Annotated in this window: 74 protein-coding genes, 9 tRNA genes and 1 riboswitch; of the genes, 17 read left to right on the forward strand and 66 right to left on the reverse strand. The window is 44.5% G+C overall.

The genetic code is table 11. From position 1 onward, the window contains the following. Window positions 1-201: 201 nt before the first annotated feature. The 10 genes from EV213_RS15655 to EV213_RS15700 all read right to left on the reverse strand — a co-directional run bounded on the left by EV213_RS15655 (window position 202) and on the right by EV213_RS15700 (window position 1,672). Window positions 202-279, reverse strand: a tRNA-Ile gene (locus EV213_RS15655). A gap of 15 nt (window positions 280-294) precedes the next feature. Then, window positions 295-368: transfer RNA gene (locus EV213_RS15660), tRNA-Gly, on the reverse strand. A gap of 39 nt (window positions 369-407) precedes the next feature. Beyond that, window positions 408-484: transfer RNA gene (locus tag EV213_RS15665), tRNA-Arg, on the reverse strand. Window positions 485-524: 40 nt separating this feature from the next. Continuing rightward, a tRNA-Leu gene (locus tag EV213_RS15670) sits at window positions 525-609 on the reverse strand. 28 nt (window positions 610-637) lie between these two features. Continuing rightward, window positions 638-712, reverse strand: a tRNA-Gln gene (locus tag EV213_RS15675). A gap of 6 nt (window positions 713-718) precedes the next feature. Beyond that, window positions 719-794: transfer RNA gene (locus EV213_RS15680), tRNA-Asp, on the reverse strand. Between the two features lie 37 nt (window positions 795-831). Further along, window positions 832-903, reverse strand: a tRNA-Glu gene (locus tag EV213_RS15685). A gap of 8 nt (window positions 904-911) precedes the next feature. Then, window positions 912-1,002 (reverse strand) — tRNA-Ser (locus EV213_RS15690). A gap of 1 nt (window position 1,003) precedes the next feature. After that, window positions 1,004-1,078, reverse strand: a tRNA-Asn gene (locus EV213_RS15695). A 141-nt stretch (window positions 1,079-1,219) separates the two neighbouring features. After that, complete coding sequence (locus tag EV213_RS15700; protein ID WP_133581507.1) at window positions 1,220-1,672, reverse strand: SprT family protein; 453 nt, start codon at window positions 1,670-1,672, stop codon at window positions 1,220-1,222. A gap of 103 nt (window positions 1,673-1,775) precedes the next feature. Here EV213_RS15700 and cmpA point away from each other — a divergent pair, with 103 nt between their 5' ends. Beyond that, on the forward strand, window positions 1,776-1,889 hold the full coding sequence (cmpA, locus tag EV213_RS15705) for a cortex morphogenetic protein CmpA (RefSeq protein ID WP_133581508.1): 114 nt from the start codon (window positions 1,776-1,778) through the stop codon (window positions 1,887-1,889). A 153-nt stretch (window positions 1,890-2,042) separates the two neighbouring features. Here cmpA and EV213_RS15710 read toward each other — a convergent pair whose 3' ends face one another. From EV213_RS15710 to EV213_RS15775, 14 genes are all read right to left on the reverse strand, one after another. Then, window positions 2,043-4,196, reverse strand: a complete 2,154-nt coding sequence (locus tag EV213_RS15710; protein ID WP_133581509.1) for a Tex family protein — start codon at window positions 4,194-4,196, stop codon at window positions 2,043-2,045. Window positions 4,197-4,322: 126 nt separating this feature from the next. Next, window positions 4,323-4,931, reverse strand: coding sequence for a PP2C family serine/threonine-protein phosphatase (locus EV213_RS15715; protein WP_133581510.1), 609 nt, complete (start codon window positions 4,929-4,931; stop codon window positions 4,323-4,325). Window positions 4,932-4,933: 2 nt separating this feature from the next. Then, window positions 4,934-5,725, reverse strand: coding sequence for an RNA polymerase sigma factor SigB (sigB, locus tag EV213_RS15720; protein ID WP_133581511.1), 792 nt, complete (start codon window positions 5,723-5,725; stop codon window positions 4,934-4,936). Beyond that, entirely contained in the window at window positions 5,691-6,176 is a 486-nt protein-coding gene (gene rsbW / locus EV213_RS15725; protein WP_133581512.1) for an anti-sigma B factor RsbW, read from the reverse strand. The genes sigB and rsbW overlap by 35 nt, the downstream gene beginning before the upstream one ends. Beyond that, on the reverse strand, window positions 6,173-6,505 hold the full coding sequence (locus tag EV213_RS15730) for an STAS domain-containing protein (protein WP_133581513.1): 333 nt from the start codon (window positions 6,503-6,505) through the stop codon (window positions 6,173-6,175). Before EV213_RS15730 ends, rsbW begins: the two co-directional genes overlap by 4 nt. A gap of 58 nt (window positions 6,506-6,563) precedes the next feature. Further along, window positions 6,564-7,574 (reverse strand): PP2C family protein-serine/threonine phosphatase, encoded by a 1,011-nt coding sequence (locus EV213_RS15735; RefSeq protein WP_133581514.1) that lies wholly within the window; start codon window positions 7,572-7,574, stop codon window positions 6,564-6,566. Window positions 7,575-7,589: 15 nt separating this feature from the next. After that, window positions 7,590-7,991, reverse strand: a complete 402-nt coding sequence (locus tag EV213_RS15740) for an anti-sigma regulatory factor (protein WP_133581515.1) — start codon at window positions 7,989-7,991, stop codon at window positions 7,590-7,592. A 1-nt stretch (window position 7,992) separates the two neighbouring features. Beyond that, window positions 7,993-8,349, reverse strand: a complete 357-nt coding sequence (locus tag EV213_RS15745) for an STAS domain-containing protein (RefSeq protein WP_133581516.1) — start codon at window positions 8,347-8,349, stop codon at window positions 7,993-7,995. Continuing rightward, window positions 8,346-9,182, reverse strand: coding sequence for an RsbT co-antagonist protein RsbRA (locus EV213_RS15750; protein ID WP_133581517.1), 837 nt, complete (start codon window positions 9,180-9,182; stop codon window positions 8,346-8,348). Before EV213_RS15750 ends, EV213_RS15745 begins: the two co-directional genes overlap by 4 nt. Window positions 9,183-9,470: 288 nt before the next feature. Beyond that, complete coding sequence (locus EV213_RS15755; protein ID WP_133581518.1) at window positions 9,471-9,824, reverse strand: type II toxin-antitoxin system PemK/MazF family toxin; 354 nt, start codon at window positions 9,822-9,824, stop codon at window positions 9,471-9,473. A gap of 3 nt (window positions 9,825-9,827) precedes the next feature. After that, a complete protein-coding gene (locus tag EV213_RS15760) occupies window positions 9,828-10,121 on the reverse strand; it encodes a CopG family ribbon-helix-helix protein (RefSeq protein ID WP_133581574.1) in 294 nt (97 codons plus the stop codon). A 246-nt stretch (window positions 10,122-10,367) separates the two neighbouring features. Further along, on the reverse strand, window positions 10,368-11,549 hold the full coding sequence (gene alr / locus EV213_RS15765; RefSeq protein ID WP_133581519.1) for an alanine racemase: 1,182 nt from the start codon (window positions 11,547-11,549) through the stop codon (window positions 10,368-10,370). A 213-nt stretch (window positions 11,550-11,762) separates the two neighbouring features. Next, window positions 11,763-12,821, reverse strand: a complete 1,059-nt coding sequence (locus tag EV213_RS15770; RefSeq protein WP_133581520.1) for a LolA family protein — start codon at window positions 12,819-12,821, stop codon at window positions 11,763-11,765. Between the two features lie 58 nt (window positions 12,822-12,879). After that, window positions 12,880-14,394 carry an NAD(P)H-hydrate dehydratase gene (locus EV213_RS15775; RefSeq protein WP_133581521.1) on the reverse strand — a complete coding sequence of 505 codons (1,515 nt, stop codon included), beginning with the start codon at window positions 14,392-14,394 and terminating at the stop codon, window positions 12,880-12,882. Between the two features lie 352 nt (window positions 14,395-14,746). On the opposite strand from EV213_RS15775, the gene EV213_RS15780 reads away from it, so the two are divergent. The 3 genes from EV213_RS15780 to EV213_RS15790 are packed head-to-tail and all read left to right on the forward strand — an operon-like array spanning window position 14,747 to window position 19,942. After that, window positions 14,747-16,348, forward strand: coding sequence for a diguanylate cyclase (locus tag EV213_RS15780; protein WP_133581522.1), 1,602 nt, complete (start codon window positions 14,747-14,749; stop codon window positions 16,346-16,348). Between the two features lies 1 nt (window position 16,349). After that, window positions 16,350-16,712, forward strand: coding sequence for a response regulator transcription factor (locus tag EV213_RS15785; protein ID WP_133581523.1), 363 nt, complete (start codon window positions 16,350-16,352; stop codon window positions 16,710-16,712). Beyond that, a complete protein-coding gene (locus EV213_RS15790) occupies window positions 16,709-19,942 on the forward strand; it encodes an ATP-binding protein (protein WP_133581524.1) in 3,234 nt (1,077 codons plus the stop codon). The genes EV213_RS15785 and EV213_RS15790 overlap by 4 nt, the downstream gene beginning before the upstream one ends. A gap of 306 nt (window positions 19,943-20,248) precedes the next feature. On the opposite strand, the gene acpS is transcribed toward EV213_RS15790, so the two are convergent. Then, on the reverse strand, window positions 20,249-20,605 hold the full coding sequence (gene acpS / locus EV213_RS15795) for a holo-ACP synthase (protein WP_133581525.1): 357 nt from the start codon (window positions 20,603-20,605) through the stop codon (window positions 20,249-20,251). A gap of 1,694 nt (window positions 20,606-22,299) precedes the next feature. Here acpS and EV213_RS15800 point away from each other — a divergent pair. After that, a complete protein-coding gene (locus EV213_RS15800) occupies window positions 22,300-22,905 on the forward strand; it encodes a rhomboid family intramembrane serine protease (protein WP_133581526.1) in 606 nt (201 codons plus the stop codon). Between the two features lie 85 nt (window positions 22,906-22,990). Here EV213_RS15800 and EV213_RS15805 read toward each other — a convergent pair whose 3' ends face one another. The 4 genes from EV213_RS15805 to EV213_RS15820 all read right to left on the reverse strand — a co-directional run bounded on the left by EV213_RS15805 (window position 22,991) and on the right by EV213_RS15820 (window position 28,593). Further along, a complete protein-coding gene (locus EV213_RS15805) occupies window positions 22,991-24,433 on the reverse strand; it encodes a PH domain-containing protein (RefSeq protein WP_166639356.1) in 1,443 nt (480 codons plus the stop codon). Continuing rightward, window positions 24,426-24,905, reverse strand: a complete 480-nt coding sequence (locus EV213_RS15810; protein WP_133581528.1) for a PH domain-containing protein — start codon at window positions 24,903-24,905, stop codon at window positions 24,426-24,428. Before EV213_RS15810 ends, EV213_RS15805 begins: the two co-directional genes overlap by 8 nt. Window positions 24,906-25,080: 175 nt before the next feature. Next, window positions 25,081-26,568 carry a degradosome RNA helicase CshA gene (cshA, locus tag EV213_RS15815; RefSeq protein ID WP_133581529.1) on the reverse strand — a complete coding sequence of 496 codons (1,488 nt, stop codon included), beginning with the start codon at window positions 26,566-26,568 and terminating at the stop codon, window positions 25,081-25,083. Window positions 26,569-27,738: 1,170 nt separating this feature from the next. After that, the gene (locus tag EV213_RS15820; RefSeq protein ID WP_133581530.1) at window positions 27,739-28,593 is read right to left on the reverse strand and encodes an STAS domain-containing protein; all 855 of its coding nucleotides are present in this window, start codon (window positions 28,591-28,593) and stop codon (window positions 27,739-27,741) included. A gap of 518 nt (window positions 28,594-29,111) precedes the next feature. Between EV213_RS15820 and cls the strand changes: the two genes are divergently transcribed. The 7 genes from cls to EV213_RS15855 all read left to right on the forward strand — a co-directional run bounded on the left by cls (window position 29,112) and on the right by EV213_RS15855 (window position 37,897). Then, complete coding sequence (gene cls / locus EV213_RS15825) at window positions 29,112-30,620, forward strand: cardiolipin synthase (protein WP_133581531.1); 1,509 nt, start codon at window positions 29,112-29,114, stop codon at window positions 30,618-30,620. A gap of 44 nt (window positions 30,621-30,664) precedes the next feature. Beyond that, window positions 30,665-30,775: riboswitch (TPP riboswitch) on the forward strand. Between the two features lie 147 nt (window positions 30,776-30,922). Continuing rightward, window positions 30,923-31,219 (forward strand): thiamine-binding protein, encoded by a 297-nt coding sequence (locus EV213_RS15830; protein WP_133581532.1) that lies wholly within the window; start codon window positions 30,923-30,925, stop codon window positions 31,217-31,219. After that, a complete protein-coding gene (locus EV213_RS15835) occupies window positions 31,191-32,027 on the forward strand; it encodes an ABC transporter permease (RefSeq protein ID WP_133581575.1) in 837 nt (278 codons plus the stop codon). The genes EV213_RS15830 and EV213_RS15835 overlap by 29 nt, the downstream gene beginning before the upstream one ends. 6 nt (window positions 32,028-32,033) lie before the next feature. Beyond that, window positions 32,034-33,035 carry an ABC transporter substrate-binding protein gene (locus EV213_RS15840; RefSeq protein ID WP_133581533.1) on the forward strand — a complete coding sequence of 334 codons (1,002 nt, stop codon included), beginning with the start codon at window positions 32,034-32,036 and terminating at the stop codon, window positions 33,033-33,035. Further along, on the forward strand, window positions 33,032-33,790 hold the full coding sequence (locus EV213_RS15845) for an ABC transporter ATP-binding protein (RefSeq protein WP_133581534.1): 759 nt from the start codon (window positions 33,032-33,034) through the stop codon (window positions 33,788-33,790). Before EV213_RS15840 ends, EV213_RS15845 begins: the two co-directional genes overlap by 4 nt. 355 nt (window positions 33,791-34,145) lie before the next feature. Beyond that, entirely contained in the window at window positions 34,146-36,383 is a 2,238-nt protein-coding gene (locus tag EV213_RS15850) for a ribonucleoside-diphosphate reductase subunit alpha (protein WP_424923066.1), read from the forward strand. Window positions 36,384-36,850: 467 nt separating this feature from the next. Further along, window positions 36,851-37,897: a ribonucleotide-diphosphate reductase subunit beta gene (locus tag EV213_RS15855; RefSeq protein WP_133581535.1), complete on the forward strand. Its 1,047-nt coding sequence runs from the start codon at window positions 36,851-36,853 to the stop codon at window positions 37,895-37,897. A 75-nt stretch (window positions 37,898-37,972) separates the two neighbouring features. Here the strand turns inward: EV213_RS15855 and EV213_RS15860 are convergent, their stop codons facing one another. Further along, window positions 37,973-39,334, reverse strand: a complete 1,362-nt coding sequence (locus tag EV213_RS15860; protein ID WP_133581536.1) for a sensor histidine kinase — start codon at window positions 39,332-39,334, stop codon at window positions 37,973-37,975. Next, complete coding sequence (locus tag EV213_RS15865) at window positions 39,331-40,020, reverse strand: response regulator transcription factor (protein WP_133581537.1); 690 nt, start codon at window positions 40,018-40,020, stop codon at window positions 39,331-39,333. The genes EV213_RS15860 and EV213_RS15865 overlap by 4 nt, the downstream gene beginning before the upstream one ends. 169 nt (window positions 40,021-40,189) lie before the next feature. On the opposite strand from EV213_RS15865, the gene EV213_RS15870 reads away from it, so the two are divergent. Beyond that, window positions 40,190-41,542, forward strand: coding sequence for a S1C family serine protease (locus tag EV213_RS15870; protein WP_133581538.1), 1,353 nt, complete (start codon window positions 40,190-40,192; stop codon window positions 41,540-41,542). A 106-nt stretch (window positions 41,543-41,648) separates the two neighbouring features. Here the strand turns inward: EV213_RS15870 and EV213_RS20835 are convergent, their stop codons facing one another. The 4 genes from EV213_RS20835 to EV213_RS15885 all read right to left on the reverse strand — a co-directional run bounded on the left by EV213_RS20835 (window position 41,649) and on the right by EV213_RS15885 (window position 43,566). Continuing rightward, window positions 41,649-41,807, reverse strand: coding sequence for a hypothetical protein (locus EV213_RS20835; protein WP_166639357.1), 159 nt, complete (start codon window positions 41,805-41,807; stop codon window positions 41,649-41,651). Window positions 41,808-41,872: 65 nt separating this feature from the next. After that, a complete protein-coding gene (locus EV213_RS15875; RefSeq protein WP_133581539.1) occupies window positions 41,873-42,085 on the reverse strand; it encodes a copper ion binding protein in 213 nt (70 codons plus the stop codon). Between the two features lie 727 nt (window positions 42,086-42,812). Continuing rightward, entirely contained in the window at window positions 42,813-43,007 is a 195-nt protein-coding gene (locus EV213_RS15880) for an aspartyl-phosphate phosphatase Spo0E family protein (RefSeq protein WP_243740209.1), read from the reverse strand. A gap of 127 nt (window positions 43,008-43,134) precedes the next feature. Continuing rightward, the gene (locus tag EV213_RS15885) at window positions 43,135-43,566 is read right to left on the reverse strand and encodes an RrF2 family transcriptional regulator (RefSeq protein ID WP_133581540.1); all 432 of its coding nucleotides are present in this window, start codon (window positions 43,564-43,566) and stop codon (window positions 43,135-43,137) included. Window positions 43,567-43,764: 198 nt separating this feature from the next. On the opposite strand from EV213_RS15885, the gene EV213_RS15890 reads away from it, so the two are divergent. After that, window positions 43,765-44,358 carry a cysteine hydrolase family protein gene (locus EV213_RS15890; protein ID WP_133581541.1) on the forward strand — a complete coding sequence of 198 codons (594 nt, stop codon included), beginning with the start codon at window positions 43,765-43,767 and terminating at the stop codon, window positions 44,356-44,358. A gap of 611 nt (window positions 44,359-44,969) precedes the next feature. Here EV213_RS15890 and nadE read toward each other — a convergent pair. The 19 genes from nadE to EV213_RS15985 all read right to left on the reverse strand — a co-directional run bounded on the left by nadE (window position 44,970) and on the right by EV213_RS15985 (window position 68,539). Next, complete coding sequence (gene nadE / locus EV213_RS15895; RefSeq protein WP_133581542.1) at window positions 44,970-45,800, reverse strand: ammonia-dependent NAD(+) synthetase; 831 nt, start codon at window positions 45,798-45,800, stop codon at window positions 44,970-44,972. Window positions 45,801-45,940: 140 nt separating this feature from the next. Continuing rightward, the gene (locus EV213_RS15900) at window positions 45,941-46,942 is read right to left on the reverse strand and encodes a Gfo/Idh/MocA family protein (RefSeq protein ID WP_133581543.1); all 1,002 of its coding nucleotides are present in this window, start codon (window positions 46,940-46,942) and stop codon (window positions 45,941-45,943) included. Window positions 46,943-47,058: 116 nt separating this feature from the next. Next, complete coding sequence (clpP, locus tag EV213_RS15905) at window positions 47,059-47,640, reverse strand: ATP-dependent Clp endopeptidase proteolytic subunit ClpP (RefSeq protein WP_133581544.1); 582 nt, start codon at window positions 47,638-47,640, stop codon at window positions 47,059-47,061. A 31-nt stretch (window positions 47,641-47,671) separates the two neighbouring features. After that, a complete protein-coding gene (locus EV213_RS15910; protein WP_133581545.1) occupies window positions 47,672-48,292 on the reverse strand; it encodes a sigma-70 family RNA polymerase sigma factor in 621 nt (206 codons plus the stop codon). A gap of 293 nt (window positions 48,293-48,585) precedes the next feature. Then, window positions 48,586-49,008 (reverse strand): organic hydroperoxide resistance protein, encoded by a 423-nt coding sequence (locus EV213_RS15915; protein WP_133581546.1) that lies wholly within the window; start codon window positions 49,006-49,008, stop codon window positions 48,586-48,588. Between the two features lie 162 nt (window positions 49,009-49,170). Next, a complete protein-coding gene (gene ptsP, locus EV213_RS15920) occupies window positions 49,171-50,892 on the reverse strand; it encodes a phosphoenolpyruvate--protein phosphotransferase (protein WP_133581547.1) in 1,722 nt (573 codons plus the stop codon). A gap of 168 nt (window positions 50,893-51,060) precedes the next feature. Beyond that, on the reverse strand, window positions 51,061-52,917 hold the full coding sequence (locus EV213_RS15925) for a cytochrome c oxidase subunit I (protein WP_133581548.1): 1,857 nt from the start codon (window positions 52,915-52,917) through the stop codon (window positions 51,061-51,063). A gap of 31 nt (window positions 52,918-52,948) precedes the next feature. Then, on the reverse strand, window positions 52,949-53,710 hold the full coding sequence (locus tag EV213_RS15930; protein ID WP_166639358.1) for a cytochrome c oxidase assembly protein: 762 nt from the start codon (window positions 53,708-53,710) through the stop codon (window positions 52,949-52,951). A gap of 701 nt (window positions 53,711-54,411) precedes the next feature. Then, window positions 54,412-55,278 carry a type II pantothenate kinase gene (gene coaW / locus EV213_RS15935; protein ID WP_133581550.1) on the reverse strand — a complete coding sequence of 289 codons (867 nt, stop codon included), beginning with the start codon at window positions 55,276-55,278 and terminating at the stop codon, window positions 54,412-54,414. Between the two features lie 248 nt (window positions 55,279-55,526). Then, window positions 55,527-56,636, reverse strand: a complete 1,110-nt coding sequence (locus EV213_RS15940; RefSeq protein WP_133581551.1) for a PQQ-dependent sugar dehydrogenase — start codon at window positions 56,634-56,636, stop codon at window positions 55,527-55,529. 104 nt (window positions 56,637-56,740) lie between these two features. Further along, window positions 56,741-58,222, reverse strand: a complete 1,482-nt coding sequence (locus EV213_RS15945) for a flotillin family protein (RefSeq protein ID WP_133581552.1) — start codon at window positions 58,220-58,222, stop codon at window positions 56,741-56,743. Further along, a complete protein-coding gene (locus tag EV213_RS15950; RefSeq protein WP_133581553.1) occupies window positions 58,223-58,765 on the reverse strand; it encodes an NfeD family protein in 543 nt (180 codons plus the stop codon). A gap of 131 nt (window positions 58,766-58,896) precedes the next feature. Continuing rightward, the gene (locus tag EV213_RS15955) at window positions 58,897-59,904 is read right to left on the reverse strand and encodes a LacI family DNA-binding transcriptional regulator (RefSeq protein WP_133581554.1); all 1,008 of its coding nucleotides are present in this window, start codon (window positions 59,902-59,904) and stop codon (window positions 58,897-58,899) included. Window positions 59,905-60,016: 112 nt separating this feature from the next. Further along, the gene (locus EV213_RS15960; protein WP_133581555.1) at window positions 60,017-60,856 is read right to left on the reverse strand and encodes a carbohydrate ABC transporter permease; all 840 of its coding nucleotides are present in this window, start codon (window positions 60,854-60,856) and stop codon (window positions 60,017-60,019) included. Next, complete coding sequence (locus EV213_RS15965; protein ID WP_133581556.1) at window positions 60,853-61,803, reverse strand: carbohydrate ABC transporter permease; 951 nt, start codon at window positions 61,801-61,803, stop codon at window positions 60,853-60,855. Before EV213_RS15965 ends, EV213_RS15960 begins: the two co-directional genes overlap by 4 nt. A gap of 838 nt (window positions 61,804-62,641) precedes the next feature. Further along, window positions 62,642-63,961 (reverse strand): ABC transporter substrate-binding protein, encoded by a 1,320-nt coding sequence (locus EV213_RS15970; RefSeq protein ID WP_133581557.1) that lies wholly within the window; start codon window positions 63,959-63,961, stop codon window positions 62,642-62,644. A 316-nt stretch (window positions 63,962-64,277) separates the two neighbouring features. Next, the gene (locus EV213_RS15975; RefSeq protein ID WP_133581558.1) at window positions 64,278-64,988 is read right to left on the reverse strand and encodes a cytochrome c biogenesis CcdA family protein; all 711 of its coding nucleotides are present in this window, start codon (window positions 64,986-64,988) and stop codon (window positions 64,278-64,280) included. A 249-nt stretch (window positions 64,989-65,237) separates the two neighbouring features. Beyond that, window positions 65,238-67,289: a serine hydrolase domain-containing protein gene (locus EV213_RS15980; protein WP_133581559.1), complete on the reverse strand. Its 2,052-nt coding sequence runs from the start codon at window positions 67,287-67,289 to the stop codon at window positions 65,238-65,240. 320 nt (window positions 67,290-67,609) lie between these two features. Beyond that, on the reverse strand, window positions 67,610-68,539 hold the full coding sequence (locus tag EV213_RS15985; protein ID WP_133581560.1) for an S-layer homology domain-containing protein: 930 nt from the start codon (window positions 68,537-68,539) through the stop codon (window positions 67,610-67,612). A 399-nt stretch (window positions 68,540-68,938) separates the two neighbouring features. Between EV213_RS15985 and EV213_RS15990 the strand changes: the two genes are divergently transcribed. Continuing rightward, window positions 68,939-69,736 (forward strand): hypothetical protein, encoded by a 798-nt coding sequence (locus EV213_RS15990; protein ID WP_133581561.1) that lies wholly within the window; start codon window positions 68,939-68,941, stop codon window positions 69,734-69,736. Window positions 69,737-70,035: 299 nt separating this feature from the next. On the opposite strand, the gene EV213_RS21235 is transcribed toward EV213_RS15990, so the two are convergent. The 5 genes from EV213_RS21235 to EV213_RS16010 all read right to left on the reverse strand — a co-directional run bounded on the left by EV213_RS21235 (window position 70,036) and on the right by EV213_RS16010 (window position 75,751). Then, window positions 70,036-70,164: a hypothetical protein gene (locus EV213_RS21235; protein WP_279512771.1), complete on the reverse strand. Its 129-nt coding sequence runs from the start codon at window positions 70,162-70,164 to the stop codon at window positions 70,036-70,038. Between the two features lie 90 nt (window positions 70,165-70,254). Beyond that, the gene (locus EV213_RS15995) at window positions 70,255-70,443 is read right to left on the reverse strand and encodes a hypothetical protein (protein ID WP_133581562.1); all 189 of its coding nucleotides are present in this window, start codon (window positions 70,441-70,443) and stop codon (window positions 70,255-70,257) included. Between the two features lie 273 nt (window positions 70,444-70,716). Then, the gene (locus EV213_RS16000) at window positions 70,717-72,717 is read right to left on the reverse strand and encodes a S9 family peptidase (protein WP_133581563.1); all 2,001 of its coding nucleotides are present in this window, start codon (window positions 72,715-72,717) and stop codon (window positions 70,717-70,719) included. A gap of 577 nt (window positions 72,718-73,294) precedes the next feature. Next, the gene (locus EV213_RS16005; protein ID WP_133581564.1) at window positions 73,295-74,098 is read right to left on the reverse strand and encodes a hypothetical protein; all 804 of its coding nucleotides are present in this window, start codon (window positions 74,096-74,098) and stop codon (window positions 73,295-73,297) included. An 18-nt stretch (window positions 74,099-74,116) separates the two neighbouring features. Then, window positions 74,117-75,751, reverse strand: a complete 1,635-nt coding sequence (locus EV213_RS16010; RefSeq protein ID WP_133581565.1) for a YndJ family protein — start codon at window positions 75,749-75,751, stop codon at window positions 74,117-74,119. Window positions 75,752-75,903: 152 nt separating this feature from the next. Here EV213_RS16010 and EV213_RS16015 point away from each other — a divergent pair, with 152 nt between their 5' ends. Continuing rightward, a complete protein-coding gene (locus EV213_RS16015; RefSeq protein WP_133581566.1) occupies window positions 75,904-76,641 on the forward strand; it encodes an AAA family ATPase in 738 nt (245 codons plus the stop codon). Window positions 76,642-76,750: 109 nt separating this feature from the next. Here EV213_RS16015 and EV213_RS16020 read toward each other — a convergent pair whose 3' ends face one another. Beyond that, entirely contained in the window at window positions 76,751-77,908 is a 1,158-nt protein-coding gene (locus EV213_RS16020; RefSeq protein WP_243740210.1) for a 1-deoxy-D-xylulose-5-phosphate reductoisomerase, read from the reverse strand. A gap of 243 nt (window positions 77,909-78,151) precedes the next feature. Here EV213_RS16020 and EV213_RS16025 point away from each other — a divergent pair, with 243 nt between their 5' ends. Next, complete coding sequence (locus tag EV213_RS16025; RefSeq protein ID WP_133581568.1) at window positions 78,152-79,360, forward strand: MFS transporter; 1,209 nt, start codon at window positions 78,152-78,154, stop codon at window positions 79,358-79,360. 345 nt (window positions 79,361-79,705) lie between these two features. On the opposite strand, the gene EV213_RS16030 is transcribed toward EV213_RS16025, so the two are convergent. The 6 genes from EV213_RS16030 to EV213_RS16055 all read right to left on the reverse strand — a co-directional run bounded on the left by EV213_RS16030 (window position 79,706) and on the right by EV213_RS16055 (window position 89,783). Next, the gene (locus EV213_RS16030) at window positions 79,706-80,473 is read right to left on the reverse strand and encodes a methyltransferase domain-containing protein (protein WP_424923067.1); all 768 of its coding nucleotides are present in this window, start codon (window positions 80,471-80,473) and stop codon (window positions 79,706-79,708) included. Between the two features lie 164 nt (window positions 80,474-80,637). After that, window positions 80,638-82,095 (reverse strand): catalase, encoded by a 1,458-nt coding sequence (locus EV213_RS16035; RefSeq protein ID WP_133581570.1) that lies wholly within the window; start codon window positions 82,093-82,095, stop codon window positions 80,638-80,640. Window positions 82,096-82,208: 113 nt separating this feature from the next. Next, window positions 82,209-84,491 (reverse strand): AraC family transcriptional regulator, encoded by a 2,283-nt coding sequence (locus tag EV213_RS16040; protein ID WP_133581571.1) that lies wholly within the window; start codon window positions 84,489-84,491, stop codon window positions 82,209-82,211. Window positions 84,492-84,753: 262 nt separating this feature from the next. Next, window positions 84,754-86,235 (reverse strand): extracellular solute-binding protein, encoded by a 1,482-nt coding sequence (locus tag EV213_RS16045; protein ID WP_133581572.1) that lies wholly within the window; start codon window positions 86,233-86,235, stop codon window positions 84,754-84,756. 399 nt (window positions 86,236-86,634) lie between these two features. After that, window positions 86,635-88,545 (reverse strand): amidase family protein, encoded by a 1,911-nt coding sequence (locus tag EV213_RS16050; protein ID WP_243740212.1) that lies wholly within the window; start codon window positions 88,543-88,545, stop codon window positions 86,635-86,637. Window positions 88,546-88,649: 104 nt separating this feature from the next. After that, window positions 88,650-89,783: an alpha-L-fucosidase gene (locus EV213_RS16055; protein WP_133581573.1), complete on the reverse strand. Its 1,134-nt coding sequence runs from the start codon at window positions 89,781-89,783 to the stop codon at window positions 88,650-88,652. Window positions 89,784-89,887 lie beyond the last annotated feature (104 nt).

Consider the following 89,887-nt stretch of genomic DNA (forward strand, 5'->3'; position numbering starts at 1 on the left):
GCCGCCAGCGTTCGTCCTGAGCCAGGATCAAACTCTCCATAATAGTATGGTCTGGCGTTCATCAGTTCTCACTGATGTTCCATTCCTGCGTTGTTTCCTGCGTTGTTGATTTAAGTAAAATCAACGGGATTTATTTTACATGTCTTTCAACATGGCACGTTTTTTTGCATTTGACTTCTGTTCAGTTTTCAAAGGACAATATGGTGGGCCTGAGTGGACTCGAACCACCGACCTCACGCTTATCAGGCGTGCGCTCTAACCGGGCTGAGCTACAGGCCCCCACAGCATAAAAAATGGAGCGGGTGATGGGAATCGAACCCACGACATCAGCTTGGAAGGCTGAGGTTTTACCACTAAACTACACCCGCAAAGGTTGTATTATTTCTATTTATCGATCAAATGTAAGGTGGCGCGCCCGAGAGGAGTCGAACCCCTAACCTTTTGATCCGTAGTCAAACGCTCTATCCAATTGAGCTACGGGCGCATATGGATGCGCTTTGGCACCGATAAACAAAAAAGGATGATGCGGTCGAGAGGACTTGAACCTCCACGGGATATAACTCCCACTAGGCCCTCAACCTAGCGCGTCTGCCGTTCCGCCACGACCGCAGAAAAAATGGTATGAAGTTAAAATTTCTGGCTGGGCTAGCTGGATTCGAACCAGCGCATGACGGAGTCAAAGTCCGTTGCCTTACCGCTTGGCTATAGCCCATTAAAATGGCGGTCCCGACCGGGATCGAACCGGCGATCTCCTGCGTGACAGGCAGGCATGTTAACCGCTACACCACGGGACCTTATAGCGCCGGCGTGACCGGCAAATATTCAACTGAATGACCCGTACGGGATTCGAACCCGTGTTACCGCCGTGAAAGGGCGGTGTCTTAACCGCTTGACCAACGGGCCATGCACAATGGCGGAGAAGGAGGGATTTGAACCCTCGCGCCGCGTAAACGACCTACTCCCTTAGCAGGGGAGCCCCTTCAGCCACTTGGGTACTTCTCCATGGCTCCACAGGCAGGATTCGAACCTGCGACCGATCGGTTAACAGCCGATAGCTCTACCACTGAGCTACTGTGGAATAATAATTCAACGAATGAAGCGACGTTCTATATTGTAATTGACTGCAATTCAATTGTCAACACATAGTTTGTAGACAATCGCGACCGCCTAATCTCTTTCGCAACGGCTTAATAAACTTACCATATACGTTTCGTGCCAGTCAACTGAAATTCGTGATTTTTTTCAATTTCCCTCGACATCTTCCGCATACGTATCGGTCCGTCCGTATTCTGCGTTTACGGACGAAACGTTCTGAACAATCTTTGCATTCATAAAGATGGCTTATCCCTTTATTCTCAGGCAGTGCAGAGCAGTGCCTCGCCCCTCCAACTTCGGCTAACAGCCTTTTGAATTCTTGATCGCGATGCTTGTATCCTTTCCCCTCTAAATGCAAATGATAGTGACAAAGCTCATGCTTTACTATGCTCGCAAGCTCTTTCTGACCAAACTGCTCAACATGCTTCGGGTTAATTTCAATATGATGGTCCCCTAATGCGTACCTTCCACCCGTGGTTCTCAGCCTTGGGTTAAAAAATGCCTTATGATGAAATGGTTTCGAGAAATACTCGAGGGATATGTCTTCTACATACGCCTGCAAGTCATTATTGTCCATACTGAATTCCTCACTTCCTTAAAGGAACTGGTACATCAACAAGCTATGCCGCATAAAATGAAAAACGATCTAAGAACATAAAATGTTCAAGGAGGGAGCGTATATGCCACACTGGCTTAAAAAACAGCTTAAAAAAGCATACTTAGAAAAAAACCGCTACGAAATACGTTTGTTGAATCAATGCTGGTATTTTTATCGGAACAAGTACTCACCATAATAAGGAGAACGCTTACTATTCTCCTCTTTAAGATGAACAGCATTGACTCCAAAACCAAACACCGGCAATGAGCCCCGAACAAGGCAACGCACCAAAGAATACAAAGCCTGAGGAGAATACGACCGTTGTATTCTCCTACACAAGGAAATGTGGTTAAGGTTGAATCATTGTCAAGCCGATTCGCCCCTTGGCCGAATCAATCACATCAATCCATACGGTGACAACATCCCCAACTTGAACCACATCAAGAGGGTGCTTAACAAACCCTTTTTTTAACTTCGAAATATGGACAAGGCCATCCTGCTTTACACCAATGTCAACAAAGGCACCAAAATCAATCACGTTTCGAACAGTACCTTGCATTTCCATACCTGCCTCTAGATCCTCCATTGTCGTAATGCCCTTCTTTAACAGTGGCTGCGCGACGTCATCTCGGGGGTCTCTCGACGGCTTTTTTAAATCGGCAATAATGTCTTCTAATGTTAATGTACCTATCTCTAAGCGACTTGCGACTTCTGAAACCTTAAGAGCGTCTAAATGTTTGGCAAGCTCCTGGCTTCCAATATCCTTTGTTGTCATGCCGAGTGTTTCTAGTAGACCTAAGGCGACTGGATAGCTTTCTGGATGAATGCTCGTCCTGTCCAATGGCACATCACCATCAGGCACTCGCAAAAAACCAATACATTGCTCAAACGTTTTATCACCAAGTCGTGGGACTTTTTTCAGCTGTGACCGTTTTGTAATGCGGCCTTTCTCTTCGCGAAACTGAACAATGTTTTTGGCAACACCTGAAGACAGACCTGCCACGTAGGACAACAGACTTGCTGAAGCCGTATTCACATTGACACCGACCTGGTTCACAGCGGTCTCAACGACGAACTGCAACGATTGCTGTAATTCTTTCTGTGATACATCATGCTGATACTGACCGACGCCGACGGACTTAGGATCAATTTTCACCAATTCAGCCAGTGGATCCTGCACACGTCTTGCAATGGACACTGCACTACGTTCTTCTACTTGTAAATCAGGGAACTCTTCTCTTGCCAACGCAGAGGCTGAGTAAACGCTGGCGCCGGCCTCATTAACGATACAATACAACACAGGTGCATCATACTCTTTGAGAAGCTCAGAAACGAATTCCTCCGTTTCGCGCGATGCTGTTCCATTGCCAATAGCGATGAGCCCTATCTCATATTGTTTGAGTGCTTTTTTGACGGTTGCTTTAGCTTCAGCAAATTTCCCCACTGGTTTATGAGGATAGATCACATCGATATAGAGAACTTTGCCCGTGTCGTCGACTGCCGCGAGCTTGCATCCAGTCCGATAGGCAGGATCTACCGCAAGCACATGCTTGCCTTTTAATGGAGGCTGAAGCAATAGGTTTTGCAGGTTTTTTGCAAACACATTTATGGCCTGCTTCTCCGCTTTCTCAGTGAGCTCATTGCGAATATCACGCTCGACAGCGGGCTGCAACAATCGCTTATAGGCATCCTTCATGGCATCCTCAAGATAAGGAGTCGTCGGAGACGCAGGCTTTTTCACAACGTCTCTTACAAGCTTTTCAACAATGGTTTCGCTAGACGTGACAATAGAGACACGCAAAACACCTTCATTTTCCCCACGGTTGACTGCCAAAATGCGATGGGCAGCTGCCTTTTTCACCGCTTCGTCATAGTCGTAATACATCTCAAAGCGTTTTTTCTCATCATCCGCTTCATTTTTCACCTTTGAAGAAAGCAGTCCAGTGTCGAACGTTTTTTGTCGAACAAACTGACGATTGTCTGGGTCATCCGCTACTTGCTCAGCAAGAATATCAAGTGCACCATGAAGTGCTTCCTCAGTTGTCGGTACATCATCATTCACAAAGTTAGCTGCTTTTGTTTCAGGGTCCTCGGCGTTTTCTTCAAGCAGCCATAAGGCGAGGGGTTCAAGGCCTTTTTCCTTCGCTTTGGTTCCACGTGTTCTTCGCTTTTGTTTATATGGACGATACAAATCCTCAACCTTTTGAAGCACGGTTGCTGCTTGAATATTCTCTTGAAGTTCCGTTGTAAGCTTGCCTTGTTCATCAATGAGGCGAATGACGTCCAGTTTTCGTTCTTCCAAATTCCCTATATATGTAGCTCGTTCAAGAATATCTTGAATTTGCACTTCATCCAGACTTCCAGTTTGTTCTTTACGGTATCTTGCGATAAACGGCACAGTGTTGCCTTCTTCTGTTAATGAAAGCACACTCTTTACCTGTTTGCTACTAATCGTTAATTCTTTTGCGATGAGATCAATGTGCTTCTGTTCTAGATTGCTCATATAACTCCTCCTCGTCCATGGCTTTATTCAACATAGCATTATTGCAAAACAAAGGGCAAGCCATCCTCCTCTTTTATGCACAACAAAAAAACTTTCAGTACGCCTGAAAGCCTTTCATTCATGCTATTATCGTGCAAATGTGCCGATAAGATACGTCACATCATCTGTTGGCTTTTCTTCAATCGATGTGGCCAGCTGCTCGAACGCGCTCTTGGTTGACTTCAATTGCCATCCTACATTTCGAGGTGATCGCAACTCCAACCCATCGGAATGAATTAAAAATGTGCTCCCTTGCTCACAAGGAAAGGTTTGGATCTTGAGCTTTTGCGGTCTTCCAGATAGATATCCCGATTGCGGCAATGGATAGGTGAGCTTCCCTGTCGCTGAATGAAAGAACAAGCGAATGTTCCCTATTGATGCACAAGTAAGTTCTTTCTTCACATAATCCACGAAAAATACCGTGAGCACGGCGCCGCGCTTATCTTTCATCGCATGGTTGGCACGCAAGAATAGCTGCTCAATATTTTCTAAAGCATGATGAGAACGAATTTCTGAGATCGCCGCATGAGACGCCTTATTCGCGTCAACTCCACTCCCAAGGCCGTCAGCCAAGGCACAAACAAAATAGTCCTCAGTTTCCTCAAAGAAAAAGCTGTCACCACACGTCTCTTGGCCGCCTTTTGCTCGTTGAAATGAAAAGACGTCCATCCGACGAAGCTGCTGATTTTTTTTCATACTTAAAGGCACTCCGTAGATTCCACACGCATTGCCTCTTTTAATTTCTTAAGAGCACGGCGTTGCAGCCTCGACACATGCATTTGTGAAATACCTAGAAGGTCGCCAGTTTCTTTTTGACTCATATTTTCGAAATACGTGCACTTTAAAATCTCTTGTTCCCGCTCGGACAAGACATGGAACACTTTTTCAAGCAGCATACGCTGATCCGTTGTCTCATACCCACTCTCTTGCTTCCCAACAAGATCTAGCAATGTGACTGTGCTTCCTTCAGAATCAGCTTCGATCGAGCTATCTACGGATAGAGCTTGATAACTCTTTCCCATCTCCATCGTTTCCAGCACATCTTCTTCTGAGACCTCTAAATACTCCGCAATTTCGTCAATTTTTGGCGACCGCTGAAGCGCTGTTGTTAATTCTTCAACCGCACGTTTAATTTTCGGTCCAAGCTCTTTGATTCGTCTTGGCACGTGTACACTCCACGTTTTATCACGAATAAATCGCTTGATCTCACCGATAATCGTCGGTACAGCAAAAGACTCAAAGCTTTTTCCAAAGGTGCTGTCGTATCTGCGGATGGAGGCAAGCAACCCGATCATTCCGACTTGAACAAGATCATCATGAATGCTTCTGCCTCTTGAATACTTTCGAGCAAGTGAAACGACAAGATCATTGTATTTCAGAACAATTTTTTCTTTGACTTCTTCATTCTCAGGATCTTCCTGAGATTGTTTGATCCATTCGTACACTTCAGTTGATTTAGTTTTGTTGTGGGGCCGAGATTGTGTCGACACTATCCTCCACCTCATCTCTTTCCAGAAACTTAGTCATAAGAACGACGACACCCGCTTCACTGGTCAGCTCAACTTTGTCCATCAATGTATCTATGAGGAACAAGCCGAGACCACCCTCCGTCAAATGATCTACAGGAGTATCTGTGCTTACTGGACCTAATTTCTTTTTAATTCCATTTAGGTCAATGCTTTTTCCGCTATCAGATACCATAAGCTCAAGACGGTCCTCGTAAACGCCAAAGCCGATTTTTATTTCACCGTCCTCATCATCCTGATAGGCATGATGAACAGCGTTTGTACATGCCTCGGAAAGCGCCACTTTTACATCTTCAATTTCTTCATAGTTAAATCCCATACGGTTCGCAACGCCTGAAACCGTTAGACGAACGACACCTACATACTCAGGCTTTGCAGGAATTGTCATTTCAACGAAATCGAAGACCTCCTTCATTGCAATTCACCCCTCATTGAATTGTCTATCTCTAACACTTCCGTAAGACCGGTAATGGTAAACAGACGTTCAACCCGCTTGTTCATACCAGTGAGCTTAATGTTGCCATTGTTTTTCTTGGCTGATTTGAGTGCTCCAATAAAGACGCCAAGACCCGTGCTGTCCATATACGACACGTCTGTGAGATCGACAATAACCTCGGCACCTTCCTGTTCGGTCAATGGAAGTAGAGCCTCACGTAGCTTTGGTGCTGTAAACGCATCTACCTCTCCAGTAAGACGAACTAGGTGGGTAGATTGTGTTGTATTTTGATCTATTGTTAAGTTCATAAAGTACACCTCTTTAATTGTCATTGTGCCTTTTACAAGTACCCACAAATGGAAGCAGTTAAACGTCTCTACGTAATATAATTAGCGTAAAATCGTCTCTCAGCTCAAATTCTTGCAACCGAGCAAGTTCATCGTACACACCTTCAACAATTTCCTGTGGACACTTATCCATATTCTTCTGGATAAGCTCTGCGATGAATTCCCGCTCAATAAATTGATCTCCTGCTCGACATTCTGTGACACCATCTGACAAGAGGACAATCATGTCGCCTGGCGCCAGATCAAGACGATATTCTTCGAAGGTCGCCGTACGCGTCACACCAAGAACCAATCCTTTTGTTGATATCTCAGTAAAGCGGTTTTCTTTTGCATTGTAATAAAATCCAGGCTCATGGCCAGCAGAAGAAAAAAAGAAGCTATGAATGCGCGGATCATAAATGCCATACAACATCGTAATAAACATACTTGGATCAACATTATGTTCGACAACACGATTTAAATTTTCCAAAACCGCTCCCGGCTGCATCCTTGTCTCTGGAAGGCTGTCCATTGAGTATTTGATCATCGACATGCATAAAGCAGCAGGCATTCCCTTCCCAATCACATCGGCAATGGCGACTCCTAAACAATCGTTTTCGTCTTGAGCGAAATGGTAATAATCCCCGTTCATTTGTTTTGCAGGCACACTTTTCGCTCCAACCTTCACGCCTGGTAAGTTTGGTGTCTCGGTTTGCAGCAAGGTCGTTTGCATGTTCGCTGCAACTTCTATCTCTGTTTTTAGTTCAAGCTGTTGGTGGCGTAAGCTTTGATGCTCACGATACGCAAAGCCATAACCAATCATAACCTCTAGCAGAACATCAAAAGATTTCCGGATTTCTTCAGGTACGTCTGGATAGATTTCTTCAAGCACACCTACATGCAGGCTGACAATCTCTTCTGGAGAAATGCGCTGTTCAATTGCTTTTCGGCTCAATTCTTGCCCTTTGTAAAGCGTTTGTTCATCTTGCTTTTGTAAATAGTGAATTAATATTTCTTTGTATTTTTGCTGAACGAGGTCTCTCATTTCCAAAACCTTACGCCCTCCTTATCGGAGCCATTTCTTCGCCGTAATTTCTGTTCCTTCTCCTTCTTTCGAACGTAAATCAAACTCATCCATCAAACGTTTCACTCCTGGAAGCCCTGCACCTAAACCACCTGATGTTGAATATCCATCTTCCATGACTCGTTTAATATCTTTTATCCCTGGTCCATTATCAATAGATGAAATCACAAGACCTCTTTTTCCAATTTCTTCGATAGGATAAATGCATATGCGTCCTGTCCCTGCGTATAAATAGATGTTTCTAGCTAACTCTGATACAGCGGTTGTGATTCTGGCCTGGTCGACGTTTCCAAAGCCAATGTCCTTGGCCACATTGCGTCCCAATTGCCTTGCGGCCACGATATCCCATTCTTTTACTACTTCTACACAGGATTGAATGTTCATGCTAACTCCCCAGCTCCTGCTGCAACTTATCCAATCCTTGTTCTAAATCCAGTGCAGTCGGGACGGTCCGCATGGATATACCGAGATCAATAAGGGTGATAGCTACAGCAGGCTGAATTCCAGTGAGCACGACTTTTGCGCCCATTAAATTTGACATATTGACAACATCACCAAGGACCTTGGCGATAAAAGAATCAATCATATCCACAGATGTCAGATCAATCACAATGCCTTTTGCACCTGTTTCGTGGATCTTGTCCAACAGATCCTCCTGAAATTGAAGTGCTGTCTGATCGTCCAGCTCCCATTGGATGGTAATAAGCAGATAATCATGAAGCTTTAAAATTGGGATTCTCATAGTTCCCCCCCTACTTCTTCATCCACACTTACAAGTTTACGGTTCGTGCTATGGAGTGCAGATTCAATCCCTTTGCGAAGTGTGCTTTTCGTCGGAAACTGACTAAGGTCAATACCAAGAGTAACAATGGTTTGTGCGATTTCCGGACGAATGCCTACAAGGATACACTTCGCTCCAATGAGGCGCACGGCATCTGCTGCCTGAATAATATGATGCGCCACCATCGTGTCGACGACAGGTACACCCGTGATGTCAATGAGGACAACCGCTGAACGGTGCTTAATGACACCTTCTAAGAGATTTTCCATAATCAATTTGGCTCTTTCGGTGTCAATCGTTCCGATGAGAGGCATGATCGTAATATTCTCAAACACAGGAATAAGCGGAGCGGACAGCTCCTGTAAGGCAATTTTTTGCAAGGATACGGTCGCCTCCCACGACCCAGAATAATTCCGAACAATTTCATTGATAATAGGATCAATCCAGTTTTGAATTTGGTCCATAATTTCAAATTGATTGGTTGTATCCATATGAAAGAGCGTGTCTAAAACCGTACGACGAAATGCTTGCAGCCCTTCTGTCATGTAATTTAACGACCAGCCCATTCGAATAATACGATCAGAAAAATGCTTTAACTCCTCGACAAGCTTAGCTTGCGTATGCTCAATATTAGAATAAATGGTTTCTAAAAATTCTCGATTCGTCGTTTTATAAAGATCGTCTGACATTTTTTGTACTTGCCATGATGATCGAACTGTTTCCAATTCATTAAGCCATTTTTCGGCAATAACATCCTTTTGTTCTTCAATCGCTTCTACAATATAAGCTTTCACAAACAGTGCCCCCAATCAATTATACATCTTTCATGGCGTCAATTTAGATTACAAACGCCACCATGCTCCCATAGATCACAAGACATAACTATCCATATTATTTCATGTTTCACTATCCCTTGCAATTTTGTCTATTTCCTAGCATGCATAGTTAAGGAATCATAGTATAATTTTACTTCATTTTAATACACTCAAGCGATCTGTAAAGTAAAAATAGGTTGAAAATCATTACATAACGAAAAAAGCTGCCATCGTTTAGAGCAACTTTTTTGAGTCAATCGTATTGAGTTAAAAATCTTTCAAGAGGCCTAAGCTAATCTGAACAGCATCATCCACACGCTGCATCATCTCTTCATTGAGGTGAGTAATTTTGTCCGTGAGACGTTGCTTATCAATTGTACGGATTTGCTCCAATAAAATGACAGAATCACGTTCGAATCCATACCGTTTTGCATCAATTTCGACATGGGTGGGCAGCTTTGCCTTTTCAATTTGCGCTGTAATGGCTGCAACAATGACTGTAGGGCTAAAACGGTTTCCGATATCATTTTGAATAATCAAGACCGGTCTGACACCGCCTTGTTCTGAACCAACGACTGGTGATAGATCGGCAAAGTAAACGTCTCCACGTTTGACAACCAAACCCTACACCCCGCTAACTAAGCGGTCTAAGGTGTGATCGGCTTCCTCCTCGGCAAGAAAGGCTTCTGAAGCGATATGCAGGTTAATTTTCGCCATCTCCATATACCCACGACGCATCGATTCACGAATCTGACGTTGTTTTCTTTCCCGAAGATACATTTTAGTCGCTTGATAAATGAGATCGTTCCGATTTCCATTTTCTTGATGCACGATACCATCCAGCTCATGCAAGAGCTGCGAAGGCAATGAAATCATAATGTTTTCCGAATCAGACACAAACTCCACCTCCACGATCATTTGACACATAAGCCTCACCGACCTATTTAGCTACAACCCTCATCTTAACATGTGGGACAAAGGTTTGCATAGTTGCCTGTGTGTTACTCCCAAGGAAGAATATTCGCCATTTCAGGGCAAAACCCTTTCTGTTTTTCAAAAAAAATGTAGAAAAATGTTGAGGGTCAGGAGGCAACGTATTTAGTAGATCGTCTCATTATATGTCGAATACCAAGAAAAATCCCCGACAGAACAGTATAGAGCAGATCATTTGTCGCCTAATACTTTATTTCTTATACCAATTATTCTCTTGTTTCTCAAAAAAATACGCGGAACGCGCAAAGACAATAAACAAGGGATTTCATAATTTATTGTTCCTGCATAATTCGCAACATCATCCGCTGTGATGGAATGGCCACCTTGATTACCGATTAAAGTGACGTCTGTGCCGATATCTATCTTTTCTGGCACAGCAACCATGCATTGATCCATGCAAACTCTCCCAACAATCGGTGCTTTTTGGTCATCCACAATCACATAAAAGCCTTTCATGTGTCGCAGCCAACCATCCGCGTACCCAATCGGCAATGTGGCGATATATTCTTCCTTTTCAGCCATGTATTCTGCGCCGTAGCCAACCGTATCGCCTGCGGAAATCTTTCGTACCGCGACCACATTTGTACGTAGTGCTAGCGCTGGCTCTAAAGGAAAAGGGCTGTTGTCCAGTACCCATTTTGATGGCGCCAAACCGTACATCGCAATGCCATAACGGCAATAGGTGACCGCCCTCTCAGGAGCCATCATCCCTGCAGCACTATTTTCAGAGTGAACGAGGCGAGGTGTGATACCTGCCTTTTCCAGCTGTGCCAAACGTTGTTCAAACTGTTGCTTTTGTTGATCAAGCAACCTTGTATCCGCCTGATCTGCGGCTGCAAAATGAGTAAAGCAACCTTCTATATCAAAAGAAGACGACCACGTGTGCAGTGCCTTCACAAACGCATGGAATTCATCGGACGTACGTATCCCAAGACGGCTCATCCCCGTATCAAACTTAATGTGAAGCTTGCATGTCTTTCCTTCCAGAGACGCTCCTGCTGCTTCGATCCAATCGGCTTGAAATGCGGTCAAAGCGATATCCAGATCTACCGCGATAGAAACAAAATTTGGTGGCGTCCAGCCTAAAACAACCAAAGGTGCTTGAATACCTTTTTCTCTTAAAGACACAGCCTCATCAAGTGTCGCAACAGCAAGATGATCAGCCCCTGCCTTCAGTGCCGTTTGAGCAACTTCAACATCCCCATGACCATAGGCGTTTGCTTTTACAACGGCCATTACTTTTGTTTGATCTCCAAGATGGCGCACCATCCGGGACACGTTTGCTTCAATTGCATCTAAATTCACTTCAGCACGTGTTTGTCTGTACATTCTTTGTTCGTTCGAGTGCTTCATTTTTTCGCCTCTCTACTTTGGCTGTTTCATTCTTTAATTAGACCTAGTGTAGAACATACGGGATCGTCATTGCAATACGCTGATGAGAAACGTTCGCTTTCTTTGTTGCTTTGCCTTGTCCGGTGCTCATTGCCCTTACGGCAACTCCGCGCCTCGACTTGGTCCACACTCAAAAACCCAGGGAGACATTTCCCCCTGGGTTCTGTTCGTTCCTTATTTAGCAGAGTGGGCTTGAACGGACTTTGCAACGGTGACAAGGTCTTCGGACTCAAGGTCATTGGAAGCGATAAAAAATTGTACGCCATCCTTTGTCCATGAGATGGATCCTTCGTTTAGTGCTGCAAACGTCGTCCCAATGCTTACTGGCTCTCCTTCAGGCATAAAGACGGGTCTCTCTGCCTCTAAATCTACCTCGACTTGTTCCTGAATGAGCGTAAAGGAGCCGCTTTCTCCTTGATAGCTTAAGATCCGTCGCTCCCCTTCATCTAGATCAATGGTGCTTTCCTCTGTTAGCTCAAAACCTAAAGATTCATCCACATACATGACAGGGAAAGTACCAATCGCTGCTTCTTGCCCGTCGACTTCCATGTTTTCTGCCTCTTCAGCACCTTCCACTGTTGATGCAGGCATTTCTAACAACTGGGCAGTTGTTTCGTTTTTCTCCATATCAAATGCATCTTCTTCAAAGGTCGGATCAAACCCAAAGGAACTTACATCCACTTGGACCAATACTTTTCCGTTGCTGTCTAGGGCCTCCACCTTTGTTAAGGAAAGATCCTTATTCAGGTAGATTCTTTGTGCCGGAATCGTTTGGTGAGATTTATAGTTCGTTTTTGTCTGAAAAACATATTGATTGTCAACCTTTTCAAATGAAGCATCAGGGTCCATCAATATATCCTTAATTAAAGACCCATAAAGATACGGTTGACTGCTGTTTTCCGGCCATTCACTCTGAAACTTAAATTTCTTGTTCAGAGCAGGTGTGAGAACAAACACACCTTCTTCATTCCGTAAGATAATTTGACTTGGCTCATCTTTTCCACGGCTGAGCAGCACTCTATAAAAATCAGGGGCTTTGTGCCAAACTTCCACGTCATAGGATTGCGGCGCCTCACCAGATTGAACCGTCATGGTTGCTTTTGCTTTATAGCCCTCCATTGTTTCAAGCTTCTTCTCTAAATCAGACATCACATCTTCCTGGCTTTTAGTACCGCAACCAGCGAGCGCCAAGAGGAAGAGTGACAGCATTAAGATGAATATCGACTTTTTCAAATCTTCAACCCCTCTGTCTTCGATTCGACGACAAAGGAGAGAACAGCGGCATCCACTTCTACTTTTCAACAGTACGAAGCACACTGGGCAAACCATCAATCACATCACTGGCAGTGACATCTGTTAGTGAATGTTTCTCTTCAACAAGCACCTCAGCGACTTTGCCATGCAGCCAGACCGCATTGCAAAGGGCAGCTTGTACGCTGCCATGGGACATCATAAAGGCCGTAATCACGCCCGTGAGCACGTCTCCTGTCCCTCCTTTCGCTAAGGCCGCATTGCCTGAATGATTGACAAATTGTTCACCACTAGGTGTAGTGACGACAGTATGAGGACCTTTTAAAACGAGAAACACACCATACTCCTGGCAAAAACGCCTAGAGAGATTTAAACGCTCCGTCTGCACATCTTGCACCTTTACCCCGCATAGCTGTGCCATTTCCCCCGGATGCGGCGTCAATATCGTCGGGCTGCCTCGTCGCTTGAGCCGAGAAACGTCCTCGCTTAAATGATAAAGTGCATCTGCATCCAAAAGAAGAGGTACGTTTTCCGCCTCAAGCAGTTGGTCCACAAGCAGAGCACTTCCCTTCCGGCGACCAATCCCAGGTCCAACAGTGATCGCATCAAACGAACCGAGCGCAGGAAGCTCCCCTGAAAAGTGACCATCCTCGTCACTTGCTGCAACATACGTGGCCTCTGTAAGACTAGGAGCAATAAGCGGCAAGGCTGACTTTGGTGTGACAATTGTCGTCAATCCCGCCCCTCCACGAATTGCTGCTTTGCCTGCAAGAACAGCCGCTCCGGGCATTGTGAAGGAGCCAGCAAACACGCATGCTTTTCCAGCAGTCCCCTTATGGGCATCTGGGGCACGCTTAGGGTACGTCCTCCGAACTTGCTCTTGACCCCAAAGCTGCCTTCGAACTTCAACTTTCTCAAAGGCTTTATCAGGAAGACCAATGTCCACCACCTCTACCTGTCCATAGAAGGAAGTCCACCTCGGATGGAACGCCGTCGTTTTTGGCGCTTGGAGCGTGATTGTCCTCGTTGCTTTAAACACCTCACCTTGGTGGATGTCTTCAGACACTCCGCTCGGCACGTCAATGGCGATTCGTATTGCCTGGGAATGGTTCGCCCATTGAAGAATCGTTCGATATGGCTCTCTTGGTGCCCCTTTTGTCCCTATGCCGAGCATCCCATCGACGATTAAATGAGCGACGTTGAGCTCTTCTGCCAGGAGCTCCTTAGTGTCAGGTGCAAGGACCGTGAAAGAATGTCCGGCCGCGACATACGCATTTAGGTGTTGACGTGGAGCTGATCGGAGCTTTTCTGGTGGACAAAGTAGCCATAAAGAGAAGGGGATCTTCTGTTCAGCCCACCTTCTTGCCATCACGATGGCATCTCCGCCATTATTGCCTTTGCCAGCCAAAATGACCCGACCGTTTCCTTCGCCTACCTGGATACTGCTAGCGAGTGCCGCACCTGCATTCTCCATAAGCACTATCTCGTCTAAGCCTGCCTCTTCCATGGTCCAGCGGTCTGCTTCGTACATGTCTTTGACTGTGATGATCTTCAAAACGGTTCCCTCCTGACCGCAATATATCCTATGATAGGGGTTGTCTGATTATGCAGACGAGCTTCCTCAGATATTTGTTTTCTCATCATTTCTACTATCCTTTTCCTCATTCCAATAAAACGAAACAGCTTCAGTCATCTTCCCTTCTCCGTTGATCGTGAGACATCTTACTTTTTTTCGTGAAAATGTAAACTGCATAATAAAAACAGCACTGCTGTGAGGGTTTGCTGTGAAAATTAGTGATTCTTTCTATTATAATTTCAGGCATTGCGTCTATTCTTTGCAAATGGATCATAGTACACTAGAAATGCTGGTACTATTTTCATAGAAAAGCCAACCGAGAGGTGACAATTTGGACACGTACCAAACGATATTTTCAGAACGCATACGCGTACAAGTAAATTCATGGGGAAAGCAAAAGGACCTTGCCCAAGAAGACCTATATCATCTGCTACACACAATTAAAGGAACTGCTGCGACCATTGGTCTTGAAGGCCTTTCTGTCGAAGCTGAACGTTTGATTGGCCTTCTTTCACAAGAAAACAACCAACGATGGCCAGAAAGCAAGTGGAGGGAGTTCGTTACCCCGCTTCTGTTGCTGCTTACGTCTGGCGTCATCCCACGGAAAAGGACACTACCTTCTGCAAAACTATTGCTCATAGACAGGGACCCTGAGTTTGTCAGCCTTTTCAAAGATTATATGGAAGCAAAAGGCTACACCGTCCTTATCGCAGCTTCGTCGAAGCGAGGCATTCCGCTTTTTTATGATGAGAAACCCAATTACGTCTGTTTTTCGATTAGAAAAGACGCTGACGATGAGATGCATTTTTTTGAAACGATTAAAGAAGCGACGTTTGGTTTGTTGTCACCGACCCTAGGCTTAATTGATCCATTTAGCGATGACACACAGCAAAAGCTGTATCGACTTGGCGTGACAGATGCCATTCCGAAGCATACGGCACTTGCAACAATTGATGCTTTGATTGAAAACAGGCTACACCTCGCCTTTCGTTTGCGAACCCAGGTGACAACAGATCCATTAACGAAAGTTTTTAATCGCGCCTTTCTTTTCGAAAACTTAGAGCAACAAAAGCAGCAATGGCTGACACATACCATTCCTTATTCCATTGCGATGATTGACCTTGATAACTTTAAACAGGTAAATGATACGCACGGGCACCTCGTTGGCGATGAAGTCCTCATACGCGCGGCTGAGCATTTAAAGGAACATTTACGGCAGGAAGATCGAGTCTTTCGCTATGGTGGGGAAGAATTTACGATATTGTTGCCCATGACGACAGCCAAAGAAGCAAAACAGGTCATTGAACGCGTTTTGTTCCATTATCGAAATACACTCTTTGAATCTGCTCATGCATCCTTTTTCTCAAGCTTTACTGCCGGCGTCACTGAAATGACTTCAGGTTCGACAACCTCTGAGCAGCTGCTTGCTGAGGCGGACGCTGCATTGTATCGCGGCAAGCATACGACAAAAGGCTCCGTTAGCATTTTCCAAGCGGATATTGACAGTCTTCAACCTGAACAAAGTGATAAACACGTTGTGATTTCTGTCGTAGACGATGATCCTATTATTCGAAGGTTGCTGACGTCTAAGCTTTCGCAGTTGTCCTTGCAACACCATGGGGTTGAAGTACATTCGTTTGACAGTGGCCCTCGTCTTTTGCGTGATCAGCTGCTAGACCGCAATGCCCAACATATTGTGTTGCTAGATGGGGTGATGCCGGAAATGGATGGTGTAGAAGTATTGAAAACATTACGCCAACGCCCTAACAGCGCCACCATTGCTGTTGTTATGCTCACTGGACGGAAGACCGATACGAGTATTATTCAAGCTCTACAGTTAGGGGCTGACGATTACATGACAAAGCCCTTTAGTCCCGATGAATTGCTTGCTAGAGTCCAACGGTTAATTCGACGAACAAAGGAGAGAAAATAACATGGGCAAAATTTTAGTTGTTGATGATGAAGAGGTTCTGCGTATGCTTATCGTCGATACGTTATCAGATGAAGGTCATGTTCTCTACGAAGCTGCTGACGGCATTGAGGCACTTGAAATGATTCAAGAGCACTCTTTTGATCTCATCATCTTGGATTATATGATGCCAGGAATGACAGGAATTGAAGTTGCAGAACAACTATCGGATGAGTGGAAAAAGAAAAACAACATTCTCATGCTTAGTGCCAAAACACAACAACAGGATATCGCGCAATCGAAAGCCGCTGGCATTCATTACTATTTCCCAAAACCCTTTAGCCCTATTGAGCTCGCATCTTTCGTAAATGAGCTGATCAACGAATGATCGATTTTTTCAAACGCTCCATCCGCAGACAGTTTTTTTTAATGATGAGTGTCGTGTTCATCGTCGGTTTTTTAGGAACCACCTTCCTCTATGCGTCCCAAAAGGACAATCAGGCTGAGCATTTGGTACAAACGGGGCAGTTGCTAGATCGGCAAGCCCTTTTAAGCTCCATAGACAGTAATTTGGCTTCAATGTTAATGCATTCACGTGGGTACATCGCCTTCAATGAACCGACAGAGCTGGACATTGCTCGCCAGTATGGTAATAACCTCGAAAACCAGCTCAACTCGTTGGAGACGAAACCTTTCGCCAATGACATGCGACCTTTAATTCAGAAATTACGTGCCTTTTTAGATGTATTTTGGGATGAAAAAATTCCTGAGGTTGTTGCGATTGTTGAAACCGGAGATTACGAGCAAATTCAAGACATGCAAACCGCTCAATCCTCGGCTACGGTGGCAGAACTTTTCACCTTGATTCAAGCGGGGGAAACAGAGACAGAAGAGCTGCGAAGTGCTAATACAGAATCGTTTCTGGGCATGCTTGACCGAACGCTGTTTTCGCTTTTTGCCTTACTCTTTCTCATTTTTGTTGTCTTATTAATCGCCTCAAGATCGTTAAGTTCACGCATTGGCAGACCCATCATTTCCTTGACTGAGGCATCGCAAGCACTTGCCAATGATCAATCCATTCAGCTTTTACCAAAAGATACAAAACGAACCGACGAAATCGGTGTGCTCTCTCGTTCGTTTTATCATATGAGTGAAAAAGTGCAGGAGCGCCTTGAGCACTGGAATGTGCAAAATGAAGAGCTACGTGCGCAACAGGAAACTTTAAGTGATTATGTGAAGGATCTCCGTCATCTTACGACTGCGTTGCATCAATCTTCAATGGTTGTTGAGTTGGATCAAAACGGTCAAATTCAAAACGTGAACGCCAACTTTTCAGAGGTTTCTTCCTTTTCAGCGGAAGAACTTGAAAACACTCCGTTTATTAATCTCGTGACACCAAACGAAATAGACGACATTCGCGACTATTTTTCAACGACACGTGAGGGACGAGTATGGAACGGCGAGTTATCATGTATCGGAAAACACGGCGGCATTTTTTATGCAGATACGACAATTGTTCCTTACATGGACGCAAATAAAATCACACAGTATGTTGTCATTCAAAAAAACAATACAGAACGAAAGCAAGCACAACAACAATTGCAAAAGTCGCTTCAGGAAACAGAAGCAGCACGGACAACCATTGATCATTATAATCAAATGAATCACGCTCTCTCTGTAGGGGTAGACAAAAAAACGCTGTTAACTTCCGTTCTCTCTCGACTGGGCACGTTGTATTCGTTTACTTATGGCGTATTATTTTTAACCAACGGAGATGAGTATGCAACGTTAGGAGCTGGGCATTGGGATTCGGTTGATATGCTAAAGCAATCCTATACAACGCATGTCTTAAGACTGGAACAAACACGACAACCCTTCACGTTGACTAGACCTGCTCATGCATCAGAAACCGGTCACTTGCCTTCAAATGAAACAACGTCTGAAGAGCTGTACGTCCCTGTACTGAGTTCCAATGGTCAGTTATTGGGAGGGTTAATCCTTACTCGTGTTGGGGACTCGTTTTCAACCGCTTTACAGGAGGAATTGTTTGATGTAATGAAGCGCCTTTCCCTATCCATCGAGCGGATTGAAATTTTCTATGAGATGGAGCATAGCCGACAATTAAACCAAAACATTTTGGATACGATTGATGAGGGTATTATTCTCTTGGATGCAGATGGTGGGCTTCTTCAATGCAACAGACGATGGCTTTCGTTATTTCAGATTGAAGAGCATGAACCGAAGCGTTGGAGATTTGACGATTGGGTCCATCGCATCGGTCAGCTGACAAATGAGAAAGAAAGCTTTCATTCGTTTTGTGAGGCGATCATATCGTCGTCGACAACAGATAAAGCCTTTCAATTAACGCTTGGCGATCAAGACACTGTTCGCGTAATTACGGTTTATACCGTACACATTACACTGCACTCACAAGCGGAAGGCGTGCTTTTTGTTTTCCGAGATATGACTTCACAGCACGAGATCAACCAAATGAAATCCGACCTTGTCAGTACGGTGAGCCATGAGCTTCGCACACCACTCGCCAGCGTACTTGGCTATACAGAGCTAATGATTCATAAAGATCTCCCCGTTGAGCGACAACAGAAATATTTAAAAACGATTCATGGTGAGGCTGAAAGGCTGACTCATTTAATCAATGATTTTCTTGATTTGCAACGTATGGAGTCGGGGCTGGAGAATTATCGCAAGGAGCATCTGGCTTTGTCTCCAGTGATTGAAGAGCTTGTCGAAACCTTCCAGCTTCAATCCACTGAGCATCATTGGCACATCGTCAACAGTGCTACAAAGGATACGATCTATATGGATCGTGAAAAAATGATACAGCTCTTCACTAATTTGCTTGGAAATGCCAAGAAATTCTCGCCGGATGGTGGAGAAGTCACGATTGCATTGTCGAATGACGAGCATCAGCTTTTCACTCAGATTTCCGATGAAGGCATAGGAATTCCTGAGCAGGAAGTACCAAAGCTGTTCTCTAAATTCCATAGAATTGACAATTCAAGCCAACGAAAGATCGGTGGAACAGGACTTGGCCTTGCCATCTGCAAAGAAATTGTTGAAGCGCATCATGGGATGATTAGCGTTCAATCAATTGTAGGAGAAGGTAGCGTGTTTACCATCGCGATTCCGTTTGAGAAAATTACTCGTAAAGTAGCACCAGAGGATGCTCCACGTATCGTCCTGCTTGAAGATGACGCCAGCTTAGCTGCGCTATTAGGCGATGAGCTGATGGATACAGGCTTTTCTATTCTTCACTATCAAGGCGGGCGGCAGCTACTAGAAGAACTCGAATCCGTCGACGCAAGCGCGTTTGTAATTGATCTAACGTTGGCTGATGACACGAGCGGCTGGGACATCGTACAGAAAATTAAAGAGAATCACAGATTAGCCGACGTCCCTATTTTTATTTCAAGCGCTGCCGAAAAAACAGCAGAAACGGACACGCTAGGTATTACAGATTACTTAGTGAAGCCATATCCACCACATAAGCTATCCATGTTGCTTTTACAAACATTGCTCCATGAGAAGAAAAAAGGTCAGATCTTTATTGCCCAGGCGAAAAATGCCTCTTTACCTCAAGGAGACGATCACAGCTAATGGATCACTTCGAAACAAAATGTTTCAAACGACTGAGCATCACTTCGCTTTAATTAAAATACTGCTCAATAAACTATGGCGTGTCTGAGAACTCAGAAGGGAGCAGATGTTGCCGAATTTTTGTTCCAAGCAAGGCGCTTTTTCGCAGGCGTACCGGATGTACGTCAAGGAAAAGGAACGCAGCAAGGGACGAAAAGGCGGTGACAGATGCCTCTTAGCGAGTTTTAAGACACGCCCTAAATATCAGTCTGTAAACAAAAAGTACGCCATCGGATCGACAGCTATGATCTGATGGCGTACTTTTTGTTATCTTTCTTCAAGAATCACTTGCGCAACAGCAGAGCTCTCACTGTGAGAAATCGACACATGGACAGCGTGTGGCGTTTTGGTCGTATAAAGCACTGGTGCCCCTCGTTCAGAACGCAAAATTTCAACATCTAAAAACCCACAATCTCGACCTATGCCTGTACCAATTGCCTTTGAGAAGGCTTCCTTAGCAGCAAATCGGCCAGCGACATATTCGCTTTTCCGGCGCCCTTGCAGCTGCATGTACTCTGCTTTTTCACGGTCCGTTAATACCCGATCTATAAAACCGCTCTGACGCGACATTACATCTTCAATACGTTGAATACTGACGATATCGAGGCCTATGCCCTGAATCATTTCTTCATCCACCTCTTTTTGAATGCACGATTTCTACTTGAAGGAGACTTTTCATAAAGCCTACGACCTATGCTACAACGACAGCAACAAAATTCACTAGTGCCTTTTCAGGTAATGTAGATCTTATTCTATTTAGAAAAAAAGATGCGCGTGTTCTCTTACAAATACCCATTTTGAAATCATTTACTCTAGGCAAACGGCTATACATTCGCGTTCAGCCTGAAAGGGCACAAGTGCATCATCGACTCGAGAAGACCTTGTCATGACTTCTTAGTCGTGGAGTCTCACTAGTCGTCGTTTTTGGTTATGATAAAGGGCGAATCAAATGAGACCGACCTTTCATGGAACTTGCCTTATATTGGTTGCAACATGGCTTTTTACCCTCTATACGAGACCAAGCCACAATAAACAATGTGCGCAGAAACAAACATCAGCGTAGTCAACATACGTAGACTCTAGTGGGATCAGCGCGAGCTGAAGATCCCCTCGGAAAGCAAGATTCCCAGGAAGCTGAAGCCGTGCCCCACAGAAAGCGAAGTTTGTTGACGGAGCGGTCGTCATTCCCATGCACCTCGTCATGTTTTCTTTTCACCCTTCGGGTACAAGTGCAACATCGACTCGAAAAGACCTCGTCGTGTTTTCTATGCTGCTGGAGTCTCACTAGTGACCGTTTTTGGTTATTGTTAAGAACGAATGAAATGAGATAGACCTTTTATGGGTTCACTTCATTCCTTTACCAAACGACATTCCTGTAAAAGGCACCAGGTCATCTACCTTGAAACAATGCACTGACTTGCCTGATTTGGTTGCAACACGGCTTTTACCCTCTTATACGAAACGGACCCACATGAAAACAATGTACGCAGAAACAAACATCAGCGTAGGCAACATACGTAGACTCTAGTGGGATCAGCGCGAGCTGAAGATCCCCTCGGTAAGCAAGATTCCCAGGAAGCTGAAGCCGTGCCCCACAGAAAGCGAAGTATGTTGACGGAGCGACACATAAAGACCTCGTCATGTTTTCTTTACTGCTAGAGTCTCACTAGTGACCACTTTTGGTTAATGTAAAGAACGAATGAAATGAGATAGACCTTTTATGGGTTCACTTCATTCCTTTACCAAACAACATTCGTGTAAAAGGCACCAGGTCATCTAACTTGAAACATTGCACTTACTTGCCTGATTTGGTTGCAACACGGCTTTTACCCTCTTATACGAAACGGACCCACATTAAAACAATGTACGCAGAAACAAACATCAGCGTAGTCAACATACGTAGACTCTAGTGGGATCAGCGCGAGCTGAAGATCCCCTCGGAAAGCCTGCTTTCCGAGGAAGCTGAAGCCGTGCCCCACAGAAAGCGAAGTTTGTTGACGGAGCGGTCGTTATTCCCATGCACCTCGTCATGTTTTCTTTTCACCCTTCGGGTACAAGTGCAACATCGACTCGAAAAGACCTCGTCGTGTTTTCTATGCTGCTGGAGTCTCACTAGTGACCGTTTTTGGTTTATTATAAAGAACGAATGAAATGAGATAGACCTTGTTGGTTCAATTTCGACCATAACCAACAAGGTAGTGGAAATGGCACTAGTAGTGTTGTTTTTCCTTTTTCAAGGGGGCTCATTATGATATCCATTTACTTCTATGGTACACTACCTGTATCTATGCCTAGAGCAGTGAAGGAGCTAACAAACAATGTTTATACGGACAGAATCGTTTAAAGGCTTTACAAGATTATATCCTGTCATTACTGCCCTTGTTGGGCTTCAGCTGTTTCTTATGCTTTACATAGAACTAGGGTTACCTTTTTCAAATACCATCTATACTTTTGGCCTTGGTTTTAATCCCGCCATTGTTCTGAACAACGAATATTGGCGCCTTCTAACCCCTATTTTTCTTCACGCAGGTTTAATGCATGTCATTTTCAACTGTTTTTCATTAGTGCTTTTTGGTCCAGCGCTGGAAGACATACTTGGAAAATTCCGGTTTCTCGTCCTCTTCCTTGGCTCAGGCGTTCTTGCAAACCTTGCATCCGTCTTTGCAGATCCAAATTTGGTTCATGTCGGCTCCTCTGGTGCTGTCTATGCGTTGTTCGGTGCCTACGTATACATGATTTTTGATCGCAAGGACTTGATCGATCGCCAAAATGCCCAAATCGTGCTGATTATTCTCGTTATCGGTGTCGTGATGAGTGCGTTCAGTGAGAATGTGAACCTTTATGCGCATATGTTTGGGTTTGTGGCAGGGGCAGTGCTCGCGCCTTTATTGCTCATCAATCGCCCTAAAAACAAACGTTTCTAGGTTTGCGGCTGTATTTACAAACAGCCTTAACATGTGAAAGCGGCCATCACGGCCGCTTTTTCTTTTTCGTCCAGTGCCCAAGCGTTCACTCCGTTTCTCTTGAAAACCATTTGTAGGCATGACCTCCTGTTTCAACTTCCAAATCCTTCACTTCAAAGGTCTTCCCAGACGTATTTGACATAATCGCAAAGGACATATTGGTAAGCTCAGGCCTTTTTTGAAATAGGGTTCCTTTGTTTGTATACGATTGGATGTGGCGTTTTCTAACGGTGACATAGTTTTTACTGATCCCATGATAGCGAAACTGCATCGTATCCCCATGAATCCTCACAGCTGCTGCTGAATGACAACGGATGCCATACAAAACTGCACCTATAAAAACAATCAAGGCCAACAAACCATATGGATATAACCAAATGCTGAAGGCTATTGAACCGAGTGCAGGAAGCCAAGCTGTGCGCAGAATATATCTTCCTACTGCTCTTTTAGGACTACGTTCCCAGGCTGTTTCGTCATGAACCACATGGGATGGAAGCCAATCTTGCAAAAAGGCTTGAACGTTATTTTCATGAAGAAACGGAACGAGGATCGTTGACACATTTTCGTCCTTGCTAGACCCACCAGCACTTTCTACATATACCGTTACGAAGCCGAGAAGCTGACGAATTAAACTTTGCTGCACACGAACCGCCTGTATTTTATCGATATCAATGGCTTTCGATGTCTTATTGAGCAGCCCTCGTGAGATTTTAAACTGGCCATTGCTCTCCTCAAGCACAAACTGCGAGTATTTTAAGAAGGTTCCGATCATCGCCGCACCGTAGAGCACGATGAACAGCAAGATCGCCAATAGCCCGATAAACAGATAACTAAGACGAAGCACGTAGTCGAGTGTTTGCTGCGTCACATTCGAATTAAAAAATTGATCGAATTGAGATAAGAAACCAAATGCCCCTGTAATGATTAACCAAACACCGCCAGAGGTCGCTGCCATCATCCACAAATGTTTGCTTGGCAATTTCCAACGTCGAGCAGTTTGCTGTGTCGTTTCGGCTTGATTAATACTTTGCCCGTCATCCGTTTCTGGAGATCTCCTCACACCATCATCAAGGACCGTCTGTATGCGCACAGCTTCTTCTTTCGAAATGGCGGTCAATGCCACTTCTGGTTCGCCCTTCCCACCAGCTGTTTCAATTTTGAGTTTGACGACCTTAAAAAATTGATGGAGCACTGTTTCGGAAATATCCGTGCTATGTATTCGCTCTCTCGAAATGTAGCGCTCTTTGCGAACAAATACCCCTTGCTTAATGTGAAGCTGTTGGTCTTCTATCTGATACGTAAACCGCCACCATGACAGCAAGTGTGATAAGGCAATGAGGATAATGACAACAATAACTCCTAAAACGGTCCACAGAAAATAATCTCGCCATAAAAAACCAAGAGCAATGACCGGTATAATCAAATCTTTAAGAGACTTGAGCAAACCAAAAAGAAGGGAAAGCGGATGAACGCGGCGTGCATCATTCATAGCGCTCTTCCTTTCGCGCCAACCTTGCAATTTGATCCCGTAGTTGCGCCGCTTCTTCTTGGGGAAGTGCTGGGATTTCATGAGTTGTTGCGGCCGTTGAAATCGTCACAGTCGACAATCCATACCGTTTTAGAAATGGTCCTTGGGACGTATCGACATGCTGAACACGTACCATTGGAATTAATGTCCGCTTTGTAATGAACACGCCTTCCTGAAGATCCACCTCTTCCTCCATGACTTCATACCTCCACCGTTTCCACCGAACGCTCGGAATAATCACAACGATGGCGATGGCATAAAGAACGAGTAATCCACTAGCCGCCCAAGCAATCCACATTGGCCACCCCAGCCAAACTGACATGACCACGTACGCTCCAATGAATAACGCTTCAATGAGCACCTCAAGCATAGCCGTCATCCGCCATACGGTTAGAGCACTTTTGGCAATTCTTTGTTTTGGCAATTGACGCATTTTGCTTCCTCCTAAAATTACATCTCTGATTTATTATATAGTACTTTGTTTGCCACTAAAAAGTTTCAATACTTCAAGCCGGTTTCGCAGCTTAGCTTTGCCATTTGAACGATAAAAAAGCTGGTTCATGCCACACAGAGCAAAAGCACTGTCGGATGAACCAGCTAATTGTTTATTATCTAGATGATTGTGAATCTCTATAGGAGCTGCGTTTGTTCGACGAACCACCGCTATTGCCACCGCTACCACTACGACGACGACGGTATTCGGGCTTGCCTCCACGGTTTTGACGGTTTTGGCCGCCACTTCCGCCTCTACGATTGTCACGGAAATTTTTCCGTGATGCCGATGGAGCCTCTGCAGTCAAACGAACTGGCGTCTCATCTGGCTCTTTTGTAAGAAGCTTAATAGCTGCAGAAAGCAACGTGATTGAATCATGATCTTCAAGCAATTGTTCTGCATGCGTTTTGTAATCATTGAGATTGGACTCAGTTGCTGTTTCTTTCAACTTGTCCAACGCCATTTTTTGCTGGTTTTCCAACGCTTCAGTAGAAGAAGGAACAGGCTTGCGTGTCATACGACGTTTTGTTAAACGTTCGATGTTTTTAAGCTGACCCATTTCTCTAGGTGTGACGAACGTAAAGGCAACACCTGTTTTCCCCGCACGTCCTGTACGTCCAATACGGTGAACGTAGCTTTCCGGATCCTGTGGAATGTCAAAGTTATACACATGAGTGACACCTGACACATCAAGACCACGAGCAGCGACGTCTGTTGCAACAAGAACCTCGATCGTTTTATTCTTAAATTGCTTCATTACACTTGTTCGTTTAGATTGTGTTAAATCACCATGGATACCTTCAGCTGAATAGCCACGCGTAGCGAGAGCTTCTGAAAGCTCATCAACACGGCGCTTTGTCCGTCCAAATACAATCGCAAGCTCAGGGTTCTCCATATCAAGCAAACGCGTCAACGCATCGAATTTTTTCCGCTCATCGACTTCAATAAAGTTTTGCGTAATGTTTGGTACAGTGACTTCCTTCGATTTGACACGAACAATTTCAGGGGAACGCATAAATTTCTCTGCGATTCGGCGAATTGGATCTGGCATCGTTGCTGAGAACAGCAACGTTTGTCGTGCTTCTGGTACTTCTTTTAGAATCGACTCAATGTCTTCAATAAAGCCCATGTTCAACATTTCATCCGCTTCATCCAAAACGACGGTATGAATATGCTGCAAACGCAACGTTTTGCGTTTGATATGGTCTAACAAACGACCAGGCGTTCCAACCACGATTTGTGGATATTTTTTTAGGGCGCGAATTTGACGAGTGATGTCTTGACCACCATAAATAGGAAGCGCACGAATGTTTTTAAAACGACCAACTTTGTTTAATTCTTCAGCAACTTGCATCGCAAGCTCCCGTGTCGGTGCGATAACAAGCCCTGCAACACCACTGTGTTGTTTCGTTGTTTTTTCAATCATCGGCACACCAAATGCGGCTGTTTTTCCAGTACCCGTTTGCGCTTGACCAATCACATCAATACCTTTTAACGAGAGAGGGATTGATTCAGCTTGAATCGGCGTCGCCTCTTCAAACCCCATGTTGCCAATTGCCTCAAGAATTTCTTTGCTTAAACCTAGTTCACTAAATTTTGCCAATACAGATCCTGCTACCTGTCACATATACCATTCTTCTTCTATATCGGTGAGGCTCGGTAAAACCTCTGCATGCAACTTTTTGCAAACATTCAATAGATATCAATGAGCGTTCAAAGGATGTCATTCCTTGACCTGCTCTATATGTTTTAAGTAGCAGAGTCACCACCTTTCTGATTTTCGAATAGACAAAGCACTGTCCGTCAATCGGACAAACAACCTCTGTCACTATCCCCATAAAGCATGAGCATGCTCTAAGCCTTTTTCAGGTTGACGAGTGCAAACAATTTTATGCTCAAAGAAACGCTGAGCTCTTTAGTTTCAGATGATTCTTTTTCTCCTCGTTTTGCAGCTACAAAGTGAGCAACAATGTCATAGGAGCCTCAACACTCAAACTCTAGAAGAAAAACGTGGCTTGCCGTCAACCAAAACGATCGACGGAAGACTTGTCTGCCAAAAAAACACTCTCCGTCGTAAAACGGAAAGCGTAAGAGTGCTGATTGAGCTAAATTAACAACATAAAAAAGACCGACCTTGTTTGCCCGTCACTTTTTGGACGACAGCATTACTTACCTATGTTAGCATTATTGATCGCGAATGACAATATGATACCTCTAAAGCTAAACTATTTTTGTTTGGTAAAAAATTATTGAAGCATATTATTTTAATGCAGTTGTCCTACGCATAGCTAGAGCGGGTAACGACAAGCTGCCATACGCTCGCTTTCACCCTAAAGAGTACAAGTGCATCATCGACTCGAAAGGACCTCATCGTGATTTTTTTGCCGCTGGAGTCTCGCTAGTGGCTGCTTTTCATGATGCACTTGTTTTTTTAAGGTGTGACATGAATTAAAAAGGACTCATCTCGTTATACGAGACCGAGACAAAATAAAAACCATTCACGCAGCAACAAGCATCAGCGTAGTCAAAATACGTAGACTCCTGCGGGAACAGCGCGAGCTGAAGATCCCCTCGGAAAGCTTGCTTTTCGAGGAAGCTGAAGCCGTGCCCCGCGGAACGCGAAGTATTTTGACGAAGCGACCGTATTATTTGCACCCTAAAGGGCAACGTCGACTCAGAAGTACGTTTCGTCGTGATTTCTTTGCCGCTAGTTATTTAGAGCGTAGAGATCCGCTTAGTTACTAAAAGACGCTTCACTGCCAAAGTCGTCTCATTAAAAAGAAGCTGTGGTTTTTTTCATCTTGATAATAGTATCCATTGCCTGCTTTACCGTTCCGCATGTTTTAATCGATGCCAATGTAACACCCATCGAAACAATGGTTTGTGTAACGGCTGGTCTGAGCCCTGTTAAATAGCTTGAGATACCTATCAAGTCAAGGGATTGAATGACTTGATACAAATGATGGGCAACCTTCGTATCAATTGAATGAATACCAGAGACATCAATAATCATATAGTCTAGTTCCATCTGAGTAGCAGTGGCCAGTGTCTGCTCCATGATATATTCAAAACGCTGCGTATCAACTTCTCCGACTAACGGAAGGATTGCCACTCCTTCTAACACGGGTACCACTGGGGTGGACAACTCTAGGATTGACCGTTGTGCTTCTAACAATTGCTCTTCCTTAACATGCAAATATGCCTTTGAGAAAGACGTCATGGCCGTATCCATTGCCATGTCCACATGTTGTCCCAAAACGATCACGTCCTCATGCAGCAACCGTGTTTCTTTGATTTCGGTATCCATGAGGTCCCATATGGCTCGCCGTGTGTATTTCATGACTGTCAGGGCAGCTGTTATATCTTGTCTAGACATTGCTAAATATTGTCCTGCTTCTTCTCCCCACCGTAATATGGCTTCTTCGTTAATGAGTGGAACATCGGACGAAATGCTCTCTGCTGTGACGTAAAGCAATCGATCAAACAGTTCAATTGCGTTCTCCTCACGATGATCACTAGGCATCGACACATTGCCTGTATGTATGAACTGCATTTGGTCTGCTTTTTTTCGAAGTGAAAGTGTGTTTTCTTTTAGTAATTTCTTTATATAGGATATCGATTGAGACATGAAAACGCTGTCAAGCTGAGGTTTTTCGGAAAATCCTCATCTGAACAGCCGCACCACCTTCCTGCCTGGATTTCTCCGCTAAATTCCATCAATCGATCGGTAATTCAGCAAAACATTAATTCTTTCCCTTATTATCATTAATTGAAACATTTTAACTCAACTTTCGCACCTTACAATGGGCAGACACACTTAGATATAGCTGGAAAAACTGAAATTATTGTGAATGGTTGCTTTTATATAAGCTGCCATACGCTCACTTTTAGTCTAAAGGGCACAAGTGCAGCATCGATTCGAAAAGACCTCATCGTGATGTCTATGCCACTGTAAACTCGCATCAAGTACGAATGAGAAGGATGACTACGATTTAGATGATTGCCTTGACGACAAGAACCCCTTTTTGTGTTGGAGCTATTTTTCCAGCCTACTTTTTCTCATTATAGGGAATACCATCAAAGAAATCCGTTTGATGTCTTAAATAAAAGCACGTCACTCACGCCTTATCATGAAAGGAACACCTTATGAAACAATCTCGCCAAACTATTTTGCTCATTGCTTTAATTGCCACCTTTTTTCTCGGCATCAGCTCTTTTGTCTCCCCTGTTGGGCGAATCGTTTGCTGGAGCTTATATATGGTCATCGTGTTATCGATTTGTCTTGCTATTATGTTGGAAGCTCGTAACCCGTATAAAACGCTTCTCTGGTTTTATGCCATTCTCTTTTTTCCGATCATTGGGTATTCATTGTATCTCGTAACCGGTCAACTTGAAGTAAAAGGACACTTGTTTAGAGAAAAACGTCAAGATGATCGTTGGTATTTTGAACGCTTAGAAAAAAACAAGCCCCGAGACACGTGGCGAATGCTTACTGAAATGGAGCAGGCGTTGTCTGATTTTATCCATCACACAACCAAAAGTGAGATTAGCTTTTTCTCTTCGGCTACGGTTTTAACCAACGGACAGGAAAAGTTTCCTAAACTTCTATCCTCATTGAAAAAAGCAGAGCGTTTTATCCACCTTGAATATTATATTTTCCGTTCAGATCATATTGGTACAGATATTATTGATGTGTTATGTGAAAAAGCAAAAGCAGGACTTGAGGTCCGTGTCATTTATGATGGCATTGGAAGTTTGTGGCTAAAGCGAAAAGCAATTAAACGTATGAAAGATGCTGGTGTAGACATCTACCCCTTCCTTCCGTTAAGAGAGGCGCTAAACACACAAAAGCTCAATTTTAGAAATCACCGTAAGATTGTTATTGTAGATGGTCACGTCGGTTTTGTTGGCGGACTGAACATTGGCGATGAGTACTTAGGGCGCTCTAAAAAGTTTGGTTTTTGGCGAGATACTCATTTAATGATTACTGGAGAGGCATTGCAGCGCCTTCATACCATTTTTTTAATGGATTGGCATTATGTAAGTGGTGGTGAAAAGCTTGCCATTGAAACCTACTCCAGCACAAAAGCTCCGTCCACTCAAGTCGATGGTGCCATGCATGTCGTCTCCAGTGGACCAGATTCAGAGCAAGGAACGATGGCGGATATTTATTTTTCAATGGTCACGAGTGCAAAGCAATCGGTTTGGATTGCAACCCCTTATTTTATTCCAAACAAAGCTATGCGCACGGCGCTTGGCACCGCAGCAGCCAAGGGACTTGACGTTCGCCTCATTGTTCCAGAAGAGAATGATGGCTTTTTTACTCGCTACGGGACACAATCCTATTTTGATGAACTCCTCTCAAAAGGGGTCTCCATCTACACTTATAAAAAAGGGTTTTTGCATGGAAAAGTGATTCTCATTGATGGGCTAATCGCATCTATAGGTACGGCAAATGTTGATTTACGTAGCTTCAACTTGAATTTTGAAGTAAACGTCTTTTTGTTCCGTTCTAGCGCTGTCCACAAGCTCGTCCAGGATTATCAGAAGGATTTAGAGGATTGCCATCAACTTTCTATTGCTGAACGCCAAAAGCGCGGACTGGGCATTAAACTGAAGGAAGCCTTTTCCCGTCTTTTCTCGCCTGTGTTGTGATGAGTAGACAGAAAAAGCATTGGAATGCTATAGTTATACCACTTGAATACGCTGCGGGGAGCCTAACCAATGGCTGAGAGGGTGCGCCAGTGCACCGACCCACGAAACCTGCTCTGGATAATGCCAGCGAAGGGATGTCAGCAGAACGTCGGTTATTCCGACTGTTTATGCATTTTCTTTGTGAACATCGCCCTTGTTGGCGATGTTTTTTTATGCTCTGACACATTCACGCACGCCTGGTCATCGGAGCGCTCACATTCAAGAGGCAAAAATAAACGACCTAAAAGAGAGGATGAAGTTGTATGTCAAACGTTAATCTTGGCTTCCAAGTGCTACCAAAGGTAAGTGGAGACCTCAAGAGCTATGAGGTCGTCGATCGTGCCATTGAAGTGGTTGCCAATTCAGGCGTTTCCTATGAAGTAGGTCCAATGGAAACAGTCATGGAGGGCGATTTGAACGAGCTATTGGAGATCGTTAAAAAAGCGCAGGATGCGTGTATCGCAGCAGGGGCGTCAGAAGTAATGACCCATGTCAAGATTCATTATCGCCCTGATGGAGGCGTCACCATTGATGAGAAAATCGGGAAATATAGAGATTAACCGTGCTTTTACTCGTGGTGTCCTTCTGCCTACTTGTTTTATCCTTATGCTCCTTCTGTGTTGGGAGGTCGGTGTCTGGCTGACAGGGATTGAGCATTGGATTCTCCCACCACCGAGCGTTGTCATCCAAACGTTCTTTCTATCATGGCCACTTCTTCTCACACATATAGGTCCTACGGTGACAGAAACCTTGATTGGTCTTGGCATCGCAATCGTTGTAGCTGTTTTAATTGCCACGTTAACAGACCTGGCATTTTGGCTTAGGCAAACCTTGTATCCTCCACTTGTGATATCACAGACCATCCCTATTATTGCGGTGGCCCCATTGTTTATGATTTGGTTTGGCTATGGGCTGACGCCAAAAATCATTGTTGTCGCGCTCGTTTGCTTTTTCCCGATGACAATTAGCTTGGCTGATGGCTATCGCCAGGTTGATCCTGCGATGATAAAGCTGCTTCGTTCAATGGGGGCAACTCGTTGGCATATATTCAAAATGGTCAAACTTCCTGCCGCATTGCCAGCGTTCTTTTCAGGATTACGTATTGCGGGGACGTACAGTGTAATGGGGGCTGTTATTGGAGAATGGCTTGGTGCGAGCAAAGGGCTCGGCGTCTTTATGACAAGGTCTTCACAATCCTTCCAAACCGACCGTGTGTTTGCCGCCATTTTAGTGATCGTTTTGTTAAGCCTCCTCATTTACGGGCTGATAGAGTGGATCTCGCGCCTCGTGATGCCATGGCAATCACAACGTGTGCAGCAGAAAACAAGTCATCGTGACAAAAAAACGATTTCAAAAAACAAGGAGTGATTTCCTATGAACAAACATTGGCTTTTCGCACTGCTCTTAAGTTCTCTATTTCTGTTGGCTGCTTGCACGAATGGAGCATCCCCTGAAGAACAAGATGAAAGCAAAGCTGGTTTAACCGACGTAACGGTCATGCTCGATTGGTTTCCAAACACGAACCATACTGGGCTTTACGTGGCACAGCAAAAAGGTTTTTTTGAAGAGGCTGGCATTAATGTGACTATTCAACAGCCTGGAGAAGGAACGACTGCCGACACAATGGTAGCCTCAGGAACGGCTGATTTCGGCATAAGCACACAGGAAAACGTGACGCTTGCACGTACAAAAGACATCCCTGTAGTTTCTGTAGCTGCAATTATTCAACACAATACCTCTTCTTTTGCGTCTCTTGCCGAGGACAACATCACGACAGTAAATGATTTTGAAGGCAAACGGTATGGAGGTTGGGGATCCGAAAGTGAAGAAGCAACCCTTCGAGGCGTGATGCAAAATGCCGGCGCTGATCCTGACAACGTGGAAATGATTACACTTGGTGCGACCGATTTCTTGAAGGCGATTGGTCGTGACGCAGATATCATGTGGATTTTTGATGGCTGGGATCTTGTCGGCGCAGAGCTTGCCGGCAAAGACATTCACACCATTCCTTTAAGAGAAATTGATCCCGCGCTCGATTATTACACACCTGTGCTCATTTCAAATGAATCGCTCCTATCAGAACAACCTGACCTGGCGAAGTCGTTTATGGATGCTGTATCAAAAGGATACACATTTGCTATTGAAGAACCAGAAGAAGCTGCCGATATTCTTCTTGAAGCTGCTCCTGAACTCGATGCGGAGCTTGTGAAAAAGAGTCAAGCATATTTAAGTAAGGAATATCAGGCGGACGCGTCAGCCTGGGGTATACAAAATGAAGACGTTTGGCAGCGTTATGCAGATTGGATGTCAGAACGCGGATTAATTGAAGACTCCTTCACTGCTGTGGACGCGTTTTCAAACGACTTTTTACCATGAATCAGCCATTAATTGAAGTCCAGGCGGTGGAAAAAGCATTCGGTGAGACCGTCGCTTTAGCCTCTGCAGATCTCACTGTCCATTCTGGAGAATTTGTGTCCATCATCGGGCAAAGTGGTTGTGGAAAAAGTACATTGTTGGATATCATTTCCGGTTTGGTGGGGCCAGATCGAGGGGACATTTTCCTTGATGGGCAGTCTGTGTTACATTCCACTGGTCATGCTGGATATATGCCTCAACAGGACGTGCTCCTTCCATGGCGTACCATTATTGATAATGTCATTCTCCCGTTACAAATTGACGGAACAACCAAAAAGGCTGCACGTAAAATCGCGCAGGAACAACTACCTAAATTTGGTCTGGAAGGGTTCGGGGATCGATATCCTGACGCATTGTCAGGGGGCATGAAGCAACGTGCCAGCTTCTTGCGCACATGCCTTACAAAGAAAAAGCTGTTGTTGCTTGACGAACCATTCGGCAAACTAGATGCCCTCACACGTCTTGAAATGCAGCAATGGCTTGTAAAGCTTGCTCATTCTATGTCATTAACGATCCTTTTCGTTACACATGATATAGACGAAGCTCTCCTGCTGTCTGATCGCATTTATGTCATGTCCCCACGACCGGGACGAATTGTTAAAGAACTCCACGTGGAAGGAGAGCGTCCTCGTTCGATGGAAACTCTCTCTTCCCCTCAGTTACAAGAACAAAAACAAACATTGCTAAAAATGCTATTTGATCAGGAGCGGTCGTAAATGACCCTCCTGTGAATTAGCTCTGCTCTAGGAAAAGGGTACATTGAGCAAAAATCAAGCCCTTCTTTTTTCTTTTTTTCATGTATAATAACATCTGTTGCTCCTCTCTTCCCTTCAATTTTTCACTTCCGGAAACCCAATGTGTATTTCTTTTATTTCTTCATAAACATGATTGTTTACAACCACCCTTCCAACAGTTATACTTATACTCACCACAACATTTAGTGATTACATAAACGAAAACACACTACATTTAGTATCATCAGTGTTTTTACGATAAAATGTGGCATTCTACCAAAAGCAGAAAAACGTAGTGGATGCCGAGCAAGCTGATTAGATGGACCGGGAGGAATGTATGATGTTGGCAATTGATAGTCATGAAAAAGCATATGCGTATGTACAAGAGGTAGCAAAAAATTTTCCAGAACTTGATACAAGCGAATTAATGGAGAAAATAGAACGTTACCTAGAGCATCGAGACGATTTTACAGATGAGCAGTTCGAGCACTACTTACGATTGAGCGCTCTAGAAAAAATTACAGCGGAAGAACCCGACTGGACGTATTTCGCAGCTAAGGTGTATTTGGACGGGCTTTACAAAAAAGCAGCCGTCAGTCGCCAGTACGATCCAGAACAAAAATACGGTTCATTGCTTAAGCTACTAAAAGTGCTTACAGCGATGGATATCTACAACAACGATCTCCTTAAATCATACAGCGCCGACGAAATTCAACTGTTGGAGCAGGAAATCACTCCAGAACAGGATGAGAAGTTTACATACATCGGCCTCCTGACCCTGGCCGAACGTTATCTAGCCAGATCTCATGCAGGCGATGTATATGAGCTACCTCAAGAACGACTAATGATTATCGCCATGACTCTTATGCAAAAAGAGCCTGCCCAGCATCGTTTAGCCCTTGTTAAGGAAAGCTACTGGGCGCTCTCTAATCTTTACATGACAGTTGCCACTCCAACGCTTGCCAATGCCGGGAAAACATATGGTCAGCTTTCTAGCTGCTTTATCGATACAGTTGATGATTCACTCCGCGGCATTTATGACACGAACACGGATATTGCAACACTTAGCAAGCACGGTGGAGGCATCGGGGTTTACATGGGCAAAATTCGTTCCCGCGGCAGTGACATCCGTGGATTTAAAGGGGTTTCCTCTGGTGTTATTCCTTGGATGAAGCAATTAAACAATACAGCTGTCAGTGTCGATCAGCTTGGGCAGCGTCAAGGCGCCGTAGCTGTTTATCTTGACGTTTGGCACAAGGACATCTTTTCGTTTTTAGACACACGCTTAAACAACGGTGACGAGCGTCAGCGTACGCATGATTTATTTACTGGCGTTTGCCTGCCTGATTTATTTATGGAACAGGTTGAAAAACGTGAAGACTGGTATTTATTTGACCCACATGAGGTTCGTAAAGTGATGGGCTTCTCGCTCGAGGATTACTTTGATGAAGAGCTTGGCAAAGGATCTTTCCGCGATCGCTACTGGGCATGTGTCGAGCATCCTGATTTGGACAAGCGTCAACTTCCAGCGATTGAAATTATGAAATCCATTATGGTCTCTCAGCTTGAAACAGGCACGCCTTATATGTTCTACCGTGACACTGTCAACCGTGCGAACGCCAATTCACACCAAGGCATGGTGTACTGTAGTAACCTTTGTACTGAAATTATGCAGAACATGAGCGCGACGACAGTCACTGAAGAATATACAAAAGATGGAAAGATAATTACAGTCAAAGCACCTGGTGATTTTGTTGTCTGCAACCTCTCTTCCATTTCATTGGCTCGTGCTGTGCAAGACGATGTTGTCGAACGACTCGTCAACATTCAAGTGCGCATGTTGGACAACGTCATTGACCTAAATGATTTGCCTGTCCATCAAGCAAAGATAACCAACCAGAAATACCGCGCTGTCGGTCTTGGCACCTTTGGTTGGCACCACCTTCTCGCTGTCAAAGGAATTGCATGGGAATCCGAAGAGGCGGTTCATTATTGTGACGAGCTTTATGAAGACATTGCGTATTACACCATACGCACAAGCATGGAGCTTGCAAAGGAAAAAGGTCACTACCCAGCATTTAATGGCTCAGAATGGGAAACTGGTGCCTACTTTGATAAAAAAGACTATACCGGCGATCGCTGGGACACATTAAAACAGGATGTCCATGTAAACGGGGTACGCAATGGCTATCTCATGGCGGTTGCACCGAACTCATCTACAGCGTTAATTGCTGGTTCCACAGCAGGCATTGATCCGATCTTCCGTAAAGAATACTCGGAAGAGAAAAAGGACTATAGAATTCCTGTCACAGCGCCTGACTTGTCAGCAAAAACAACATGGTATTACAAATCCGTGTACTTGATTGACCAGCATTGGAGCATCCGTCATAACGAGAAGCGCCAACGTCATATCGATCAGTCCATTTCCTTTAACCTGTATGTTCGAAACGACATTAAAGCGAAAGAACTTTTAACACTGCACCAGCAGGCTTGGGAGTCTAATTTAAAGACAACGTACTATGTGCGCTCCACTTCTGGTGATGTTATTGAGGCTTGTGAGAGTTGCGAAAGCTAGGCTGTTGACAAACGCTTGCTTTCTTTGTTGCTTTGCCTCGGGGAGGTGCTCATTGCCCGTGTGGCAACTCCGCGCCTCCCAAGGCTTCGCGCCTCGAAAGATAAACGTTTTCAATCAGCCTAAATACGGCTGTTGATAAACACTTGCTTTCTTTGTTGCTTTGCCTCGGCGAGGTGCTCATTGCCTGTGTGGCAACTCCGCGCCTCCCAAGGCTTCGCGCCTCGAAAGATAAACGTTCATCACCTGACTTGACTGCTTTCCAATTATATCTACACTCTGTGCGAGGGTTCATTCTCTCGCCTTTCTTTTTCTCTAAAACGCTCAGAATGTGGAACACGTCGAGTTTTATTGTGTACCTACCTATTTAGGTTTAGTGACTCTATAGTATTTATTGAAGCCAATAGTAGATGAATGAAATGATTTAAATCACACTAAGGTAAGAATTTTGAAAGGATGAGCACAAGACAATGACAACTTCTCATCAGCTTGAAAAACGTAAGCTTATGGATCCTGAGGCACCAAACAGGTCCACTGCTATCATCAATGGACAAAGCTCGAACATTTTAAACTGGGATGATGTCCGTTTTTCATGGGCGTACCCAAAATACAAACGTATGTTATCCAACTTCTGGACACCATTCGAAATTAATATGTCTAAAGACATCCGCCAATTTCCACAGCTCTCTGAAAATGAGCAGGACGCATTCCTGAAAATTATTGGTTTACTCGCTTTGTTGGACAGCATTCAAACCGACTATGCAGGCAAGGTTGCAGATTACCTTACCGATTCTAGTCTAAACGCATTGATGATTATTCTTGCGCAACAGGAAGTCATTCATAACCATTCCTATTCCTATGTCCTTTCTAGCGTTGTCTCCAAAACACAACAGGACAAAACCTTTGACTACTGGCGTACCGAACCAACGTTGCGTAAACGCAATGACTTTGTGACAAACGGGTATGCAAGTTTTGCAGACGAACCTACAGTATCGAATTTGCTTCGTTCCGTCGTGTACGATGTCATCTTGGAAGGTCTCTTTTTCTACTCTGGGTTTGCATTCTTTTACAACCTTGCCCGCAACCAAAAGATGGTCGCCACAAGCACAATGATCAACTATATCAATCGTGATGAGCAGCTTCACGTTGATCTGTTTGTGAAGATCTACAAAGAAGTACTGAATGAATACCCTGACGAAAACACAGCAGAGCTAGAACAATTCGTCATCGATACATTCAAACAAGCGGCTGAACTCGAGATTGCTTGGGGACGAGAAATTATCGGCAATCGCATGGAAGGCATCGAGATGCACGAGCTTGAAGACTACATTAAGTTTATGGCTCAAAAACGCGTTAAACAGTTAGGTTATGAGGGGCCGTACCCTGAACATACGAAAAATCCGATGCGTTGGATCGTTGCCTATCAAGAGGTCGATCTCGGTAAAACAGACTTCTTTGAACAGAAGTCGCGTCAGTACACGAAAACAAATGATGCCAATGGCTTTGATGATCTTTAAAAACGAACAAAAACACCGACGTGCTTTAATGGGCATCGTCGGTGTTTTTACGTTGATATAAAGGTATGTTGAGGGTCATTGGTCATTCGTTCGCTGTTTAGGGACAGCAATACGATAAAAAACCCCTTCGTCCACCTGATTTTCTATTGAAATGACGCCGTGATGTAAATCCACTATTCGTTTAACAATGCTCAGACCGACACCCGTCTGCCCCATATCATTCCCCTTGTGAAACGGCTCGAACATCTCTTTTTCCACATCTTTTTCTATCTTTGGTCCATCATTTGAGACAATAAGAACAATCTCCTTATCGCGATCAAACAGCTCAATGGTCACCTTTGAGGAAGCAAAACGGAGCTGATTCTCCAATACATTTTCAATGAGGTTCCCCCATTGATCACGGTCACCATTCAACGTCACTTCGTCAAGCTTCGTGTAAAGCTCAATTTCCTGACGTGTCCATTTTAAGCGCTCTAACACGTCTGACAGTACTTGATCCAATCGGAAGTCCTCAGCGTACATTTCTCTACGTGACAAATAATCTAGCTTCGTTAAATACAACAGGTTTTTAATTTTCGTTTCAAGGCGCTGTGCTTCCTGCTCAACGACCTCCATCGTTTTCGGCAAGTCGCCCTTAGGAAATACGCCGTCACTCACTGACTGTGCATAGCCACGAATCACCATGACAGGCGTTTTTAGATCATGCGAAATGTTTTGCAGGAGCGTCCGCTGCGCCTCATCCTTCTGAACGAGCTTCCTTCTCATATCCTCAATGGATTGACCAAGATGACCAATTTCATCATGACGGTCCACTTCGACAGGGTCATGCCATTTTTGCTTAGACAACCGTTTGACATGCTTTTGCAGTGTGACAAGTGGTTTAGTCAGATACTTGGCAAGCAGTAAAGACGGAATCCAGCTTAACAGAAAGACGGCCAGCATTAGAAGTCCTAGCTGCCGAAAGAGTGTAAAAGTCAATTCATCTAAATACGCATCCCTCGCATAGGAAAGTAAATACGCCGGTTGTCCATCCAACTGCACCTTGCGAACGACGTAATAAAGCCGCTCTCCGTTCACCGTCGCCGCATAACGTGCGCTAATCGATGATTGGGCGAGTGCGATTTGCTGACTTTTCATAATGAAGTCCTTTGGTAAATCGCCAGAATAAAAAATGACAGAGGTATTTAAAGGCAACAAGACATGGTTGACAGAGCGATCAGACCCGTCAAACTGATCGTCTAATAACCGATTCTGATCATTTTGTGGGAGTTGTGCCTGTGTTAACACATGCTGCTCCCCTTCAATTGAAGAATATATTTCAGATGTGAAAAATTGACGTAGTGTCATCGGAAACAAGATGGCGAGAATGATTGAAATGGCAACAAGAATGCCAGCCAAAACCACCCAAATTTGAAAAGCAAGGGGCCAATTTTTCATGACTTCATTAACCGATAGCCGAACCCATAAATCGTTTCTAACCGCATCTCTGGCATCTTCTTCCGTATTCGACGGACGAGATCATCGACGACACGGTCACTGCCAAAGTAATCTCTCCCCCAAACCGTGTTCAGTACATCTTCTCTAGAAAAAGCGTGTCCCGGGTGTTCTACAAACAAAAGCAACAGATCAAACTCCTTTGAGGTAAGCCCGAGACCTTTCTCGCCATCCTTCACTTCTCGAATATCTTTGTTAATGGCATAAGGCCCAACCTGAACATGGTCATAGGACGACGGTTTTTCCCTTCCTTGAGAGGAAGACCCATACGTAAGCTCCAACAGCTTTTGGCAGCGAATAACAAGCTCTCGGGGGAGAAATGGCTTTGCCAGATAGTCACTGCTACCAAGCTCTAAGCCCAGAACTCGATCAAAGTCTTTATCACGTGCTGAGATAAAAATAACAGGTACATCTGGTGTAACCTCTTTAATGTTTTTAATCAATGTGTATCCATCAATATCCGGAAGCATGATATCTAATATCCATAAATGAGGTGATGTATGAATATATTCACGAGCAGAAGTCCCATTTAGGAAAGAGGTAACCTCCCACCCTTCGTTTTGCAAATAAGTCACCAAAAGCTGATTCAGATTTTCTTCGTCCTCGACAATATGTATTCGAAATGACATGCCGTCCACCTCCATCGCTATTATACCCTTTTCCAATATGTCCATTGTCGGATTTTACAATTTCCCATAGTCTTCTCAAATTTATCCCACAATTGCACGTTATGATGTAAACAGATCAAAATAAAGGGTTCCCACCCTTTCACATATACTTTATAAGGAGTGTTTACGCATGAACAATGACAACCGAAATTCGTTTGACAATGATCGGAATGACGATTTTATATCTGGTGAAAATGAACAACAGAACGATGCACAATACCATAACAATACAACCAGATATGAAAAGCCTGAGATCACACCGTACACGAAAGCGGAAAAGCCGTCTAGTTCAGTAAAAAAGCGCAAGCATTGGCTGAGCCCAGTCATCGGTGGTCTTGTTGGCGGCGCATTGGTATTTGGTGCTTCAACGGCAGGTTACATCCCAGATTATGATACGCTAGCAAGCACTGCCAACCAGAATACTGTTCAAGCAGCCGACAGCAACGTTACAGCCTCCACCATTGCGAACAGCTCCGTGGATCAAAATAGCACTACAGCAGATATTGCGGAAGCTGTCATGCCAACCATTGTAGGTGTCGTCAATTATCAACAACAACCTACACAATCAGCATGGTCACAAGCGGAACAGGAAGTCCAAGCAGGAACTGGCTCAGGTGTTATCTTTAAGAAGGATAACGGAAGTGCCTATATCGTCACGAACAACCATGTTGTGGAAGGTGCCAGTCAAGTAAAAATCACGCTCCACGATGGAGAAGAGCGTGAGGCTGAAATTGTCGGCACAGATCCATTGACCGACCTCGCTGTCCTAAAGATTGATGATAAAGGCATTGATAAAGTCTCTGAGTTTGGACAGTCCTCTGAATTGCGTGCCGGAGAAAAGGTCATTGCGATTGGAAACCCTCTTGGGCTTGAGTTTTCAGGCACTGTCACAGAAGGTATTGTGAGTGGTCTTAATCGTACAATTACAGTTGACACATCTGCTGGACCTTGGCAGTTAAACGTACTGCAAACCGATGCAGCAATTAACCCAGGAAACAGTGGCGGACCACTATTGAACACCTCAGGGCAAGTCATTGGCATCAACTCGCTCAAAATTAAACAAGCAGGCGTTGAGGGTCTTGGGTTTGCCATCCCTAGCGAAGATGTTCTTCCGATCGTCAATGAACTCATGGAGAATGGAGAAATCCAACGTCCAACCTTGGGTGTTAAAATACTTGATGTAAGTCAAATACCGCAGAATTTCCAGAAGAATACCCTTGGGCTTTTTGGTGACACGTTGAATAATGGCGTTTATGTGGACTCAGTTCAACCAGGATCAACAGCAGAAAAAGCAGGTCTTCAATCCCAAGATGTGATCGTGGCAATTAATGATAAAGCCATCGAAGGCAGCTTCGATCTTCGCAGAGCACTTTATACTGTGGATGCTGGTGAAGTGTTGAAATTAAAGCTCATCCGTAATGGTGATACGGTGACTGTCGATGTTCACCTAAGCGATCAAGACATGGCTCAGCCTGAATTGTAAAGTAAATGAACCAGAACCATAAACAATGATCCATCCCCCAATACAAAACACTCTGATCTCATGTGAGTCAGAGTGTTTTTATTTATGCATATAAAGGCGTTTAGGACTACTGAAAAGCTGGGACAATATACTTCACTAGGAACCATAGAATCCCAAAGAAAATGATTAAGTATGTTGCGTACTTAATAAAAGTTGACGCTACCTTACTGGAATCACTTTTCTTTTCACGTCGCTCGATCTCCACATCACGATGTTCTTGTGGCATTAATTTCCCTCCTCATCAAAGTAGCTTCTTTACACTTAGCTACCCGATTTACGCATGAGGAAAACCTAGGCTATAGGCACAACGTCATACCCCTGATCCTCAATAGCGTCATACAACGTCTTCATGGCCACTTCTTGATTGAATTGTACATCGACCTGTCCCTCTTGCAAATGAACATCAACAGCCGCAACACCATCAATCGTCAACAATGCGTTTTTTACCGAATCCTCACAATGACTGCATGACATTCCTTTTACTTGAATTGTTGTTTTTTCCATATGTCATCTTCCTCTCTTGGATTCCATTTTATCTTACCCAATTGTGGGGCTGTCTCATTTCATTTAAACAGAAAGCTGTTGTGTAGCACAACGGCATCGTATTTAACATGCATTCGACGTATTATTGCCTAACAATGCTCTTTGTCTAATGAGTTTAAATGCTGTCACATAAGAGCTGCTTTCGTGCCAAAATACCTGCACGATTCATCCTCCATATTATATACCCCTATATGGTATATATCAAACAAAAAAAAAAGAGTCTTCTTTTGTCACTCAAATTGTAGACACCATCGGATCTAAGACAGCATTGACAAAAAGCGGACTGAATGAAAACGCTTGACTTATCTAAGTGCAAAGTCTTGAGAGGCGCGGAGGTGCCACACAGGCAATGAGCACAGGACGAGACAAAGCAACGACGAAAGCGAGCGTTTGTCATTCCAAAAAAATCAGGCTGAATGAAAACGCTTGACTTTCGAGTCGCAAAGTCTTGGGAGGCGCGGAGGTGCCACACAGGCAATGAGCACAGGACGAGACAAAACAACGTCGAAAGCGAGCGTTTGTCATCAGCCTGAAAGAGACATATTTTCGACTCATTGTTATTCATATGTATTTAATCTAAGGTGGTATTGCTAATGCACAGGGAGTGTTCAAAGATTAGAAGAGAGTACACAAGGAAAAAAGATGTTTCGCTTACCTTTTTCACCACAAAAAACTTAGCGCTTGTCCATTACGAAATGGTGTCATAGGTCTTTTTCCTTAGATACCGTCGATACGCGTTTAACAAATGGTCTAATTCTTGGCTTGCTTTAATGGTTAGCCCACCTGTTAACCCCTCTGTTTCAGCAATTTTAATCATTTCACTTCTTTTTTCATCAATACTTGCTAAGTAATCTTCCTTTTCCTGAATAACATTTCCAAACAAAAGCAACACCTCTTGGTTACATGGTTGACCTTATTATGAACAATTCTGAGTACAAAGGAAACCGTTTCATCAAAAATAGTGTCGATTAGACAAAATTCTGTGCGCTTTCGACATCGACCAACATGGACTATCTTAGCAGCATAGTTAATTCGTCCTGATTATGAACTAAATCGCGAAGTGTGTATTTCTCAAGGACGTTAAAATACGCCATCATTGCCTCACCTAATACGCCACGCAGTCGACATGCTTGGCTAATGACACATACGTTTTTTTCATCGTTAAAGCATTCTACAATATGAAAGTCTTCCTCCACCAGTCGGATGAACGTTCCAATATTAATATCCTCTGGACGCTTTGCTAGTCGCATCCCCCCGTTTCTTCCACGAACGGTTTCAATAATGCCTAGCTTCCCTAATTCATACGTAATTTTCATTAAATGGTTCTTCGAGATACCATAGGATGTTGCAATATCTTTTATATTCGTCAGCTTGTCTTCTTTTTTTGTTGCTAAGTAAATAAGCACACGTAGAGAATAATCCGTATATTGAGTTAGACGCATTCAGCACTCTCCACCCTTTCATAACAAACGTAAGAAATTGCTTCTATTCTAGCATATAATGTATGCGACGTCCCAGAGACTTACCTTATTTTCACACACGATGACTCGGGTGCATAAAAGACACTCATCAAGGGAATGACTTAATGAGCCCATTACGCTCGCTTCCTTTTTTATTATGCCGAATACTGGAGTGAGAACATGCCAACAAATAAGTCAAACATCATTGACCCAAAGGATAAAAAAAACGTTGCCTTGCTCATTATTGATGTCATCAATGATTTTGAGTTTGAAGGTGGGGAATCACTAGAAGCGCAGATGCCTGATTTTATCGAGAATTTGTTAGCCATTCGCGATGCGGCCACCAAAATGCAATTGCCTGTCATCTACGTGAATGACAATTTCGGCAAATGGCAATCTGACTTTCATCAGCTCACCCAACAGATTTTAAAAGGGAACTCTCCAGGTCAGCCTATGGTCGAAGCCTTGCAGCCGAGGGAAAATGACTATATAGTCGTGAAACCGAAACAATCCGGCTTTTATTCAACGCCCCTTGACATGCTCCTTTCGCATTTAGCTGTAGACACACTCATTCTCACAGGGCTCACTGGCGACCAGTGTATACTGTTTACCGCAATGGATGCCTATATGAGGGATTTCCGTTTGTACGTTCCTGATGATTGTATTATCACAATTGATGAAACGATACATAAAAATGCCATGGATATGATCAAAACCAATCTAAAAGCAGATGTATCGTATTCGAAAGACCTTCCTTTCTGGTCGCCGCACTAGACCTGATTTAATTAATTTATCTTTATAGACTCCGAACCATTCAATTAAATCTGTTCGCAATTTATTATAGCTAGTAGGCATTGGCCGCTTCGTCAAAATACTTCGCTTTCACCCTAAATGGCACAAGCGCAACATCGACTCGAAATGACCTCATCGTGTTTACTTTGCCACCTGGCGCGGCTTTAAAGGCTAATAGTCCTTCAACACATGAAATTAGCTGTAATGAGTTAATTTCACAACAAATTTTTTGTGAGCTCTACCTTAGCTTGTAAAAAGCGTCAACAAATCAAAAGCAGCCACTAGCGAGACTCCAGCGGGAAAAGCGAGCTAGGCGAGACCCCACAGAGCGCCTAAGCGATCGAGGAGGCTCGCAGTTCTCCCGCGGAAAGCGAGCGTATGGCAGCTTGTATCAAAAGCAACCCCAACATTGAATTGCAGACTTACCCATCTATACTTAAGAGTGTCCCCGAAATGAAGGTACACAAGTTGAGAAAATAAGATCAACGTTACCTGAAAGGGTACTAAACAAAAAAATCCCCTCTGAAAGGATAGACGAAGGCAAGTGCTTCGTTCCATCGTTTTTTCGTCGGGGATTTGTCATGAAGAATGAATTACTGTTTGTACCAGTCATCAAAGATCGTCACTGGAAGCACGCGTTTATGGCGTGTTTTCATAAAACGAGATTCAATGGATTCACTCGCTGCTTTATCGATCTCTTTGCCCTCAAGATAATCATCAATTTGTTCATACGTGACTCCTAGAGCAACCTCATCTGGAATTCCGGGCTTATCGTCTTCCAAATCTGCTGTAGGCACCTTTGTATAAATGGCTTCATCTGCGCCCAACTCTTGGAGCAACGCTCTCCCTTGCCGTTTGTCCAAGCCAAACAAAGGCGTTATGTCACAAGCACCGTCACCAAACTTCGTATAAAAACCTGTCACCGCTTCTGCCGCATGATCTGTGCCGATCACGAGCAACGATTGATCCGCCGCAATATCATATTGCACCTTCATTCGCTCTCTTGCTTTAATATTGCCTTTAAGAAAATCAGAAATAGGATGATCCATTGCTTTTTCAAAAGAAGCAGCTGATGCGTCTACAGCTGGCTTTAAGTCAACAGTTACCTTACGATCTGGCTGAATAAACGCCAACGCTCGTTGCGCATCGTCTTCATCATGCTGTTGGCCGTATGGAAGTCGAACTGCAACAAAGGTGTACTCATTCCCTGTTTCTTCTTTAAGCTCATTGACAGCCATTTGTGCTAGCTTTCCGGCAAGTGAAGAATCCTGACCACCACTAATGCCGAGAACGTATCCCTTTGCGCCAGAGCGTTTGGCATACTCCTTTAAGAAACCAATCCGTTGCTTAATTTCCTCTACTGGATCAATTGACGATTTAACGCCTAACTCCTTAATAATGTGCTCTTGAAGTTGTCGTGTCATTTAGTCATACATCTCCTTTACATCAAACCATATCGATCTGTTATGGAGTTTCCCTAATTTCCGCCGATCTATGCATTTGATCATCATGAACAAAAGAAAGGAGGCGACAGCATCCGCTGTTGCCACCCTTACAGAAGGTATTACAAGGAAACGCCAACCTTTTTTTGCGCTGAATTGGCTGTATAGGCTGCTTCGTTTAACTTCGTCAGCTCAATCATATCTTTACTTGTAATATCTGGCTCTGTACCACGTAAGATCATATCGACCCATTGCTCAATCGGCATACGTCCTTTTTGAGGCAAATCGTTCGTTACAGAAGCCCATTCTCCATTTGTCTTGCCGGCTGAGATGAGCTTTATGTCGCCGTCCCTTATCAGCAAGGCACCTTCTGTTCCATACAATTCAAGCGAGAAAGGGCTACCATAGGAAACGAAGCCTGTTTCCAGAATGCCAATTGCTCCATTTCCATAGTCTAAAGTGACGACGGCTTGATCCTCAACCTCTGACGCGTATAAACGGCTCATTTGAGCGCTTACAGAAGTGGCTGGACCTGCAAGACGATTGCTTAAATAAATTGGATGTGCGCCTAAATCAATTAATGCGCCTCCTCCACATGTTGCTGCATCGTAAAAATGTGCCGGTAGCCAGCCTGTTGTTTGGCCTTTCCCCGGGACACTGCCATTATGGGCCATGCGACAACGAAGTGTCGTCACATTACCAAGCCAACCTTCATCGACTGCCTGCTGTGCATACAAATAGAAAGGTTCTGATAATCTTGGCAATGAAAGCATAAAAGAAATGCCTTGTTCATCGGCTTGTTTTAGGATCGTGTCGCAGTCCTCCACCGTCAACGCGAGCACTTTTTCTGAGAAAATATGCTTTTTCGCTTCAATGGCTTTTAACATCACTTCGCGGTGCATTGACGTAGGTGTGTCAATAACAACAGCATCAATTTCGGGGTGAGAAAGCACTTCATCTAACGATTCAACAAAAGCAACACCTAACTCATCCGCCCATGCACGTCCACGATCGGCATTTTCATCCCACACCAATTTGATCGCCAACTCAGGGTGTTCGTTTACTTGCTTGGCATAATCTGATGCGTGGACATGCCATTTGCTTAACATAGCTACCTTGATCATTTTTAAAACCTCCTCGTCTTATGTACACTTCCCTCCCATTGTATCAGAGCTTTTTGGAAAGAAGGAGCATTTAGCCCAACAAAAAACTCCTGCGAAATTTACAGGAGGAGTTTTATTCAGCCATGCGTTATAATTTCGTCAATGATTCCGTACGTTCTCGCCTCTTCGGCGGTCAGGTAAAAGTCGCGATCAGCATCCCGTTCCACTTTCTTTTCAGGCTGTCCTGTACGTTCAGAAATGATTCGATTGAGCTTTTCCCTCGTAAGCAGCAAACGTCGCGCTGCAATATCAATGTCGCTCGCTTGCCCCTTCACACCACCGAGCGGCTGATGTAGCATGACTTCACTATTCGGAAGGGCATATCGTTTCCCTTTGGTTCCTGCCAATAATAGCATCGCAGCAAAGGAAGCCGCCATCCCCGTACAAATGGTCCGCACATCTGGCTTTATATAATTCATCGTGTCAAAGATCGCAAACCCTGCAGTCACAGAACCGCCTGGACTGTTGATATAAATCGAAATGTCCTTTTCCGCATCATCAGCTGCTAAAAAAAGCAACTGGGCGACAATTGAGCTCGCCATCTGATCGGTAATTTCCTCGCCTACCATGATCACACGATCCTTTAGCATTCTTGAATAGATATCGTAGGACCGCTCTCCAGTTGAAGATTGTTCAATTACATATGGAATTGTTGTCATTTTCATCCCCCACTCTTTTATTCACACGTGTTTATGCCGCCATGCTCATTGACATCGATAGTGGCTGAAGACTCGGAAGCTGAGGAATCGCTTCGATAAATAGCGAGGCATCGTTTTGTTCAATGGCTGTTGTCATGACCTTTCGTAAATGCTTCCACTCAGTCTCCTCTGACGTGTCAAACGGCTCTTCCTCTTTATCGTCCTCTTGCAGGTTTGTGCGCGCGCGAAACAAGGCTCCCTTCACAGCTGTTTCAGAAAGCTGAAGGGCACTGGCAATATCTTTAAGACGATATTGAAAACCTTCTTTAAGGAAAAAAACAGCAGCCTGCTTCGGAGTGAGACGCCGCAGCAAATAATCGACCGTATGAAGGCTCTCTGAAGGTGGTCGACAAGCGTCGTGTTCATCCATTGCCATTAAGGTCTCTTTTGACCGTTTTCGGACACAATCAATCCAGTAATTCCTAGCAATTTTCTTGACGAGCGCTGGTGACAGCTCAGCTTCAGAATAATACTCCATAATCTTAGCCATCGCATCCTGGGCAACATCTTCACGGTCCCACTGGTCTGACACGAAGCAACGGCTATAGGAGAGGACATCCTCATACAGTTTGAGGTATTTCTCATCGTCCTCAGCAACAGCGTTCACTGACATTGATCTTCCACTCCTTTCATTACTTCTTAAACGTGTGAGAGTGAAAAAAAGATATGGGGTACGTTAAGAATATTGAGGGAATCATCAAAAAGCAAACCGAAGCACAGGAAACTAAAAAATGAATGTTGGATATATGCTTAAGAGATGTTGAAAAAAGGGCATGAAAAAAGCTACCCGCGGGGGACGGATAGCCGAAAAAAGGGGGAATACAACATAAAAACTTTTGTTGTTACTACTACTCTTCCCGTTTCTATAAAATATATGCATGAAAAAACAAGTTTTTTTAAGACATTTTATGCCTGCGTTAACTCAACGTCAATATTGCCTCGTGTCGCCTTTGAATATGGGCATGTTTGATGAGCAGCTTCCAGCAATTCTTGCGCTGTTTCGTTTGCGATGCCAGGAAGATTGACTTCGAGCTTCACGGCCAATTTAAAGCCTCCATCACTCTCGTCTTTGCCAATCGTGACTTCACCAGTAATTTTAGTTTCATCTGGAATCGATATTTTCTTTTGACCTGCAACAAGACGTAAGGCACTTTCAAAGCATGCCGAATAACCAGCCGCAAACAACTGTTCAGGATTTGTCGCTTCCTTGCCAGCGCCGCCAAGCTCTTTTGGCATAGATACATCTAAATCAATAATGCCGTCAGAAGAACGTACATGACCATCTCGTCCACCTTGAGCTGTTGCTTTTGCTGTATACAAAGGTTTCATTAATAATGCCTCCTAAAGTGTAGTAGTTGAGCGTACTCTTTATATTCCACGAATTGGGGCCTCTTTAAACATGCACACTGGTTTTTACTCCCATACACACAAAATCCCCCTCTTCAGCAGACAAGTGAATTGTCTGTTAGGAGGGGGGGCAACCGCAACTATTTATTGCATTGGGAATGCATTTCGAACATAAGCTTCAATATCTTTCGACGTGGCATGTCCTAAGATTTCTGCTTTTACAGCTTCTACATCAGCTTTTTTCGTTTCAAGTAGTTGGCTGCGTGCAGGTAGGATGGATGTCGCACTCATTGAGAACTCGTCTAGACCGAGGCCAAGCAGGATTGGGAGCGCTACTTCATCTCCAGCCATTTCGCCACACATGCCCGCCCATTTGCCTTCCTTATGAGCCGCATCAATGACATTAGAAATCAATCGTAAAACAGCAGGGTGGTACGGCTGGTAAAGATAAGCGACTTGCTCGTTCATCCGATCCGCTGCAAGTGTGTATTGAATTAAATCATTCGTACCAATGCTAAAGAAGTCGACCTCTTTAGCGAATTGATCTGCAATCACGGCTGTTGAAGGAATTTCAACCATAATCCCAACCTCAAATGAGTCGGATACGTCTACACCTTCGTTTTGGAGCTGCTCTTTTTCTTCTTCAAGCAAGGCCTTTGCCTGACGGAACTCTTCCAACGTAGCAATCATTGGAAACATGATTTTAAGGTTGCCGTATACGGATGCGCGGAGTAACGCACGCAGCTGTGTTCTGAAAATATCTGTTTGATCAAGACACAAACGAATGGCACGATAGCCTAAAAACGGGTTCATTTCCTTTGGAAGCTCTAAGTAAGGAAGTTCTTTGTCGCCGCCGATATCGAGCGTACGGATGACAACAGGCTTGTCGCCCATGCCTTCAAGCACCTTTTTGTAGCTTTCAAACTGCTCGTCCTCAGTTGGCAGCTCTGTACGTCCCATATACAAAAATTCCGTACGGAACAAGCCGACACCTTCCGCACCATTTGCAAGTGCACCTTCGATATCGTCAGGAGTACCTATATTGGCAGCAAGCTCGACATGCACACCATCGGCCGTTACGGACGGCTCATTTTTCAGCTTCGCCCATTCAGCTTTTTTCTCTTCATAGCGAGACTGTTTCGTTTTGAATTCCTCTACCGTCTCGTCAGAAGGATTAATATGAATATTGCCGCTTAACCCATCCACAATAAGCCAAGTTCCGTTTGAGATCTCCTCTGTAATCGTCGATGTTCCAACAACAGCAGGAATTTCAAGCGATCTTGCCATGATGGAAGAATGGGAGGTCCGTCCACCAATATTAGTCGCAAAACCTTGCACAAACTGCTTATTCAACTGCGCTGTATCGGAAGGAGTCAAGTCATGAGCAATGACGATGACCTCTTCATCAATCGCACTTGGGTCAGAAATGTCCACACCAAGCAAGTGAGACATCACGCGTTTGGTCACATCCTTGATATCAGCAGCACGTTCTTTCATGTACGCATTGTCCATCGATTCAAACATCGTTACAAACGTTGAAGACACTTGGTCAAGTGCAGCTTCTGCGTTAATTTTCTCTGAAGTAACGACCGCCTTCACCTGATCAACAAACTCAGGATCTGATAAGACGAGCAAGTGAGCAGAAAAGATTTCCGCTTCTTCTTCTCCTAATGTTACTTTTGCATGTTCACGGATGCCTTCTAATTCACCCTTAGCCACATCTAATGCCTTTGAGAAGCGGTCATTTTCTTCTTCTGTATTCGACACAGTTGTTTTTTCTATCGTCAAATTCGGTTCTTCTAAAATAAATGCTTTCGCAATGGCTATACCGTTGGACGCTGCAATGCCTTTTACAACTTTGGACATGTTGTTGCTCCACCCTTCTCTCTCAATCAGCACGACGCACAAACGACGCACATTCTAGTGCTATTGTAACAAACCACTGTTGCCTATTCTACAATGATCTCTTGAAATGGCAACTATATAAAGAAAATTTGATTGATGAAAAAGCTTACATTTCATTTATAGAAAGGTTTACGGTTTTGTTCGTTTTTCTAGCTGCTCTTTTCTTAGTGTGTAGCCAAGATCATCCTTTAATGACCGCGTCAACAAGCAACCAAGCGTAAAGGCCAAGCCAACGATTCCCACATAAAGCCCCCAGCCTGTCGTTGAATGATAAATCCACCCATACGCAGACACAAACAACCCAAACGACATTAACAAAGGCAACAACGAATTGTTTGGCATATGAATATCAGCCAACGGCTCAGCATAGGTCATTTCATACCGACCTTCCCTTTTTTCTTGCCACCATGGGTCTAAACTACGAACAAGCGGGAGCTGCTCGAAGTTGTAAAAAGGAGGCGGACACGGCAGCGACCACTCCAGCGTACGGCCATTCCATGGGTCGTACGTCGTTCGCTGGCGTTCAGACAAGGCGGTGTAAACAATGTTGATGATAAACAAAAAGGTAGCGGCAGTCATAAAAACGGCCCCAATTGTACTGACCATATTCCCCCAGGCTAGACCCTCGTCCGCTCCATAAGTGAAATACCGGCGAGGAAGTCCCCATAAGCCGAGAAAATGCTGAATGAAAAACGTGAGATTGAATCCGATTGAAAAGAGCCAGAACACGATTTTTCCCATTGTTTCGTGCAGCACTCGGCCAAACATAATGGGCCACCAATAGTGTAGACCAGCAAAAATACCGAATACTGTCCCACCAACAATCACGTAATGAAAATGCGCCACAACAAAATACGTGTCATGGTACTGATAATCCGCAGCAGCGGAGGCAAGCATGACACCCGTTACCCCACCGATAAGGAAGGTTGGGATAAACGCAACACTCCATAGCATTGCTGAGGAGAAGACGAGTTGTCCGCCCCACATCGTAAACAACCAGTTAAAGATCTTAATCCCTGTCGGCACGGCGATCGCCATCGTTGCCACAGCGAAAATCGCATTGACGAGAGGCCCTAAGCCGACAGTAAACATGTGATGCGCCCACACCATAAAACCGAAAAAGCCGATGAGCAAAATGGCAAACACCATCGCGGTATAACCAAACAAACGCTTTCGAGAAAATGTCGAGATAACGTCGGAAAAGATCCCAAACGCCGGAAATATTAAAATGTACACTTCAGGATGACCAAAGATCCAAAACAAGTGCTGCCAAATGTGCGCATTCCCCCCGACGTCTGGGGAAAACACACCCCCACCGAACAAGCGATCAAACATCAATAGCAGCAACCCCGCTGTCAATGCAGGGAAGGCAAACAAAATAAGAACAGAGGCACCGAACGTTGCCCACGTGAATAAAGGAAGGCGCATATACGTCATCCCCGGTGCACGCATATTGATAATGGTCACGAGAAAATTAATGCCAGACAATAATGTTCCAATACCGGAGATTTGCAACCCCATGACATAAAAGTCAATGCCGTGCCCTGGAGACACTAAAGAAAGCGGCGCATAGGACGTCCAACCCGCATCTGGGGCGCCTCCTAAAAACCAACTCGAATTTAACAAGATCCCACCGAAAAAGAAAAGCCAGAACCCGAGCGCATTTAAAAAAGGAAAAGCGACGTCCCTTGCTCCAATTTGCAAGGGGACAACTGCATTCATTAAACCAAATAAAATGGGCATTGCCGCAAGAAAAATCATTGTGGTGCCGTGCATCGTTAACATCTCATTGTAAAGCTGTGCAGGAAGGACATCATTGTTAGGGACCATGAGTTGCCAGCGCATGAGGAGCGCTTCCATACCTCCTAGTAAAAAGAAGAATCCCCCTACAATTAAGTACAGCTTGCCAATTCGCTTATGGTCTACAGTCGTCATGTATTCCCAAACACCATCAATGATCGGTACACGTTGTGCATGTGCAGACATTTCGTTTCAGCTCCTTATCCGTTTCATGTATTCATTTCGTTCCTTGTGGTTTGGGCCACCTAGAATCGACAACGTTTTCTCTAGCGTGCCACCGATGAATGAGAGCGGCTGAATAAGAAAAAAACACAAGCCATTGCAGTCCAATAATTAGACTTCCACCCACAAATGCCGTTCGGCTCGTCATCCAAGCCCCCTGCCCATGAGGGTATTGCGAAAAGGTCGCAATCGTAATTAGCAATAGCGCTACATGCAGGACGAGTAAATAGAACAATCTTTGCCCCTCTGTCATTCGGCGGGCGCCAGGCACTGAATGTGTCACTGGCCACCACATACAAACAGCAGATGCTCCCACAATCGCCATAAACCCAATATCTAGCACGCCCCCGTCATAAAGCACCCGAACCACCCCTGGGAGATGCATGACGGTATACAGCACCAAAAAGCCTATGCCCCCAGTGACGGGATGCCCTAAATAGGAGATCATCCTCCTCCGACGATACGGCCACACAAGTTGCGCAACTGTGGCACTCGATAAACTTTGAAGCACAATTGGAATGATTAAAAAATACAAAATGCCCTCTTGAAACACCCGGAGCTGAAAAGGGTACGCCACATACAATGTGTGAGGAAGAGGGCTTAACAACGTCACCCAAAGCAACACCAACGCCACCAAGCGCCTCCACATCCGTTTCCTTTGAACCACAGTCAAACGCCCACGATTCATCCGTAAGCAAATACCAGAGACGACCAGCACACCAAATAAAGTAAAAATCACATCCCACACCCAGTCCATCTCCACCCTCCTCACACATACGTTGGGAGTTAGTATCCGCAGAGGAAAATAAAAACATACATGACATCGAAAAGCGGAGGTGAGCATGCTTTGAAGCGCAGAGTAGAACATCACAGCGCGAGGAAATGGTTCTTCACATTTCCTCAGCGGTGGGATTTCTACCTCGGAGCTTCAGCGAGCCGCAGCTAGACACGAAATGCGGAGGTGAGCGCGCTTTGAAACGAAGGGCAGAACATCACCAAACAGGGAAATGGTTCTCCACATTTCTCTCGTTTGGGGATTTCTGTCCCGCAGTTTCAGCGAGCCGCAGCTAGACACGAAATGCGGAGCGCCGTACGCTCAGAAGCGCAGGTCAGAACATCATCGGGCAGGGAAATGGTTCTCCACATTTCACTAGCACGAAGATTTCTGCACCGCAGCTTCTACGGCGCGCAGCTAGACACGAAATGCGCAGGCGAGTACGCTTTGAAACGGAGGGCAGAACATCACCAAACAGGGAAATGGTTCTCCACATTTCTCTCGTTTGGGGATTTCTGTCCCGCAGTTTCAGCGAGCCGCAGCTAGACACGAAATGCGGAGCGCCGTACGCTCAGAAGCGCAGGTCAGAACATCATCGAAAAAAAACATTTACTAACATAAAAAAAAGACTGCTCCAATCGTCACATTTGTGACGTTGGGCAGCCTCTATAGGGATCAAGCTTCTACCTAAGGATCCAACGATTTTTTAAGTCCTTACGTATTTGCGAGACATCAGAGTTAGCAACGGCTAGTAACGCACCAAGTGCTCCACTAAACTCGCCCTGCTCGATAAAATGAGGGATTTTGTTGCGAATTTTTGTATAGCTGGAGCATACTTGCTTTAAGGATGATTGAGAGGAAAGCGTCGATCCGATGTAGACGATATCATTTGTGCTGTACTGCACAGCAATTTGTGCACTAATCGTTACGATGCTTTCCCCGATCATTCCAGTGATCGCCGCGAGTTGATCATCTTTTTTTTGAGCTGCCTCTCTGTTCGACCATGCCTTTCCAAAATTGCTAGCCGTCAGTTCCCCAGGGATTGGCGGGACAGCATCTACATAGATATCTTGAACAGTTAAATCAATCGCTCCTCGTTTCCCTCGGAGGGACCCTTCGACAATGTCCTCGTACCTATGCACACCTGTTAGCATGGCTGACAATCCCATCAGTGTACCACCACCGAGACCAATGCCCGTTGCCCGTTCGCTCGTATGCTCATCTAAATAATGAATGGAAGTGCCTGTGCCAATATTGGTAAGAACAAAGGAAGAAACCATAGGGTTCTGAGCTCCTAAAAGCTCACGCACCCCTAAAGTAGTGGCTTCAAATTCTACCATTCGTTTTGTTGCTGGCGGAAGATCTTTTGCAAACCAATCTGCCTTTCCCCCGGTAATGCAGATGGCTTCTCCATTGACTTCTTGACGCAGTTCGTCGAGGATGGATTGTGCTTCTGTGCTCGGCATCTTGGAAAATGTGAGTTGACCATCCTTCCAATAAGCAAGTTTTACAAGCGTGCCCCCTGCATCTATTCCTACATACACTGACATCTCACATCAATCCCACTTTCGTACGTACGATTTACACATGTATAATCAAACCAAAATCAGCTGTCTTGGTCAACCTTTTCTCCTTAATTCAGGATGTTGGAAACGCTCGCTTCATTGCCTCATTAACTTTTACACTTGTTCACACAGCTCGCTTGATGTGAAAATTCACTACCTCGAAAAAGAAGGCTGACCAAATTAATTGCCCTCTGTAAGGATGTCTCTCAATACCTTTTATCATACAAACTTTGCTATTCTAACGGAACACTTAAAAGTCGATCATCGCTACTACTCGGTGTTCCTCTTCCATCCCGATTGTTTGTCACAAAATACAATATTCTATCCTCAATGTATACATCGCGGATCCGGCCTTGGTTTGACACAATGGGTGTCACCTCATTTTTACCAGGGGTATAGGCAAACACACCTTCTCCACGAAGGCCTGCAAAGTATAGCGTGCCGTCGATGCTATCGAGACCAGAGGGCGCCCATGTTGTTTCACCAGAGTGTATGATTGGCTGTCTCATGCCCTCGGCACTTTCATCACCGCGAATGGTTGGCCATCCGTAGTTGCCACCCGGCTCAATCTCGTTGATCTCATCCTGTGCAGACGAGCCATGTTCTGTCGCGTACATTGTACCGTCCTCTAGCCAAGTGATGCCTTGTGGGTTTCGATGGCCATAAGAGTACACGTAAGAATCAGGAAAAGGGTTGTCCTCTGGGACTGTTCCGTCTTTGTGAAGTCGGAGAATTTTGCCTGCCAAGCTCTCTTTATCCTGAGGCAACTCCTCATTTCCCGCATCCCCGGTAGTTACATACAGCAAACCGTGAGGACCAAAAGCAAGCCGACCGCCATTGTGTATAGGAGACGCTGGAATATTATCGAGTAACACAGCAGTCTCTTCCCAAGCTCCTTCATTTTCTGTAACAGAAATTAAGCGATTGCGAAGCTCTCCATCAACCTCATACGTATGATAAAGATAGGCTAAACGATTGCTTTCAAAATCGGGGTCAAGCACAAAACCTAGCAAACCTGATTCACTTTGTTGGGTTACAGGCGTGGCTAGGTTTACTGTTTGTGGTGTTTTTTCTCCATTTTCCTGTACAAAAAGCAGCTCACCATTTCGTTGGGTGATATAAAAACCATTTTGGGCTCGAGCAATTGTCCATGGCACATTCAACTCTTCGGCAATACGCTCCTCTTGTGAAATCAACTGCGACGTTTCGTCCTCAGACTCTGTTTCTTGCTGAACGTCTTCTTCAGGTTCAGGCGTCGGCTCAGGAGGTTCGTTCGTTTGGCACGCCGCTAAAAAAATACTCGTTATGGCAATAGGGAGTATTGCCCCTAAAACATTCTTCATTAGATTGACCACCCTCTCATCTTTGTTCTTACCCTTTTCTTTCACATCTTTCCACTCTTTAAAAACTTAAAAACGGCTGGAACAAAATCGTTCCAGCCGTTTTATTATTTTCGAATTGCCTCACGTGCCGTGTTCTTATTCTCAAGGTCTGTCAGCAGTTTATTTCCATTTTTCTCAGCAAGGCTTTGCAAAATGCCATTTAAATCAATGCCCGAAACATCCTTTAACGTTTCAGGAAGCTGTGTCATTAGGGACGTCACATAATTGCTGACCTTCGCTGCACCCCCTCCACTACCACTTCCACCTTGATCAATGACAGTAATCTTATCAATGTTTTGCAACGGTGCAGCGATTTTCTCTGCATACTCAGGGAGCATTTTTGTAATCATGTCGAGAATCGCAGCTTCATCGTATTTCTCCATTGCTTCAGCAAGTTTTTCTTTTGCCTCTGCCTCTGCCAAACCTTTTGCTCGGATGGCATCCGCTTCAGCCAGACCACGTTGACGATTTGCCTCGGCATCGGCTTCCCCATCCAAGCGAACTTTCGCTGCCGCGGCTTCAGCAGCACGAATGCTTGTTACTTTGCTCGCTTCTGCACGCTGCTCTTCTGCATAACGATCGGCATCGGCTTTTTTCTTCACTTGAGAATCGTATTGACGTTCACTGCGCAGAATCTCTTTCTCTTCTAGTTCAATCGATTTTTCCTTCTTCACAATTTCAACTTGCATCTCTTCCTGTGTAACGACCTGCTTTGAGCGTGCGGCTTGCAGCTCATAAGACATATCGGCCTCGGCCTTTGCTTTGTCCTGGTCTTTTTTGTAGGAGGATACTTTTAACTCTTTGTCACGTGTTGCTTCTGCTATATGTGTATCCCGAAGCAATTCCGCTTTTTCAGACTCTTCATCTGCCTGAGCCTTCTTAATTCTGGAATCACGCATGGCTTCTGCTTCGGAGATATCTGCATCACGCTTGACCTCGGCGATACGAGGTTTTCCAAGCGCTTCTAAGTATCCATTCTCATCGCGCACATCTTTAATCGTAAAGGACACAATTTGCATGCCCATTTTGTTTAGATCAACCGCTGCTTGGCCCTGCACTTCTTGGGCAAAGCGTTCACGGTTTTTGTAAATTTCCTCGACCGTCATTGTACCTAGAATTGCTCTAAGATGACCTTCAAGAACTTCCTGTGCCTCATTTTGCAGCTCGCTGTCCTGTTTGCCAAGAAATTGCTCTGCCGCAGTCGCAATGCTTTCTGTCGTGTTTTTCACTTTAATGATCGCTGTTCCATCAGCCATTACTGGTACACCGTTTTCTGTATAAACGTTTGGTGTTGAAACATCAAGCTTATGTGACCTTAAGCTGATGAGCTCAAATTGCTGAAACACGGGCAAAATAAAAGCGCCACCGCCACGAACAATCTTAATTTTACCTCCAGATTCATCTGTATAGGTGGTCTTGCTTCCTAGAAAACTTCCGGTAATAATCATTGCATCATCTGCGCCTACCGTTTTATAGCGCATCGCAAACGTAGCGGCCAACAGTAGAAAAACTGCTGCGACTGCCCCGATAATAATTGTTACTTCCATTTAAAATTCCCCCTCTTCATAAAATGGACTGACATGGACTCCTTCATCAATTTTGATGACGACAACTTTTGTACCTTGTGGAATTGGTGTGTTGTCAAAGCTTACAGCAGCCTCATTACGACTCCCGCTCACTGACGTAAAGAACACTTCCCCATACCCTTCTGCTGGAATGGATGTAATGACCTTGCCGATACGACCTTCCAGCTCGTATATTGAATGTGTGCTTGAAGATTCCGCATGCTGAAGAGGAATGATAAAAAAATTGAAAATAAGCACATAGGCTACAATTCCAATAATGATGCTGATGACAAGGCCCCAAATCGGTGTTGTGTCAGGAAGTATAATACTTACAAGCAACCCACAAGCCGCAATCACAGCAAGTGTGCCAAACATGAGCAATGGATGAAGAAAACCATCCAAAACACCTTCCATTAAATCACCTAGCAGAAAATACAATACGGAAAATGCAAGTGAACATCCAAGCACCCACCAATACACTGTTATTAAATCGATTGGTCTCCCCCCTTTGTATGTAAATGACATCCCTCTCACCTAGTGTTACGAAAATTAACACAGAGAAGTTTCATTTTTTGGATGTCACATCCATTTATACCATGAAATACGCCTGGCTTCCATCCCCGGAGCCAGGCGTATTTCGTGTTCTTATTGAAAGTCTACGTACAGGAGTGGCGAACAATCAACTCTGAATCAATAAGAATTGGCTTAAGATCACTTTTTCCATGGATCAAATCATTGAGCATATGCGCCGCCAGCTTTCCCAACCGTTCTTTATCCTGTCTCATCGTCGTTAGTTGTGGCGTGCAATAGCGGCATGCCTCAATATCATCGCACCCGATCACGCAAATATCTGTGGGCACTAGCAATCCCACTTCAAGAATGGCCTTCATCGCTCCAAACGCCATTAAATCTGAGGCGGCGAAAACAGCTTGGGGAAGCTGGGGAGAATTCAGGATTTGCCGCATCGCAAGATAACCGCTTTCCTCAAAATAATCTCCGAATGCAATCCAATCTTCACGAACCGTCATACGCAAATCTTCCATGGTTTCACGAAAGCCCTTTTCCCTTAAGCTTGCCACAACATTTTCTTTGTTTCCCCCAATATATGCAACATCGCGTATCCCATTGACATAAAAATGCTCGACCACACGTGAGGAAAGCTTTTCATTATCCGTGATGACATAACTTGAGTTCGGTCCCTTAATCTCAAGATCAACAGCTACACAAGGCACATCGCTTTGAACAAGCTCATTCGTTGCCTCCTCGATATCATCGCCTGCAATTATCAGGCAGCCATCGACTGAAAAATAGTGACATCTCTCTAAGTAACTTCCGTTTCCCTGCTTGAATGTTTCGCTCGAGAACATGATAATATCATAGCCTAACTTGCCCATAATTTTCTTAAATGAGGTGACCACCTCATTGAAAAACGGATGAGTAAAATCGACGTTTACCTGTCCAGCATAAACGAGACCAATAAGGTTCGATTTTTTTGTAGCTAGCGATTTAGCAAAAAACGTTGGGTGATACCCGGTTTCCTGAATTATGTCCAACACTTTTTTCTTTGTTTTGACAGAAACACCTGAATAGTTGTTCATTATTTTTGATACGGTGGCCGGAGACACTCCGGCCATTTTTGCGATATCTCTTATCGTTAAACTCATGTCTCCCATCCTATCCGCTCATCATCACCTTTATTCAAATAATTATATCACAGGTATTCCCATCGGACGGATAGTCTTTTTGCCTTCAAAACCGAAACAATGCTCGTTTGCGTTATTTCACAGAACCCTCTGTAATACTGGAAATGAACAAACGATTGAACAGTAAAAAGACAATGATGAGAGGAACTGTGGACCAAAAGACACCAGACATCACCATTCCAAAGTCAATATTGCTTGTAGCTGTAAGGGTTGCTAAAGCCACTTGGATAGTATATGAATCTGGGTTCCGCAACACAGTAAACTGCCAGAGAAACTCTCCCCAAACCGCAGTGAAGACGATTATCCCTAACGTTGCAAACGCCGGAAGGACAATCGGAAGAATGATGCTACGGTAGATTTTAAAGTTTGAACAACCGTCTAATTTCGCAGCCTCCATCAGCTCATCAGGAACAGACTGGCTAATGTATTGCCTCATTAGAAAGATACCAAGTGGATTTAAGAAGAACAAAATCATTGCTCCTGATAGCGTATCCAACAAATCGGCCTTGGCAACGAGTAAATATTGTGGGATTAACCCGAGCTGTGGCGGAATGACCATGGTGAGAAGAATCGCTACAAAGAAGACATTTTTTCCCGGAAACGAAAACTTTGCGAATGCGTAGCCAGCCAATGAACTAATGAATAGGACCACGAGCGTCGCTGCTAGACAGATAATAAGCGTGTTGAGCATTGCTTGAAAGAATGGAATTTTGTCCATCACTTTTTGGAAATTCTCGACGAGCAGCCCCCCTGGTACGAGTGCCGGAGGTATCGAATTATACGCAGCACTAGGCTTGGTGGCCATGACCAACATCCAATAGAAAGGGAAGATAGCGAAAAAGGCGGCCAATGACAAAAAACCATAAACAAACACCGACCCACCCGTTATTTTCTTACGGCCAACTGCACTCATTTCCGAACCCTCCTTTGTCTTCCGATGCCTGATGAAAGGAATGTGTTAATTGCGGCTAGTGTCACAATGATTATGAGCAGGATGACAGCAGTCGCTGACGCCGTGCCATAAGATTGGAGTTGAAACGCATCTCGATACAAATACATGACGATCGTCATCGCTTCATCTCTCGAAAAAGCTGCGTTGCCTAAAAACACTGTAGGCTCAGCAAATAGCTGCAACGCCCCAACGGTGGAGAAGAAGACCGTTAACGTAATAAACGGTTTAAGCAAAGGAAGCGTAATAAAACGCAGCTGTTGTGGACGCGACGCCCCATCAATCGTTGCTGCCTCGTACAGATCCTTTGGAATGCTCTGCAGACCAGCCAAATAAATGATTGTATTGTAGCCAACCCAACGCCAGAAAACCATTAAGGAAATGGCTACTTTCGTCCCCCACTCTGATGTTTTCCAGTTAATTGGTTCCATGCCGAAAAGACTTAGAATATAGTTTGCAAGTGCCGTTTCATTGTTACTGAAGAAGACGGAAAAGACGAGTGCAACGGCGACAAGTGACGTTATGTACGGCATAAAAATAGTGACACGAAAAAAATGCTTCATCTTTAATACACTTAGATTTAGTAAAAAGGCTAGAAGAATTCCAACGACAAGCTGCGGCGCCGTGCCCATAATACCGATAATCAACGTATTCGAAAGCGCCTTCCAAAACAAAGGATCTTCAAGAACGATTTTAAAATTGTTTAGCCCTGCACTCGTCATTGGAGTTAAACCGTCCCAACGATGAAACGATAAGTATAAGCTAAATACAGCCGGGTAAAGACCTACTAGTGAAAAGATAAGGAAAAATGGAGAAATATAGAGATAAGCACTCAGGCGGTCCTTTGTTTTCTCAGAGAGACCACTTTTCTTAGGAACGTTTTGTTGCTTTTGCTTATCTGTAGATATCATTGAAAATCACCTCTTTCTCTTATGCTTACATAAAGTATCTAGTGACCCATCAGGTAACGTAGATCTTATTTTATTCAGGATGAGTTATGGTTCTTGTTTTCGCACAAGTTAACAGCTGGAAAACATTTTCTCTAGGCAAACGGCTATACATTCGCGTTCACCCTAAAGGGTACAAGTGCAACATCGACTCGAAAGGATTTCATCGTGTTTTTCTTTGTCGCAGGAGTCTCACTTGTAGCCGTTTTTGGTTTATGATAAAGAACGAATCAAATGAGACCGACCTTTTACGGTTTTACTCATTCCTTTACCAAACGAATTTCGTGTAAAAGGCACCAGGTAATCTCTTGAAACATTGCACGTACTTGCCTGATTTGGCTGCCACAGAGCTTTTTACCCTTTATACGAGACCGAGCCTCATTAAAACAATATACGCAGAAACAAACATCAGCGTAGGCAACATACGTAGACTCTAGTGGGATCAGCGCGAGCTGAAGATCCCCTCGGAAAGCCTGCTTTCCGAGGAAGCTGAAGCCGTGCCCCACAGAAAGCGAAGTATGTTGACGGAGCGGTGGACATTCCCCTGCACCCTAGCGCATCTTCAACTCGAAAGGACCTCATCGTGTTTTCTTTGCTGCTGGAGTCTCACTAGTGACCGCTTATGGTTATTGTAAAGAACGAATGAAATGAGATAGACCTTGTTGGTTCAATTTCGACCATAACCAACTAAGGGAGTGGAAAGGGCACTAGTACTCTCCAAATTCATTCACAGGCTTCGAGAATTGTGGCTTTGTCTACACATTGAGACCACCAGACACGTCTGGTGGTCTGCACATGTTATCTATCTTGATAATTTCGTATTGATTCGTTCAATCGCTGCATTCCACTCTTCTTCAGGATCTGCGCCTTGTTGAACATTTGTTAATGCTGTCATAATTTCATCGTTTACACTCATAAAATCAGGACCTTTATAAACAACGGGAATATCCTGAGCTGCATCGGCGAACATTTGCGCTGTGCTTTGCCCACCAAAATATTCGTCTTCTGTGTTTTTAAACTCTTCCATTTCATACACTTCTGGTGCTGACGGGAACAAGCCAGCAGGACTTAAAAAGGATGTTAATTGTTGCTCAGGAGCTACGAGCCATTTAGCAAATTCGTAAGTGGCTTCTGCATGCTCTGTTTCTGCCGGAATCGTAATGTACGAACCACCCCAGTTGCCGGCCAGTTCTTGTGGAAGCTTCGCTACACGCCATTTCCCTGAAGAATCTGGTGCGTTGTCTGACATCCAGCCTTTTAGCCATGAAGCACCCAATTCAACGGCGAAACCGCTCTCATTCACTGCGTTAGCCCATTCTGCAGACCACATTGTATATTCCCCGACAATGCCAAGGTCATTTAACTCTACAGCAAAATCATACGCGTCTTTCACGCCATTATCTGGGTCTTCAATAAGCAGATTTCCTTCTTCATCAAAGTAGTTCTGCTCCAAACCATCCATTTTGGCACGGTACGCCATTTCCATTGAATCGACCATTGGTTTCCCAGTTTTTTCTGTAATCGTCTGTCCAACTTCTATGAAATCATCGACTGATGAAATAAGCTCTTCGACTTCCGCTGGTTCTGTTGGTAGACCAGCCTCTTCAAACACCTCGATGTTGTAATACATCGCCTTTGGTCCAATATCTGTGGGCAGTCCGAAAAGAATTTCACCGTCCAGACTTTCACCAATTTCCCATTTCCAGTCCAAATACGTGTCCTGAAGATCTGCAGCCCCAAGATCGTACAAATTGACGAAGCGATCAGGAGCTTGCTTAAACTTGTCAAAGCGATCAATTTCCATCATCGCAAGATCTGGCGCCCCACTTTGTGCCGACAATGAAGTGAACAATCCGTTATGATGGTCATCCGTCTCCGCTACGCGAACATTGATTGTAACGTTTGGGTTCTCTTCCATGTATTGCGCTGCCAATTCTTCATAGTTTGTCGCACCAAACACCCAAAAATCAAGCGCCACTTCTTCCGCTCCACCGGACTCTCCACCAGCACTGTCGCCACCACTATTGCCACCATCTGATGCTGAAGGCTCGCCTCCACCACTACAAGCGGCGGCCACCATTACTACAAGCATCATGACCAATCCGAGTAACCATCGTTTCATTTTTGTTCCCCCTTAGATTAAAGTCCTTTTTTAGAAACCGGTTTCTAAAAATAATTAATAAATCTTCATGAAAGCAATAAAAACCTACCTTTTTAGTAAATATTGTAATGAAATCGCCTTCATAAATCACATTATAGTCTCGTTACTTAGTTTAAGCAATAGTTTTATGTAAACCGATTTCGATTAATTTCGCTCAAAAACGAAATGACCGCTTAGAATGTCTTCGCGTCATTATGCTTGCGTTTTTCAGAAGATAACCGAAACCAGAAAAGAAAACAAAAAACACTACGTCTAATCTAACAACGCAATGTTTTCTTTAGAATTGCCATCCAAAATAACTTAGCCACGAGCTGATTTTTGCTAAACCACCCGTGAAAAGCAGTAGTCCTAAAGCAACCAATATGCCCCCGTTAATCCGATTGAGCACAGGCAAAATGCGATTGATCTTTGTCATAAAAGCCTTCGAATTCGTTAAAAGCAATGAAACGATTAAGAAAGGCACACCCATCCCTAGTGAATAAATCAACAGCAACATCGCACCTTGTCCAACATTGTTCTGCATACTTGCAAGCGTCATGATGGACCCAAGCGTGAGACCAACGCACGGTGACCACCCAAAGGCGAATGTCATCCCGACAAGAACGGAACGAAACGAGTTTGTTACTTTTCCCGACACTGATTGAATCCGCTTTTCCATCATTAAAAACCGGAACTGAAGCAAACCGAGCATTTGTAAGCCAAACACGATGATGAGCAATCCACCGATTCTAGCAAGCATCAACTTGTTTGTTAGGAGAAATTCACCTATACCTGTCGCCAAAATGCCTAACAAAATAAACACAATCGTAAAGCCTGTAATAAAGCCTAACGACCTTTGAAAGACGACACTACGACGCAGCTCCTGAGTGCTGCCCATCGACCCTGTAATATTCGCCACGTATGCCGGTAGCAAAGGGAAGACACATGGCGAAAAAAAGGAAAGCAATCCCGCAACCAAAGCGGCGAAAATCGATACCTCCGTACCCACTACGAAACCCTCCAATACGCACTTCAAATGTTCTACCTTATCGTACGAGCATGAGAAAGCGATGTCAATGTGCTGACCAATGAAGATGTGAAGATTATCGCACACCTATTGGTAGCCTATGACTCTCCGCCACAGGAGAGAACAGTTACATTGGGACGAACACTTGGAAAAGATGAATCAAACTTCCACCAAGAAAAAAAGAACGTGCCTGATAGACAAGTTCTATAACTGGTTAGGTCCCAGCAAGATTTACGGGAGATCTGCGGGAGCCGCTAGATTACCGGTTGGCATCGGTTGCGTAAGGGTTTGGTAGAACTGCGCTGCCTCTTCTGCCTTTGTCAAAAATTCTTTGGAATGGAAATGCGCTGCCCCATTCTCATCAATCGTGACTTCTGGACCATGATATCCGAGTGCGACCATCATTTTCACTGCTGGAACTGCCCAGCTGGAGGTGTCGCCGGCAAGTTTGACTTCATCAAAACTGCCTTCTGGAAAGATTTGCGCCATGCTTCGATAAAAAATAACGGCTGTCTCTTGTCTTGAGATCGGCTCATCCGGCGAAAACATGCCCTTTGTATTTCCGTTGACTAAGCCCAATTCCAAAGCAGCTTGAATGTATGGTGCAGAAGGGTGTCCTTCGACATCTGCAAATTGCACTTCAGCTTCACTTGGGCGCAAGCCACTTACTTTTAATAGCTTCTCTACATAGGCCGCTCGCGTCACGGATGCGTCTGGTGAAAAGTCTTTTGTAGCATCATTTTCGTAGACGCCTAAAGATTGAAGCGGAAGAATATAATGGGCATACGCATGCTCCGAGGAAATGTCCGCAAATCCTTCAGGATCGTACCCTTTTTGTGCATACCCCATTGGGTTTAATGCGCCTTCTTTCATATAGGTCACGTTGTCACCTTCAAGCTGAAAAGCCACCAACGTACCTGTGATGTCATCTAGGAAAACGTTTGGAGCCACTGGCGCAAGCAAATGTTCACCTAAAAAGGCATCCTTCACAACTAACGTGCCCTCTTCCGTAGCTGACACTTGATGAACCATGCTTGCTATACGCAGGTCTTTGTAAATTCCTTCATATTTTTGAAGCTCTTGCTGGGACACCTCATAGTTGTCATCAAAATCAATTGGTGCGACATATTCAGGATAAAACGTACTCATAAACTGTGAATATAGCAGGTTTCTCAATGCACTGCTTTGCGTGTACGTCACAAAAACACCGACATCCTCTTCTGGAATCATCCACAGGTACGAGGAATAACCAGGTAAGTCGCCTGCTTTTGCGATGACTTGATCACTACTTCCTCCTTGAAAGGCTTGAAATGGCGCTTCAAAGCCATACGTTGTGTTCGGAAGCCATTCGTGGATGGAAGAATGATAGGTAGACATAAGGCCAATAGTTTCTTCGGACAAGACATCATTCGTTGTATCGGCATTATCCAAAAAGGCATTCATAAACAAACTCATGTCGGAGGTTGTAGTAAGAAGACCTCCATGAGGCATGATGGTCGGTGTCACAGCATAAACATCGACGGGAACCTCTGGCGCTCCGTAACCTGTCGCCATGCGCTCAATCGCTGCATCGCTTAGCTCAAATGTACTATTTGTCATCCCAAGAGGCCCAAAGATATTTTGCTGCATATACGTTTCAAATGGTTCACCACTTACTTTTTCAACGATCAATCCTTGTAGAAGAGATGCAAAATTCCCGTACAAGTAGGACGTTCCTGGCTCACGTACAACAGGCGGCATATTATTCTTTACATAATCTTCAATAGATACGTTTCTGGAAAGATCAAAATGAAGGTCTGAAGGCTTTGGATCGCGCACTTCAAAGCCCGTTGTATGAGCTAACAAGTCAGCGACCGTGACTGGTTCATTAAACGGGTTTTCATAAGGAATTCCCGGTATATATGTACGAATGTCTGTGTCTAAGTCTATTTTCCCGTCTTCAACAAGCTGAAGTACCGCAGCAGCTGTAAACACTTTTGAAACAGAAGCGACACGGAACAACGTTTTCTCAGGATCAATGCCTTCATTGGCATCAATGTTGGCCAATCCATGGGACTCTTCTGTCAGAACCTCACCGTCCTTTACAATGGAGACCGCGGCTCCTGTAAACATCCCTTGGGTCTCAGGTTTTGCAAAAAATTCATCCAGAAAAGCTTGTGCAGTTTCCGGTGTTAAGGGCTTTATTTCTTCTGCCGAAACGCTTGTCCATGGTGCTACTACTACCGTCAGTACCATCACAAGAACAAGCATGGCGGATGCTTTTGAATAAAGCGAACGTATCATTGCATTTCCTCCCTTTTGGTTTTCATCAAATTTGCATCTTATGAACTATTTTCCACGGAAAGTGGCTCGTCTTCGTTTAGTGATATTATATCTACGAAAGAAGTGAAAAAGAAGTTTCAATGTACCCAAGATTTTCTACAATATGTTTCAAGCATAAGATCCATTTTGTTTTTGAGCAAGTATACACTTTCATTTAAATTCCATTTAAGTATCTTTGTCCCAGGGCTTTGTTACAAAAGTAATCCATTTACATAGTAAAACCGCAGAGCTGACTCTGCGGCATAAAAATGATTATTATATTAAGCTACCATCCAGAGACCTTAAAATGAACGTTCCTCTGCTTGCGAAGAAATAAGCTCGTTCACTTCAATTTCATACCCTTCACGAATGGGCTCTGTCACCGAGATTTCTGTAATGACTTGTAGTTGAATGGAATCTGGAGGAGGTGATTGCAGCTCAAGCGTTACCGTAGCCACGCCTTCCTGATACTCCACATTTGCAACATGAAGAGCATAGCCTGGTGTCGGCGCCTCCACGGTAAATTGCACTTGTCGCTGATCTCCCACAGCCTCACCATCTACTTCCTGAACTGAAACCTGAGGCGAGTTCTGATCAGCTTCAGGCGACTCAGCTTTGTACGACTCAACATACTCAACCGCATTCGCTAGCCAATGAGCAGCTTCGGCACGCGTGATCTTCGTTTGTGGAGCAAATGTTTCATCTTGGGTAAGATCGGCAATATCCGTAATCAACAAAAATTGAATGCTGCCCATATACTCTGGATTCACCTTTTCTTCATCGGCTAACACAATATACTGCAGCGTCGTTGTGTACTCTCCCGTTGTTCGAATCGCTTGGTGCAACAGGTTGGCAAATGCCTCTCTCGTCAATGACTGCGTCGCCGCTGTCTCCTTAGGAAGCACAATGTCATGGTCCAAAAGTGCCTGCACATACGAAGCGTACCATGCAGTGTTTCTCATCTCCGTGTAAGTGTCAGCAACAGCTGGTTGTAACGTCTTTGGCTGAATTGACAACCCTCTTGAAAGCATGGCAGCAGCTGCGCCGTATGTTAGCTCTTTGTTTGGCATAAACAAGCCGCTCTCGTCTCCTTGAAGCACCCCTTGTTCTTCTAACGCTTGAATGCTGTCAGCAAATCGGTGGTCGTTTGTATCACTAAATGCAGCAACTTGTCCGGTAGTGAACGTGTACGCTGTAACCGCAGCCAATGTGGCGATCAACCTCTTTTTCATTCGTCATCAACCTCTCGTTTTAATTTCATCCTCTGTCACTTAGTCGATATCGTTGGTGAAAACGTTTCATTTTTTACGAAAATAATGGATGTACCTTTACGAAACCCACTCACTAGAACAGTAAACGACCTTCTCAAAGAAGTCGAATTGCTCATATCTTGGACGTGCTTATCATAATGAAAGGTAAAGGACGGTTGTTTTATAAAAGCATTTTCATCCAAATTATCCTGTGATATCCTAATGAGGAGCCGATTTTTTTAGATTTGAGTTCAATGATACGCTAATGCTCTTAAAACTACCGTATTATTATTTTGAAAATTATATATACTTTGTTTATAAAGCTCTTTTCTATTTTCCACTCTCGGACAAAAAATAATCTATTAGGTAGAGGTGGTTGTATTGCGACAATTGCTTAAACGATATCCAATTCTATTTTTGTTTCCTCTTTTATGGGATCTTATCGCCATCGGAGTATCGTATATACTCTTTGTTGATTCAAACGTTAATGAATCGAATTCAACAAATCAATCAATTGGGGCATGGGTCGGTTTTTCCCCTTTGTCGGATCTTTTGACTTCATTTAATATTGAAATAGATATAACTGGTTTTCCTATGTTGCTAGTTGGGATCGCTTCATTGACTCTCTATTCAATCCTATATGCTTTTTTCAACGCGGGATATATCGGTCTTTTGTATGAGGCCCATCGTGCTGATGTAATGGACTCACCATTGAGAAGATTTATTCACTATGGAAAAACAAAAGGTTTTCGCCTGTTCTTATTTGAAATGTTATTCGTACTTATAATCTTTGCTTCGGTTTTTATATTCGGGCTTCTATCACTCATTCCACTCCTAGGCATATTATTGGCTATTGGAGGATTTATTGGGTTTATCGTTCTGCGATTTAAATTTATCTATTACGAGTGCACCCTTGTTATTGATGACTACTCTTTACGCGATGCTATTCAGACAGCACGTGATTACAGTCACTTCAGAACCTATCCTTATGGATGGAAAATTGCACTGATCATCATTGCAAGTATGATTTTCGGTAGCTTATCCGATCAGAACCAGCCCGGTCTAGCGCTAGTCGTAATTGCCGTTATTTACAACATTATCATGCCCTTTCTTCAATACCGATTTGTCGGCACCTTTTTCCACAACCGGGCAAATTACTTGAAACATTATAAAAGATAACAAAAGAAAACACCACTTTTAGGCTGGATGAAAACGCTTATCTTTCGAGGCGCAAAGGCTTGGGAGGCGCGGAGTTGCCTTATGGGCAATGAGCACCGCACATGGCAAAGCAACGACGAAAGCGAGCGTTTCTCACCCCCCTTTTAGGCTGAATGAAAACGCTTGTCTTTCGAGGCGCAAAGCCTTGGGAGGCGCGGAGTTGCCATATGGGCAATGAGCACCGAACAAGGCACAGCAACGACGAAAGCGAGCGTTTCTCATCAGCCTAAAAAAACCCTCCGCTTTTTTTGCGGAGGAGTTTAGTTCGCTTCCATCGATTGTTCTACCGTATCTACCTGCTCCACTGAAGTACTAGCCCCTTGCATAATGCCAAAGGTCACCATTCCAATAACGCCGAGAAAGAAAATACCCATTAGCCAACGACTCATTTTAATCGCTCCTTTACTTGCTGTTAATGAAAGTGTAAAGGAGACACATAAACCTCCCTATAAAAAATCCTTAAGAAAACCTTAAATCGTTTAGAAGAAGATCCAATAAAGGATCACGGCAAGGATAGCAATGAAACATACACTATAAATAATGATAAGAATAAACAAACTCCGACCAGACGTATAGCGCTCATCCTTTGGTTTCATACCGATCATAATCGTACCTACCAATGAGGCAACGACGAGTATGGCCAACGCTATGTATAACAATGGCGACAATGCGGACACCTCCAGCTCTCCGGATTCAATTTTCTATATACTAGACATTTATCTAAACCATGATACCTTGTAATGATGGCTTTATTATATGAATGCAAAATTCATTATACAGGGCGACTGTCTATGAAGGTAGTCTATTTTCCCATTTGTTGAATAATATCCATATATTTGTGACATATTATGCACTTGAATGAGGATGGCATTGGCACATGTTTTGTTAGGGTTGAATAAAGCACCGTAAGGCCACCTTCCCCTTATGGTGCTTTTTCGATGCTAGAGGTATTCGTCGAACCATTCTCCAATAGCGTCAAGTCGTGCAATACGCAAATGCGGATGCCCGGTACGGGACAAGTTGTGTGTCGCTTTTGGAAAGCGAATAAACGTTGTCGTGCGCCCTTTCCTTTTCAGAGCAATATAGAGCTGTTCAGCCTGCTCAATTGGGCAACGATCATCGTTTTCTCCATGCATGATTAACAGAGGTGTCTGCATTTGGTCAACGTACTTTAGAGGCGAATGATTCCAAAGTGTCTCAACATCATCAAGATCGCTTTTGATCTGCCATTCAGTAAAATAGTAGCCGATATCACTGACCCCATAAAAGCTGACCCAGTTAGAAATGGAGCGCTGAGTAACTGCGGCTTTGAAACGATCGGTATGCCCAATTGCCCAATTCGTCATAAAGCCACCGTAGCTCCCTCCAGTAAGTCCGATTCGAGTTTTGTCAATCCAATTGTACGTTGCGAGCGCGTCATCCACGAGCTCCATCACATCCCTGTAATCGCCGCCGCCATAATCCCCGCGTACAGCATCCACAAAGTCCTGACCGTATCCGTGGCTGCCTCTCGGGTTGCAATACAGTATGCCATAGCCCTTGGATGCAAGCACTTGGAACTCATGAAAATAGGTATTGGCATACATGGCGTGTGGCCCTCCATGCACTTCTACAATGAGAGGATAACTCGTTCCCTCCTTGTAACCCACTGGTGGAATAATCCAACCTTGTACATCAAGCTGATCGCTTGTTTTGAACCAAAACGATTCAGGCGTTGAAAACTGAAGTTGTTTCACTGCCTCTTCGTTCACTTCAGTACACGATGTAAGGGTAGACTGCTCTTGGCTAGCGTCCCATAAATACACGTCTCCTGGATGAGTAGGTGTGCTCACTGCTAAAAGAGCCTGCTGACTCTCTGCATCATAGCTCAGTCCATAAATATGGTGTTCTCCGCGTAAAACCCGCTCCCACGCCCCGTCAATGGAAACTGTGTAGATTGAACTATTGCCATGCTCAGAAACAGGCACGAAAAGACGGCGGCTATCCTTTTGCCAGTGAATCCCTGGAGCAGACACGTGCTGATGAAAATCACCAATGGCCAAATCCATCAATGGCTGATCTAAATCCTGAGTTAAATACGTTTTTTCTCCATCTGCCAAACGCAAAAGAAACAGTCTCGGAAGCGAGGCATTTTTATATGCATAATTCGTTCCAAACATGGCGAGGGAACCACCATCTGGGGAAAAAACGGCACCCGAAAATTGCCCCTCTTCGTTTGTGTATTGCTTCCATTGCTTTGAGGCAACATCGACGACATAGACATCATTCGTGAAGACTTCGTCCGTATTTTCTTGACGTGTCCCGATAACGACAAGCTGTTTGCTGTCTGGCGACCAGTCTGTTGCTAAAAGGTGGTACGGACCTTCTGTAATAGCCTCGACATTACCATTCTCGACGTCAATGACATACACATGAGCAAATTCCTCTTTAAGCAATCCTTGACCATCCGATTTGTATTTCATTTTGTCGACCACATGAGGCTTCGGATGTTCTTTCTCATCTTTCTTGTTTTGCTCGTCCTCCTTCTCCTCTTCACTAGAGGACTTCGTCATTGAAAAAGCGATTTTCGTCCCATCCGGCGACCAGATCGGCCGGCTAACGGACTGCTTTTCATCAGTGAGTTGCCTTGCCTCCCCACCTGAGCGATGGAGCACGTAAAGCTGATTGCTGCCGTTACGGTCGGACAAAAACACGAGCTGTTGTCCATCTGGTGACCATCGCGGATATGTATTTTTCGCTTCTCCATAGGTCCACTGAGTAGAGACCGGAGCTTCTTCTCCTTCAAGCTTCAGATGATATAGATGTGCCTCGTACTCACCTCTCTCTTCATTCATTGTTGTAAGTACATATACCGCTTCCTCTCCACCCGGAGCTAAACTTGGGTCAGCCACAGAACGAAGCGTATACAGATCCTTTGCGGTGACTCCTCTTTTTTCATTCATGACAAGCCCTCCTGTTTGACTACAACGCATAGTCATTTACAAGAGCATAGCAGTCTCACTAAAAGCAACACAAGCGAAACGATCCGAATTATCGCATTATTCAAGATTAAAAACAGTATCGAACGGTCCTCCAATGTCCCAAAAATAAAAATGCGCTGTTTCGCCTCGTAGAAATTTAGAGGCGCACAGCGCAGCATACTATATCGTTGCCCACTAGCTAAAGCAGCATCCTTATCTAAAACCTAATACAACGAAAGCCCTACCTCTCTTTCGTCCTTACAACTCCATGGTTGTGCCAGTGTGAATCGGTCTTTCTTTCCTACCATCGCTCTTACACTTTTATTGGGTTTCTTTACACAATTGAGGGGTTATTGTGTAGACTTTAAAAAGTCTCTTGTGGGAAAAGCCATGTGGGGAAAGGGGACAAACGAATAGTTCCATTATAACGCGACAGGGGGATTTTGTCAAACCCAAGACCTCTTTTGCATGAATGAGCGAACCTATCTTTATCAAGCTCGACACCTGCTTGGCGCGTTTTTCTCTGTTGTTTCCCTCACAAAAGACCTCCGATTCCGAGCTATTCAGCATCCTGCAACCAACGTGCGAACACGTCTGCGAAAGAGTCCTTCTGATCACTCCTGCATCCGTTTAACAACCGCACAGCCACACCATTATGTGTCGAGTGGATGGCACAAGTTGAGCCGGATCCATCGGTCACAGCATACCCATATGGTGTAACCGTCCATCCAAGCACTTCTTTGGAGTGCTCATTCTCCTTATGGAGATCATCGATTAAGGCAAACACGTTTGAAGGGACAATGATTTCATCGTTCCATCGCCCTCTTTGAAGAAACAACTGACCCCAATTGCAAAGGTCTGTCGCGTGGATATAAAAAGGGTGTATCTCCTCATTGTCACTGTTCACTGGTGGGGCTTCCCAATCCCCAGTAGATCCAAAAGACATGGCTTGAAACACACGCTTTTGTAAAAACGCATCCACTGTATCTCCAGACATCGCCTCTACAAGCCATGCCATCAATGTCACCGACGTCCATCGTTCTGGACCAATAAATGCTGGGGCAGTACCTGTTGCGAGGTGGCGAAAGCTTATGCCACCGAGCTGCGATTGTGGGATGTCATACAAAAATTGATAGACCGGCATATCAACCGGCACGCCCTCCTCTGTAATCACCATCAGCAGAGCCAAGCCATAGAAGGACGGACGGAGGGAAGGAACAGAAAACGGTGTGATTGCACTTACTGGCTGCTGGTCTTTCGTCCCCTCGAACCATTCCAACATTTTGGTCGGACTTTTGACAACCAATGCTGCCGAAGACGCTTTGAACATGCCCATGCTTTTGACAACCTCATGTTTAATCAAAAAAATCATCTCCTTCTACTAATCTTCTATAAGCTGCAGCTCATACGTAATTTTTATAAACGATCGACTAAACAGCGTCATGTGGTGGTTTGCTCTCAGCTGGGTTGGCCCTTTTTCAACGATCAAAAAGGTTTCATTTAACGGCAGTCTCCAAGTCCATCTACCAATGGTATAATAAAGCCCTTCATCCCCACAGCCGCTCTTCCTTCGAACACCTGTTAACACGAGCGCATTCCCTTCATTTAAAGGCTTTAAAACCCCAGTGAGCACACCTCCTGGGAGGGGTAGAGCCACATTCATATACGTTTCATTGCCATGAACATGATAGGCATACAGCGCTTTAAAAATCGAGTTTCCCGTACTGGTTTCACGACGGTCCCAAAATCGCACGTCCACGCGACCATCCGCGTCACTTAATTTTGATACATTCCCCGTCATCTCTAATACGCGCGATGGCGGGAGGTTGATTTGTCCCCATCGTTGCGTGATGCGACTGGAAAGGTGCGAAAAGGCGTGAAAGCCGCGCTGCCACTGGAGATCCGCCTTCATATGAAAAGCCCCTGGTTCTTCATAAAAACGGCGGACGAGAGGGCTGACTTTTTCGTGTTGAAAGGAAGGAGACGTGATTGCTTCCCATGAAGGAATTAATCCGACGGGCTCCTGATGCTTGTTTTGCGATTCTTTCAAGATGGGGTGACGAGGGCTTCGTACAGAACTAATTGGAAACGCAACATGTGCCCAAGCTTGAGTCAGGGACAAACGCGAAAAAGCAATAAGTCCAAGCGTCGCAAACCCAAACGCATTAAGCATGCCGTGCCACTGAATCATTTCCGGAATCCAGACAATACTATGACCAGCAGCTCGCCCTACGCTATACACAATAGCGAGGCTAATAGTGAAGATCATAATCATACTAGCAAAAAAAGCCGAGAAGGCTGCCATCCCCCTCATTCGTTTAATGCTTAACCCAATGAGCCAAACTGATAAAAGCAGAAGAATGACCGCATACACCACAACTAAGATCGCTTCTACAGGCGGGCCTTGGTCCAACCCTATCGCCACGAGCACCATACCTGCCAATACGCCATAGACCATATATGGATAAAGTAGCGGCATCTCTCCATAAAGTGATCTCAACCAGCGTCCGAACAAGCCAACAATCACCGGTAGTAGAAATGCCGCATAATGGAAATGAATAGCCGTTAAATCAACTATGATTCCAGGATATGGAAGCAAGTAGGAAAGGTCACCACGTGATTGCACGAGCCATCCACCACCAGCAGCGAGATATATGAGCGCCGCATCAAGCGTAAATTCCTCTAAATGAACAAACCCTCGTGCTGCTAGACGCCCTAGCCCAGCAAGCGCACACAATAAACAGAAGACAAGCCAAATCACCGCGGCGATCCCAGCAAGCATGCCTTTTGGAAGCACTAGCGAAAGCACACCAAAAGCCGCAAACACAATCACCGTCTTGGTCAGCCAAGCCAGCAACCGATTTGCTCCATGTGAAGTGTCCGTATCTCGGAAAATAAGTCGTAAGGCCATTGGGATAAGAACAAGAAAAGCAAATCCCAATGCCACGGCAATCAGCTCCGGGCGAGCAATCAGCACCCATGCAGCAAAAACGAACACCGCGATCCAAGCTGTCATTATCGTAAACCCCCATGTAGAAAAGCCCTTTTAAACAGTGTATCATGTTCCATAGACTGACATTGGTCATTTACTACTAGCTTCTATATTGTCATAGAACGAACGTTGTATCGTTCGTTTTGAATTTCATTCATATTCGATGAGGTGTGCTCATGTCACTAAAAAGTCTTACACTTCTCCATGAAAAAGCGACTTCCTATTCTAAATACCCGCTCTCCATCCCTGTCATTCGCCAGCTTCATGAAATGACGTTCCCAACGGAGGTGACGTTTTTTGTTGGTGAAAACGGCTCAGGCAAGTCAACCCTTTTAGAGGCCATCGCTGATAAAGCAGGGTTTAACACAGCAGGAGGCGGCGTGAATCACATGTATGACGTCCATCGCTCAGAAGCGAGTCTTGGCGACTACATTCGATTGTCCTGGCTACCAAAGCATAGAAGAGGTTTTTTTCTTCGTGCAGAAAGCTTTTACAATTTCGCCAGTTACTTGGACCAAAACCCTAATTTGCTCATATCTTTTGGTGGAAAATCGCTTCTCTCTGAATCTCACGGAGAGAGCTTTATGCGGTTATTTAAAGAGAAATTCAACGGCAAGGCGTTGTATTTGCTGGACGAGCCTGAGGCTGCGCTGTCGCCACAACGACAGCTTTCCTTGCTGCGGCTTATTAAAGACTCGACAGAAGTAGATGGAGCTCAGTACATTATCGCGACCCACTCCCCTATTTTACTCGGCTACCCAGGAGCCACCATCTATAATTTTGATGCTGCTCCTTTAGAGGCTATTGCGTACGAAGACACCGAGCATTACAGCGTGACTAAATATTTTGTTAATCACCGCGAGCGGATTTTGCATGAGCTTTTTAAGGAAGAGGAAGAAGAAGCAGGACAATGAATACTACATATCCCATTTAATGATGCGGAGAAAAGCGGCACCATCTAAACAATTGCCCCATCAAAGAAGCGCGTGCAGATGATTTACCATCAGCACGCGCTTTTTATGTTTATCCTTGGCTAGCCTTAACCATTCCCTCAGCGATCCGTCTCGCCTCTTCGTCAACAGCAAGAATTTCTTCTAATGAAGGTGATGATGAAATTGTATGTTGGGCCATCGTTTCATAAATTACTTTTTCGATATCTAAAAAGCCAATTTTTCCTTCTCTAAAGCGGGCATTGGCCACTTCATTGGACGCATTAAGTACGGCTGGCATCGTACCGCCTGCTCTGCCTGCCTCATAGCAGTAGCGTAGACAAGGAAAACGAGTGAAATCAGGCTGTTCAAAATGCATAGTGGCTATGTTTGTCCAATCCAAACGCTTAAAGTCGCTCTTCAATCGTCTTGGGTGATGGAGCGCATATTGAATGGCGACACGCATGTCGGGGGCACCAAGCTGAGCCATCATCGATCCGTCATGGTACTCGACAATAGAATGAATATAGCTTTCTTTATGCACGAGCACATCGATTTTGTCATACGAAATATCAAACAGCCAGTGCGCCTCCATCACTTCAAACCCTTTGTTCATCAGGGTTGCACTATCGATTGTAATTTTGTCACCCATTGCCCAGTTTGGATGCTTCAATGCATCAATTGCGGTTAAATGCGCCATTTCTTCTCGCGTTTTATCGCGGAACGCTCCCCCAGATGCGGTTACGATCAAACGGCTGACATCCTCAAGTGATTGTCCTGACAAAGCTTGAAAAATTGCTGAATGCTCGCTATCAACCGCAATGAGCTCTCCCTTCGAGCGTCTAGCAACGTCGATGACAATTTCCCCTGCTGCCACCAACGTTTCTTTATTGGCAATCGCCACGTCTTTGCCTGCTTGCAGAGCCTCAATGGTTGGAAGAATTCCAGCAGAGCCGATAATGGCCATCAAAACGATATCCGCACCAGAATCAACGGCAACCTCCATCAACCCTTCCTCTCCATACACAATCGTTGTGGAAGTCGAAATTAACGTCTGGAGCTCTTTCGCTTTCTCTTTCGAGCCAACAGCGACCTTTGCAGGCTTAAACTCCTCGACAAAGGAGGCGAGTTCCTTCACTCGACTCTGCGCAGTTAAACCTACCACTTCAAATGCCTCAGGGTGCTGGCGAATGACATCCAGTGTCTGCGTGCCAATTGAACCTGTGGCTCCAATAATTGCAATTTTCTTCATTAATAATAAGCCTCCATTTATCCGTCCCATATCATTTGCTTCAATATAGCATACTACAGTTCAGAACTCGAAGGTCTATTGTTTTTAAGTTGTTGGAAATAGGCTTTCATGATACGATCAATCAGAAATTTTTAAACGATTTTCGAAGGCTGCGCAGAATTGCCATATCGGCAATAAGCACCGGACAAGAAAAAGCACAAAGGAAGCAGGCATTTCTCATCCGCCTGAGGGGGATCATTACATATGAAACAACAATTAACAACACGTCAACTGCTACTCTGGCGTGTAGCCACGTATTTTTATTTCGCACTTCCCGGACTCGCTCTCGCATCGTGGGTTTCTCGAACTCCTACGATTCGCGACACACTTGACGCCTCTACGTCTGTAATGGGATGGATTATATTTGGGATGTCGTCTGGCTCTATTATTGGCTTGCTCTTTGCCAGTCCCTTGATTGCGAGATTTGGAGGGCGACCCAATCTCGTCATTGGTCTTTCACTCTGTTCACTCGGGTTGATCGTCCTAGGTACCGGAGGTTCTCTTATCCCTCAGACCATTCTCGTTTTTATCGGCTTGTTCATCTTTGGAATGGGCAATGGCTTGACGGATGTAACGATGAATGTCGAAGGTACCGCCATTGAGCATACAGTAAAGAAATCTATCTTAACAAGCTTCCATGCATCCTTCAGCCTAGGCACCTTTGTGGGAGCGTTGCTTGGCGCCCTTGCGTTATGGCTCAATTTATCTGTGTTTGTTCATATTACTGTGATTGCGTTTATTGTATTTGGAAGCGCCTTGTATCTTGCACGTTTTATTCCAGAGGGTACTGGAAAAGAAACCGCAGGAGACGAACAGCAGCCGACAATGACGTCAAAAGAACGTCTGGCGATTTGGAAAGAGCCGCGTACGGTCATGCTCGGCATTCTCGTGCTCGGCATGGCTTTTGCCGAGGGGTCCGCAAACGATTGGCTTCCTCTCATCATGGTCGATGGATATGGCGTTACTGAAGCTTCAGGCTCCATCATATTTGGCGTCTTCCTAGCTGCGATGACGATTGGGAGGGCGACCGGCGATGCACTTGTTAATCGTTTAGGACGTGTCCTCGTGCTGCGCTTGGCGGCTTTGTCAGCCATTATTGGTATGTTGATTATTATCTCCGGCGTTAGCTTTACCGCGGCAGCTGTCGGGGCCGTCTTTTGGGGCATCGGAGCCGCCTTTGGCTTTCCGCTTGGCCTCTCTGCAGCAGGCGACAACCCAAGAGGAATGGCGGTCAGGGTCGGAGCAGTGTCCACGACCGGTTACGTTGCTTTCTTGGTTGGCCCGCCAATGTTAGGCTTTGTAGGAGATGAAATTGGCTTATTGCGTGCACTATTTATCGTCCTCGCAGCTGTATTGCTAGCGGCCGTCTTTTCACATGCTGCCAAGCCCACGGGTTCACGCCATACTACCTAAGGGACATTCATCCAATTTTAGGAGGTTTCACCCTCCTTCTTATGATATACTCATAGTAGAAATTGCCGGTTTAGTTTTAAATCCTTTATTCTAGAGTTGCGAAACGGGGGACCACCTTGAGTACATTTACCTTCGGCTCTTTTTTAACTTTCGTTCTTTTTTCACTCTTGTTTTTAGGCTTTCTGTATGTCGCGACTCGTGTTGTTAAAAAGGCATGGAACAAAGATTAAATGAACAAGAAGCCCCATCGGTTCAACTGCCGATGGGGCTTTTTTTGTTTTATTATCCTGCGTATGTTTGCGTTTTCAGAACTCCCATGGTGAAACACTGCAATTCATTAAACGTTTAAATAGGCTTTCTAGCTTGCAGCAGAAACCTATGCGACGGGATATCGATAAACCCATTAGCGTTAATTGAGCTATGAATGGCTTCAAGTCCTTCTCGATACCGCTCTACTGAAAAGTCCGGAATTTCGAAAGCAACGGCCTTCAAATAATAAATAATGGCACCCACATCATAAAAGCGTTGATTCACCATCGCCTCTTCCGCCTTTTCTATAGAAAAACCGACACCATGGAGCTGTTTCCTTGCATTCGCCAAATGCCAATCATCGAACGTATGTTTTTCTGGCGCACCAAGCAATGTATGAAATTTTTTGTTGTCTTCTCCGCCCACTTGTTGTGTGAGAAACACGCCCCCAGGCTTCAAAAGACGCATGACATCCTCAGGATGATAATATTCGTGCCGATTTAAGATGAGATCAAACGTCCCGTCCTCATATGGCAAGCGGTCTTCGTTTTCTAAAACGGCCACTCTCACTCCTAAGGGCTCCAGCGTTTTTCGAGCAACGTCAATATTGGGGGCATATCCTTCTGTGGCATGGACGGTGGCTGGCAAAGGCTTTAAGCTTGCCAAAAACTCTCCTCCACCCGTACCCATATCTAGCAGTGTGTTGCTTTTCGACATCAAATCCACAACTCGTGATCCATAAGACCAGGGCAATGGAGCTTCAACCATCCGACCCGTTTTCGTAATATAGGAGAAATCCCAGCCTGAAAAATCGGTTTCCGTTCCTTGGCTAACAAAAGTTAAAAAGGATGCATCTGCCATAATTTTCACTCCTTTGCTCTTTCGTATTGTAGCAAATGACCCTTTTTGGTGTCATTCCTCCCCGCAACAAGGTTTTCTTCTCATTCCCTGGCTTCAATCGTCAAAAAGACGCCAGCTCTATGATCAATCCCATAAAGATGACGCCTTCTATTAAAACACGATCCATTTTACTTGTTTACATAGGGAGAAATATCAACGCCAGTTGCATCTGCAAGGCGATGACCAAGCGCTTCGTCTGCTCGGTAGAAATTGCAGATCGCTCGAAGAACCGTCTTCTCATCTTGAATCTGTTTAAACTCATTCACTAGATTTTTGACGAGCTGATCCTTCACTTCATCGCTGTAGCTTCTCCAAACGCGTCCTGCTTGACCAAACTCGTCTGTTTTATCAATCGCCTGACGACCTGCCACACCTTCAATCGGCTGTCGTTCATCGACCACATCGTCTGTTTCCTTCGGTGTATGCTCAGCACTATTTGGCTCATAGTTTATCGGATCGGTTTGCTGATGAATCGGCATTTGACCGTCTCGCTGATAATTTTGCACCTTCGCATACGGACAGTTAATTGGCAATTGCTGATAGTTGGTTCCAATGCGGTATCGTTGTGTATCAGAATAAGAGAATAAACGTCCTTGCAGCAGTTTATCCTCGGATGGCAGCATACCTGGCACCAACACACCTGGATTAAAGCCAACGGATTCTGTCTCTGAAAACACATTGTCAGGATTACGATTTAACGTCATTGTACCGACGCGCTCATAAGGAATGTCTTCTTCAAGCCAGTCCTTCGTCGCATCCAATGGGTCAAACGAAAATGAATCAATGTCTGAAGGCTTCAGCACCTGTACATAAAGGTCCCATTCCGGGTAATTCCCTTGCTCAATGGCTTCATACAAGTCGGCACTTGCGTGATTAAAATCCTTCCCTTGAATGCTTTCTGCTTCCTCCGCACTTAACGAGCGAACGCCTGCTTTCGGTACCCAGCGAAGCTTGATATACACCGTGTCTCCTGCTTCGTTAATCCATTTGAAGGCATGAACGCTTGACCCTCTCATTTCACGGTAGTTGGCTGGAATGCCTTCATCTGTAAAGAGATGAACAAGCATGTTTGTCGTCTCCGGTGAATTCACCATGTAATCCCAGTAGCGGTTTGGATCTTGAATATTTGTTCGTGGGTCAGGCTTTAACGAATGCACGATGTCAGGGAATTTCATCGTATCACGGATAAAGAAAACAGGGAGGTTGTTCCCAACGAAGTCATAGTTGCCTTCCTCCGTATAAAATTTAATGGAAAAGCCACGTGGATCTCGAAGGGTTTCCGGTGAGTGCTGCCCGTGAATCACAGTAGAAAACCGGACAAACACAGGGGTCTCCTGACCAACTTCCTGTAAAAAAGCCGCTTTCGTGTACTTTTTCATGCTATCGGTTACTTTAAAGACTCCATGAGCGCCAGCACCTCTTGCATGCACAACCCGTTCAGGCACTCGTTCACGATCAAAATGGGCGAGCTTTTCAATGAGTTGGTAATCCTCTAAGAGAAGTGGTCCACGACTACCGGCAGATCGAGAATTTTGATTGTCTTGGATGGGTGCACCTTGATTCGTCGTTAAGTGTTTTTTCAACAGAAAGCCTCCTCATTGTTTATAACGAATTTTTATTTATATTAATTATAATTTGATATTAAATAAATTCTAATTTAAAACGACGTCCAGGTCAACTACGAATGTGTTGTTCCTTTTCAGGTGGTGTCTCGTGCTGATTTCCCTAAACTACTCCTATATTGAGCAGGGGTCACTTCAAACACTCGTTTAAACGCCCGACGAAAGGAATGCGAGCTATTGTAGCCCACTTTTTCCGAAATGTCTTGAATCGTATCTTCTGTCGACGTCAAAAGAATGGTGCTCTTTTCCAGACGGACGTGTTCAATATATTCAGCAATATAGTGCCCCCTTTGCTCTTGGAATAGGCGTGAAAGATATTTTTCAGGTTTACCGATTGCTTTCGCAATATCATAATTCGAAAGATTGGCGTCATGACTATGTTGGTCTATATAGTGCATCATCGTCGCAAGCACTTCTTCTCCAGCAGCCTCTTTAACCTGCCTTTGTTGTGTAGCATACGTGTGAATAATGTCAGAGAATACATGCAGGACATACTCACTTCCAGAAGCCATTTCGAGGCTGAACAACCTTTGTTGAAGCTGGACATCGCTTTGCAGCTGCATCGCCTGAGGTGACAAGGCTCTCATGAAAGTGCCTTTCAGCTGAGACAGCACTTGTTGAGCAATCATAGGATGTTGCTTCTCCTGAACCTGTGCATTCAAAATGTCACGAATAAGTTGAAGGGCATCCTCTACCTCACCTGATTTTAAGGCTGTAAAAAGCCGTACTTCCATCTCAATAGAATAATTTAAAAACGGACTGGACACGTCATAGTCGCTATGCCAATACACACCTGGTTCACTTTTTAGGATCGCATAGTCAAGCAAACGACGCGCCATATCATATGACATTCCAGTTTCGGGTAGCGAAGTTAATGGCCCAACCGCGTAAGTAACGTCCAATCCATATTCGACAGGTAGCTCGTCCCGTTCTTGTATCAACTGCTCACGAAGAGTATTTTCTGTAACAGTTGTCTTATCTGGTCGAAGCACGATCCACATCAAAACTTCATCCTTATTCAGATCAACAGTCAGTAGCTGAGGGTAAAAATGTTGCAGATGATTTTTGACGATAATCTTTGCTGCCGAAAGCTCATCGTAGACTTCCGTCCCCTCCATCTGTTCATAGCCGTGGATTTTCAGAAGCAAAACGACACCATAGTCTTCAGGCGTAACTCCTGCATCCAAGGCAGACGCATGCAGATCATCACGGGAATGGAATTCACCATGGATTAGTCGGCGCAAAAACGCATCCTTTTGCAATCGTTCTTGTTGCGTTAGCTCTTGTGCAAGCGAATTATTTCGTTTAATCAACTTCGCTAAGTTTCCTTCAAGAAAAGCATATTCGTTCGTTTCTTTTCGCTTTGAGTGGTCCAAGTGCTCGCGAATAAGGGTCGCTAGCTTTGCAATAGGTGAGCTATGTCGCTTCGCAAGCAATACACTAATGACCCCACCAATTAAAAGAGTGACCAACATCACGACGAATGTCATACGACCAATAAAATCCGCGCCCTTTAAAAGACTGGTTTTTGGAACAGACGCAACATACTGCCAGCCACTTTGATCAGATGTTACGGAGATGATATACATGTCCTCACCATTTTTCATTCTCTTTTCAACAACTTGCTCCTCATCACTAAAATCTTTGGTGTATACTTCGTTAGAGCTAATGCCTGCATTCGCCAGAAGGTTGCCATGTTCGTCTTTAATATAAGCCCATCCCCCTGGTAGAACGAAGGAGTTCATTTGCTGCTGGAACCACGACTTCTCAATTGGAATCAAAACAGTCGCTTTCACATTGCCATTGCTATGGAAAGGAAGAGACTGCATTAACGTCACCATTGGAATAGTGCGCTTATTCCAATTATAAAGCGATAGTGCACGTACACGATGATTGTGTGGTTGAAAAATCATTTCATCACGCCACTCTTGGAAGGTCATGCTTAATATCCGATGTTCATTGAAAAAATGCTGTGGCCTCGCATACGCCGAACCGGGGATCAATACCATATCAGCATCCCATATATAAAGCTGTAAATAGTCTAGGAGCTGGTTTGTGGAGGCGTACACGGAAAGCTGCTCTGTGACCGATCGTACGTCCATCACCTGATCCTCTAGAGATGGTCCTCCTGCCAGCAGCCGATTGACGTTAGGTTGTAAAGAGAGCTCACGAATGAAGCTTTCCACTTCAAGCATACGATTTTCAATACTCGTACGACTTTGATTGAGTGCAGCCAGACTAGAATCGACTGCATTTGATTTCGCGACAGACACAGACACATAATAGGATATGAGGCCAGTAAATAGCGGAATAAGTAAAATACACACATAGGAAACGAGCATTCGTTTAAATGTACTCATCGAGTCCCTCCTTTACGAAAACCCTTACATAGTTATATTTTCGGGATGTGCCTTAACATTTCCTTCCCACTAAATTTTCATCATGTAAATTCGAGAGAAGGTTTACCTATACATTAAACTTTCACGTTGACCTATCTCAGTTCATCTCAAGAAAGAAAAAAAGCCGAACTGTCCTATGAAATTCCGAGTGAATTTCGTAGTCGTTCAGGCTTTTTTACATTATTCTCGTCTTGGATTAATGAATTAGAGGCTTCTATACATGTTATTGATTGTTGAAATCATCAATCACTTGTTGCCCGCCAGCTGCTTTCCATTCCTCAATGGCTTCATCAAACTCTTCTTCATCAATCTGACCTAAAGCATATTTAAAGGTTGCATCTTCAATTATCTGCATCAGGCTTTCAGATTTCGTAATATAGGTTTCTGAATCTAGCCCTAAGGATGCATCCATGACGGCGTACTGCGCATTGTCTTTATAAAGCTCTTCTGCCTTTGCACGCGGCTCATAATCAAAGGCTCCTTCATATCGCCCGCTTGTAGCAGGCTCACCAATTTCGAAAGCAGAATATGGTGTAACTTGATTGTCAATTAACGTTCGGTTCTCTTCAATTTGTTTAGCCTTGCCATCAACCACTTCGTAATGCTCGCCCTCGACTCCCCAAATGATCAGATTAGCTCCTTCTGGAGTCATCAGATAATCATAAAATTCCAGAATCTTTTTTAGCTCTTCTTCAGTTTCAACTGCTGACTTTGGAAACATGATTAAGCTTCCATACCCAGGGTTCGAACGGACGCCAAATGTTCCGTCTGGTCCCTCTACATAATTGTGGACATCAAACTCCACGTCCGGATTTATCGCTTTTGCATCATCATACAGCGAAAGCACATCACCCATAGTGCCAATATATACGCCAGCAGTGCCATTTTTCAGCATTGCCTGTTGATCCGTTTTGCTCGTCACCTGGGCATCTTGGTTAATATAGCCGTTTTCATAGATGTCTTTAAAATAATTCAGTGTTTGCTTGTATTCTGGGAACATAAACTCTGGGAGGATTTTTCCGTCCTTCTCTCCCCACATATTCGGTCCTCCAAACCATGTGCCCATTGCCTGGAATGTCCCTATTCCTGCACGATCGGTTAATCCAATCGTATCATCTTTGCCATTCCCATCTGGATCATCTTCTGTAAACGCTCTCAACATATTGTAAAGCTCATCCGTTGTCGTTGGGGCATCAAGCCCAAGATTGTCTGCCCAATCTTTTCGATAGATGAGCCCTGTTCGTGAGCGCGGTCTTCCCATATAAAGCGAATATAACTTCCCATCTATTTTTGCATTGTCTAGCGTTTCATCATATAGCTTGCTCAAATTTTCATAGTCATCAAGGTAAGGACCAAGCTCCCAAAATTGCCCGTCCCTTACTGATTCCTTGAAGAGAATAAGCTCAGCGGTATTAACAAGAATTGCCTCAGGTGCGGAACCAGTGACAAAAGCCGTATTCAGCTTTTCACCATACGTGTTTGATGGTGTCCATTGAACAGTGAGCTCGGTATTGGTCGCCTCCTCCATCATTATTTCAAGTCGTTCATTAGGTGTTTCGGGAGTGTGCAAATTCAACAATAGTGAAAAAGAAAAGGGTGTATTTTCTCCGCCCTCACTCCCACCCGATGAAGCGCTTTCATTATTTGCGCATCCAGCTACCAAAAGCAATGCAGCAATAAACCAGACCCCTACTTTTTTTCTCATAAGCTCCTCCTTAAAATCAAAAGATATGCTATAACATTACTTGTGTGGCAATGAAAAAGATACAATCATTATCTAATAAAACGTCAATCTTAGTTAATGATTGTTTGTTGATCCTTTAAACTTACTTGAAAAATATACTCAAAAATGACATCCAGCATGCACAGATACCTCAAAAGTGTGCCGAAAAATGATCTATTTAGATTGAAAAGCCGCTAGTCACAGCTGTCCGTTGGATGGCATCGCTTTTTGCAAGCGCTAAATTACTTGTCGCACAACAGCTTCGAGAGATGACAATCGCTCACATATATATCTATTTACGTGAACTTTTGTATGGATTGCTGTAAACTACGAAACCCCCTTTTTTAACAAAAGGGGGCATTGTCACTTTTATGATGGACCCTACGGCAATAGCACTGGCGAACGACGGTGCAGCGTGCCCTGTTCATAGCTATAGGCAACATTGAGCAGCACAGGTTCTTCAAACTTCCGTGCCATAAACTCAATGCCAACCGGAAGCCCTTTTGCAGTAAAGCCTGCCGGAACGGTGATAGCAGGAAAGCCAGAAAACGAACTAAGCAGGACATTCGTTCCAACTAGTTGCTCCTCACCAATCAATGCTGCTGGGTGAGAGGATGTTGGATAGACAAAGGCGTCCAATGATTGTTTGGCCATTGCCGTAAGTAATGCTTCTTGAGTCAGCTTCGTTCTGAAAAGCACAACATCCTTGTATTCTTCTTCATTTAAGGATTTACGTGAATCCCTTGCTTTTAGTAGTCCTTCAATGGCTGGATCATACGCATCCGCTTCAATAATCTCTGTTAGTGAACTATAAGGAGCTTCCTCGCCTAGCGACTCTAGGTAGTCGTTCAGCTGAAACTTAAACTCCCATCCACTTAGACTGGAATAGGACATAATATCATCAAAATCTGAAAGCGTGATGGGAACGACTTCAGCACCAAGAGCTTCCATATCCACAATGGCTTGATTCATGACTTGTTTTACGGCTACAGACGTATTGTCTCCCATGAGCTGTGTGAGCAATCCTATCCGTTTGCCTATTAATCCATCGGCTTGTAAAGACTCTAGGTAGCTTGATGGAATCTGGTCATCACTCCACGCTGTCACAGGATCGTTCGCATCATAGCCAACAGTGGCTTCTAATAGAATGGCTGCATCGGTCACTGTTCGCGCCATTGGACCTCCGACGTCTTGCGTCAAAGCCAATGGGATAATACCGTCACGACTTGATAAACCAACTGTAGGTCGAATGCCGACAAGGCTGTTCATGGATGAAGGCACCCGGATAGAGCCCCCCGTATCAGAGCCTAACCCCGCCACAGCAAAATTGGCCGCTACTGCTGCGCCTGTACCACCACTTGAGCCCCCTGGATAACGCTGAAGGTCATACGGATTGAGTGTTTGTCCAAGCATTGAACCGCTTGTTGTATACCCTACAGCAAATTCATGCAAGTTTGTTTTGCCTAGAATGATGGCCCCTGCTTCCTTAAGAAGTTTAATCTGATGCGCGTCATTTGGGGGAATCGATTCGGCTAAGCAAATGCACCCTGCTGTTGTAGGCATTCCTGCCGTATCAAAATTATCCTTTGCAAGAATAGGTATGCCGTGAAGAGGACCTCTTACTCCGCGCATTGCTCGTTCTTTATCAAGCTGCGCCGCTATACCTCTAGCTTCTTCATTGATCGTTATAATTGAATTGAGTGCCGGTCCCTTTTGATCGTACCGCTGAATGCGATCCAAATAGAAATCGACGAGCTCAACGGACGTAAGTTGCCCGTTCTCAAGCATGTTTTGAAGCTCTTGAATGGTTGCTTCTTGGAGCTTTACTGGTTTAATTGTTTCATAGTATCTGGTGACAAGTGTCGCTGCCTGACTCGCTGTCAATGTTTTTCCATACCCAAAGGTTCCATTCGGAAGTCCTTGTAGGATCCCTCTTTGTGTTAAAGCCCCAATGGCTCCAGCTTCCTGTGCTTCTGCTGGTACATCAATGTACGGTGCAAACACATCCTCCCAGCCAGCAAATTGCTGGAGAAGATACGCTGCGTCCTCCCGTTCCAAAGAGCCACTATACGTGGTATCTAGCTGTACAGAACGCCCTCGCGCCTCTCCCTCTGCGCCAGACAAAAGCTCTGAAAATAGCTCAACCGTTGCCTCGTCTCCCGGGGCCACATTGTCTGTTAGCCACCCTCGTTCTTTAGCTGTGTCAAAGGGTGTCGCAGCTGTCGCATTCCCCCAACCACCGAACACAAGCAGAGAAAGCATAAGCATACCTAGCATTGCAGCTCTTCTCATCCCAACACTCCTCTCTTTTCGTTTGACATGCTTAATTCGACACATGACAAAAGATCCCTTCACAGCATAGCGCTCATGTGAAGGAATCTTACAAACTTCATTCATTATGGCTTTAAAAAGACTTCAATCACCGGGACAAGGACGTCTGGTTTCTGAATCGGAAGCTCAAACGTCACACTCCCTGGGGTGACCTCTGCATGAATATGAGACCGCACTTTCCCTGGCTCATGCTCCATGAAGTGCACCTCAGAAGCATCATTGAGGAATTGCGCATAAGCAACTTGTCCTTCCAAGCCTTTCACATGGACATGTTTCATAGGCCAAGAGAAGAGGTGAATATAAAGCACCTGCCCTTTTTGCGTCACACAGCAATGTTCTGGCGCTTCAATGGCACTCTCGCCCGCGCCAACGATGGACCGCTCATGCAGGCGCATCCATTCTCCGATGTCGGCAAGCGTTTTGGACGCCTTTGCTTCAAACTCACCACGTCCGTTTGGTCCGACATTCAATAGCAAATTGCCACCCTTTGAAACTGTATCAATCAGCATTTTCACAAGCATGTCGGGTGTTTTCCAATCGAGGTTGTCGCGATGGTACCCCCAGCTTCCTGTGAGCGTCTGGCATGCTTCCCAGATGACGGCTTCTCCATCTTTTGTCATTGCATGCTGCGGTTGATATTGTTCAGGTGTGACAACGCCACGATCAAGGTCAATTCGATTGTTCAAGAGTATATGCGGTTGCAATGAAAGCACGAGCTCCTCCAGCTCCTCGGATGCCCAATCATTTTTGTCCTTTCCTGGCGCCCAGGATTCAAAACGCTCTGGATATGAAAAGTCGAACCACATATAGTCAATATGCCCGTAATTGGTGAGCAGTTCCTTCACCTGACCATGCATAAATGTTCGGTAAGACGCCATGTCCCCCTTCCACTTTTCACGCGCCTCCATATCGTCGCGCAGTGGATGCAAACCATCAAGAGTAAAATCAGGATGGTGCCAGTCAATTAAAGAATAATAAAAGCCAATTTTAATGCCTTCCTCCCGAAATGCATCGACAAACTCCGCAAGCAAATCACGACCAATCGGCGAATTTGTCACCTTAAAGCTCGTCAATGCGCTATCCCACATGGCAAACCCTTCATGGTGTTTGGTTGTAATCACCGCATAGTTTATGCCCGCTGCCTTTGCCTCTTTTGCCCATTTCTTTGCGTCATAAAGGTCTGGATTAAAATAGTGCATATAGTTCTCATCACTAGCGTTGCATTAAAAGGTACTGATCATTAAAAATACAAAGAATGTTCAATAAACAAGTCGTTATACAATGAAAAAACCCTTTACAATGG

The sequence above is a fragment of the Aureibacillus halotolerans genome (assembly GCF_004363045.1).
Taxonomy (GTDB): domain Bacteria; phylum Bacillota; class Bacilli; order Bacillales; family DSM-28697; genus Aureibacillus; species Aureibacillus halotolerans.

Excerpts from the sequence above, each read along its gene's own strand:
- EV213_RS15700 (WP_133581507.1), bottom strand. The coding sequence starts at position 1,672 with ATGGACAATAATGACTTGCAGGCGTATGTAGAAGACATATCCCTCGAG.
- cmpA (WP_133581508.1), top strand. The coding sequence starts at position 1,776 with ATGCCACACTGGCTTAAAAAACAGCTTAAAAAAGCATACTTAGAAAAA.
- EV213_RS15710 (WP_133581509.1), bottom strand. The coding sequence starts at position 4,196 with ATGAGCAATCTAGAACAGAAGCACATTGATCTCATCGCAAAAGAATTA.
- EV213_RS15715 (WP_133581510.1), bottom strand. The coding sequence starts at position 4,931 with ATGAAAAAAAATCAGCAGCTTCGTCGGATGGACGTCTTTTCATTTCAA.
- rsbW (WP_133581512.1), bottom strand. The coding sequence starts at position 6,176 with ATGAAGGAGGTCTTCGATTTCGTTGAAATGACAATTCCTGCAAAGCCT.
- EV213_RS15730 (WP_133581513.1), bottom strand. The coding sequence starts at position 6,505 with ATGAACTTAACAATAGATCAAAATACAACACAATCTACCCACCTAGTT.
- EV213_RS15740 (WP_133581515.1), bottom strand. The coding sequence starts at position 7,991 with ATGAACATTCAATCCTGTGTAGAAGTAGTAAAAGAATGGGATATCGTG.
- EV213_RS15745 (WP_133581516.1), bottom strand. The coding sequence starts at position 8,349 with ATGAGAATCCCAATTTTAAAGCTTCATGATTATCTGCTTATTACCATC.
- EV213_RS15760 (WP_133581574.1), bottom strand. The coding sequence starts at position 10,121 with ATGATCGTGGAGGTGGAGTTTGTGTCTGATTCGGAAAACATTATGATT.
- alr (WP_133581519.1), bottom strand. The coding sequence starts at position 11,549 with ATGAAGCACTCGAACGAACAAAGAATGTACAGACAAACACGTGCTGAA.
- EV213_RS15785 (WP_133581523.1), top strand. The coding sequence starts at position 16,350 with ATGGGCAAAATTTTAGTTGTTGATGATGAAGAGGTTCTGCGTATGCTT.
- EV213_RS15790 (WP_133581524.1), top strand. The coding sequence starts at position 16,709 with ATGATCGATTTTTTCAAACGCTCCATCCGCAGACAGTTTTTTTTAATG.
- acpS (WP_133581525.1), bottom strand. The coding sequence starts at position 20,605 with ATGATTCAGGGCATAGGCCTCGATATCGTCAGTATTCAACGTATTGAA.
- EV213_RS15800 (WP_133581526.1), top strand. The coding sequence starts at position 22,300 with ATGTTTATACGGACAGAATCGTTTAAAGGCTTTACAAGATTATATCCT.
- EV213_RS15805 (WP_166639356.1), bottom strand. The coding sequence starts at position 24,433 with ATGAATGATGCACGCCGCGTTCATCCGCTTTCCCTTCTTTTTGGTTTG.
- EV213_RS15810 (WP_133581528.1), bottom strand. The coding sequence starts at position 24,905 with ATGCGTCAATTGCCAAAACAAAGAATTGCCAAAAGTGCTCTAACCGTA.
- EV213_RS15820 (WP_133581530.1), bottom strand. The coding sequence starts at position 28,593 with ATGTCTCAATCGATATCCTATATAAAGAAATTACTAAAAGAAAACACA.
- cls (WP_133581531.1), top strand. The coding sequence starts at position 29,112 with ATGAAACAATCTCGCCAAACTATTTTGCTCATTGCTTTAATTGCCACC.
- EV213_RS15830 (WP_133581532.1), top strand. The coding sequence starts at position 30,923 with ATGTCAAACGTTAATCTTGGCTTCCAAGTGCTACCAAAGGTAAGTGGA.
- EV213_RS15835 (WP_133581575.1), top strand. The coding sequence starts at position 31,191 with ATGAGAAAATCGGGAAATATAGAGATTAACCGTGCTTTTACTCGTGGT.
- EV213_RS15840 (WP_133581533.1), top strand. The coding sequence starts at position 32,034 with ATGAACAAACATTGGCTTTTCGCACTGCTCTTAAGTTCTCTATTTCTG.
- EV213_RS15845 (WP_133581534.1), top strand. The coding sequence starts at position 33,032 with ATGAATCAGCCATTAATTGAAGTCCAGGCGGTGGAAAAAGCATTCGGT.
- EV213_RS15850 (WP_424923066.1), top strand. The coding sequence starts at position 34,146 with ATGATGTTGGCAATTGATAGTCATGAAAAAGCATATGCGTATGTACAA.
- EV213_RS15855 (WP_133581535.1), top strand. The coding sequence starts at position 36,851 with ATGACAACTTCTCATCAGCTTGAAAAACGTAAGCTTATGGATCCTGAG.
- EV213_RS15860 (WP_133581536.1), bottom strand. The coding sequence starts at position 39,334 with ATGAAAAATTGGCCCCTTGCTTTTCAAATTTGGGTGGTTTTGGCTGGC.
- EV213_RS15865 (WP_133581537.1), bottom strand. The coding sequence starts at position 40,020 with ATGTCATTTCGAATACATATTGTCGAGGACGAAGAAAATCTGAATCAG.
- EV213_RS15870 (WP_133581538.1), top strand. The coding sequence starts at position 40,190 with ATGAACAATGACAACCGAAATTCGTTTGACAATGATCGGAATGACGAT.
- EV213_RS20835 (WP_166639357.1), bottom strand. The coding sequence starts at position 41,807 with ATGCCACAAGAACATCGTGATGTGGAGATCGAGCGACGTGAAAAGAAA.
- EV213_RS15875 (WP_133581539.1), bottom strand. The coding sequence starts at position 42,085 with ATGGAAAAAACAACAATTCAAGTAAAAGGAATGTCATGCAGTCATTGT.
- EV213_RS15885 (WP_133581540.1), bottom strand. The coding sequence starts at position 43,566 with ATGCGTCTAACTCAATATACGGATTATTCTCTACGTGTGCTTATTTAC.
- EV213_RS15890 (WP_133581541.1), top strand. The coding sequence starts at position 43,765 with ATGCCAACAAATAAGTCAAACATCATTGACCCAAAGGATAAAAAAAAC.
- nadE (WP_133581542.1), bottom strand. The coding sequence starts at position 45,800 with ATGACACGACAACTTCAAGAGCACATTATTAAGGAGTTAGGCGTTAAA.
- EV213_RS15900 (WP_133581543.1), bottom strand. The coding sequence starts at position 46,942 with ATGATCAAGGTAGCTATGTTAAGCAAATGGCATGTCCACGCATCAGAT.
- clpP (WP_133581544.1), bottom strand. The coding sequence starts at position 47,640 with ATGACAACAATTCCATATGTAATTGAACAATCTTCAACTGGAGAGCGG.
- EV213_RS15910 (WP_133581545.1), bottom strand. The coding sequence starts at position 48,292 with ATGTCAGTGAACGCTGTTGCTGAGGACGATGAGAAATACCTCAAACTG.
- EV213_RS15915 (WP_133581546.1), bottom strand. The coding sequence starts at position 49,008 with ATGAAACCTTTGTATACAGCAAAAGCAACAGCTCAAGGTGGACGAGAT.
- ptsP (WP_133581547.1), bottom strand. The coding sequence starts at position 50,892 with ATGTCCAAAGTTGTAAAAGGCATTGCAGCGTCCAACGGTATAGCCATT.
- EV213_RS15925 (WP_133581548.1), bottom strand. The coding sequence starts at position 52,917 with ATGTCTGCACATGCACAACGTGTACCGATCATTGATGGTGTTTGGGAA.
- EV213_RS15930 (WP_166639358.1), bottom strand. The coding sequence starts at position 53,710 with ATGGACTGGGTGTGGGATGTGATTTTTACTTTATTTGGTGTGCTGGTC.
- coaW (WP_133581550.1), bottom strand. The coding sequence starts at position 55,278 with ATGTCAGTGTATGTAGGAATAGATGCAGGGGGCACGCTTGTAAAACTT.
- EV213_RS15940 (WP_133581551.1), bottom strand. The coding sequence starts at position 56,636 with ATGAAGAATGTTTTAGGGGCAATACTCCCTATTGCCATAACGAGTATT.
- EV213_RS15945 (WP_133581552.1), bottom strand. The coding sequence starts at position 58,222 with ATGGAAGTAACAATTATTATCGGGGCAGTCGCAGCAGTTTTTCTACTG.
- EV213_RS15950 (WP_133581553.1), bottom strand. The coding sequence starts at position 58,765 with ATGTCATTTACATACAAAGGGGGGAGACCAATCGATTTAATAACAGTG.
- EV213_RS15955 (WP_133581554.1), bottom strand. The coding sequence starts at position 59,904 with ATGAGTTTAACGATAAGAGATATCGCAAAAATGGCCGGAGTGTCTCCG.
- EV213_RS15960 (WP_133581555.1), bottom strand. The coding sequence starts at position 60,856 with ATGAGTGCAGTTGGCCGTAAGAAAATAACGGGTGGGTCGGTGTTTGTT.
- EV213_RS15965 (WP_133581556.1), bottom strand. The coding sequence starts at position 61,803 with ATGATATCTACAGATAAGCAAAAGCAACAAAACGTTCCTAAGAAAAGT.
- EV213_RS15970 (WP_133581557.1), bottom strand. The coding sequence starts at position 63,961 with ATGAAACGATGGTTACTCGGATTGGTCATGATGCTTGTAGTAATGGTG.
- EV213_RS15980 (WP_133581559.1), bottom strand. The coding sequence starts at position 67,289 with ATGATACGTTCGCTTTATTCAAAAGCATCCGCCATGCTTGTTCTTGTG.
- EV213_RS15985 (WP_133581560.1), bottom strand. The coding sequence starts at position 68,539 with ATGAAAAAGAGGTTGATCGCCACATTGGCTGCGGTTACAGCGTACACG.
- EV213_RS21235 (WP_279512771.1), bottom strand. The coding sequence starts at position 70,164 with ATGAGTCGTTGGCTAATGGGTATTTTCTTTCTCGGCGTTATTGGAATG.
- EV213_RS16000 (WP_133581563.1), bottom strand. The coding sequence starts at position 72,717 with ATGAATGAAAAAAGAGGAGTCACCGCAAAGGATCTGTATACGCTTCGT.
- EV213_RS16010 (WP_133581565.1), bottom strand. The coding sequence starts at position 75,751 with ATGACAGCTTGGATCGCGGTGTTCGTTTTTGCTGCATGGGTGCTGATT.
- EV213_RS16015 (WP_133581566.1), top strand. The coding sequence starts at position 75,904 with ATGTCACTAAAAAGTCTTACACTTCTCCATGAAAAAGCGACTTCCTAT.
- EV213_RS16020 (WP_243740210.1), bottom strand. The coding sequence starts at position 77,908 with ATGAAGAAAATTGCAATTATTGGAGCCACAGGTTCAATTGGCACGCAG.
- EV213_RS16025 (WP_133581568.1), top strand. The coding sequence starts at position 78,152 with ATGAAACAACAATTAACAACACGTCAACTGCTACTCTGGCGTGTAGCC.
- EV213_RS16040 (WP_133581571.1), bottom strand. The coding sequence starts at position 84,491 with ATGAGTACATTTAAACGAATGCTCGTTTCCTATGTGTGTATTTTACTT.
- EV213_RS16045 (WP_133581572.1), bottom strand. The coding sequence starts at position 86,235 with ATGAGAAAAAAAGTAGGGGTCTGGTTTATTGCTGCATTGCTTTTGGTA.
- EV213_RS16050 (WP_243740212.1), bottom strand. The coding sequence starts at position 88,545 with ATGAGAAGAGCTGCAATGCTAGGTATGCTTATGCTTTCTCTGCTTGTG.
- EV213_RS16055 (WP_133581573.1), bottom strand. The coding sequence starts at position 89,783 with ATGCACTATTTTAATCCAGACCTTTATGACGCAAAGAAATGGGCAAAA.